This is a genomic window from Secundilactobacillus yichangensis (assembly GCF_016861565.1).
Taxonomy (GTDB): Bacteria; Bacillota; Bacilli; order Lactobacillales; family Lactobacillaceae; genus Secundilactobacillus; species Secundilactobacillus yichangensis.
Genome location: NZ_BOLK01000008.1, coordinates 1 through 115,086, shown reverse-complemented (window position 1 = coordinate 115,086; position 115,086 = coordinate 1). Strand labels below are relative to the sequence as shown.

The 115,086-nt window shown below is 43.7% G+C and carries 89 protein-coding genes, 1 tRNA gene, 2 pseudogenes and 3 riboswitches; of the genes and pseudogenes, 63 read left to right on the top strand and 29 right to left on the bottom strand.

What is annotated here, in order from left to right; translation table 11 throughout:
- From JUE95_RS07905 to brnQ, 3 genes are all read left to right on the top strand, one after another.
- Nucleotides 1–778, top strand: a 778-nt coding sequence (locus JUE95_RS07905; RefSeq protein ID WP_203650503.1) for an RNA-guided endonuclease InsQ/TnpB family protein, incomplete at its 5' end; no start/stop codon positions are given.
- A 155-nt stretch (nt 779–933) separates the two neighbouring features.
- A complete protein-coding gene (locus JUE95_RS07900) occupies nt 934–1,878 on the top strand; it encodes an amidohydrolase family protein (protein ID WP_203650501.1) in 945 nt (314 codons plus the stop codon).
- Nucleotides 1,879–2,108: 230 nt separating this feature from the next.
- The gene (gene brnQ, locus JUE95_RS07895; protein ID WP_203650499.1) at nt 2,109–3,449 is read left to right on the top strand and encodes a branched-chain amino acid transport system II carrier protein; all 1,341 of its coding nucleotides are present in this window, start codon (nt 2,109–2,111) and stop codon (nt 3,447–3,449) included.
- 62 nt (nt 3,450–3,511) lie between these two features.
- On the opposite strand, the gene JUE95_RS07890 is transcribed toward brnQ, so the two are convergent.
- On the bottom strand, nt 3,512–4,144 hold the full coding sequence (locus JUE95_RS07890) for a LysM peptidoglycan-binding domain-containing protein (protein WP_203650497.1): 633 nt from the start codon (nt 4,142–4,144) through the stop codon (nt 3,512–3,514).
- Between the two features lie 492 nt (nt 4,145–4,636).
- Here JUE95_RS07890 and nrdD point away from each other — a divergent pair, with 492 nt between their 5' ends.
- The 3 genes from nrdD (at nt 4,637) to JUE95_RS07875 (ending at nt 8,925) form a co-directional block, all read left to right on the top strand.
- A complete protein-coding gene (gene nrdD / locus JUE95_RS07885) occupies nt 4,637–6,835 on the top strand; it encodes an anaerobic ribonucleoside-triphosphate reductase (RefSeq protein ID WP_203650495.1) in 2,199 nt (732 codons plus the stop codon).
- A 9-nt stretch (nt 6,836–6,844) separates the two neighbouring features.
- Nucleotides 6,845–7,429, top strand: coding sequence for an anaerobic ribonucleoside-triphosphate reductase activating protein (gene nrdG / locus JUE95_RS07880; RefSeq protein ID WP_203650493.1), 585 nt, complete (start codon nt 6,845–6,847; stop codon nt 7,427–7,429).
- Nucleotides 7,430–7,743: 314 nt separating this feature from the next.
- A complete protein-coding gene (locus JUE95_RS07875; RefSeq protein ID WP_203650491.1) occupies nt 7,744–8,925 on the top strand; it encodes an MFS transporter in 1,182 nt (393 codons plus the stop codon).
- A 51-nt stretch (nt 8,926–8,976) separates the two neighbouring features.
- Here the strand turns inward: JUE95_RS07875 and JUE95_RS07870 are convergent, their stop codons facing one another.
- Nucleotides 8,977–9,591, bottom strand: coding sequence for a hypothetical protein (locus JUE95_RS07870; protein ID WP_203650490.1), 615 nt, complete (start codon nt 9,589–9,591; stop codon nt 8,977–8,979).
- A 314-nt stretch (nt 9,592–9,905) separates the two neighbouring features.
- On the opposite strand from JUE95_RS07870, the gene JUE95_RS07865 reads away from it, so the two are divergent.
- The 5 genes from JUE95_RS07865 to JUE95_RS07845 all read left to right on the top strand — a co-directional run bounded on the left by JUE95_RS07865 (nt 9,906) and on the right by JUE95_RS07845 (nt 16,182).
- Nucleotides 9,906–11,012, top strand: a complete 1,107-nt coding sequence (locus JUE95_RS07865; protein ID WP_203650488.1) for a GGDEF domain-containing protein — start codon at nt 9,906–9,908, stop codon at nt 11,010–11,012.
- Between the two features lie 75 nt (nt 11,013–11,087).
- Nucleotides 11,088–11,531 carry a universal stress protein gene (locus tag JUE95_RS07860; protein ID WP_203650486.1) on the top strand — a complete coding sequence of 148 codons (444 nt, stop codon included), beginning with the start codon at nt 11,088–11,090 and terminating at the stop codon, nt 11,529–11,531.
- A 302-nt stretch (nt 11,532–11,833) separates the two neighbouring features.
- Complete coding sequence (locus JUE95_RS07855) at nt 11,834–12,739, top strand: AraC family transcriptional regulator (RefSeq protein WP_235995359.1); 906 nt, start codon at nt 11,834–11,836, stop codon at nt 12,737–12,739.
- A 305-nt stretch (nt 12,740–13,044) separates the two neighbouring features.
- The gene (locus JUE95_RS07850) at nt 13,045–14,523 is read left to right on the top strand and encodes an MFS transporter (protein ID WP_203650482.1); all 1,479 of its coding nucleotides are present in this window, start codon (nt 13,045–13,047) and stop codon (nt 14,521–14,523) included.
- Nucleotides 14,524–14,559: 36 nt separating this feature from the next.
- Nucleotides 14,560–16,182: a glycoside hydrolase family 43 protein gene (locus JUE95_RS07845; protein WP_203650480.1), complete on the top strand. Its 1,623-nt coding sequence runs from the start codon at nt 14,560–14,562 to the stop codon at nt 16,180–16,182.
- Nucleotides 16,183–16,297: 115 nt separating this feature from the next.
- Here JUE95_RS07845 and JUE95_RS07840 read toward each other — a convergent pair whose 3' ends face one another.
- From JUE95_RS07840 to JUE95_RS07825, 4 genes are all read right to left on the bottom strand, one after another.
- The gene (locus JUE95_RS07840) at nt 16,298–16,828 is read right to left on the bottom strand and encodes a hypothetical protein (RefSeq protein WP_203650479.1); all 531 of its coding nucleotides are present in this window, start codon (nt 16,826–16,828) and stop codon (nt 16,298–16,300) included.
- Nucleotides 16,818–18,440 carry an APC family permease gene (locus JUE95_RS07835; protein WP_203650477.1) on the bottom strand — a complete coding sequence of 541 codons (1,623 nt, stop codon included), beginning with the start codon at nt 18,438–18,440 and terminating at the stop codon, nt 16,818–16,820. The genes JUE95_RS07840 and JUE95_RS07835 overlap by 11 nt, the downstream gene beginning before the upstream one ends.
- 108 nt (nt 18,441–18,548) lie before the next feature.
- Nucleotides 18,549–19,064, bottom strand: a complete 516-nt coding sequence (locus JUE95_RS07830; protein WP_203650475.1) for a universal stress protein — start codon at nt 19,062–19,064, stop codon at nt 18,549–18,551.
- A gap of 70 nt (nt 19,065–19,134) precedes the next feature.
- Nucleotides 19,135–19,644, bottom strand: coding sequence for a YbhB/YbcL family Raf kinase inhibitor-like protein (locus JUE95_RS07825; protein WP_203650473.1), 510 nt, complete (start codon nt 19,642–19,644; stop codon nt 19,135–19,137).
- 180 nt (nt 19,645–19,824) lie between these two features.
- Here JUE95_RS07825 and JUE95_RS07820 point away from each other — a divergent pair, with 180 nt between their 5' ends.
- Complete coding sequence (locus tag JUE95_RS07820) at nt 19,825–20,979, top strand: ArgE/DapE family deacylase (protein ID WP_203650471.1); 1,155 nt, start codon at nt 19,825–19,827, stop codon at nt 20,977–20,979.
- 176 nt (nt 20,980–21,155) lie between these two features.
- Nucleotides 21,156–22,043, top strand: a complete 888-nt coding sequence (locus tag JUE95_RS07815) for a DMT family transporter (protein ID WP_203650469.1) — start codon at nt 21,156–21,158, stop codon at nt 22,041–22,043.
- Nucleotides 22,044–22,133: 90 nt separating this feature from the next.
- Here JUE95_RS07815 and JUE95_RS07810 read toward each other — a convergent pair whose 3' ends face one another.
- The gene (locus JUE95_RS07810) at nt 22,134–22,829 is read right to left on the bottom strand and encodes a hypothetical protein (RefSeq protein WP_235995357.1); all 696 of its coding nucleotides are present in this window, start codon (nt 22,827–22,829) and stop codon (nt 22,134–22,136) included.
- A gap of 185 nt (nt 22,830–23,014) precedes the next feature.
- On the opposite strand from JUE95_RS07810, the gene JUE95_RS07805 reads away from it, so the two are divergent.
- The 3 genes from JUE95_RS07805 (at nt 23,015) to JUE95_RS07795 (ending at nt 25,420) form a co-directional block, all read left to right on the top strand.
- Nucleotides 23,015–23,998, top strand: a complete 984-nt coding sequence (locus tag JUE95_RS07805) for a LacI family DNA-binding transcriptional regulator (protein WP_203650466.1) — start codon at nt 23,015–23,017, stop codon at nt 23,996–23,998.
- 22 nt (nt 23,999–24,020) lie between these two features.
- A complete protein-coding gene (locus JUE95_RS07800) occupies nt 24,021–24,884 on the top strand; it encodes an aldo/keto reductase (RefSeq protein ID WP_203650463.1) in 864 nt (287 codons plus the stop codon).
- Nucleotides 24,885–25,030: 146 nt separating this feature from the next.
- Nucleotides 25,031–25,420 carry a hypothetical protein gene (locus JUE95_RS07795; protein WP_203650461.1) on the top strand — a complete coding sequence of 130 codons (390 nt, stop codon included), beginning with the start codon at nt 25,031–25,033 and terminating at the stop codon, nt 25,418–25,420.
- 94 nt (nt 25,421–25,514) lie between these two features.
- Here the strand turns inward: JUE95_RS07795 and JUE95_RS07790 are convergent, their stop codons facing one another.
- Nucleotides 25,515–30,386, bottom strand: coding sequence for a mucin-binding protein (locus JUE95_RS07790; RefSeq protein ID WP_203650460.1), 4,872 nt, complete (start codon nt 30,384–30,386; stop codon nt 25,515–25,517).
- Nucleotides 30,387–30,856: 470 nt separating this feature from the next.
- Nucleotides 30,857–37,270 (bottom strand): mucin-binding protein, encoded by a 6,414-nt coding sequence (locus tag JUE95_RS07785; RefSeq protein WP_203650458.1) that lies wholly within the window; start codon nt 37,268–37,270, stop codon nt 30,857–30,859.
- Between the two features lie 797 nt (nt 37,271–38,067).
- On the opposite strand from JUE95_RS07785, the gene nhaC reads away from it, so the two are divergent.
- The 3 genes from nhaC (at nt 38,068) to JUE95_RS07770 (ending at nt 40,699) form a co-directional block, all read left to right on the top strand.
- Complete coding sequence (gene nhaC, locus JUE95_RS07780; protein WP_203650457.1) at nt 38,068–39,462, top strand: Na+/H+ antiporter NhaC; 1,395 nt, start codon at nt 38,068–38,070, stop codon at nt 39,460–39,462.
- 140 nt (nt 39,463–39,602) lie between these two features.
- On the top strand, nt 39,603–40,064 hold the full coding sequence (locus JUE95_RS07775) for a DUF3290 family protein (RefSeq protein ID WP_203650456.1): 462 nt from the start codon (nt 39,603–39,605) through the stop codon (nt 40,062–40,064).
- Nucleotides 40,064–40,699: a DUF421 domain-containing protein gene (locus JUE95_RS07770; RefSeq protein ID WP_203650455.1), complete on the top strand. Its 636-nt coding sequence runs from the start codon at nt 40,064–40,066 to the stop codon at nt 40,697–40,699. Before JUE95_RS07775 ends, JUE95_RS07770 begins: the two co-directional genes overlap by 1 nt.
- 158 nt (nt 40,700–40,857) lie before the next feature.
- Here the strand turns inward: JUE95_RS07770 and JUE95_RS07765 are convergent.
- From JUE95_RS07765 to JUE95_RS07755, 3 genes and pseudogenes are all read right to left on the bottom strand, one after another.
- A pseudogene (locus tag JUE95_RS07765) lies at nt 40,858–41,246 on the bottom strand (tautomerase family protein).
- Between the two features lie 165 nt (nt 41,247–41,411).
- The gene (locus JUE95_RS07760; RefSeq protein WP_203650513.1) at nt 41,412–42,398 is read right to left on the bottom strand and encodes a GMP reductase; all 987 of its coding nucleotides are present in this window, start codon (nt 42,396–42,398) and stop codon (nt 41,412–41,414) included.
- Between the two features lie 14 nt (nt 42,399–42,412).
- The gene (locus JUE95_RS07755) at nt 42,413–43,720 is read right to left on the bottom strand and encodes an adenylosuccinate synthase (RefSeq protein WP_203650454.1); all 1,308 of its coding nucleotides are present in this window, start codon (nt 43,718–43,720) and stop codon (nt 42,413–42,415) included.
- A gap of 308 nt (nt 43,721–44,028) precedes the next feature.
- On the opposite strand from JUE95_RS07755, the gene purB reads away from it, so the two are divergent.
- On the top strand, nt 44,029–45,324 hold the full coding sequence (gene purB / locus JUE95_RS07750; RefSeq protein WP_203650453.1) for an adenylosuccinate lyase: 1,296 nt from the start codon (nt 44,029–44,031) through the stop codon (nt 45,322–45,324).
- Between the two features lie 503 nt (nt 45,325–45,827).
- Here purB and JUE95_RS07745 read toward each other — a convergent pair.
- Both JUE95_RS07745 and JUE95_RS07740 read right to left on the bottom strand, forming a co-directional pair.
- Nucleotides 45,828–46,754 (bottom strand): alpha/beta hydrolase, encoded by a 927-nt coding sequence (locus JUE95_RS07745; RefSeq protein ID WP_203650452.1) that lies wholly within the window; start codon nt 46,752–46,754, stop codon nt 45,828–45,830.
- Nucleotides 46,755–46,767: 13 nt separating this feature from the next.
- The gene (locus JUE95_RS07740; protein ID WP_203650450.1) at nt 46,768–47,568 is read right to left on the bottom strand and encodes a tyrosine-protein phosphatase; all 801 of its coding nucleotides are present in this window, start codon (nt 47,566–47,568) and stop codon (nt 46,768–46,770) included.
- Nucleotides 47,569–47,765: 197 nt separating this feature from the next.
- Here JUE95_RS07740 and JUE95_RS07735 point away from each other — a divergent pair, with 197 nt between their 5' ends.
- Nucleotides 47,766–48,425 (top strand): NAD(P)H-binding protein, encoded by a 660-nt coding sequence (locus tag JUE95_RS07735; protein ID WP_235995355.1) that lies wholly within the window; start codon nt 47,766–47,768, stop codon nt 48,423–48,425.
- Complete coding sequence (locus JUE95_RS07730; RefSeq protein WP_203650448.1) at nt 48,426–49,310, top strand: alpha/beta hydrolase fold domain-containing protein; 885 nt, start codon at nt 48,426–48,428, stop codon at nt 49,308–49,310.
- 30 nt (nt 49,311–49,340) lie between these two features.
- On the opposite strand, the gene JUE95_RS07725 is transcribed toward JUE95_RS07730, so the two are convergent.
- Nucleotides 49,341–50,042, bottom strand: coding sequence for a TenA family protein (locus tag JUE95_RS07725; RefSeq protein ID WP_203650446.1), 702 nt, complete (start codon nt 50,040–50,042; stop codon nt 49,341–49,343).
- 69 nt (nt 50,043–50,111) lie between these two features.
- Nucleotides 50,112–50,202: riboswitch (TPP riboswitch) on the bottom strand.
- Nucleotides 50,203–50,303: 101 nt separating this feature from the next.
- Nucleotides 50,304–50,391, top strand: a riboswitch (TPP riboswitch).
- 67 nt (nt 50,392–50,458) lie between these two features.
- Between JUE95_RS07725 and tenA the strand changes: the two genes are divergently transcribed.
- Nucleotides 50,459–51,187, top strand: coding sequence for a thiaminase II (tenA, locus tag JUE95_RS07720; protein WP_203650444.1), 729 nt, complete (start codon nt 50,459–50,461; stop codon nt 51,185–51,187).
- A 48-nt stretch (nt 51,188–51,235) separates the two neighbouring features.
- Here tenA and JUE95_RS07715 read toward each other — a convergent pair whose 3' ends face one another.
- Nucleotides 51,236–51,976 (bottom strand): gamma-glutamyl-gamma-aminobutyrate hydrolase family protein, encoded by a 741-nt coding sequence (locus tag JUE95_RS07715; protein ID WP_203650442.1) that lies wholly within the window; start codon nt 51,974–51,976, stop codon nt 51,236–51,238.
- A gap of 163 nt (nt 51,977–52,139) precedes the next feature.
- Between JUE95_RS07715 and JUE95_RS07710 the strand changes: the two genes are divergently transcribed.
- A complete protein-coding gene (locus JUE95_RS07710) occupies nt 52,140–52,391 on the top strand; it encodes a hypothetical protein (RefSeq protein WP_203650509.1) in 252 nt (83 codons plus the stop codon).
- A gap of 367 nt (nt 52,392–52,758) precedes the next feature.
- Entirely contained in the window at nt 52,759–54,267 is a 1,509-nt protein-coding gene (gene glpK, locus JUE95_RS07705) for a glycerol kinase GlpK (protein ID WP_373305679.1), read from the top strand.
- A gap of 79 nt (nt 54,268–54,346) precedes the next feature.
- Here glpK and JUE95_RS07700 read toward each other — a convergent pair whose 3' ends face one another.
- The 5 genes from JUE95_RS07700 to JUE95_RS07680 form a co-directional block, all read right to left on the bottom strand.
- Complete coding sequence (locus tag JUE95_RS07700) at nt 54,347–54,553, bottom strand: helix-turn-helix domain-containing protein (protein WP_373305677.1); 207 nt, start codon at nt 54,551–54,553, stop codon at nt 54,347–54,349.
- An 8-nt stretch (nt 54,554–54,561) separates the two neighbouring features.
- Complete coding sequence (locus JUE95_RS07695; RefSeq protein WP_203650438.1) at nt 54,562–55,044, bottom strand: DUF2975 domain-containing protein; 483 nt, start codon at nt 55,042–55,044, stop codon at nt 54,562–54,564.
- 158 nt (nt 55,045–55,202) lie between these two features.
- Nucleotides 55,203–55,637, bottom strand: coding sequence for a hypothetical protein (locus JUE95_RS07690; RefSeq protein WP_203650437.1), 435 nt, complete (start codon nt 55,635–55,637; stop codon nt 55,203–55,205).
- Between the two features lie 96 nt (nt 55,638–55,733).
- Complete coding sequence (rlmD, locus tag JUE95_RS07685) at nt 55,734–57,173, bottom strand: 23S rRNA (uracil(1939)-C(5))-methyltransferase RlmD (RefSeq protein ID WP_203650435.1); 1,440 nt, start codon at nt 57,171–57,173, stop codon at nt 55,734–55,736.
- 112 nt (nt 57,174–57,285) lie between these two features.
- Nucleotides 57,286–58,287, bottom strand: coding sequence for an aldose epimerase family protein (locus JUE95_RS07680; protein WP_203650433.1), 1,002 nt, complete (start codon nt 58,285–58,287; stop codon nt 57,286–57,288).
- A gap of 211 nt (nt 58,288–58,498) precedes the next feature.
- Here JUE95_RS07680 and JUE95_RS07675 point away from each other — a divergent pair, with 211 nt between their 5' ends.
- The 16 genes and pseudogenes from JUE95_RS07675 to JUE95_RS07600 all read left to right on the top strand — a co-directional run bounded on the left by JUE95_RS07675 (nt 58,499) and on the right by JUE95_RS07600 (nt 82,001).
- Nucleotides 58,499–58,747 carry a hypothetical protein gene (locus JUE95_RS07675; protein WP_203650431.1) on the top strand — a complete coding sequence of 83 codons (249 nt, stop codon included), beginning with the start codon at nt 58,499–58,501 and terminating at the stop codon, nt 58,745–58,747.
- A 419-nt stretch (nt 58,748–59,166) separates the two neighbouring features.
- Nucleotides 59,167–59,820 carry a WxL domain-containing protein gene (locus JUE95_RS07670; RefSeq protein ID WP_203650429.1) on the top strand — a complete coding sequence of 218 codons (654 nt, stop codon included), beginning with the start codon at nt 59,167–59,169 and terminating at the stop codon, nt 59,818–59,820.
- 61 nt (nt 59,821–59,881) lie between these two features.
- Nucleotides 59,882–60,829 (top strand): WxLIP family cell surface protein, encoded by a 948-nt coding sequence (locus JUE95_RS07665; RefSeq protein ID WP_203650427.1) that lies wholly within the window; start codon nt 59,882–59,884, stop codon nt 60,827–60,829.
- Nucleotides 60,830–60,932: 103 nt separating this feature from the next.
- Nucleotides 60,933–61,781, top strand: coding sequence for an aldo/keto reductase (locus JUE95_RS07660; protein WP_203650426.1), 849 nt, complete (start codon nt 60,933–60,935; stop codon nt 61,779–61,781).
- A 317-nt stretch (nt 61,782–62,098) separates the two neighbouring features.
- A riboswitch (TPP riboswitch) is annotated at nt 62,099–62,206 on the top strand.
- A 97-nt stretch (nt 62,207–62,303) separates the two neighbouring features.
- On the top strand, nt 62,304–63,095 hold the full coding sequence (gene thiM, locus JUE95_RS07655; RefSeq protein WP_203650425.1) for a hydroxyethylthiazole kinase: 792 nt from the start codon (nt 62,304–62,306) through the stop codon (nt 63,093–63,095).
- 16 nt (nt 63,096–63,111) lie between these two features.
- Nucleotides 63,112–63,936 carry a bifunctional hydroxymethylpyrimidine kinase/phosphomethylpyrimidine kinase gene (gene thiD, locus JUE95_RS07650; RefSeq protein ID WP_203650424.1) on the top strand — a complete coding sequence of 275 codons (825 nt, stop codon included), beginning with the start codon at nt 63,112–63,114 and terminating at the stop codon, nt 63,934–63,936.
- Nucleotides 63,933–64,571: a thiamine phosphate synthase gene (gene thiE / locus JUE95_RS07645; protein ID WP_203650423.1), complete on the top strand. Its 639-nt coding sequence runs from the start codon at nt 63,933–63,935 to the stop codon at nt 64,569–64,571. Before thiD ends, thiE begins: the two co-directional genes overlap by 4 nt.
- Before the next feature lie 135 nt (nt 64,572–64,706).
- Entirely contained in the window at nt 64,707–65,426 is a 720-nt protein-coding gene (locus JUE95_RS07640) for a gamma-glutamyl-gamma-aminobutyrate hydrolase family protein (RefSeq protein WP_203650422.1), read from the top strand.
- A gap of 150 nt (nt 65,427–65,576) precedes the next feature.
- Nucleotides 65,577–65,819: a type II toxin-antitoxin system prevent-host-death family antitoxin gene (locus JUE95_RS07635; protein WP_203650421.1), complete on the top strand. Its 243-nt coding sequence runs from the start codon at nt 65,577–65,579 to the stop codon at nt 65,817–65,819.
- Between the two features lie 97 nt (nt 65,820–65,916).
- Nucleotides 65,917–66,102: pseudogene (locus JUE95_RS12925) on the top strand (hypothetical protein); the annotation flags it as partial.
- 275 nt (nt 66,103–66,377) lie between these two features.
- Nucleotides 66,378–67,340: a 2-hydroxyacid dehydrogenase family protein gene (locus JUE95_RS07625; protein ID WP_203650420.1), complete on the top strand. Its 963-nt coding sequence runs from the start codon at nt 66,378–66,380 to the stop codon at nt 67,338–67,340.
- Between the two features lie 292 nt (nt 67,341–67,632).
- Nucleotides 67,633–69,006, top strand: a complete 1,374-nt coding sequence (locus JUE95_RS07620) for an amino acid permease (RefSeq protein WP_203650419.1) — start codon at nt 67,633–67,635, stop codon at nt 69,004–69,006.
- 103 nt (nt 69,007–69,109) lie between these two features.
- Nucleotides 69,110–69,916 carry an HAD family hydrolase gene (locus tag JUE95_RS07615; RefSeq protein ID WP_203650417.1) on the top strand — a complete coding sequence of 269 codons (807 nt, stop codon included), beginning with the start codon at nt 69,110–69,112 and terminating at the stop codon, nt 69,914–69,916.
- 921 nt (nt 69,917–70,837) lie between these two features.
- Entirely contained in the window at nt 70,838–80,338 is a 9,501-nt protein-coding gene (locus tag JUE95_RS07610; protein WP_203650415.1) for a mucin-binding protein, read from the top strand.
- Between the two features lie 149 nt (nt 80,339–80,487).
- On the top strand, nt 80,488–81,465 hold the full coding sequence (locus tag JUE95_RS07605; protein WP_203650414.1) for a glycosyltransferase family A protein: 978 nt from the start codon (nt 80,488–80,490) through the stop codon (nt 81,463–81,465).
- A 59-nt stretch (nt 81,466–81,524) separates the two neighbouring features.
- Nucleotides 81,525–82,001, top strand: coding sequence for an AP2 domain-containing protein (locus JUE95_RS07600; RefSeq protein WP_203650412.1), 477 nt, complete (start codon nt 81,525–81,527; stop codon nt 81,999–82,001).
- Between the two features lie 49 nt (nt 82,002–82,050).
- Here JUE95_RS07600 and JUE95_RS07595 read toward each other — a convergent pair whose 3' ends face one another.
- Nucleotides 82,051–82,485, bottom strand: a complete 435-nt coding sequence (locus tag JUE95_RS07595; RefSeq protein ID WP_203650410.1) for a GNAT family N-acetyltransferase — start codon at nt 82,483–82,485, stop codon at nt 82,051–82,053.
- 995 nt (nt 82,486–83,480) lie between these two features.
- Here JUE95_RS07595 and JUE95_RS07590 point away from each other — a divergent pair.
- The 3 genes from JUE95_RS07590 to JUE95_RS07580 all read left to right on the top strand — a co-directional run bounded on the left by JUE95_RS07590 (nt 83,481) and on the right by JUE95_RS07580 (nt 85,418).
- Complete coding sequence (locus tag JUE95_RS07590) at nt 83,481–84,413, top strand: ABC transporter ATP-binding protein (protein ID WP_203650408.1); 933 nt, start codon at nt 83,481–83,483, stop codon at nt 84,411–84,413.
- Between the two features lie 14 nt (nt 84,414–84,427).
- Complete coding sequence (locus JUE95_RS07585) at nt 84,428–85,204, top strand: DUF2705 family protein (protein ID WP_203650406.1); 777 nt, start codon at nt 84,428–84,430, stop codon at nt 85,202–85,204.
- A 76-nt stretch (nt 85,205–85,280) separates the two neighbouring features.
- Entirely contained in the window at nt 85,281–85,418 is a 138-nt protein-coding gene (locus JUE95_RS07580) for a hypothetical protein (protein ID WP_203650405.1), read from the top strand.
- Between the two features lie 404 nt (nt 85,419–85,822).
- Here the strand turns inward: JUE95_RS07580 and JUE95_RS07575 are convergent, their stop codons facing one another.
- Both JUE95_RS07575 and JUE95_RS07570 read right to left on the bottom strand, forming a co-directional pair.
- Nucleotides 85,823–87,958, bottom strand: coding sequence for a YhgE/Pip domain-containing protein (locus tag JUE95_RS07575; protein ID WP_203650403.1), 2,136 nt, complete (start codon nt 87,956–87,958; stop codon nt 85,823–85,825).
- Nucleotides 87,959–88,117: 159 nt separating this feature from the next.
- A complete protein-coding gene (locus tag JUE95_RS07570) occupies nt 88,118–88,786 on the bottom strand; it encodes a D-alanyl-D-alanine carboxypeptidase (RefSeq protein WP_203650401.1) in 669 nt (222 codons plus the stop codon).
- Nucleotides 88,787–89,148: 362 nt separating this feature from the next.
- Here JUE95_RS07570 and JUE95_RS07565 point away from each other — a divergent pair, with 362 nt between their 5' ends.
- The 4 genes from JUE95_RS07565 (at nt 89,149) to JUE95_RS07550 (ending at nt 94,465) form a co-directional block, all read left to right on the top strand.
- Nucleotides 89,149–91,314, top strand: coding sequence for a YhgE/Pip domain-containing protein (locus JUE95_RS07565; RefSeq protein WP_203650399.1), 2,166 nt, complete (start codon nt 89,149–89,151; stop codon nt 91,312–91,314).
- A 434-nt stretch (nt 91,315–91,748) separates the two neighbouring features.
- A complete protein-coding gene (locus JUE95_RS07560; RefSeq protein ID WP_203650398.1) occupies nt 91,749–92,558 on the top strand; it encodes a TrmB family transcriptional regulator in 810 nt (269 codons plus the stop codon).
- Nucleotides 92,559–92,582: 24 nt separating this feature from the next.
- The gene (locus tag JUE95_RS07555; RefSeq protein WP_203650396.1) at nt 92,583–93,458 is read left to right on the top strand and encodes a sulfite exporter TauE/SafE family protein; all 876 of its coding nucleotides are present in this window, start codon (nt 92,583–92,585) and stop codon (nt 93,456–93,458) included.
- 14 nt (nt 93,459–93,472) lie between these two features.
- Nucleotides 93,473–94,465 (top strand): ornithine cyclodeaminase family protein, encoded by a 993-nt coding sequence (locus tag JUE95_RS07550; protein ID WP_203650394.1) that lies wholly within the window; start codon nt 93,473–93,475, stop codon nt 94,463–94,465.
- Between the two features lie 105 nt (nt 94,466–94,570).
- Here the strand turns inward: JUE95_RS07550 and JUE95_RS07545 are convergent, their stop codons facing one another.
- Complete coding sequence (locus JUE95_RS07545; RefSeq protein ID WP_203650392.1) at nt 94,571–95,506, bottom strand: L-lactate dehydrogenase; 936 nt, start codon at nt 95,504–95,506, stop codon at nt 94,571–94,573.
- 301 nt (nt 95,507–95,807) lie between these two features.
- On the opposite strand from JUE95_RS07545, the gene JUE95_RS12920 reads away from it, so the two are divergent.
- Entirely contained in the window at nt 95,808–95,888 is an 81-nt protein-coding gene (locus JUE95_RS12920; RefSeq protein ID WP_373305678.1) for a putative holin-like toxin, read from the top strand.
- Nucleotides 95,889–96,107: 219 nt separating this feature from the next.
- On the opposite strand, the gene JUE95_RS07540 is transcribed toward JUE95_RS12920, so the two are convergent.
- Together JUE95_RS07540 and JUE95_RS07535 are read right to left on the bottom strand one after the other, a co-directional pair.
- A tRNA-His gene (locus JUE95_RS07540) sits at nt 96,108–96,182 on the bottom strand.
- Between the two features lie 57 nt (nt 96,183–96,239).
- Complete coding sequence (locus JUE95_RS07535; protein ID WP_203650390.1) at nt 96,240–96,509, bottom strand: AbrB/MazE/SpoVT family DNA-binding domain-containing protein; 270 nt, start codon at nt 96,507–96,509, stop codon at nt 96,240–96,242.
- Nucleotides 96,510–96,743: 234 nt separating this feature from the next.
- Between JUE95_RS07535 and JUE95_RS07530 the strand changes: the two genes are divergently transcribed.
- The 4 genes from JUE95_RS07530 (at nt 96,744) to JUE95_RS12915 (ending at nt 102,150) form a co-directional block, all read left to right on the top strand.
- Complete coding sequence (locus tag JUE95_RS07530; protein WP_203650388.1) at nt 96,744–97,769, top strand: LacI family DNA-binding transcriptional regulator; 1,026 nt, start codon at nt 96,744–96,746, stop codon at nt 97,767–97,769.
- Nucleotides 97,770–98,062: 293 nt separating this feature from the next.
- The gene (locus tag JUE95_RS07525; RefSeq protein ID WP_203650386.1) at nt 98,063–98,239 is read left to right on the top strand and encodes a hypothetical protein; all 177 of its coding nucleotides are present in this window, start codon (nt 98,063–98,065) and stop codon (nt 98,237–98,239) included.
- Between the two features lie 159 nt (nt 98,240–98,398).
- The gene (guaD, locus tag JUE95_RS07520; protein ID WP_203650384.1) at nt 98,399–99,736 is read left to right on the top strand and encodes a guanine deaminase; all 1,338 of its coding nucleotides are present in this window, start codon (nt 98,399–98,401) and stop codon (nt 99,734–99,736) included.
- Nucleotides 99,737–100,062: 326 nt separating this feature from the next.
- Nucleotides 100,063–102,150, top strand: a complete 2,088-nt coding sequence (locus JUE95_RS12915) for an SHOCT domain-containing protein (RefSeq protein ID WP_235995345.1) — start codon at nt 100,063–100,065, stop codon at nt 102,148–102,150.
- A gap of 319 nt (nt 102,151–102,469) precedes the next feature.
- Here JUE95_RS12915 and JUE95_RS07510 read toward each other — a convergent pair whose 3' ends face one another.
- Nucleotides 102,470–102,736, bottom strand: coding sequence for a type II toxin-antitoxin system HicB family antitoxin (locus tag JUE95_RS07510; RefSeq protein WP_203650382.1), 267 nt, complete (start codon nt 102,734–102,736; stop codon nt 102,470–102,472).
- A gap of 177 nt (nt 102,737–102,913) precedes the next feature.
- Between JUE95_RS07510 and JUE95_RS07505 the strand changes: the two genes are divergently transcribed.
- From JUE95_RS07505 to JUE95_RS07490, 4 genes are all read left to right on the top strand, one after another.
- The gene (locus JUE95_RS07505) at nt 102,914–103,120 is read left to right on the top strand and encodes a DUF1659 domain-containing protein (protein ID WP_203650380.1); all 207 of its coding nucleotides are present in this window, start codon (nt 102,914–102,916) and stop codon (nt 103,118–103,120) included.
- 26 nt (nt 103,121–103,146) lie between these two features.
- The gene (locus tag JUE95_RS07500) at nt 103,147–103,380 is read left to right on the top strand and encodes a DUF2922 domain-containing protein (RefSeq protein ID WP_203650379.1); all 234 of its coding nucleotides are present in this window, start codon (nt 103,147–103,149) and stop codon (nt 103,378–103,380) included.
- A 767-nt stretch (nt 103,381–104,147) separates the two neighbouring features.
- The gene (locus JUE95_RS07495; RefSeq protein WP_203650378.1) at nt 104,148–104,666 is read left to right on the top strand and encodes a type II toxin-antitoxin system Phd/YefM family antitoxin; all 519 of its coding nucleotides are present in this window, start codon (nt 104,148–104,150) and stop codon (nt 104,664–104,666) included.
- A gap of 104 nt (nt 104,667–104,770) precedes the next feature.
- Nucleotides 104,771–105,331 (top strand): hypothetical protein, encoded by a 561-nt coding sequence (locus JUE95_RS07490; RefSeq protein WP_203650377.1) that lies wholly within the window; start codon nt 104,771–104,773, stop codon nt 105,329–105,331.
- 46 nt (nt 105,332–105,377) lie between these two features.
- Here JUE95_RS07490 and JUE95_RS07485 read toward each other — a convergent pair whose 3' ends face one another.
- A complete protein-coding gene (locus JUE95_RS07485; RefSeq protein ID WP_203650376.1) occupies nt 105,378–106,277 on the bottom strand; it encodes a LysR family transcriptional regulator in 900 nt (299 codons plus the stop codon).
- A 269-nt stretch (nt 106,278–106,546) separates the two neighbouring features.
- Between JUE95_RS07485 and JUE95_RS12840 the strand changes: the two genes are divergently transcribed.
- From JUE95_RS12840 to JUE95_RS07460, 6 genes are all read left to right on the top strand, one after another.
- A complete protein-coding gene (locus JUE95_RS12840) occupies nt 106,547–106,681 on the top strand; it encodes a hypothetical protein (protein WP_268920917.1) in 135 nt (44 codons plus the stop codon).
- Nucleotides 106,682–107,153: 472 nt separating this feature from the next.
- Complete coding sequence (locus tag JUE95_RS07480) at nt 107,154–108,581, top strand: S-layer protein (RefSeq protein WP_203650375.1); 1,428 nt, start codon at nt 107,154–107,156, stop codon at nt 108,579–108,581.
- A gap of 178 nt (nt 108,582–108,759) precedes the next feature.
- Nucleotides 108,760–109,470 carry a hypothetical protein gene (locus tag JUE95_RS07475; protein WP_203650374.1) on the top strand — a complete coding sequence of 237 codons (711 nt, stop codon included), beginning with the start codon at nt 108,760–108,762 and terminating at the stop codon, nt 109,468–109,470.
- A 288-nt stretch (nt 109,471–109,758) separates the two neighbouring features.
- Nucleotides 109,759–111,156: an S-layer protein gene (locus JUE95_RS07470; protein ID WP_203650373.1), complete on the top strand. Its 1,398-nt coding sequence runs from the start codon at nt 109,759–109,761 to the stop codon at nt 111,154–111,156.
- A gap of 158 nt (nt 111,157–111,314) precedes the next feature.
- On the top strand, nt 111,315–113,201 hold the full coding sequence (locus JUE95_RS07465; RefSeq protein ID WP_203650372.1) for a coiled-coil domain-containing protein: 1,887 nt from the start codon (nt 111,315–111,317) through the stop codon (nt 113,199–113,201).
- A gap of 172 nt (nt 113,202–113,373) precedes the next feature.
- On the top strand, nt 113,374–114,606 hold the full coding sequence (locus JUE95_RS07460) for an S-layer protein (RefSeq protein WP_203650370.1): 1,233 nt from the start codon (nt 113,374–113,376) through the stop codon (nt 114,604–114,606).
- The last annotated feature ends 480 nt before the right edge of the window (nt 114,607–115,086 follow it).

The window sequence follows — 115,086 nt, the reverse complement described above, 5'->3', positions numbered from 1 at the left end:
CAAGCTTGGCTGGGTCCGTTTGAAAGAGTTTGGCTACATTCCTACAGACTCAGAACATTTTGTGATCAAACAAGGCCGAATCAAATGCAAGGCTGGTAAGTATTATTTGACCTGTTTAGTGGAACAGGCCGAACTGCCAAAGTTAGAACTGACTGGTGATCCTATTGGTATTGACCTTGGCCTAAAAGAATTTGCCATTCTAAATGATGGTACTTTGTATCCTAATCAAAACAAAAGCAGTCGGGTAAGACGGATCAGAAGACATCTGCGCCGACTGCAAAGAAGAACGTCTCGTCAGTATCACGCACTGAAAGCTAGAAGACAGAAAGAAGGGAAATCTGCTACTGATTTAAATCTAGCCAAAACTCAGCGGAAAGTGCAACGCTTATATCAACGATTAACCAACATTCAGTTCAACTATCATAATAAGATTATTGCCACTGTGGTGAGAACCAAACCACGGTGGGTAGCCTTAGAGGATTTGAATGTTAAGGGTATGATGAAAAATCGGCATTTAGCTAAAGCAGTTAGTTATCAGGGGTTCTATAATTTCAGAATCAAATTGATCACTAAATGCCAGCAGTTAGGCATTCCGGTACACTTAACCAATCGTTTTGAACCAACTTCTAAGTTATGCCATCAATGTGGCTATAAAAAAGTTGATTTAAAACTGCAAGATCGAGTTTATGAATGTAGAAATTGCAACTATACCGAAGACCGTGATGTTAATGCGGCCCTGAATATCAGGGATACTGAAAACTTTGAATTAGCCTACTAAAACAGGCTTCAAAACATGTACCGGTGGCTAGCCGGGAATTAACGCTTGTGGACTATCATATCAACTGTATTAGTAAGCTTTATACGAGGCAGGATAGAAAGAAGCAAGAATAATCTATAACTTTTTATAAGTTATCAGTAGCAGGTAAATTTTAAATGACTTATCACAAAATTGATTTTCACGCACACTACCTATCACCCGGCTACAAGAAGTATCTAAAGGACCAGTTTAACGACATGGGTGATGGTGTGCCAACCCCTGAATACTCCATCGACACGACGCTTTCAATCATGGACCAAGTTAATATTGACTACTCCATTATTTCCATCTCTTCACCGCATATCAATACTGGTGAAGAATCAAGCACCATTGAATTAGCTCAGGAAGTTAACGAATACGCCGCAAAGCAGCACCAAAACTATAAGGATAAAATCGGCTTCTTTGCTTCACTGCCATTGCCTTACGTTGATGCTAGCCAGAAAACAATCAAGGCAGCGTATGCTGATGACGCCACCGGTTTTACTTTACCAACGAACTCCCGCGGTATTTACCTTGGTGACAAGCGCTTAGACCCAATTATGCAGACATTGGATGATAACCATGCACTGGTGGCATTGCACCCGAATGCACCAGGCGTGGAAGACCCAACTGTCACAAGTCAGATTCCGGCACCAATCGTAGAATTCTTCTTCGATACGACTCGGACAGTATTAAACATGCTGCAAAACGGGATCTTCACCCGTTATCCAAATATCCGTTTCATCATTCCTCATGCGGGTGCCGTACTACCATTGGTAGCGAGCCGAGTACAAAATTTGGCACAGTCATTGAACCATGATTTAACTGATGATCAAGTGGATATCATGAGTGTATTGAGTAACCAGTACTTTGACGTTGCCGGCATGGTATTGCCGCAGCAGCTGCCAGCATTATTGGAATTAATTGATTCAAACAAGTTGCTGTATGCGTCAGATACACCGTATACGCCAACACCAGCTGTCTTGAATTTATCAAATCAGCTTGAAACGACAGGTTTGTTATCAAATGCTTTGAAGCAGCGGATCTTCATGAAGAATGGGGAAGAGTTGTTAAGGAAGTAGAGCGTGAAAAAGGGCGTTTATGCCCCAGAGTATAAGAGACAGAAGGGAAGTACCGGTCGTTCTTTGACTGGTGCTTCCCTTCTGTCTCTTATACGGCCGGGGCATGCCCTTTTTTACGCGTTTCGGCTATGTAAAATTATCGAGCACCCCAATTTTCATCATTTTCACGCCCTAAAACCTTCCAACAACAGTAAAATAGAAAAAGAATGCTATCAACTGGAGTGAAATACATGTCTACACAAAAATTAAGCACCCGGAACCTGATCTTCATTGGCATGATGTTATTCGGTCTCTTTTTCGGTGCTGGTAATTTAATATTTCCCGTCTTTGTCGGTCAGCAGGCAGGGACGCACTATTGGCCCGCTATGATTGGCTTTTTGATTTCGGGAGTTGGCTTGCCGTTGTTAGGTGTGGCGGCAATCGGGATCACAAAATCAGATGGCCTCTTTCAATTATCGCAAAAGGTTAACCGGTTTTATGCCTATGCGTTCACGATTTTGTTGTACCTCTGTATTGGCCCATTATTTGCTTTACCGCGGCTGGCATCGATTTCATTTGAAGTCGGTTTGAACCCGTTTGTGCCCGTTAAGCACCAGAGTGGAGGACTTTTGATTTATTCGATTCTGTTCTTCTTGGTGGCTTGGTGGTTTGCCCGAAAACCCAGTAAAATTATGGTTTATGTCGGTAAGTTTTTAACGCCTGCTTTTTTGATTTTACTAGCAGCACTATTAATCATGGTGGTGATCAAGCCGATGGGCAGTGGTCAGCTGCCCGTAGGTGGTTATGTGAAATCCCCCGTTGCAGCGGGCTTTACCGCGGGTTATTCCACTATGGATGCATTAGCGGGGTTAGCGTTCGGCATTATTGTCGTCAACGCAATTCGTGAGTTAGGGGTGACGGAACCAACTCGGGTGGCGAGCGATACGATTCAGGCCGGCAGTATTGCGGTGATCTTCATGGCAGTGATTTACAGTTTGCTGGGTCTATTGGGTCGAAACGCACTGGGGCAATTCAGCCGGGCTGCTAACGGTGGTCCGGTATTAGCTAACGTCGCTAATTATTACTTTGGTGATTTTGGAAACCTACTTTTAGCCGTTTTGGTGATCCTAGCTTGTTTGAAAACCGCCATTGGACTGATCACCGCGTTTGGGGATACCTTTAAAGAACTATTTCCGCGTATTCCCTACGCCATATTGATCGTTGTGGCTAGCGCAGTACCGCTGATTTTTGCCAACATTGGCCTGAATCGCTTACTGTTATTTTCCACACCGTTACTTTACTTTATATATCCGCTGGCAATTACTTTGATATTGATGAGTTTATTGACACCGATTCTTGGTGAGTCACGGTGGCTGTTTGGCACCGTAACGGTATTTACTTTGATTCCGGCGGTACTTGATGGGTTAAATGCATTACCAACTGGTTTGCATCATGGCTGGATTGCGGATCTGCTATCGCTGGGCCACTTGTTACCGGGATTCAGCGTTGGCCTCGGCTGGACCGTACCTGCTTTGGCAGGGCTTGCTATCGGCTGGGTTTTCGCAAAAATTACGGCGCATAAAAAAGCTTGAAGACGCAAAAAAACATGACGACATTTTGTCGTCATGTTTTTTAATTAGTGTTTGGGTTTATCTTATAAAGCCCAGGCACCCATACCTTGTGCGTGGTACAGTTGAACCGCTGCATTCACTTGGGCAGTAACGTCACCGCCGTTGATGTGCATGTTTTGGAACAGACCGTAAGCACCGCTTGAACTGTTGCGAACGCCTGCGTTCCAGCCGGATTCACGTGTGATGATTGCGTTCCAAGTTGAGGCAGAAACACCAGTCCGTGAAGCCATTTGGTTCAAGACGTAGCTCTTCATGTTGCTGCCGTTGTAACTTGCTGAACCAGCGTTGTTAGTGGTTTGGTTAGCAGTCGTGTTGGCTGACTGTGCCTTGTAGCCACTGTAATTGTTGGTTTGGCTATTGCCATTGTAAGCTGAAGTAGATTGACTAGTAGTAGCTGGTTGAGTAGCCGTAGTTTGGCTAGTCGTTGAGCCATCAGGAATTGTCAGCTTGTCACCAGGCATGATCAAGTGGTTGCTGATGTGGTTTGCTTGTTCGATAGAGTTGATAGTGGTGTGGAAGGTCTGTGAGATCCCCCATACTGAGTCACCTGACTTAACAGTGTAAGTCGTAGATGCGCTGGCACCAGTTGCGCCGGCGAAGAACAAACCAATAGCTGCTGCGGATGTTGCTAAAATTGAAGTAACGAATTTTTTCAAGTATATACACTCCTATAATTTAAACCTGTGAGGTCCATCAATGTGTCGATTCATATCAATCAACAGGACTGAGTTTACATGGTAGGTATTACCCTGACGTATCACTGAATTTAAGAAAATAAGTCACTGTGCAACAATAAATCGAGTTTTCGTAACATTTGAAATAATGAAGAAATGTTTAAGGGGATAGTATAAACGGGGTGAGGTCGTGTACGGGGAACGTTTTTTGAATCGGATATCACGTCGAAAGATGTTAAAGATATTACTGAAAAATGAGTTTTAGACATACAAAGCACTGAAAAATATTTTCCACACAGTTCTAGAATACTTTGACAATCAATACTATATATTGTGGTTATATTTGGAAATTCTTTAAAATTGTACACAATATATGGTTGTCACGGTCCGCTTGACCCTATATTATGTATTTATGTAGTAAAAAAAGTAACTATATATAGAACGTATATAACGTTACGTTTGGAGTTGATCGGAATGCAAGAACCAAAAGCATTAACAATAGAAACATTAACCGTTCTCAAACGGGATGGCCGTTCCGTTAAGTTCGATACCAAGAAAATCGAACGGGCAATCAAACGAGCCGCTATTTCGGTTGATTCAGAGCTGACGGATGAGGACCATCACGCTATTGATGACGTGGTGGAGGCTGTTTTGACTGAAATTAGCAACCGGTTCAAAGAAAACGTCAAGATCTACGAAATTCAAAGTATTGTTGAACATGAATTAATGGAACGTCAGCAGCTTGATTGGGCAAAAGCCTACATTAATTACCGTGCTCAAAAAGATCTCAAACGAAATCAAGCCACTGATATTAACTTTACGATTCAAAAACTGTTAGATAAAGATGAAACAGTGGTCAACGAAAATGCCAATAAAGATAGCCACGTCTTTAATACCCAACGTGATCTGACAGCAGGTACAGTTGCCAGAAGTATGGGGTTGAAGATGCTGCCCCCGAAAGTTGCCAATGCGCATTTAAAGGGTGACATTCACTGGCACGATTTGGACTATCAACCATACAGCCCCATGACGAACTGCTGCTTAATCGATTTCAAGGAAATGCTGAACCACGGTTTCAAGATTGGAAATGCCGAAGTTGAGCCGCCTCACTCAATTCAGACGGCAACGGCTCAGATGTCGCAAATCATTGCCAACGTGGCTTCCAGTCAGTATGGTGGCTGTTCAGCTGACCGGGTTGACCAGCTGCTGGCACCATTTGCACTGAAAAACTACGACAAACATATGGTGGATGCTAAAAAATGGATCGAAGGCGAAGACCGTCAAAAAGCCTTTGCTAAGCAAAAGACCATTAAAGATATTGACGATGCTATGCAGGCGTTGGAATACGAAATCAACACACTGTACTCATCGCAAGGCCAAACACCATTTACTACCCTTGGTTTTGGACTGGGGACTAGCTGGGTTGAACGGGAGATTCAAAAGGCAATTCTGCACGTTCGAATTGAAGGTTTAGGCAAGGAGAAGCGGACTGCCATTTTCCCCAAATTAGTCTTTACCATTAAACGTGGACTGAACTTGAACCCCGAAGATCCGAACTATGATATCAAAGAGCTGGCTGTGGAATGCGCAACCAAGCGGATGTATCCCGATGTTTTAATGTACGATAAACTGGTTGAACTGACCGGTTCATTTAAAGCACCAATGGGCTGCCGTAGTTTCTTGCAGGGTTGGAAAGATGAGAATGGCAAGGAAGTAAACGCAGGGCGGATGAACCTTGGCGTTGTGACGCTTAACTTGCCAAGAATCGCGCTTGAGTCAAAGGGTGATCAAGATAAGTTCTGGTCCATCTTGAAGGAACGGCTAGCTATCTGCAAAGAAGCACTGGTCTTCAAAGTTAACCGTGCTAAGCAAGCTACCCCAGAGAACGCGCCAATCCTTTATGAATATGGGGCCTTTGGTAAGCGGCTGAAGCCAACGGATTCCGTTGACGAATTATTCAAAAATCGTCGGGCCACGGTTTCGCTCGGCTACATCGGCCTTTACGAAGTTGGCACTGTCTTTTATGGGCCAACTTGGGAACATAATCCAGAAGCAAAGCAATTTACTATTGATGTGGTCAAGAAACTGTATACCAGCTGCAAAGCCTGGGAAAATCAGTACGGCTACCACTTCAGCGTCTATGCAACGCCAGCTGAAAGTTTGACTAACACCTTCTGCCAAGCCGATATCAAGAAGTTTGGCCGGGTTAAAGACGTTACGGATAAGGAATACTATACGAACAGTTTCCATTACGATGTCCGTAAAGCACCAACCCCATTTGAGAAAATTGATTTTGAAAAAGATTACCCGCCATACAGTGCCGGTGGGTTCATCCACTACTGCGAATATCCTAACTTGAAGCAGAACCCCAAGGCTTTGGAAGCGGTTTGGGACTACGCTTATGATCGAATCGGTTATTTAGGTACCAACACACCAATTGACCAATGCTTCAAATGCGGTTTCAAAGGTGAATTTAAACCAACGGCGCGCGGTTTCGAATGCCCTGAGTGCGGTAATACTGATCCAGCTACTTGTGACGTGGTTAAGCGGACTTGCGGCTACCTTGGTAACCCGAACCAGCGGCCAATGGTTCACGGCCGGCACGTTGAAATTGCCAGCCGGGTCAAGCACATGACTTTAGGTAACGATAACAATAATATTGCAAGACAGTAGGGTGACAGTATGCAGACAAAAAAGGTGAGATTACCAAAGAATCCCCAGCCCAAAGAATGGCTGGCGGATGACTTAAGTGAACAGCGAATTGCGAGCTATAAGCCGTTTAACTTTGTGGATGGTGAAGGTGTGCGGTGCAGTCTGTACGTGAGCGGCTGTAAATTCAGCTGCCCGGGCTGTTACAACAAAATTGCCCAAAGTTTCCATTATGGTACGCCGTATACGCAGGACTTAGAAGATCAGATCATTAAAGATTTGGGTCAGTCTTACGTTCAGGGCCTAACGCTATTGGGTGGTGAACCATTTCTGAATACCCAGGTCTGCAACCGACTGTGTCATCGGATCCGTAAAGAATTTGGTCACGAAAAGGATATTTGGAGCTGGTCTGGTTATACATGGGACGAACTCATGAAGGAATCAGACGATAAAAAAGAGCTGTTAAGTTTGATTGATATTTTAGTGGATGGCAGATTCCTACAATCTAAGATGGATTTAACGCTGCAGTTCCGTGGCAGCAGTAATCAACGCATTATTAATGTCCCTGAATCGTTAAAGAGTGGGAAAGTTGTGATTTGGGATGGGTTAGTAAAGTAGAGCGAGGAGCAACACGGGTTGACTCCAGAGTATAACGACAATAAGACGGGTTCCCTGAACTTGGGGAACCCGTCTTATTGTCGTTATACGGCCGGAGTCGGGGTTGCGGAGCGCGTTTCAGCTAGATAACAGTGAACCAAAGGGGCAGGTTCCCTGAACTTAGTTAAATTACTTTAAGGGGTAACAATCATCAAAACAACTAATCCAACAATTCCAAACGTGCTCTAAAAGGCATTAATTTCCTCTAAACAACTTATTTTTCCATCAAAAGTGTAGTAAGCTAGTACAGGATAAAGTTCAGGAGGAATTTAACTTTGAGTAAATATCGGTTACAGGCCATTGTTTTTGTTTTAGTAGCGTTCATGTTAGGCTGCAATGAATTCATGGTTGTGGGGATATTGTCTGATATTGCCACCCATCTACACGTTTCGATTGCTGCAGTTGGCTACTTGGTAACGATTTTTGCCACGGTGTATGCCATAAGTACACCATTTATCACGATCTTAACCAGTAAGTATAGCCGGTATAAGACGCTGCTAGTTCTGATGGTGATCTTCTTAATCGGTAATACCTTAAGCGGGTTAGCTACTAGTTACTGGTCGATGCTGATATCTCGGGTGGTCACGGCGTCAGTTGCCGGCTCGATTATTTCGCTGATCATGACTTTTACCACAACCGTTGCACCACGTGAAAAGCGGGCAAGTCTAGTTTCTTGGGTGTTTGCCGGCTTCAGTATTGCATCAGTTATTGGTGTACCAATTGGAACAACCATCAGTACGAATTATAGTTGGCGCTACGCTTTTTTCGCAGTTTCTCTAATCACCGTTATCATTTTCTTCCTATTAGTATGGTTATTGCCTAAGCACGTTAAACAAGTTCAGGGGTCAATTATGGGACAACTGAGTCTGCTGAAAGACCGACGTATTTATCTGGCCATTATTTTGGTACTTTTTACAGCTGCAACTATGTATGGGTATTACACGTATATTCGCCCACTGCTAACTACCGCGCTGGGGTTTAGTACTGCTAGTCTGAATATCTTGCTCTTTGTTATCGGTATCATGAGCATTATCAGTAATCGATGGTCAGGCTGGATTGCGGAGAAGGGCGGCTTGAGCAGCATGCCTCATTACTACGTGGCTGATATTATTTTGTTAGTGCTGCTACCATTGGCATTGACAACCAAGGTTTCAGGATTAGCGGTTCTTTTTATCTTGTCTTTGATCGTAACGCTAGTTAATTCACCCATTCAAATTCACTTTATCAATACAGCTGAACGAGAATATCCGCAATCGCTGGTCTTGGCTTCGTCACTTAATTCAATCTTCTTTAACTTCGGCATTTCATTAGGATCTGCCACGTCATCCATACTAGTTGGCGTTATCGGACTGAATAATATTAGTTTAGGTTCCGCGGTGTATGCACTGCTTTCACTGGGTCTCATTATTGCACTCAATCGGGCTATAAAAGCTAAGCAAAATAACCGAGAAGCATAATAAAACCGCGTTAACCAATCCAGATGATTGGTTAACGCGGTTTTATTTAGCCTATGCAATTCCTTCAAGGTTACTAGGTTCCTCTAAATAAGGAATGTAGAAAGGTTGAGAGGCTTTTTTGTTAGTTGCGGTGACTGTATAAGTTAATTTAGGCTTATATTGCTTGAGTGACAGCCTGAAGTTTGCTTGTTTACCGTTTCCCGTGTTCTTACTCTGAAGCAGCTTCTTGCCGCTAAAGAGGCGTACGGTTCGGTGTGAGCTCAATGTGTCGACGGTTATGGAAGCATCTGATTTCGTTCGGACTTCGCCAAAATCAATAATATCGATAGTAGCATAGGCTGAACGTGTCAGTTTTTTAACCGCAGTAACCCGTTGATGACTACTCGTTGTACCATACAGTTCAAAGGTTTTGTAACCAGTAAACTGATAGTTCAACTTATAAGTATGATGCTTTAATTGATAGTAGCTCGTGTGGTGATTGTACTCAACAGCGAGCAGTTTTGCAGATTTTGGCGCTGTGACCTGCGCATTCAATCGAGATGATGCGTACGTTACTTTCTGAGTGCTAAGCTTAGGCAAAGACTTCGCGGAAGCTGATGGTGAAGTCGCAAGGATTACTCCAAACAGTACCAGAAACAGGCCGGAAATAAACAGTAATTTTCGCATGCACTCTCCTTTATATGACGGATGAAAAATAACAGACAATCGTGATGATATCACATTTCAGTTATATCGTAAAGACAGGTTCAATATACAAAAGACGTATATAAGAGTGCCAAGTATGACAGTTTGGACTTGAGATTGCAAGGATTTATTACCGTTTAAAAATAATATTGAAAATAATTGATCCCTTTCGATTTGAAGAGAGATTACTCTTCGTAAACCCATTATTTTCAGACTTTTTCACGGACGCAATTTGTTTACCATTGAGCTTAAAAACTTTATAATTAAGGAAACGATTCGCCAGGGAGGGTGCCGCAATGGGGATGATAACAGCTATCTTTTTACTCAGCTTTATCAATATTGGCTTTATTGGTGTCCTGCAGCGGTTAATGCATGAGCTGGATCATGATATTGAAGGTAAGAATCCCTCTCCGTGGCGAACGGAACTGCTGTATACGGGATACTTTGCTGTAATAGTAGCATTTGTATTCGTGATGGCCATTCGTTCCTCACCTTTGGAGCGGTTAATGTGGGTCAACTGCGCGATGATACTGATGATGAGTTATACGGACGCGGTAAAGACGCGGCTTAATATCATTTTGCCGCTGGTATTAACGGTGGCGTTGTTTTTCCTCATCAACAGGACCTTCAGTATTTGGTTGATTGTTACACTGATCATTGGAATTGCGTTGCTGATGATGGAGCGGCAATGGTTTTTCCCGTTTGATCAGCACCCAATCGTAATCTTAGCCGTTAAGGGCTGTGTAGGGGGCATTTCATGGGTGGGCTTAACAGTGATGCTCCATCTACCGTTGAAGGTGCCCATCAGCATGTATACGGTGTATCTAGTCGTCACGGCTTTGATCTACCGTTACATGGTGCTTATTCGGCGGGAACATATTAACAATATTGATACGGCGAGAAACGTGCTCTACGATAATTTGACCCACGCCCGTAATTGGCTAAGCTTTCGATCGGATGCCGATGATTATTTTGATAATTATAGCGAATTAAGTATTATAGCAATGGATATTGATAATTTTAAACAGATCAATGACACGTACGGGCACTTGGCGGGCAACGCAACGCTGATTCAGTTCTCTAACCGTTTGGAGGACATTCTCGCGCAACAAACTAACGGTGCGCGGCTTTATCGAACCGGGGGCGAGGAATTTACGATCCTTTATCCAGGCGTCACGGGAGAAGCAGTTGTTCAAATAGCGGAAGAGCTTCAGGAGACGGTTCGTAATATAAAGACAACCACCGAAAAAGGTGACCAAATCACGGTGACAATTTCAATGGGCGTCGAAAATCGTCATGAGAATGATAAGAATGCATTAGAAATTTTTAAACGTGCTGATCGGCTGCTGTATGAGTCCAAGCGAAGCGGTAAGAATCGAATTTCAATTGGTACAAAGCAATAAGTTTTGGTACAATGAAAAGTGAAGTCAAAGTTCGCTTAACTTTTTTAAATACATGACGAGAGGGAGCAGATGAGAATGGCTGAATTAGATCCAAAAAAATTTAAGCACATTTTAGTTGGAGTTGATGATTCACCGGATGCACAATTAGCTTTTAGGTACGCAATGAACCGTGCCAAAGAGGACGATGCTGAGATGACCATTACTTCAATTCTGGAATCCGATGACATGAATGTGTACCAAGCTTTGAATAAAGACTTTGTACATGGTCAGCGTGATGAATTAGAGAAGCATATTTTAGGCTATCGGGATCTGGCAGTGCGGTTTGGGATTAAGAAAGTCAACGTTATCATTGGTGAAGGCGATCCTGGTGAAACCATTGTTAAGCAGATTATCCCGCAGATTAAGCCCGATTTACTGATTGTCGGCTCACTGTCCAAAAAGGGTATCCGGAAACGTTTTGGTTCTCAAGCGGCTTACATGGCTAAGTACGCACCGATTTCGGTGTTGGTGATCCGATAATTTTGGTTTGATTGATTGTGAAGTCTGTGCTGTCTATATGACAGTGCAGGCTTTTTTATTGCAGTAATAAGCGTTGCAATTTAAAGCTGTTAACAAGTGGGTCTTACCAAAAAAAGATTGAGTAAATAATCACAAAACCGAGAGAAGAAATATCACAAAATGACAAAAATCAGTCACTAAAAGTCAACTATTTGTAATTTATCTTGGCTGATAAATTTGACTAATGAATAAATATTGCATATGATAAAATTAAAAGGCGATTACTGCGGTTGGGGATATTTGACCAGAGGATGGTGGGTTTGATGACAAAACGATTTGTGTCACTACCAGTGGTGGAATCAAGTATTTATATTTTTGGCGGACATCAGCGAACGGTACCTGGCGGCTGGAGCTTTTTTGAACAAAAGCATCAGGTATTTGAGCTCATGTGTACCATTGAGGGGAATCAGACGACGGAGATTAAGGGCGTTTCTGAGTATACTTATGGGCCGGGTGATGCAATGATTATTTCACCTGGAACCTTGCATACTAATTGGAACACCAGTAAAACTGACGAAATGACTTATATTACCTTTCACTTTAATATCGAGAGTTTGGAGCTGAAATCAGAAATTATTAGCACAATGGCAAACAAAGTGTTGAAAGCGGATACAGAGATTGCGCAGTTAGCGATGCAAACCGCACAGCAAATGGTGTCGGACAGTGAGAAAGATGATCTTAGTTCAGAGAAGTTAAAAATTAAAGTTCAGATCAACCTACTGAAATTCCTTCATGGCCTAATGATTTATAATGAACATCAAGACGGATCACAGTCCAAGTTTTCAGAACGCGAAGCCCAAACTGCCCGTGAAATCGCAACAATGATTGAAGATAAAACCGAACAGGATGAATTGAGCCATTTTTCCTTTGGCGATATTTGCCGGGAATTAGGTATTAGTCAGGGACATGGTCATCGAGTATTCAAAAAGGTTTATGGCATCACACCGCTGCACTATGCTGACGAGCAGAAATACCGAAAGGCAAAATTGTTGCTGGGCTCCCCAGAAAATTCAATCGAAGAGGTTGCCTATAAGATGGGGGCTAGCAGTATCTCTAACTTTAGTAAGCAGTTTAAGAAGTGGTCCGGCATTACGCCAAGTAAATATCAACGTCAAATGATTGGAAAGCGCTCGGTTAAAAACGTTAAAGAAGGCGGATATTTCGAATAAATTATCATCTAAAATGAATATTAAGTCAATATAAAGCTCACCATTATCGTTAATGGTGAGCTTTATATTACAGCCGTAATATCACAATTTGACTAAAAATAGGCATAAATAGAGATAGTCGGACTACTTGGAAGCGATTACAATAAATGTATAACAAGTTAACTTGTGATTCAAAAAGTTAGTTGTGAAAATTAAGTCAGCGTACAGCCCGGGCATTGTAAGTTACAGAGAGAACTTAATGTCGATTTGGTTGTTTTAATTGACCAACTAATCCGTGTAATTAATTTTGATTGGAGGAAATAATTATGGCATCTGTGCCTAAGCAAGAAACTGTCGAGCAAAACGACGAATTTGCCAAGTTATCTTGGCGTGAGCGTATAAGTTATGGGGCCGGTGACCTCGCACAAAACCTGATTTTCGGGACGATTGGTTCCATGCTCTTATTTTATTTGACTACCGTTTATGGTATTTCAGCCGCTGCCGGTGCAACGATTTTCTTAGTTGTTCGGTGGATCAACGTTTTCTGGGATCCATGGGTTGGTGCGTATGTTGACCGTCACAAGTTTAATCCTAAGGTTGGTAAATACCGTCCGTACTTGATTAAGTTTGGGATTCCGTTGACTATTCTGTCAGCACTGCTATTTTTACCAATTCCAGCTGTTCGTGGCAATATTCTCTATGCTTTCTTAGCATACATGGCAACCGCGATGGTTTACTCAATGGTTAATATTCCTTATGGTGCGTTAAACGCTTCCTTAACTCGTGATAACGATGAGGTTTCAACTTTAACCACTGTTCGTATGACGGAAGCTAATATCGGTAACCTGCTGGTTTACACCTTCTTGCCATTATTCGTTCAATTAGCTTCTCCGGACAAAGCTTTAAAGGATATCGGTTTCTTCGGTATCAAATTAAATCTTGGGAACTATGCTTCGCCTAAAGCCGGTGGTGCTTACTTCCTTGTGATGTCTATCTACATGGTTATTGGGTTTATTATGTTGCTGTTCACTTACTTTGGTGTTAAAGAAAGAATTTTACCAACCAAGGAAGAGTCAGCTTCCGTTAAATACAGTGACTTATTTGGTGAAATCAAACGCAACAAGCCGCTGCAAATCCTTGGTTTGTTCTTCTTGATCGGTTTCACGTTCATGTTCTTTGGTAACACTGTATGGCCATTCTACATGCAATATAACGTTGGTCACCCAGAATGGATGGCTTCAATCAACTTGATTGGTTCAATTCCAGGTATCTTCTTAGTATTCTTATGGCCAATCGTTCGTAAAAAGATTGGTAAGAAGGGCTTCTTCTACCTATTCTTGAGTTTGTTCATTGTTGGTTCATTAGTTCTCTGGGCATGGTCATTACCAGGCTTCAAGGATCAAACAATGCTTGGCTACATCGGTCGTTTCTTACAACAATGGGGCTTAACTGCCGCTACCGGTTACATGTGGTCAATGGTGCCAGAAGTTGTTTCATATGGCGAATACAAGTCTAAGAAACGGGTTGCTGGTATTATTAACGCCATCATGGGTCTGTTCTTCAAGATTGGACTAGCTCTTGGTGGAATTATCCCAGGTTACATTAACGCCTTCTTCAAGTTTGATGGTGCTGCCGCTCACCAATCTGCCTCAGCAATGATGGGGATCCAGTGGTCAATGATCTGGATTCCAATCGTGTTAGCCGTTGTCGCAATGCTGATCATGAGCCGTTATCCATTAAGTGACAAGCGAATCGCTGAAATCAACGTTGAACTTGAAGCTGAACGTAAAGCAAAGCGCGTTTAATTTAACACTAATATTTAGTCTGAAAGGAAGATTTTCATGAAGATTCAGAACCCAGTTTTACATGGTTTTAATGCTGACCCAAGTATGGTTCGTGTTGGTGATACTTACTACATTGCCAATTCAACCTTCGAATGGTTCCCAGGCGTTCGCTTACACGAATCCAAGGACCTCGTTCACTGGAACCTATTGCCTTCACCATTATCAACAACCACTTTACTGGACATGAAGGGTAATCCCAGTTCAGGTGGTATTTGGGCACCAGATTTAACCTATGCTGATGGTAAGTTCTGGTTGATCTACACCGACGTTAAAATTACTGAAGGTGCGTTTAAGGATATGACCAACTATCTTACAACTGCCACTGACATTCGCGGACCATGGGCTGATCCAATTCGTGTTAACGGTGTTGGTTTTGATGCCTCACTGTTCCACGATGATGATGGCCGCAAGTACCTGGTTCAGCAAACTTGGGATCACCGTGAATATCACCACCCATTTAACGGGATTACCTTAACTGAATTTGACACCGATACCATGAAGTTGAAGCCGCAAACGGCCAGAACCATTTACACTGGGACGAAGGTTAAATTGGTTGAAGGTCCGCATCTGTACAAGATCAACGGTTACTACTACTTGTTTGCAGCCCAGGGCGGGACAGTTTACACTCACCAAGAAGTCGTCGCGCGTTCGAAGACGCTCGATGCCTTGTCATTCGAGTCAGAACCAGACGGTCCGTTCCTGACCAACTTTGATACCCCTGATTTTGGTATTCAAAAGCAGGGTCATGGTGCACTTGTCAACACACCAAGCGGCGACGAATGGTACTACGCTTCACTTTGCGGCCGTCCATGGAACCACGAAAATGAGTCGGCTTATGATCCTCGCGGCTGGTGCACATTAGGCCGTGAAACTTCCATTCAAAAAGTTGAATGGGATGACGAAGGCTGGCCACGGGTTGTCGGCGGTCACGGTGGTCAAATGGAAGTTGATGCCCCTAAGGATGCTATTTTAACGGAAGCACCTAAAGACGGTTCTCAGCACGATGAGTTTGATACACCAAAGCTTAACGATGAATGGAACACTTTACGGACACCATTCACTGCTGAAAAGGGTTCATTTGGCGATGGTCATTTAACCTTGATCGGTAAAAATTCACTGGCAAGTACCTTCGATGTTTCAATGATTGCTCGTCGTTGGCAAGCCTTCAACTTTGATGCTGAAACCAAAGTGAAGTTTGATCCATTTACGTATCAGCAGATGGCTGGCTTAACGAACTTCTACAACGAAAAGCACTGGTCATTCGTCTTTATTACTTGGGATGAAAAGAAGGGTCACGTTATCGAAGTCGGCGAAAACAACAACGGTGACTACACTTCATACCTGAAAGATGATGCCATTGCGATTCCAGAAGGAACGGACTACGTTTGGTTCAAGGTCAAAGCTCGTAAGCAGTCATACAGTTACGAATACTCGTTTGATGGTCAAAACTGGCACGAGATTCCGGTTACGCTTGATGCAGCCATCTTATCAGATGACTACGTTCTGCAGAATTACGGTGGCTTCTTCACCGGTGCCTTTGTTGGTTTAGCAGCCGTCGATTATGCTGGTTATGATCAACCCGCAACCTTCGACTACTTTGACTACAAAGAATTGGATTAAACATGATGGATCTTTAAAAAAACAACTCACCGCACATACGAACGAACTTAACCGGTGAAAATAAATAGCTGGGTTATCGGTTTATGACTGATAGCCCAGCTATTTTAATTACCAGTTATTTATTTTGACCCTTGGTTTTCCAATACCTAGTCACGTAGTAGTTTTGCCGGCTCACATAGTCAATTACCATGACGTCTGCCTTATCGATTAGAGTAGGCGCGCCAAAGGAGACGGATTCAAAGTCTACTAACTGCAACCCAATTTGATGCGCGCTCACCATCGACACCCGACCAGCGTATATGTCCGGGCCAGTAATGACGCTGATCAATCGTTGCTCACCCTGGCACTCGGCCAGCAAGTGATCAATGGATTGCCAGTGATTGGGGAGTTGATCCGCTAGCTTAAATGCATCAAAGATACCGGCCGCTTGATTTTCCTTGATCATGGTTTGGCAGAAGTCCAAGTAAGCTGAGTCGGCAATCGTCTTGGAAATGTGCGATCTATCGATGATTTCCACGCTGTCTATCTGACCGTTGTCGTCGATTGCCACGACCAATAGCTGGTATGGTGTTTCGGCGATAACCGTACCGACGATAAAGGAGTCGTCATCGTCTTCTAAATAAATCTCCAATAGTCTATTCGTCATCTTCCATTTCGCCTCGTTCCTTGGCTTCCTGATTGAGTTTTTGCGCCTTGTCAAAATCTTCGGTGACAATATAGCTGCGAATACCCCACCAGTAGAAGGCCAGTGAAGCAATAATGATCACAATGAAGTCCAGCGGATACGGAATCCAGTTTTGACCGTTAAATTGATGACTGCCAATGTAGGACATGATTGAAATGAAAACGAGGTAACCAATCATCCACCCGCTAGCCTTAAAAGCCTGCCGAGTTGAGACGAAGCGGTTGCGCCATTCATAGTAGAAGTAAAAGGGCAGTCCCAATAAAATGATAAAAATCACTTCAACAGTGGTTGGCCACATTGCCCAGTAAGTCGCTAGTGAAGCCAGTACAAAGGAAATTGGAGCGACCCATGGCAGCCACTTAAGCCGAATTGGCCGATACAGTTTTGAGCCCATTTTACGCAGTGAAATAGCCGTTACTGGTCCGGTCAGATACGCGATGAGGGTAGCTGTCGACAGTACCGTTGCCAGTACTGCCCATGACCGAAAGACGGTAACCATCACCATGCTCAGTGCAGTATTCACCATCATAGCATTGCGGGGAATCCCATATTTAAAATTGATTTTGCCCAGAAAATGCGGCACGTGGCGGTTACCTTCCATAGCAAACAATGCTCGCGCCGTGTTTGCCACGAAGGAGACACCAGTCCCAAATGGCGACACGAAGGCGTCCATGTACAGCAATACGGATAGCCAGTGGATACCTAACAGAATCGCCATGTCGGCAAACGGTGAGTTAAAGACGATACCGTGCCAGCCAGTAGCAGCAATCATTTTTGGTGGAATGGCCGTGATGAAAGTACTTTGTAAGATGATGTACAAAATACCGCTGATCAGCAGTGAAATGGTGATTCCACGGCCGATATTTTTCTTTGGGTGTTCGATCTCGCCACCCATATTGATGACGGTTTGAAAGGCGTCAAATGAGAAGATGATGCCGGCAGCGGATGTGGCGGTAAAAATTGGCGCAGAACCATAGGGCATAAACTCGTGGAGATTACTGCCGTAGTTGCCCGGATGGAAGCCTGACATGGTCAGCATCACGATGGTTAATAGCGGGATACCGATTTTAAAAACTGAAATTAAACTGGTGAAGCGGGTTAAGATCGTAACCGACCAGAAGTTAAGGGCAGTAAACACAATAATAAAGCCGAACACCACAAAAAGGCCGCTATTGGTGATTACACCATTGCTGAGGAAGTGGTGGGTCCAGCTCGCCCATGACCAGGGCCAGGTACTCATGTACTGAACGGCGGCCACCGCTTCGATGGGAATTAGGGTGATTAATGAGACCCAGTTTGCCCACGCGGCGATGAACCCAAGCAGTGAACCGTGAGAATACTGGGCATACTTGCTCATTCCTCCTGATTCTGGGAACATGGCACCAATTTCAACGTAGTCATAGGCAATGGAGCCAATGACTAAGCCACCAATGATCCACGAAAAAATAGCAGCTGGTCCAGCAATTTTAGTGGCCTCCCACGAACCAAACAGCCAGCCAGAGCCAATTAAGGATCCCAATGCTAGCATAACCAGTTGGAAGAGGTTAATTTTTTTGAATTTTGGTGCTTCCATATATTCTCTCCCCGTATTTGTATATCTTAAACGTTATGAATAAGTATGAAAGAAGGGTCGAATTGAAAGACTGTCAATTCGATCCTTCCAGCTAATGTCGTATGCTGATTACTTATCTTCTTGTTCCTGGCTCATCTTTGTCCGGAAGGGACTTTCGATTTTATGGCCGGGTTCGTTATCCAAATTAGTACGCACAACGAGTACGTCACAAGCTGCGTTGCGGGTAACAAAGTCCGTAACGGAACCAGTCATGACACGTTCCAAGGCCCCCATTCCAGTAGCCCCCATCATGATTAAATCATTCTGGTGTTCCCTGGTAAAATCGAGGGCGATGACTGTTTTCGGGTTACCAAAGCGAATGTGTGTACTGACATCAGTTAAACCGTACTTTTCTTTAATCTGGCTTGCTAGTTCAGCTAGATACTCCGTAGCATCTTCGACCAGTGAGTTGACGATACTGCCGTTTGCCAGCCCGCCATAGTAGTTGGACTGGTGGGTATCGATGATACTTAATAAGTCCAGGTGGGATTCGTTTCGGGTTGCAACACCGATAGCCTTTGCCAGCGCTAATTCAGCGAATTTTGAGGTATCCAGTGGTACAGCAATCGATTTGTATTTTAACATGTTTCTTTCTCCCCTATGTTAAGCAGCTTGTGCTTTGATTGATGGATCAGGTTTCAATTGAAACAGATTTCTAGACACGGCTTAAAACAACCTGGGTTGCTTCTGCGAGAACGTGTCCCTCCATGGCGTCATGTAACTGATTAAGCCAAAAGCCGTCTTTCAGTGGTAATTTTGTATCTAAGGCGTAGACGGTTACCGTGTAGCGGTGGTCTTCGTTTGGCGGTACTGGGCCTGCATAATGTTGGCTGGTTTGAATGTCTTGGTTATGAAGTAAACCGCCAGCAGTGGAATTATTGCCGAAAGTCATGGGAACTTCGCCACTTTGACTAGCGTTTTCAGGAATCGTTGTTAAATTACCTGGTAGGTTAGCAGCAACCCAGTGGATCCATGTAAACCCGCTCACGGGAATTGCGTCATGGTCGATCATGGTTACTGCATAAGTCTTGGTTTCCGTGGGTGCGTCGGTAATTTCGATTGGGAATGACCGGACGGGCCCGTTATTAATTCGGTATTTCTCCGGTGCGTATTTACCGTAGATATCAGGCAAATAGCCATTTGTAACTGGCACTTTGATTTCCATCATCTCACGCTCCTTTGTCGAACTTGTTTCTATTATAACTCAATTCATGGTTAACGAGACAACTACTGTTTAATGGGGGATGATGTTGAAAATATTCGACATTAGTCTGTAATTCGCATTGCATTCCAGGTTTGTGGCGGAGTATGCTGTTTCTAAATAACGATAAAGCGGAGGGGCACAGTGGAAAATACTGAAAAAATTGGAATTTTACAAAAACTAATTCAAATCAAGTCGGTCAATGGTAACGAAGCAGCTGTTGCGCGTTATATTGCGTCTTTATTTGAACCCTATCAGCAGGCAGCTAAAGTCGTGTTTGTGCCTTATTCGCCAGGCCGAGACAATCTGGTGGTGACCATCGGTGATGCTAATGGTAAGCAATTGGGCTTATCCGGTCACGAAGACGTGGTCGACCCAGGTGAACTGAACGCTTGGCACCATGACCCGTTTGTAGGTGAAATAGTGGATGGCAACCTTTATGGGCGTGGTGCTTCAGACATGAAAAGCGGACTGGCGGCTATTGTGATTGCGATGCTGGAAATATTGGCAGATAAAACACCTTTGAAGGGATCGATTCGGCTACTGGCAACCGTGGGTGAAGAAACCGGTGAATACGGAGCTGCACAGCTGACTAAAGCTGGCTATGCTGATAATTTGGCGGGCCTGATCATTGCCGAACCCACTGGCTTGGATAAAATTGCTTATACGGCCCGCGGCGTCATTGATTACCATGTTGATTCAATCGGTAAATCCGTTCACAGCGCGCAGTCCAATAAGGGAATCAATGCGATTGATAATCTGATCGTCTTTTATAACGAGATTACTGAGATTATGAAACGATTTGATAAGATGGATCCCGTTTTAGGCGGATTACTGCACAACGTCGATTTGATTTCCGGTGGTGAACAGATCAACACGATTCCTGGCCAGGCCCGCTTATCGGCTAACGTCCGGACCATTCCGGCGTACCCGAACCAAATGATATATGATATACTGGAAAAACTTGTCCACCGTTTAAACGACCGGCCAGGGTTTCAATTAAAGCTTTCATACAGTTATCCAGAAGAAGCGGTTCCGGGACGACCGGATGCACCGCTGGTTAAACTTGCGCAAAAGATTGGTCACCGCGTAATCGGTAATCGGGTGATTCCAGTGGGCGCTGGCGGTGCCAGTGATGCGTCAGAGTTCTTACAGGCAAAAGCCCGGTTTTCAGCAATTGTTTACGGGCCTGGAACGAATACGTCTCACGAAGCGGATGAGTACGTTGAGGTTGAGCAATTTTTACAGGCAACTGAGCTGTACCGGAAGCTGGCGCTGGCGTTTTTGGCGGGAGAATAGTCAGATGCCCTTGTTTGTGGTTTGATTGTATATTGCCTAATCAGGCTACAGAAAGCAGAGAGCTGCATGTAAGCCAACTCCGCCATAAATCCAAGCCCGGGATTTTTGGCAGAGTCAGCTTACACTCCGCTCTCTAAGCGCTTTCTTCCACACCTTATCTTATAAAGGAGTCCCTCATGCAAATTTCAAAAGGACGCGCCAATTTTATGCTGCTTGCTGCAGCCATGATTTGGGGCGCCGGTTACATTTTTTCTAAAATGGCTACTAATGCCAATATGCAAGCTGGTCTGATCAACGCTATTCGTGGTTTTATCTATGCTGGTTTAGCCTTTCTTTTTTTCCACAATGCTATTTTGAAGATGACCAAGGCCGATCTGCGGCTTGGATTGGTCGCCGGGTTTATCAACTTCTTGGGTTACCAGTTCCAAACCTGGGGATTACGGTTTACCACACCTTCAAACAACGCGTTTTTAACGGCGATTTACGTGGTCATTATCCCCATCATTATTTGGTTTATGTATAAGCGTCGGCCCGAACCGAAGAGCTATCTTGCCATTATTATTGCAATCGTTGGGATGGGCTTTTTAACCAGTATTTTGCACAATGGGTTTACGCTTCATATCGGTGATTTGTTAACCCTTATTTCAGCCTTTTTCTACGCGCTTCAAATTGTTTACTTTGGAATGCGCGCCACTAACACCAGTCCCTTCGTGCTGTCATTTATGATGGGAATTACGCAGGGTGGATTTGGGCTGATCTGGACGCTGCTGTTTGAACGGGTCAGTTATGGGGCAATTAACTGGCAGGCTGGTTTATGGCCAGTGATCGTTTTAGGAATTCTTTCCTCGTTTGGCGCTCAGACACTGCAAATTGTTGGTCAACGCTTCACTGATCCGACGCCGGCTGGTCTGATTTTAATGACGGAATCGATGTTTGGCAGTATTTTCTCGGTGCTCTTAGGTTTTGAACCGTTTACCGTGCATTTACTGTTGGGTGGTGTGCTGATTATCATTGCCATTTTAATCATGCAGTTGGATTTTTCGCGGTTTCAATCAGTTGAATAGAAAGGTAAATCAAAAGCAGCGTTTGTAAGACACCACTAGGTGTCTTACAAACGCTGCTTTTGATCAAGTTCGACTGAATAATGCGACTCATTACTTCACGAAGCGCAGCACGTAGTTGCCCTGTGCATCTGAAGTAATCGTATAGGTAGAATATCCATCCTTCAGCCATTGCGATTTCGTGGCTTGGGCCCAACTCTTCGCGTCTGAGACGGAAGAGAAGGTATGAGGCTGACTGAATGTGATGGATCCTGAGTTGTTTCTATTGTTGTCGGTTTTCTTGGAAGATGACCCAGCTGAGTTAGAAGTAGTATTGGCGGAGCTGGACGATTGCTGAGTAGTAGCCTTGGTCTTGGTGTCGTCTAGCTTTTTTTGTTCGCTGTTCTTAATTGTTGCATCTGATTCCTGATTAATCGAACTTTGCAAAGAGCTTCGCTGAGATGAAGTGATCCCTTTATCATCATACATTGAACCGTTTGAGCGGTCATCAGTAGAATTGCTTGGGTCTGAACTAGGCGCATCGTTTTCAGACGCGCTACCAGACTCGGTGTTACTAGAACTATTATCCTTAACAGATTGTTCGGTGTTTTGAGCACCATTTTCGACTTTAGTCGAGCGGTTAGCAAGCCAGACGCCAACACCCACGATCAGCACAAGTGTGACTAAGAAGCTGATGATAATCTGTCGGAAGCGCGACGGTCGTTTTGGCGGCTTACGCTTCGGAGATGACTGATTATCAGTGTTGAAATTATAGCGTTGCATGCGCGATTGCGGTTCTTGATTATTCACGTAAAATACCTCCAATATCAAGAACAGCGAACAAGCCATTAAAATACTACTAAGGTAAGTTTAACTCATTTAGGTTTAAAGTTTACTATTTTTTATCGATTTTGTAAAATTTGCACTTTGTAAATAAAACGGGCGGTTTATGGTAAAATTAAAGGTAACGTTGTAAAGGGGAGAGGGTGATCTAATTGGTTGCAACGATTAAAGACGTTGCCGAGGCAGCCGGTGTTTCGGCCGCAACGGTTTCTCGGGTTCTCGCTAAGAAAAAGGGGTTCTATTCAGAATCTACGGCACACCGGGTTCGCAAAATTGCCACATCATTAGGATACGAAAAAAATACCAGTGCAGTTGAGCTGGTTACCCAGAAAAGCCAAGTGATCGGTGTGATCATTTCATCGACAAGGACTAACTTTTCCGAAAAAATTATTGATGGGATTCAAGACGAGGCGATTAAGCATAATCTCAGTGTCATCATGCTTTACGCTGGGCAAAACAACCCGGAATTACAAGAACGGGCATTACGGACACTGATAGAACGAGCTGTTAAAGGCATTTTAGTCGTGGCCATTCAACTTACTGACGAGAACTTGGCACTGCTGCAAGGGGCACAAATTCCTTATCGATTTCTATCAACCGCGTACAACAGTGATCGGTTACCCTCGATTGCTTCCAACGATTACCAGATCGGTTATCAGGCAACTCGGTATTTGATCAAGCGGGGACATCGAAAGATTGGGCTGGTGGCGATGGATACCACTGACTATATCGGTCAGCAACGGGTCGCCGGCTACCAGGCTGCTATGAGTGAAGTGAAATTGCCAACCAATGACGAGTGGATCAAAGTTGGGATGTACACCTATGAGGATGGCGTTAGGGCCATGAAATCTTTCGGTCAGCAGCCCGATGTGACCGCCATTATTGGCGCCAGTGATTTGGCAGCAATCGGTGTTTTGAACCAGGCCGTTCAGTTTCACATTAAAGTGCCGGATCAACTGGCAATCATAAGTATTGATGGCACTTATTTAGCTGAAATTGTGCGACCGCAGTTAACCACGGTAACTCAGGGATTTTATGATATGGGTACTTTGGGAACGCGAATGCTGCTGGACCAAGAGAACCGAACAACATCGCAGTTTACGCCCATTAAGATTGAAACACGTCAGAGTACGTGAATTTTGAAAGGTGGTTTTTATTGTGCATAATGATATTCCTCAAATTCCTTTAGCAAATGGTAATACGATTCCTCAGCTGGGCTTGGGTGTTTTCCAGGTCGATAACGAGAGTGATATTAAAAATTCCGTTAAGTGGGCACTAGAAGCTGGCTATCGGCATATTGATACCGCTGCTTACTATGGTAATGAGCAGTGGGTCGGGGAGGCCATTCGCGAAAGCGGCTTAGATCGCAAAGACCTATTTGTGACGTCAAAGCTCTGGAACAACGTTCGTGGTTATGACGAAACCAAGCAAGCATTCCAAGAAAGCTTGGATAAACTAGGACTAGATTACCTGGACCTTTATTTGATTCACTGGCCAGCACCAGGCTACGTTGATAGTTGGAAAGCCATGGAAGATCTTTACCGCGACGGCAAGATCAAGAACATCGGGGTTTCTAACTTTGAACAAAATCAACTGGAAGACTTAATGAGTAAGTCCGATATCAAGCCAGAAATCGACCAGGTTGAAACCCACCCATACTTCCAGCAAACAGAACTTCACGCCTATTTGGAGAGCCAAGGAATTCAGCACGAAGCCTGGAGCCCGCTTGGTGGCGGTAAGAACAGTGCCATCAAGGATCCATTGTTCGAAAAGTTGGCCAAAGCCCACAATGTTACCCCAGCACAAGTGATTTTGCGTTGGCACGTTCAACGTGAAGAAATCGTGATTCCAAAGTCAATTCACGAAGATCGAGTTAAGGATAATCGCGACATCTTCGCCTTTGGACTTGATGAAGCTGAAATGGCTGAGATTGCTAAACTGGATCAGGGCAAGCGAGTTGGACCAGATCCACAAGACATCGAGTGGCTGAAAAAATCTCAAAAATATGGTGCTCGTAAATAAGCAGGTTAATAGTCTGAGTAGCAGTCGTTTGACTGGTATTTGGGCTATTTTTATTTGCCGGCAAGTTTGCTTCACTAGGTCAGCTTCGTTAAAATAATGGTATGGTTTCTTGAACGGTTGAAGCAACAAAGCGGAGGGGCGATTTTTTGACACATCGAGCAAAATGGATGACGATATCCGTTATCATTTACGTGATTTTTGTTAGCTGTGCAGTAGAATTCAAGTTACTTGATCCAGCCAAGATTGGTTTGTCATGGACCGTTTTCTGGTATATTGCTGCTGCTGGTTTCACGTACTACTTTTACTTTAAAAATATGGCCTATCAAGAAGTGATTTATTACGCTCGGCAGTTTCATTTAACGAAAACGGACTTGGAGGCCATGGTACCAGGCCGTAAGAGTACGGCGGAGGTACCGGATCCAGAACATCCAAGCATTTTGACGCCGCTTATTCAGGTACCGTTGAGTGTCACTAATCGGTTGACGGATGTGTTAGAAAAACGGGCCAAAGAAGAAAACGTGACATCATTTAAATAATCAAAACGCGCAGTCGCATTTCTACGGCTGCGCGTTTTAATTTCTATCAGCTTAGTGATTTTAACAAACCTGACATTAATGAAATCTCTATTGGTTAATCCTTCTTTTGACGCCGAGCCTTACCAAATCCTAAGAAGCCAAGGAGACTCAATCCAAGAAGAGAAAGCCAGTTTGCTGATTGCTCATTAGTTTGCGGTAATTTCTGAGCTGCTGACGCTGAATTTCCGGTGCCATGACTACTCAAAGATGTTACCTCATTCGGTTCGTTTGCAGCTGTTCCACGTTCGGTTGTTGGTTGCGTGTTTACAGCTTGGCCTTTGTCTGCTGCAACGGGTTCGACTGGTGCGTTCGTCTTACCGTTTGGTTCAGGAACCGTTGTTCTTTCGGCAGGTGATGGGGTCACCGGTGGCTCAGGAGTTGATGTATCGTTTTCTGGCTGGTTTGGTACGGTCTGGTTATTGTCTGGTGGAGTCGGTACAGCCGTGTTATTTTCGGGTGGCGTTACGGTCGTATGATCAGCAGGTGGCATACCATTGCCCTGACCTATCAATCCACCTGGTTGACCGGGCTTGTAAGTGATCGGCGTATCGGTCAATGGATTCGTTGGAACCGGTGGCAAGAAGCCCTTCGTTACGTTATTCGGATTTACTGGCTTCAGCGGATTGCCATCAGGACCATAGGGTTGATAACCCGGTTCGTAAGGAATAACAATCGTGGTGATGTTGATCGTACTTGGATTGTTGGGATCATTTGGATATGGGATTGGCGGTACTTTCTTCATGTTAGTGGTGTATTCACCAACTGGGGAATACTTAACCGTCAGTTCAACATTCGGTGAGGTTGGATTGATAAAATCATACTCTTTAGTCTTGGCTATGTCTGCCAAATAACCAGTGATTAATGGTGATTGCTTAGAACTAAAGCTTGTCCGACCGCCTTTAGCAACCCAATTTGTGTGGATCACCATCCGGGTGACCAAGTCAACGATGGCACTGCGCGTATAGGTGACTAGATCCTTTACGTCTGGCTTGGCGGTTGAGCCGCTATTTGCGTAAACGTAATGGACGGTTTCCGTAATGTTCTTGACTAGGTTATCCTTATCAGCACCGGCAGGCCACGTTGGACTATTGGGATCCTTTGGGAAAATTGGTGTATTTGGATCAGCGGGGTTATTTGGTGTGAATGTCTCAGTTTGGTGCTTCAAATGCACGGTGTAGCTTGGTGTAACCGTTGGCTGATTACCAAAGACAATCAAGTTTTTAGCTGGCAAATCATCGCCCACCACAAGGTAACCCTGAGCGGTGAAGCCACTTGTAATGGCGTTCTTAACGTTAGTGTAATTGTTAATTTCATCAGTCAGACCAGTGAGGTTATCTTGGTGAAGCAATACACCGCCAGCATCGTCGTCAACGTAACGAACAGCTGCTTTTTCACTTTGAGAAGTGTAGTAGAGGTTGACGAAGTTGCCGGGACCATCCGTTACAAAGGTGTACTGCGTCGGATTGCCAGCTTGAGCGGTGTAACCGCTAAACGACTTTTGGTCAATGTTAACGGTACTGCCGAAGGTGCCGGTTTCTTGTCCGGTGGCCATGACGTAGCCCCGTTGATTAATGTATTTAACGGTCAGCTGTTCTTTATTTGGTACGTAGATGACATCAATGTTGACGATTTCGCCATCTGTTGGTTTGACTGTGTAGCTGATTGGTGCGTCAGATGGCGCATAGTAACCAATGATGGTTGGATTGGTCCAGTCATAAGTGCCGCCGGCGACTTCCTGGCCAGTATTTGGTGCGGCGATCGTTTCGTGATTTGGATTAAGATAGTGCACGTTAATCGTCGTCTTTGGTACCGACAAGTTAACGTTGCTCTTGCTTTGGACATCCATGTGTTTATTGTCAGTGACGTCCGTGCCGGAACCTTCCATGGTGATCGTGTCAGCCTTGCTGGTTTTACCAGCGGTGTAATCGGCAACTTTGATTGGCACGTACACGGTGATTTGCTTTAAGGTTTTCAGTTCAGGACTTTGAACCAGTACGCTTTGAATAGTTGACCAGTCGCTGACACCAGTAGCAGGAACGAAACCTTGAGCGGTTGTATTAACAGTTTTACTGTCCGTTACTTTTTGTGGCGAATACAGAACCGTTGCCCCAGCCGGTACCGTCATTTTGTCGATTTTACTGCCATCAACTTGAACACTAAAGTCGTTGCCAGCTGCTTTGGTAGGTAACATGACCAGTGCGCTGACGTTCTTTACGTCATTATTGGTGGTGTTAGAAACGTTGACCCGCAACGTCCCAGTTTCGTTGTATTTCTGCATGAAAGTGGGTGAATCGGGTACTGGATTTTCAGGGTCTGAAACTTTTGCTAGGTCTTCAGGATAGTCAGCATCTTTGTCAGTTTTAGCAGGATCATCAACTGTAAAAGCAACAGCTGAGGTGACTGCGTATGATGCTGGTTGTATTTCAACGTACATGTTGCTGTTCTTATCGTCGACTAAGGCAGCAAAGTTTTTCAAAGTTGTCGTTTGAGCAACTGGAGCGGCAATTGCTGGTGTTGTAGGCGTAAAAATGGTATTCGGCTGGAAATCACCAGCCATGATAAAGCGACCTGAACCAGCAGCGTCTTCGTTAAGTGTAACGGTTTGTCCGAGTTTTGCTGCCGGTGAAACCTGGTAATCTAGAGTTATATCTGGTAGGTTGATTCTTTGAGGGTTATTGACATTGATCTTAATAATTTCTTGACCATTCAGTGTTTGGGGTAAAACTTCCTTGACGGCACTTTGCGAGCCTTTTGTAACTACTTTAATGTTGTCTAATGATGTCAAGATGGCATTACTTGGAACAACAACATAGTAGGTGGCTTTTTCTGGGCCAACAAGTGAATGATTTTGGGAATTTGTAAAAGTATAAGTATCTGAAATAGGGTTCCCCGCAGCATAGCGAATCCCATTGTCATCAGTACTTACAGGCGTTCGGATAGGATTGAAGTCATCATCCAACAGTTGATCATACCCATTGTATTGAATAGTTCCATAATCAGCCACCGTGAATGTCTGCTGATCCGTTTGCGACATTGCCGCATCATCGTTAGAAGCCTTCACCACGTATGAATCCCCAACTTTAGCGTTTGGCAGATAGCCAGAAACGAAGAAACGCATTGGCAGAGAATGATTTAGCTCGTTAGCTGTCCAATCAGAATAGTCATCCTCCGATGCTTTAGTGTCAATAAAGAAGTTTTGCTTAGCGATTGACTTTGAAGTTACCGAAACAATTGGATCATTAGCAGTTCCAGTAATGACACTGTTCACGATGTCATTATACTGAACTTGTTTGCCAGATTTCAGTGTCACGGTGATGTTTGCAGCGTATGCGGGCGTTGTGATTTTGGTTGCCATAACGCCGTCAGGTACGTTAAAAGTTACTTGATTGGGGGTGGCAATATCATATGCACCACCGGTAACAACGGAATATAAACCGATGTCATGTGACTGGTCATTATCAAACTTTGGCCAAGTATTCATTCCAGCATAACCCGTGACGTAATTAACTGGTTCAGCCTTGGCGACATCGTCAACGTAGGTCAGAGGTAGATATCTAACTGAAATCGGCAGTATTGAATGAGCCCCAATTTGCAGTGTACCATTCACGTTATTTTTAGCGAAGTTTTCAGTCCCTGTCGTTTGATCAGTTATCTTGATTGACCCATTCAGTGACATATCATAATTGGTGGTCGTGTAATTAGAAAAAATTAATGTGACAGGAGCACCAGCACCACCGGATTGAGACATCGTCACGCCAGATGGCGCATCCAGTTGGTTGGCAACAAACCCTTTAGGAACGTCGAATGAATATGAACCCTGAGTTATTTTAGGAATATAAAAACTGCTGTTAAAAGCACTTCTTATAGCTAACGTGACGTCCGGAATAACGCCATTAACGGCGTTTGCTAAGTTCAAAGTTTGTCCCTGACCGTTATAATTATGGTCAACGTATACGATTGGTGAAAGAGATGGTGAGGTGGTTACTTTCAGTGGGTAGACCGTTGGCGTCGAGTCTTTAGTGACCGTTAAATTCATGGGCGTTGTGCCATCGGTATCCATAGTGAAACTACCGTTAGGTGCCGCAACTGTATAGATGTGCAGCGTATAGGCAGTATCTTGGTCAAATGAATACGTGACGGAATTGTCTGAGTTAGCCTTAGCAGTTAAGTTGGTATCATAATTTTTAATTTGAAAAATTGGTGGTAGGTCGATTTTAACCGTATCACCGCTTTTAGCATTACCCGTTACAACGACGGTTGGCCCTTGTGAAGTAGTACGGTTGCCTAATGCTAGGTTGTTTACATGCGTGCTTGATAACGTTGTGCTTCCAAGTTGAACGGAAGGCGCGACATTATCAAGACTGGCTGTAATTTTTTGAGCTTTGCCAGTTGCTTCATAAACTGCTTCTGCAGCTGCTTTGGCTGCCTCAATTTGGCTGCTGTTGGCGGTCTTTAAATTGGTAACGTCAGTAGTCTCCTGATTACTTTTGTTAGTTATTTGATTGTTTGTTGTCGCAGCTTGATTGCTATTAGTTGTTACATTATTAGTCGTTGGTTTGTTGGCAACTTGAGTTGATGCGGCCGATGAAGCTGTTGCAGCAGGCTTTGATTGATCAGGTTGAGCAGCCTTTACCGGATTTGCTTTCTCAGCATTAGTCGTTGAAGAGCTGCTTGACAAAGGAACTGTTGTGTTCTTTGTCGACGTTTTTGCGGTAGCTGCAGTATCAACTTGATTAGTTTCGGGTGCCTGATTGTTATCAGTGACATCAGTGGATGCTTGCGCATTTAATCCTCCAAAAAAAATCCCGGCACCCATAGAAAGCGCAGCTAAGCCAGCAAATACCCAACGCTTGCCAGCCTTATAGCTTTTATAATGGATGACCGTGTTCGTCTTGAAATCACGAATCTTATTGTTCTTCCCCAACATAAAAACGTTCCCCCTTAATTTAATTAAGCAAACGTGCATTAATCAATAACTTCTTTACGTTTAGACAATAAATTCATTGTGACCACAATTATTGAATGCTATATGAAATTAAAAATCCCCGCAGTTATCATAAATTCGACTGACAACTTCAATAAGAAACCCCATTTACTATTAATGCCTGCCGATTTCCATTCTCCAATTATGGAAAGTGACTATTATCTGCCATCATGGTACCAGCTTTATACATTTTTTTAAAGATGTCTTGAGAACTTTTTTTAATTAATTACTTATCGATAACTTAATTTTTTGTATAAAAGACCCGTATTGTGGTTAGCAGTTAAAGAGGGTCTCTGAACGATTTTCATCTGACACAAAAAACGCGCAGTCGTAAATTTCTACGACTGCGCGTTTTAATTTCTATCAGTCTAACCGATAGTGATTCGAGGTGTAGCCAACCTAATACCGCTTAGCTAATCATTCTTCCGACGCCGAGTCTTTCCTAATCCTAAGAAGCCAAGGAGACTCAAGCCAAGAAGTGAAAGCCAGCTTGTTGACTGCTCATTAGTTTGCGGTAATTTCTGAGTTGCCTGTGATGACTTTTCAGTGGCACTAGCACCGACTTTTACCGTGCCATTTTCACTAATAGTTTTATTGACATTAGTTGCATCGTTGGTAGCAACTCCGTTAGGCGTAGTTTCACCATTAACTGATGATTGTGACGCTGTAGAGGTCATTACCGTCTTGCTGGCTTTTGTACTGACAGGCTGTGATGACTGCAGTGATGAACTAGCAGTGTTGGCTGAACGCTGTTGCTGTTTGCCAGTTTCCTTATTAGCAGTGGCTACTGGAACCTTAGTCTTGGCACTAGGTGATGTGGTGACTGGCGTACTGATATGATTGCCAGTTGCTGGACCATGGGTTCCTGATGTCTGCGTCTCACTATTCGGTGCGGCTGGAACCGTTGGTGTATTGTTCGTACCACCACTAGGTACTGTATTAGGAATGTAGGTGATTGGTGTATTATCCAGCGGATGCTTTGGAATTGGTGGCAAGTAGCCCTTGGTAAGGTCGTTCGGATCTACTGGCTTTAATGGCGTGCCATCAGGACCATATGGTTGATATCCTGGTTCGTAAGGGATTACCGTTGTGGTTGTGGTAATCTGATTTGCGTTATTCGGATCGTTCGGATATGGCATACCTGGCACGTTTGTCAGGTTAGTCGTGTATTCACCAACTGGACTGTAGGTAACGGTCTTATTGACGTTAGCTGTAGTTGGCGTGATATTTTTAATTTCCGGTACTTCAGCAACGTCTGCTAGATAACCGGTAATCACTGGCGAAGGCTTAGCACTAAAGCTGTTCTTCTTATTTTTAGCAGTCCAAGTTGTATAGGTTATCTTCTGAGTGACTAGGTCAACGGTACCGTTGCGAGTAAAGACTACCGAATCCGTTTTATCTGGAGCCGCCGTCTGATTGTTATTTACGTAAACGTATTTGACGGTTTCAGTAATTGTCTTGGTTAAATTATCGCTGTCAGCACCAGCTGGCCACTTTGGACCGTTAGGGTTGTTGCTAAAAATCGGCTGGTTCGGCTTATCCGGCTGATCTGGTGTAAACGTCTGGGTTTGATGCTTGACGTGAACCGTGTAACTCGGTGTAGCACCCGGCTGATTGCCAAAGGTGATAATACCCTTTGCTGGTAAATTATCACTAACGATTGTATAGCCTTGGGCAGTTAAGCCACCTTCAATTGCTTGTTTAACCGGTGTGTAATTGTTAGTGCCATCAGTAACACCAGTGACTGTATCTTGGTGAACTGTAGCACCGTTATTATCGTCGTCTACATAGGTTACCGTAGTCTTCTGTGGATCCGGCATGTACGTGACGGTCAGCTTTGAACTGCCAGTTGTTGGGGTGACGTCATAAGCCGTAGTTTTTGCTACGTTTGGTGTGTAGCCCGTCTTGCCAGCTGGACTGTTAACGGCTGCAAAGTTTGCAGTTGGTGTGGCGCTTGCCCAACCGCCGTCAGCGCTAAGCGGTGTGCTGGTTGGATCAGCCTTGTAGGCGGCCACTTTATCAGGTGTCAGATAACCTAAGAGCTTACCAGTAACTTGATCAACGACAGCTACCCGCTGGAAGTTAACACTTGCTTGGTGATCAGGTGCTACTTTGCCGCCGTTGCTGTAAACGTATTGAATCGTTTGGTTAACGGTTCGGTTAAGGTCATTTTTGTTAACACCGTTTGGCCAGTTTAAGTTTCTGTTAGGCGTCTTGGTGCCTGGTGTCTGTGGCTGATCAGGCGTGACAATAGTTGTCATGTGCTTGAGATGAACCGTGTATGTTTGCGGATCTTTATCATCGTTGTCAAAGGTGATGAGGTCATTAGCCGGCAGATCAGTGCCAACGATTTGATAACCCAATGCCGTTAAACCGCCTTTAACTGCTTGAAGGACCTTAGCGTAGCTCTGGGTGCCATTAGTGACACCGCTTAAATTATCCTGGCGAACTTGCGCGCCATTAGCGTCATCATCGACGTAGTTGACGTTTACTTGCTGCTTATCTGGGGTGTAGGTGACGGTCAAGACGAGATTGCCGTCAGATGGATCAACGGTGTAAGTTTGGGTTGCCGCAATATTTGGTGTGTACCCAGGTTTACCAGTTGGACTGGTTAGTGCAGCAAAATTAGAATTACCAGATTTCACTGTCCAGCCGTCGTTTTGTGACAGCGTAACACTTTTTGGGTCAGCATTATAGGCAGCTACCTGGCTGACAGGCATGTAACCTAATAGGTCACCAGTGACGGCATCAACAGCAGCTGCTCGCTGGAAGTTGACGGATTGCGTTTTATCAGTGGCAGCTTTACCACCGTCCGTGTAAACGTATTGAACGGTTTCGTTTACATTTCGGTTAAGATCAGCGCTGTCAGTACCAGCTGGCCAGTTAACGCTGGTCCCTGGAATTGGGTCGCCTGGAACTTGTGGCTGACCCGGAGTAACCGTCTTAGTGCCGTGCTTCAAGTGAACGATAACGTTGTCGTCAGTGTTGTTTGTTGCATTATCGTTCAAGAAAGTAATGGCTGTTGACGTTTTAGGTGTGACGTAATTAGCCGGTACGTTCAAATTGAAGTTAGCGGTTGTACCAGCACCGCCAGTCTCGGATTGAGTGGTATTTGGAATAACCTGACCGTTATTGTCATCATCGACGTAAATAATATCTGCGTGAGCAGTATCACGAGTGTAAGTGACGGTTACGTCCGTACTGCCAGTTGCCAACGTGCCGGCAACACTTGTTTGATCGGGTGTGAAGTTAGCGATTGTTGGCGAAGTTTGAGAATAAGTATCGCCAATGATTCCGCTCTCAGGCACATCTGGTGCAGCAGTACCGCCGTCAGCGTATACGTAGTGAATCGTGATGGCCTTATTTTGAGCAATGTAATACAGGGTGACGACGTTTTGACCGTCACCATTTTTCGTGAAGGTGTACGTTGTTGGGTTACCAGTTTGGGCAGTATAACCGTTAAAGGTCTTTTGATCGATGTTGACTGTTTGACCAAATTTACCCGTTTGCTGAGTCGTCGTGAAGACTGTACCATGCTGATTGACGTAGTTAACCGTTAACGGCTCGTCGTTAGGTTCATAAGCCACGTTAATATTCTTGGTTTCACCGTCGTTAGCTGTCACGGTGTAGCTAGTCGGCTGACCAGTTGATACGTGATAGCCTAAAACGGATGGGCTGGTCCAGTTGTAGGTGCCGCCAACGGCTTCCGTACCGGTACTGGTTGTTGCAAGCATGGTACCATCACCGTTAACGTAGTGGACGTTGATAGTTGTTTTAGGAATCGACAGATTAATCGTACTCTTGGATTGTACGTTCATCGGCTTTTCAGATTTAACGTCACTGGCCGTTGAATTCAGCGTGACGGTGTCCGGCTTGCTAGGTTGACCCGGAGTGTAGTCAGCAACTTTGATGGGAACGTAAACGGTGGCTTGTTTGAGCGAGGTCAATGATGGTGATTGAACCAAGATACTTTGAATCTTCGACCAATCAGTAACGTTGTTAGCTGTCACGAAGCCATCCGTTGTCGTATTGATATTGGCGGTATCAGTGACCTTCTGTGGTGAATATAGAACGGTTGACCCGGCTGGAATCGTCATGCTTTTAATTTGACTGCCATCGACTTGAACGCTGAAGTCGTTTCCGTCAGCTTTGGTTGGCAAAGTAACTAAAGTGTTTACGTTCTTTAAATCATTATCAGTGGTATTAGCCGTGTTGACACGCAGAGTACCTGTTTCGTTATATTTCTGCATGAAGGTCGTTGAAGTTTTACCTGCATCTTCAGGGTAGCCACCATCTTTGGATGTCTTGGCAGGAACGTCCCCCGTAAATGCAGCGGCTGAGGTGATCATAAAGGTTGCCGATTCATCTTCCGTATAAACGTTACTGCTGGTGTCTCCAACCAAGCTGGCAAAGTTTTTAAGCGTGGTCGTCTGGCTCGTTGGCTCTGCGTAATTTTGTGGTTGAAAGTTACCGGTCATGATAAAGCGGCCAGAACCCGCACTATCGTCATTAAGCGTAATAGTTTGACCTAATTTGGCAGTTGGTGAAACTGTATAATTAAGTGTAATACTTGGTAAAATTGTTTTTTCAGGATTATTAACGTTGATTTTGACGATTTCTTGGCCATTCAGTGTTTGCGGTAATATTTCCTTCACGGCTGTCTGTGACCCAGTGGTTGAAACTTGAATATCATCAAGTGAACTCAGAATGGCGTTATCAGGTACAACAACGTAATAAGTTGCGGTTGCAGGGCCAACGATTGATTCACCTTGAGAGTTTGAAAAGTAGTAGGAATCGTGAATCGAATTGCTAGGCTTGTTAGGGGTGTAACGAACCCCATTATCAGCGGTACTGGTATTGCTTCGGTTACCGTAGCCGTTGTATTGAATAACACCATAGTCAGCAACTTTAAATGTCGAGGTATCATTTTGCGGTGCATCAGTATCATCGTTGGACGTTGTGACAGTGTAAGCATCGCCAACGGTTGCATTAGGTAGATAACCTGATACAAAGAACCGGTGAGCTGTAGAAGATTTAATGTTACTATATTCCGTTTGGTGGTCCTTGGTATCTACCGGGTAAGTTTGCTTATCGATAGATTTGGAAGTTACGGAAACGATTGGATCCGTTGCAGTTCCAGTAATAACGCTGTTGTTAATGTTATTGTACTGGATCTTCTTGCCAGACTTTAACGTTACCGTGACGTTTGCGGCGTAGGCAGGCGTTGTGATCTTGGTGGCAATGACACCATCAGGGACATTAAACGTTACCTGATCGTTGGTTGCTGTAGCACTTTGGCCACCAGTGACCACTGAGTACAGCCCAATGTCGTGATAGGTATCATTATCAAACTTAGGCCATGTATTGTTTCCTGCATAGCTAGTGACGTAGTTTTGAGGTTGTGAAATTGCTGCTACGTTGACGTAAGTTAGTGGTTCATAATTAATTGAGACTGGTAGTGGAGAATGTGTTCCGTTTTGTAGCGTCCCAGTCGTATTATTTTTCGCAAAGTTTTCATTGCCAGCAGTTTGGTCTGTGATGTTGATTGAGCCTGAAAGGGTGAAGTAAGAGTCACTTGCATTAGTAAAAGTGAGTGTGACAGGTGTTCCTGCTCCTCCCGTTTGAGAGATGGTAACGTCCGGGTCACTACTAGTAGGATTGGCTACAAAACCCTTTGGGACATCAATTGAGTATGAGCCGCTCGTTATGAGAGGAAGATAATTGGAATTTGAACCAGTAGAAAAATCCAAAGTGACATTTGGAATAACACCGTTTACCGCATCCGCTAAGTTCAAGGTATAATACTGGCCATTGAAAGAATTACCAACACTGACAGTTGTTGATAAACTTGGCGCAGAAGTGACCTTTAACGGGTATACGGTTGCTGTTCCGTTTTTGGTCACTGTCAGATTCATTGGTGTCGTGCCGTCGGTGTCCATATCAATGTCGCAATCAGCCGGATTGGTTGTATAAATGTGTAGCGTATATGCTGCGTCTTGGTTAAATTTGTATGATACAGAGGAATTATCATCACTTTTAGTACCATTAAAGTCGGTATCAAAACTTTGAACTTGATAAACAGGTGGCAAATCGATTTTAAGTGTATCGCCGGCGTTGGCATTTCCAGAGACTAAGATTGTTGGTGCTTTTGTAGCAGATCCGTAGTTCAACGAAACATCGTTTTCACCAGTCGTCGACAACGTCGTGCTGCCTAATTGAACGGATGGGGCAACGCTATCAAGGCTGGCGGTGATTTCCTGTGCTTTACCAGTGGCTTTATACGTTGCTTCCGCCGCTGTTTTAGCTGCGGCAAGCTGGTTACTGTTAGCGTCACCTAGATTGGTGATATCCGGAGCAGTATCAGCCGCTTGGCTAGTAGTTTTAGCAGCGGTTGGCGTGTTGTCATTTGATGGTACGTTCTTTGCAGCAGGTGCTGTCGCTGTGTTCGTTGAATCAGCTGACTTATCTGGCGTAGCGGGTTGTGTGCTTTCAGCCGGCTTTGACGGAGCAGTTTGAGTTCCGTTGGTTGGTGCTTTGACCGTACTTGTTGCTGAGACCCCTTTGTTACCAGTATTAGGTGTTGCCGATGTTTTTGCACTTGCCGTATTTGATGGCTGTGTTTCGTTCACATTGCTGGTTTGGGTGACTTCCTGGCTGCTAGTAACATCAGCATACGCCGTGAAATTTAAGCCACCAAAAAAGATACCGGCACCCATTGATAGCGCGGCTAAGCCTGCAAAGACCCAGCGTTTGCCAACTTTATAGCTTTTATAATGGACTACGGTATTTGCCTTGAGATCACGAACCTTATTGTTCTTTCCCAACATAAAAACGTTCCCCCTTGATTTGATCAATTAATCTTAAATCAATAACTTTTTACGTTCAGACAATAAATTCAGTGTGACCACAATTATTGAATGATATTTAGATGTTATCGAATATACTGAAATCACAAATTCAACTTGCACCGCAGTTAGAGACCTCATCCTAGTTTGCGGCTCAGTTAATTTCCATTCTCCAATTATGGAAAGTGATTATTATCCGCCATTATCTTAGCAGGTTTATGCAGTTTTGGTAAGTAATATTCATAATGTTTTTCTAATTGACAAACAATGATTTTATAGTGATATTAGTTCAATAATAAATTTTAATTCTGTAATAAAAATGCTGATATTATCGGTTTTAGCAACCACATTCGAGTTTTAACAAATCATAGATTAATGGTCAGTGTGAGTATCTAAAATATAGAATTTACTAATATCAACTGTTGTAAATAATATTAATTTTAATTCCATTAATTATTTCTTCTATCTATCAGCCCTTCGAGATATGTTTTGCTTGACGCTCCCCATTTTCACGTGATAATATAAACTTACTTTATTACTTCTCAACTCAAGTAGTGCATAGTCTGGGCGTCAGGAAGTCGGTGGTTGCTGCGAACCGATCAGGGCTATGTAACCAAATACTGAGAAGTATCGTACGGAAAGTTCTAGATCCGTTATCATCTAGTGAGTGAGGAGTATTTGCGTACTTCTAAGCTGGGTGGTACCACGGTTAGTCCAATCGTCCCTGTTGCGTCTTTGACGTAGCAGGGACGATTTTTATTTAGAAGGGATTGTTAACGATGGAAAAAGGATCGAACATTAAATTTGGCGAAGCAATCGCCGTTTTATTAATGATGTTAGTTGTGATGGGGGTAGGGGTTATTGGTTTTAAAATCAGTCCGCAGATTCCAGTACTGGTGGTGATCGCCTTAGTACTTCTGTGGGCGAGATTCCGGCACTTCAGCTGGAATGAGATTCATAAGGGGATCACAGAAGGTGTTACGACAGGAATTGTACCAATTTTTATCTTTATTTTGATTGGGGTATTAATTAGCGTTTGGATCGCTGCTGGTATTATTCCGTCTTTAATGGTGGCTGGCTTTCACATGCTCAGTGTTCAATGGTTTGTGCCATCAGTATTTATTGTCTGCGCGCTGATTGGAACCTCAATTGGGAGTGCGTTTACCACAATTTCGACCGTTGGAATTGCACTGTTTGGGATGGGGACCACCATGAACCTGAATCCGGCACTGGTTGCGGGGGCCATCATTTCAGGAGCTATTTTCGGTGATAAAACGTCACCTTTATCAGATTCAACTAATCTGGCAGCGGCAATTGCGGATGCCGATTTGTTTAAACATATCAAGAATTTGATGTGGTCAACAATTCCCGCTTTCTTAATCTCATTGGTTTTATACGCCATCTTGGGTCACGGTGCTGCTAGCAGTGATGCACTGACTAAAGTGTCTTCGACGGTGAACGTCCTTAGCAGTCACTATGACATCACATGGTGGGCGGCGTTACCGATTTTACTGATGTTCGTGTGTGCCTTCATGAAAATTCCGGCGATTGGTACGTTACTGATCAACATTACAGTGGCTGTCGTCATGATTTTTATTGAAAATCCAGCAACTAAAATTCCGGACTTGGTCAAGATGATGGAGACAGGGTTTGTTTCTCACACCGGTAATCAAGCGGTGGACGCTTTACTGAGTCGGGGTGGTATTTCGTCTATGATGGGGACCGTCTCGCTGATCTTCATGACCCTTTCTCTGGGAGGGTTACTCATGAAATTTGATTTGATTCAAATTGCCATGAAGCCGTTAGTAGACAGACTGCATCGCGATGGTGATCTGGTTACGGCGGGAATCTTTGCTGGCATTGGCGTTAATCTCTTTGTTGGTGAGCAATACCTATCGACCATTTTACCTGGTAAAGCCTTTAAGAAACCGTTCAACGATCACGGCCTCGATAACCTGGCATTAAGCCGGGTACTGGAAGATGGTGGGACCGTTATTAATTACTTGGTGCCGTGGGGTGTGGCAAGTTCGTTTGCCGCTGGGACGTTAGGTGTTAGCACGTTAGCATTTCTACCGTTTTGTTTCTTCAGCCTTTTGTCGCCGGTCTTCTCAATTCTGAGTGGGTACACGGGGATTGGTCTGAAGAGATTACCACAGGCTGGTACGGAAGAATAAATGAAGCAATTTATAAAGCAGATGGGCAAAGACTTATAATCTTTGTTCATCTGCTTTATTTAGTTGAGTATCAAGGTAACTTTACGAGCGTGATAAAATCTAAATATCAAGCATCGTTCACAAGGGAGGGGGATTGTGCGATGACCTTTTATACTTATTCATACTTAAAAAATCAAAACTTTACCACGAGCTATATCAGGCTGGCAATTTTAACCATTCTGCTGATTGCGGCGGTGGTGGTTTTTCTAAAGTACTTTCGCGATCGGACTTCGGTCAAGTACCGTGATTTGTTAGTGATCTTTTTGACGGCGAGTTTATTGCTAATTAGCTTCCAGTTTCAAAATTTTTCGATTCTGCAAAACAACAAACACAATAGTAGTAATGTTTTGGGGATTCTAAGCAGGATTGCAAAGCAAAATCACGTTTCACCTCGAGATCTGCAGACCAATACAACTACGGCCAGTGATCAGATGTTAGTTCGGGATAGTCAGCATCATCTGTATTATCGGGTGCTGTATAACGATGATCAGTCCGGCTTTATGACTGAGAAAATTAACGTTCAGTTAACAAAAACCAAATTGAAAGTGGTGGGGGGATACTAATGTTCGCGTATAGTGATGTGTTAATCAAATTAGTGATTGGTTTTTTGTTTATTACCGTTTTAATTAATCTGACTGGGAAAAGTAACCTAGCGCCGACGTCAGCTATGGATCAAATTCAAAACTATGTATTAGGTGGAATCGTTGGTGGCGTGCTCTATAATCCAAGTATTACGCTCATTCAATTCATTATCATTTTACTGATTTGGTCATTACTGATCTTGATTATGCGATATATTACGATTCATAGTCAGGTGATGCAAAAATTCCTAAACGGGGATCCAGTGACTGTGGTACGAAACGGCGAAATATTAGTGGATAATTGCTTGCGGGCGAACTTGCCAGCAAAGGAGGTTGCTTTGAAGTTGAGAATGGCTGGCGTGACGGATGTCACCATGGTTAAACGAGCCGTATTGGAGCAAAGCGGTCAGCTGACGATTGTCAATCAAGGTGACGCCAACATTAAGTTTCCGGTGATTACGGATGGTACAGTCGATCCGGACGTTCTTGACCTGATGGAAAAAGATCAGGCGTGGTTAGAAGAAGCCCTGCGCCGACAGGGAGTCGAACGTATCAAGGACGTCTACCTGGCGGAGTTTAGAAATAACCAGCTGGTGGTTGCGAAATATCATCACTAATTATGAGGCTGTGACACAACTCGGTAGATTCCAGAATATAACGCCAAATGACGTCATTCCGATGGTCTTTATCGGGATGGCGTTGTTTGGCGTTATCTGAGTTGTGGAACAGAATGAACTAAATCCTTGTCGATATAGACTTATGTCACAAGCCTGCTTTAAAGTTCGCCTGTCAAAAATTGCGCGTTGCCGTTGCCAAAACTCCAGTCGGCGTCTGAATTCATGGTTAAGTTAACCATGACATCTTCGGGCCGAACGCCGGCTTGATCTGAAAGTTCCTTAACTAAATTGTGGTAGAAAGTTCTTTTTGTTCCTGTGTTCTAGGTCGTGAGGTAATACTAAAGACCAATACTTTTTCGGTGCGGGTAAATCCTAAACCAGTGTCGAGAATCTGCATTTCGTATGGTTCGTGCTGTGCAACAACTTGGTAACGGTCGCCTTCAGGGGCATTAAAGGCATCTAACATCACCCGGTAAGAAATATCGAGAATTTGTTTGATCTCTTTTTCATTACGTCCCTTTAGCATATCAATTCTCATTAGTGGCATACTGCCCACCGCCTCTCTAAAAAAATAACTTTATTGTAGAAGTCAGTACCGATCACGTTGATTATAATCATTGGCAGTTTGAAAAGCTATTATGAAGACCGTTATTTCAGCAGGCAAAAAAATGACCAGCGATTCGTAGATCGTTGGTCATTTTTGTATCTATATTTAATAAGAATCGCCGTTTAGAACTGAATTTTTAACTACCACATAGTCAACTAAGCGGATATCCATCAGTTTATTACCACCGGCATAAGAAATCGAACTTTGCAGATCTTGTTGCATTTCGGAAAGCGTATCGGCAATGTCACCGCGGTAAGGGACGAGCATTTGCTTACCTTCTACGTTACGGTAAGCGCCCTTTTGAGTTTCTGAAGCTGATCCCCAGTATTGTTTGTAGGTTTTACCGTCAATTTTGATGATGCTGCCAGGGGACTGTTGATGACCAGCCATCAGTGAGCCAATCATGACCATGGTAGCGCCGAAGCGAATCGATTTGGCAATGTCACCGTTATAACGAATGCCACCATCAGCGATGAGGGGTTTGCTAGCAGCTTTTGAGCATAGCCGTAAAGCTGCTAATTGCCAGCCACCGGTGCCGAAACCAGTCTTTAGTTTAGTGATACAAGCCTTACCTGGACCAATACCAACTTTAGTAGCATCAGCCCCGGCGTTTTCCAATTCGCGGACCGCTTCGGGTGTGCCAACGTTACCGGCAATGACAAAACTGGCAGGTAAGTACTTCTTGATGTGCTGAATCATTCGAATCACAGAGTTGGAGTGACCGTGAGCGATGTCAATGGTGATATATTCCGGTACATCGTTCGCGTCTGCTAATTCTCGAATGAAATCAAGTTCTTCCTGCTTAACACCAACGCTGATTGAAACAAACAGATTCTTGCTATGCATCATTTTGACAAAAGCATGCCGCTTTTCCGGTTGAAACCGGTGCATGATGTAGAAATAATCATGTTGAGCAAGCCAAACAGCTAGGTCATCGTTGATCACAGTCTCCATGTTAGCGGGGACAACCGGGATCTTAAATGTCCGTGGGCCAAATTTGACTGAAGTATCGGCTTCGGACCGGCTCTCAATGATGCATTTATTTGGGATCAGTTGAATGTCTTCGTAGTCAAATACTTCTGGGTTATTCATCATTGCATGTCCCCTTATTCTTTAACGGTTGCATCGGTGTCTTGCCAAGCGTCGATCAAAACGTTGGTTTGAGTCCGATCAGGGCCAACTGAGAAGGTGGCGATATCAACACCAACCAGTTCAGAAAGTCGTTTAACGTAGTTTTGAGCGTTAACTGGTAAATCTTCAAACTTCTTAACACCGGTAATATCATCGTCCCAGCCAGGAAATTCCTCGTAGACTGGTTTACAGTTTTTAAGCTGTTTCAAACTTGCTGGATAGTGGTAGATCGTTTCGCCATCAAGTTCGTATGCCGAAGCAATTTTCAAAGTCTTTAATCCAGTCAAAACATCCAAGCAGTTTAGCGAGAGATGGGTTAAACCGGAAACACGTTTAGCGTGACGCAGGACAACGGAATCGAACCAGCCGATGCGACGGGGACGTTTAGTGACGGTTCCGTATTCGTGGCCGGCTTCACGGATGAAGTCGCCAGTTTCATCGTTCAATTCAGTTGGGAATGGACCATCACCAACACGGGAAGTGTAAGCCTTACAAGCACCGACTACTTCGTCGATTTTAGAAGGACCGACACCGTTACCGATAGTGACGCCGCCAGCAACTGGACTAGAACTTGTAACGAATGGGTATGTCCCGTGGTCAATATCCAGCATAACACCTTGAGCACCTTCAAAAAGGACGTGCTTGCCGGCATCAATCGCATCGTTGATCACCACTGAGGTGTCAGTGACATAGCGTTTGATTTCTTGCCCATATTCATAGAAGGGTTCGTAAATATCTTCAAACTTCAATGGTTCATGATCGTAGAGCTTCGTGATCATTTCGTTTTTTTCTTCAAGATTTTGACGCAACTTCTCTTCAAACGTGTCTTTTTCTAGTAAATCAGCTACCCGGATACCGATTCGTTCAGCTTTATCCATGTAAGCTGGACCGATACCCTTATTAGTAGTACCAATTTTGGCTGTCTTAGCTTCTTCTTGTAATTGATCAATGAGGATGTGGTACGGCAAAATAACGTGTGCCCGGTTAGAAATCCGCAGATTATCCGTTGAAACGTTGCGGTCGTGCAGGTAATGGAGTTCCTCAACCAATGATTTAGGGTTAAGCACAACGCCGTTACCAATGACACTTAACTTGTCTGAGTAGAAGATCCCAGATGGAATTAAGTGTAACTTATAAGTTTCACCTTTGAAGACAATGGTGTGCCCGGCGTTGTCGCCGCCTTGATAACGTGCTACAACATCGGCCTGCTTGCTCAGAAAGTCGGTAATTTTACCCTTACCTTCATCGCCCCATTGACTCCCTACTACTACTATAGATGACATTAGAACACCTCATATCTAAAGATTGCTGAGCTGGCTTAAATGCGAACAACCCAGCAATTTATATATTACCTTTTTAAAAACGGAAAGTCAAACTAAAACACGAATAATATTTAAAATATCTGCCGTTAATGTTCATAATAATGGAATAGCAACTAAAGCATAAGTGCTATATATAGGTAAAATTATAATATATACTAATTTAATCATGCAAATTAGCCGTGATTATGTTATGATTTTAGTGGAAATTCAGCAGTGAATTTCAATTAATGTTCGTATTTTAGTGAAATCAATCAGAAATGAGGATCGAAATGCTCGAAAGATATACACGCCCAGAAATGGCGAAAATTTGGTCGCTTCATAACCAGTATCAATCTTGGCTGGAAGTTGAAATTGCGGTGGATGAAGCGTGGGCTCAATTAGGAGTCGTCCCTCAAGAAGACGTTGATAAGATCAATGCGAAGGCTACTTTTAACGAGGATCGAATTGCTGAAATCGAAGCTGTTACTCATCATGATGTTGTGGCCTTTACCCGTGATGTGTCTGAATCACTGGGTGAGGAACGCAAGTGGATCCATTATGGCATGACCAGCACTGACGTCGTGGATACGGCACAGGGCTATCGTCTTAAACAAGCCAACGAACTGTTGCGAAAAGACTTACTGCACTTAAAAGAAGTCGTTCGCAAACAAGCACTTAAATATAAGGATACGGTTATGATTGGTCGGACACACGGTGTTCAGGCTGAACCAACGACGTTTGGACTCAAGTTAGCCCGCTGGTATTCAGAAATTAACCGGGATATTAAACGCTTCAATGAAGCCGCGGATGAGGTAGAAGCAGGAAAAATCAGTGGTGCAGTGGGAACCTTTGCTAACGTGCCGCCTTTCGTGGAGAAGTATGTCTGCGACAAGTTAGGTATTCGGCCACAGGAAATTACCAGTCAAGTATTACCACGTGATCTCCATGCCCACTACATTGCTACCTTAGCGCTGATTGGAACAAGCTTGGAAGAATTCGCAACTGAGATTCGTGCCTTGCAGCGTTCTGAGATTCATGAAGTTGAGGAACATTTCAATAAGGGTCAAAAGGGGTCTTCGGCAATGCCGCATAAACGGAACCCCATCGGTTCAGAAAACATCACCGGTTTGGCGCGCGTACTTCGTGGCCACGTTCAAACGGCATACGAGGATGTTGCTTTATGGCATGAACGCGATATTTCGCATTCTTCAGCAGAACGAATTATCTTACCAGATACTACGGCAACGCTGGATTATATGCTGCACCGGTTTGCCAATATCGTGGAGAATCTAACGGTTTTCCCAGAACGGATGAAGCATAATATGACCTTAACGTACGGCCTGATCTACAGCCAGCGGGTAATGTTAAAGTTAATCGACGCGGGTTTAACAAGAGAAACGGCCTACGACCTAGTTCAACCGTTGACAGCAAAGGCGTGGGATGAGGGTGTCCAGTTCCGCCCATTAGTAGAAGGCAACGAAACCATTATGTCGCATCTGTCGGAAAAGGATATTGACGATGCGTTTGATTATCATTATCACATTCGTAGAGTGGATGAGATCTTCGGAAGGATTGGATTAAATTAAGGAAGGTGCGGAGGAAAGCGTTTAGAGAGCGGAGTGTAAGGGGCTTCGGACAAAAATCCCGGTCTTGGATTTATGTCCGAAGCCCCTTACATGTAGCTCTCTGCTTTCAGTAGCCCAATTCGACCATGTAAAATTAAAAAATCATTTATGCCCAAAGCCCCTTACATGCAGCTGTCTGCCTGGAGTAGCCCGATTCGGCTATATAAAACCAAAAACCACAAAAAAACCAAACTCACACGAGTTTGGTTTTTTATAATAGGGATAAATTTCCAATTAGGGGGGATTGGAAATATAAAGAGGAGCATGGGGCCAGTATTCTAGGGGAGGAGGATAGGTCCCGCATGCAATCAGTTTCCTAGGGGGGAGAAACTGATAAATCAAGGAAGTGTACCCTCTTACAATTAAGAGGTATAGCTTGTTGCCTTTGCTATGGTATAAATATATCAACTAAATGTGACAAAAGTATGAAAAACAGTCGGGATATTCGTGAAGTTTTTCTTATTCTAGAAATAAGTTTTTAAGAAAGCTGACACGCGTGCCTGATAGGCAGCAGGATTGTACCAGAAGCTTTCAGCATGGGTGGCATTCTTAACGATCCACAGCTGTTTAGGGGCTTTGGTAGCGCGGTAGTTTTCGTAAGCCATTTTGACAGGAACGTACGTATCCTTGCCGCCATGAATAAATAAGATTGGCCGACGATTCTTCTTTAACTGTTCCTTTGAAGAAACATCGCCCAAATAATAGCCTAACCGACGGCGGTTAATGGTGCTGACCATTGGTTCGATAGGGTATTCGGGTAAATGGTACTGCTCGTGAAGCAGGTACGTCATTTCTTCTTTAATACTTGAGTAACCGCAGTCGGCAATAATTGCTTTGACTTGTGTTGGCAGGTTTTCACCGGACAGCATTTCCATCGTGGCGCCACCCATGCTGACACCGAAGAGGAGGATCTTTTCGTCCTCGCCCTTGATATCGATGAGCTTATTGATCCAGCTGAGGTAGTCTAGACGGTCTAACCAGCCGAAGTTAATGTATTGACCAGCGCTCTCACCGTGAGCACGATCATCAGGCAGCAAAATGTTAAAGCCCATGTTGTAGAACATTTGGGCATAGTTTGCCATAGTCTCGCGATTTCCCTTATAACCGTGAGAGATGATCACCGTTTTTTTTAGGTGGTCAGGATGCTGGATAAAGGTAGCTACTAAGCGCTTATCTGGATCATTTTCGTGCAAATACCAAGTTTCCTGCGGAATTTGACGGAACCAATCTACGTAGTCGTAGTACTGCTGTGCGTATTTTTGCTTCTCTGCGGAGGTCTCTGGGACATAATTGACCCGCTTAAATGCGAGATTAAAAAGGTAGTGACTAACATACAGCGCACCGGTAGCAACGGCAGCCAGAGGAAGCCCAAGGGTAACTGATTTTTTCAATGTCTAACCTCCGTTAGTGAGTTAAGTAAAGTTTTTTCAAATCGACAATGTCTTCATTAGATAATTGAAGTGCCTTGTTTAAAAATTCCGGCATCGTGCCATAGTACTTATCAATGGCAGCCATGGCGGCGTCGAAGTAGCCGCTTGAAACCGTCATTTGTGCTTTGATTGTATCCAGCGTTGTGCCGGTAATGCCTTCATTCTTAGCTTTAGTCAGCCGTGCTTGAACCAGTGGCGATAAAATATCGTTCGTTAACAAATAGTCTTGTTTGATGATTTTTAGCGGAACCCCCAGTGCTGAGAGGAAGAACGTGGCGCCCATTCCAGTTCGGTCTTTACCGGCCGTACAGTGGAACAGCAATCCGCTTTTCGGATCTGTGTTATTCAGCAGAGCGGAAAAGAAATGGCGGTAAGCCGATTGTGCTTGCGGTTCGGTAACCATTTCTTGATAGACTTCAACCATGTGATCAAACCCGTTCTTTTTACGTGACTTCAGTTCGGCATTTAGTTCAGCCTGGGTTTTGGAAGCATCGGTTTTATCATCAGGAAAGACGGGTAGATGCCGATAAAGAATGCTATTTGGAATCTGATCTGGGGCTTCAGCAACTTCGCCATCGGAACGAAAATCCACGTCGAACTTGATGCCGTAGTCGAGAAGCGACTGCTGGTCGTGATCAGATAAGTAGGCCAGGGTGCCAGTTCGAATGACCCGCTGCCACTTTACCGTCTGACCATCACGGGCTTGATAACCGCCTAGGTCCCGAAAATTATAACCGTGGTCCATTGTCAAGACGCGTTGATTAGCTTGCTGCATGAAAAGTCCCCCCTTAGTAGTGTGAACATGCATGATTATTGTAACGCAAATGACGGGTCATTTCATGAACAAAAAAGATAGGTGCTGAAGTCGTCAATAGTAGACGTATACGACTTTATATAAACCGGCAAAACGCTTTGTTAAAGTAAATGAAAGCGCTATAATTGTTGTATTAAGATCAAACAAGGAAGGTGATCATGATGAAAATTGGAATTATTGGCGGTAACGGTAAAACGGGTTCTGCAGTGTACACCGAAGCCAAGAAACGGGGACACGAACCCACTGCCATTGTTCGTAATGAAGCACGCGGTCGTGAGGCACTGGGAGATGATGCCCGGCTGCTTGTAAAGGATGCGTTTGATTTAACCAAGGCTGATTTGACAAGCTTTGACGTTGTTGTGGATGGTTTTGCTGTTCCGATGGGTTCACCGGTGGCGTATCTGCATTTAGACTTACTGACTAAACTGGTGCATGATTTACGCAATACTAACACGCGTTTATTCGTGATTATTGGTGCAGCCAGTCTGAAACAGCCCGATGGCAAGCGTTTGATCGACCAGCTGCTGACAATGCCAGATCATGATCAGTGGATTGGTGTTCCGCTCAATCAGACCTACGAGTACGAATTTCTGCAAATGATTGATAACGTTGATTGGGTGGCTGTTTCGCCATCGCGAAACTTTGGCCCAGGGCCAACTAATGGCTACGTTATGGGCACTGACCAAATTTTGGTTGACTCAAATGGCAAGTCAGAGCTGTCTAATGGTAATATGGCGTTAGCAATCATGGATGAAATTGAATCACCAAAACACCAGCGGCAGCGGTTTACGGTTCGTAATCAGGAGGATGATCAATAGATGAGTGTGCGTGGTGACTGGCTCTTATTTAAAACAAAACGCAGTCGGTTAAAGCAGCAGGTAGCTACCAGCTTTCAGCATCCTAGTCGGCGAACGGACCACCTTGATCCCAGTAACTTTAGGGAACCAAACCAGGTAAAAGTTGTCCCAATGGAAAATAGTCGACTGGTGACACTGCTGCCAAAAACAGAAACAAATCAGCACGTGGTGATTTTTCACGGCGGAGCTTATACGGTGCCTGCTACCGACAGTCACCGTCAGTGGATGGAACAAATCGTGACCCGTATGGGAGCAAAAGTTACCATGCTGGATTTCCCGTTAGCGCCTGAAAACACGGCAACTACTACGGTACCGGCCTCTCTAGAGGCGTATGCAGAACTGCAGACAGAGTATCCGGATGACCAGTTTTACTGGTTGGGTGACTCCTCTGGAGCCGGCTTAGCGCTAGTGTTATTACAGCAGTTACGTGCCAAACAGCGGTCAATGCCCACGGCAACGTTGCTGGTATCGCCATGGTCAGATCTAGCGATGCGCGATCCTGAAATCGAAAAGCGACGTGAATCTGACCCGGAATTACCGTTGCAAGCGATGCGGCAAGTAGGAGCTAATTATGCCGGTACATTGGTATTAGATGATCCGCTGATCAGTCCGCTGAATGGCGCTATGGACCATCTAGGCCACATCAGTCTCTGGTACGGAACAACGGAACTGCTGCTGCCGGATCATCGTAAATTAGCCGCTAAACTCAAACAAGCTGATGGTACTCAGGTTGACGTACATGAAATGAAAAACATGCTGCACGATTTCTTGATGTGGCCGGACTTGCCAGAGAGTAAGCAAGTTTTTGAGGCGTTAAAAAAATTGATTCAAAAAAACGACCAGTAAGCTGGTCGTTTTTTATTTGCGGATATGAAATTAATTATTGCTTAAAGCCGTTTCCTGCCAATCGTTCCAGGTGCTGCGCTGATAAGCTGATTCCCAGAAATACCATTCCAAGATGCAGCTCTTCAAAAACGTTTGTTTAGCAGTTTGCTGTTCCCGTTCGCTAGCGCCTTTGGCTTCATCATCGATGATGTTGAAGAACTGCTGAATATAGCCGTTAGGACCCAGAAAATCTTTATTGCCCAGTGCCAGAAAGCTGCTGAAGGGTTCAGTGGTGACCCGGTCTTGAGTTCGCATATATTTACCTAATTCAATGTAGACCCATTCGCCAGCCGCAAACGATGGCAGGATCTGAAGCACGCTGTGAGTGTTGATGGTGGCAGCCATATGCTGCTGATACATTTGATTGATTGGCTGAATTGGTGCCTGCTTCAACCCTTGCCAGCTATGCGGGATGTCATAGTCGGCTTCGCGGGCTAGCCAATCTTCAAGCATCGTCAACTGCATGTGCAGCCGTTTTTCAAACAGTTTAGTCTGTGCAGTGGTAGTGCTGTAAGTGATCAACGCATTCAACACAGCCACTTCGTTATACTCAAATGAAATATCCTGCTGGTCGTAATAGGCCAATTGTTCCTTAGTTAAACTGCCGTTAATAATGCCCTGAACGAACGGATGCTCCTCGTTAGCTTTTAAAAGGGGCTGGGCTTCCGTCTGTATTTGCTGTGATAATAACATTATTATTCCTCCTGATGAGATTGCGACCAGAGAGTTGGGTGAAGTTGTGAAGACAGGCCAAGTTGAGTTAATGATTTCCAATGATCTTCCTACGGCAGTACTGGCTGCATCAGGTACAGTGGGTCTCATCTCAGCCTCTCAGGCACCCCAGATCACAATTAATTTTAATACACCACGGATTATAGCAACATTCGAAAATACTACAACTAATTAGGCTGATTTGATTTCCTTGAAGCACGCAAACATGCTATACTCACCGTAACATAATGCTAGGGGTGCCCTGTGCTGAGAAATACCCTTTAAACCTGATCTAGTTAGTACTAGCGAAGGGAAGCAGTTTAACCGAATAATGACGAACTTTCAGAATGGGAGTTCCTAGCTTCTATGTTGAAAATAATAAAAGGAGATTTTACCTTATGGACTTTTCGACAGAATTGATTGAAGCAGGAACTCCCATTTTAGACCACATCATGGAACATCCCTTTGTAAAGGGCATCGGTGCGGGCCATCTAGCCAAAGAAGCGCTCATGTTTTACGTGACACAAGACTACAATTACCTCAACGAATTTTTGCATTCTGACGCGGTGGCGCTTTTGAAGAGCACGTCGCGGGAAGACATGCAGATCATCAGCCAGCAGATTGATTTTCTGCTGAACAGCGAATCGGAAGCACACAAAAATTTCTGTGAAGTTGCGGGAACGTCGTATAAATCATTGCAGGGCCAGCCAATGACACCCACCACTAAGCTGTACACCAACCATATGCTGGAAACGCTGAAATCCGGTGACCTCATTGACATTATTGCGGCAATGACACCGTGTCCGTGGACCTATGGTGAGATTGGCAATAGATTGATTGAGCAGGGCAAAAATACGCCGGATAACGTGTTTACCGCCTGGATCGAACTGTACGCTGATACGGACGATGACGACTCGGATGGTACCCCTAAGCGCTTCCCCTTCTTTGATATCTTGGACCGCGAAGCACCTAAGTATAGCCGTGAGCGCCTTGATCAGGTTAAGCGCGGTTTCCTCGAAAGCTGCGAGTTTGAGTGGGACTTCTGGGAGCAATCCTACTATCAAAAGGACTGGCAATTTCTTCCTGGTGTTGAGTTACCAGTGAATACGGTGGCGAAGACTAAATAATTAAAGCATCCCCGCTCTGAAGAACGGGGATGCTTTAATTGACTTATATTACTGTCGATCGCGCTCCGCAACTTTTTGACTACGGGCAATCAAGTCCGCAAACAGCGCCTTGGAGTCAGCGTGATGCTTATACATGTTCTCGGGATGCCACTGAACAGCCAAAATCTGGTCGTTATCGATGGACTCGCACGCTTCGATGACACCGTCGTCAGCACGGGCAGTGACCTTCAGGCTATCGGCCAGCTGTTTAACGGCTTCGTGGTGACGGGAGTTAACGTAAGGTCTTGCACCAATGATTTTAAAGAGCCGGCTGTTTGGATCAACGGAAACGTGATGAGACGGCATGTTGCCGGCAGCTTCCTGATTATGTTTTAAAGTGGCGTCTGGGTCTTCAGACAAGTCTTGGTAGACGGTACCGCCAAGACCGGTATTAATCAGCTGCATTCCGCGACAAATACCGAAGATGGCTTTGCCCTTAGCAACGGCCTGTTTGAGCAGTTCAATTTCAAATAAATCACGTTTGCGATAGGTAACGCCAAGCTTCTCGTGGGGTTCCTCTCCATAAAAGGTAGGGTCCACGTCGGCGCCGCCAAGAAAGGCAACACCGTCAAAAAGATCTATGTAATCGGCAACGTCTTCAGGATCGACACTGGGGAAAATAATGGGGATACCGCCAGCTTTAACGATGGCTTCAATAGCCGGCCGGGGCGCAAAAGCGGCGTTTCGTTCGTTAATAATATTAGTGGCTTCAGCTAAGGTATCAGCTGGTAATGCAATTCGTGGGCGCAAGGGTAATCACTCCTTTTCTCTAAAGATAACTGCGTAGATGAATGACTTGTTTCCAATTTTACCATAGAATCTCCCATCCCCTTGTTAAAACATTTAACATTCCCCAGAAATAGCGTTACATTAGTAGTGTAACTAAAATTAAACGAGGTAAATGATGATGGCAATGACAGAACGACAAATGATTCAAGAAATTTTGAACACGGTAGATGTAATCTACGCATTTGAAGACGTTGATGAAGACGCTAAAGAATATACCTTACTGATTACCCAGCAGGATAACGATAATCGTGACATTAAAAAAGTTAACGAAGAGATTAAAAAGTACTTCCAGGAAGCTGACTTCAACTATAAAGAAGAAATCAACCCGAAGAATACTGATAAAAAAGCTGATCTCCGTGTCGTCATTAAACGATAGGAAAAAACGAATAACCCTCATGCAGCGGTTGCTGTGTGGGGGTTATATTTTTGGAGATTAAAAATAAAAACCATTCCGCTAACTTTGACCGGTTCCGGAATGGTTTTTACGTTCTAAACATGTCACCGTCATTAACGGCTCTGCAAGGAAGTCCTATGTCTAGTAGGACTTCCTTTTTTACACTCAAATTATACCATGTCTCCATGTCAATATGGTAGTTGCAGCACGAAAATTTGACTGAGAAAGATTAATAATTTCCTGAGATTCCCCTATAATAAATGACACGGACTTTGTGAATGTGATACAGTAAGACTAATCTTGAAACCGTTTACTAATCACAATGTTGGAGGTAGTCATCGTTATGGCAATGAAGCAGCCGGAACATTATATACTTGCGATCGATCAGGGGACTTCCGTGACCCGTGCCATGTTATTTGACCGTTCGGGCCGGAAAGTGATCGAGAGCCAAAAGTCGTTTCCACAGTATTATCCGCACAATGGCTGGGTTGAAGTGGATGCCAATGAGATTTGGAATTCAGTTCAGTCGGTGATTGCCAGTGCGCTGATCGATGCGGGTGTTCATCCCGAATATATCGATGGTATTGGCATCTCAAGCCAACGTGAAACCACGGTTATTTGGGATAAAGCGACCGGTCAGCCCATTTACCATGCGATTGGCTGGCTGTCGAAGCAGACGGCACCGATTGCGAAGCAGATGGTGACGGATGGCTATTCGGAATTGATCCATGAACATACCGGATTAGTGATTGATTCATACTTCTCAGCTACCAAAGTACGCTGGCTGCTGGATCACGTACCAGGCGCCCAAGAGCGTGCTGAAAAGGGCGATTTGCTGATGGGAACCGTTGACAGCTGGCTAGTCTGGAAGTTATCGGATGGACAGTTGCACATTACCGATTACACCAACGCTAGCCGAACGATGATGTTCAATATTCATGATTTAAAGTGGGACGATGAGATCCTAAAAATCATGAATATTCCCAAACAGATGCTGCCGGAGATTCATTCTTGTTCTGAAGTATATGGCACCACTAAGAACTACCAGTTTTACGGCGTTGAAGTGCCAATTTGCGGACTGGTGGGGGACCAACAGGCGGCCTTGATCGGTCAAATGGCTTTCAAGCCTGGCGAAGTGAAGAACACGTATGGTGATGGTGCCTTTATCGTGATGAATACTGGGGATAAACCGCAGCTTTCTAAGCACAAGCTGCTGACTACCATTGCCTACGATTTAGATGGTAAATTAACCTATGCGCTTGAAGGATCAATCTTCGTGGCCGGTACCGCGCTGAACTGGTTGCAGGAAACCATGAAGATCATTGATAACGTGCCGCAGTCTCGGCAAGTAGCTATGGCATCGACCAATGATGATGAAGTGTATGTGGTGCCTGCCTTTAACGGGTTAGGGGCGCCATACTGGGATCAGGATGCCCGCGGAGCGGTGTTTGGACTGACTCGCGGAACTAACCGTAACGATTTTGTGAAGGCAACGCTGCAGTCCATCGCGTATCAAACCCGTGACATCATTGAAACCATGCGGCAGGATACTGAGATGCCGGTAGTGGAAATTCTAGCGGATGGCGGTGCCTCCCGTAACCGGTATCTGATGCAGTTCCAAGCAGATATTTTAAATCTGCCGATCGTGCGTTCAAGCGACGAAGAAACCACTGCTTTAGGGGCAGCCATTTGCGCCGGATTGGCAGTTGGCTACTGGAAAGACTTGGATGAAGTTAGCCAGATTCATGCTGCGGGCAGAACCTTTAAGCCGGAAATGACAGCTGAACGCCGCGCGCGTTTGTATGATGGCTGGCAAATTGCCATTAAGGCTACTCGAGCATTTAAACCGAAACAGTAATTAGAGTGCGTAACAAAACACGGTAGATTCTGGAATCTACCGTGTTTTGACATGAGATTAGACTCATTGGCGAAAAACGTTACTTATCAGGTCGATAATGCAGCAAATCACCCGGCTGGCAGTCCAAAACTTGACAGATCTTTTCTAGCGTTGAAAAACGCACCGCTTTCGCTTTACCCGTTTTTAGAATCGACAGATTAGCCATGGTGACGTCTACCGCGACTGATAATTGTGTTAGGGTCATATGGCGTTTAGTTAGCATGTCGTCCAGTGAAATTTCAATCATAATACCTCCTAAACCGTTAAATCGTTTTCGTTTTTAATCTGCAGTGCAGCTGCCCATAAGCGAACCAGCACAGCGATGAATACCGTGAGAATTAGTGGGATAGTGGCAATTCCAAGGCCAATTAACATAATGCCAGGGGCGTCGTTTAACTGCGTAATGGCGTAAATGAAGGGCAGCCAAAGCCAAACACCGACCGTGACAACCACTAGTGCCCATTTGACCCGGTTGAGGTAAGTAACCGCCTGGGAGCTAAAGGCTTGATTATGATCAATGATACCCAGCAGCTGTTCTGCAAAGATAGCGGCAGCTAAGAAACCGATGATAGCGAGGTAGATACCAATTCCAAGAATAACGACGACAACGTTGAGATGATGGGGCGCGTGTTCAAACATTTCGCGCAGCATGATGGGAAACGGAATGATGCCGATTGCGATTGCTAACAGCGCTAAACAGCCGATTAAAAGCCGTAAAAACCAGGTGCTCTTTCGCATGATGGTGCCTCCATTCGTTTTTGTTAGCACCAGTATAGCAGAAACTTTATCGATAAACGATAAAGAATAAATTAATTTTCTGGTAAGATGATGTAGCAAGTGTTAGGAGAGTAAAAAATAAGCGTGGAGCAAAAGTTAAATTTGCTTCACGCTTATGATTAGTCTTTTTTAGTTTTTAAGTAGCCGCTCTTAATCAGCAAGTCCCTTGAACGCTGAGTCGCTGGTTTGAAGCCCCGGTTAAACAAGTGACGGAAGTACATCAGATTGTACAGGTAGCCCCAAAGAAAGCTCAGCGCGAACTGAAGAACGCTGTAGACAGTACTGAATGTTTGTACCGAAGTAAAGTGAATGGAATAAAATCCTAAGACAATTCCGAGGTTCACGCCGGTCATGCACAGAAAGTTATACCAGTCCCCTCGGAAAATGGGAACGAGAAAGACGAAGAAAAAGGTCGTATACGAGAATCCAACTTTACCGATTCGAATATCGCCATTATCCTCTTTTACAACGGTGGCGTAGTTAGGCGGTACTGGAATGCCGTTTGGCCCCTCGTTGTTGTCGCCATTATCGCCGTTTCCAAATGGATTTTGCATTTAAACCCTCTTTTCTACACTGAATCTTTTTAAAAGTCAAAATTGGTCAAACTAGTTATTCATTATAATAAGCCTAAATGTTATTTTTGGCTACCACTAAGCCCGGGTAAATTTCACAACGGCTTCACAACGGGCAGTTTGCGGCATCATGTCCACGGACTGAATATAGTCGACGTGGTACTGCTTGGTTAATTTCACTAAATCACGTGCCAGAGTAGACGGATTGCAGGAAATATACACAAACTTTTTCGGTTTAGCACTTAAAATGGCGTTGATTAAACCGTCGTCCAGCCCAGTACGCGGTGGGTCGACGATTAAAGCATCCGGTTTAAAGCCTTCATTCAGCCACTCGGGAATAATTGATTCAGCCGTTCCGGTTTCGTAGTGAACGTTATCAATACCGTTGATCCGTGCGTTTTCATTGGCATCGTCCACGGCGTCGGCAATCACGTCCATTCCGCGAACTTCTTTTGCGGCGTGGGCAATGGATAATCCGATAGTCCCCACACCGGAGTAAGCGTCAATGACCGTTTCGTTGTCAGACAGCGCCAGAGCTTTCAGTGCTTCATCGTAGAGGCGGACGGTCTGGTAAGGGTTCAACTGTAAGAAAGCGCGCGCGGACAGGTTAAACTGCAGGCCGTTGAGGACTTCGCAAATCTGCGGCTTGCCGGCTAACAGTTTAGTTTTCTCGCCCCAAATAAGCGATGTTTTATCGTTATTGATGTTTTGCATGATGGAAACGACTTCTGGGAATTTGGTCAGCAGCTGATCCACCATGTCGGCTTCTTGCGGGAAAGGCGCCTTGGTGGTGACGAAGACCACTTGGACTTCGCCAGTTCCTTCGGCGACTCGGACAACCACCGTCCGAACGAGACCGTTACCGCTTTTTTCGTCATAGGTACTAACATTCAGTTCTTCCATTAAGTCGACAACGCCGCGCATGACCCGCATGGTAGCGGGCATTTGAACTGAACAGGTTTTAAGGTCGACCAGATCATGGCTGCGCTCGCGGTAAAGGCCGGCAATCACGTGACCGTCAGCGTCCCGGCGAACCTGAAATTGCGCCTTGTTACGGTATTCGTACGGATTGTCCATACCAATTGTGGGCTTCAGCTGAAAGTTGCGGTAGCCCTTAGGCTGGAACTTTTCCAGTGATTGTAAAATCACGTCGCGTTTGAAGGCTAGTTGGGCAGGATAAGCTAGGTGCTCCAGCTCAAAACCGCCGACTTCGCTGGCGTACTCGTCACGTGGTTTGACACGGTCTGGACTAGGCGTCTTCAGCCGGTGAATCTTAGCGGTAAGAAATGATGGCTTGATACCCGTCACTTCGGCCACAATCACTTCGTTTGGCAAAGCGCCCTTTACGAAGACCAGCTTGCGTTTAAAGTAGCCGATTCCTTCGCCATTAATGCCTAAACGCTTGATGGTCAGCGGGAAGCGCTGGCCAAGCTTAACCTGCACACCAGTTTCCTGATGCGGTCGGGGCCGGTGATTATTTGAATTGTGATATCGATGTTGCGGTTGGTTTTTATTCAATGCTTTTATCCTATTCTATATAATGTTTAGAAGTCTCACGTCTTCCGTATTGTAGCGTAAAAGAGCGGTCCAGCACAAGCTGAACCGCTCCTTTCGTTACCGAAAAATAAGATTATTCTTCGTAATAGTGGTATTTAATTGAGTAAGACTTCAGGTCGCCTGGGTGCAGCGTGATGTCACCGAAGCCGTCATGGTTGATGGCGTCTGGCAACGTCTGAGCTTCGGTAGCAACAGCGTTGTATGGTTTACTGCTATCAAAGAGGTTAGCAGTGTAAACAACTAACCCGTTGCGTTCGGAGTAGATCGCCACGTGACGCTTGCTGGCTTTATCGCTCAAAACGGCGATTGGTTCAGTAGCACTGCCTTTGACAACGTAAATGTCGTCGATTTCGTCCTTGTTGTACTGTGACTTGATGTCAGCCAGTGCGCTAGGAACGTCGCGGCTCTTTGAGAAGTCGTAGCCGGTACCGGCGAGATCAGTGAATTTACCAGTTGGCACTTTATCTGAAGCTAAGTCCAAACGACGGGTACTGTTGATCTGCAGCAGTTGATTATCCAAGTTCTTTTGACCCTCTGTTAAGTTCCAGTAAATATGGCAGGTTGGGTTGAACAGGGTAGTGGCAGTTGAAGCAGCACTGAAGTTAATCGTTACATCATTATCATCAGTAAAGGTGTAGGTGATGCGGGCGTCTAGATCGCCAGGGAAGTTATCCTCTGAGCTGGCAATGTTACGTGAGAAGGTCACACTGGCATCGTGTTCGCGAACGGATTGTTCAGCGTGCCAAACGAGGTTAGCAAAGCCGTGAGGGCCACCGTGTAAGGTGTTGTCATTTTCGTTGGCATCGAAGTGGTATTCCTTACCATCGATGGTTGCTTTAGCCTTAGTGATGCGGCCGGCTACCCGACCAATTGACTTGCCGAGGCATGATGCGGTTGCCTCATAGTCAGAAAGTTTGTCGAAATGCCCGATTAGCGGGTGATTGTTAACGTTGTAGTTTGTCCAAGTGGCACCAAGTGCGCTGACCTGGATGAAGTTACCTGCTGCGTTGGTAATTGTGTAACGGTAAATGTCTTCGCCGTCGTGTTGACCAAAAATATCAGCTGTAATTTGCATAAATAAATCCTCCTTGTGTAAACGCTTTATCAATTAGTATTATACGCTTTCTAGCTCAAAAAATTTAGTAAAAAAACGATTCATTTGGTAAATTATTTAGTGAAAGCGAATGAAAGTTGCTTCTTAACCTTTTCCCAACAATTTCGAGATATTTGGTTGTTATTCTTATAGTTGTAATATCAGGGATGTTATTCTTGAAAGGATGATAGAAGTGTTACTTGATAACTCAGAGATAGAAACCATCGCCGTTCAATTAGTGGACGTCAATGAATCCAAAATGACCGCCAAAACCGAAAATAATGAAATGATTCAAATTAAACCGAGTGCAACCGCAAAACATGACAAGTCCTTCTGGCAAAGCATGAAAGATATTGCCAAGGCGAAAATCTGGTTGCCAGTGACTAAGGGCACCCACCAATTACTGCAATATGACTGGCTGAGTGCAACGCCGGTAATTTAAATTTAAAATTTATAGGTAGGTATAGGCCACTTTCAAGCTGATTGACTTGAAAGTGGCCCTTTTTGGTTTATATTTAAAAATTAAATCTTAAGCTTAAGAGTGTTTGAAAGGTGTTTAAACGCAACCCAATCTTTTGCCACTTATAGAACAGTACGAAAAGTCCAAAAGATAACCAATAAGAACGTAATCCCCTGTCAGAGTAGTGGTACAATTTGCTCAATTATTTACATGATACTTGTTTTTAGTAAGCGTTAATTTTTATAATTAACGGGGCAACTAAACTATGAAAGCCCTTAACATAAGGGCTTTATTAGAATAATATCATTAATATTTTATTGACTACTTTTATAAATGAGTCTACATTGGGTAACATGTGTCTATTGGAAATGTAGTTTAATTTAAAGGAGAATATTGATAGTATGACTAATTTAACGAAGTTTAGTACAGTACTCGTGGGTGCGGGTGCCCTCTTGGGTATTTTAGCGGCCCCCGTTGTAGGACATGCCGATACAAAAGATTCCACGGTCACAGCAAGTGTTTCGCAAGATCCTCATCACGGGTCACTTAGCTTAAAGCAGGTACCCAATTTTACCTTTCAATCGCACATTGTTAATGATGGTAAAGCTGCTGGCACGGCTAGTCAAAATTTAACGGTCGATGATGAAACTGATTCCGCTTCAGGGTGGAATCTTTCAGCCAAGCTGAATACTTTTAGTGCCGACAAAACGGATGCGATGTTTAAGCTTACTGGTTCGTACATCGGGCTGCTACCCACGCTAGCTGGCGATAACTCAAAAGTTGGAGCAGCACCAGTTGTTAGAAATGACGCACCCACTATAATTAGCGGTGCTAATACTGCAACTAATATTGCTTCTGCTGAAAGTGCCTCGCAACACAAAGGGACTAATGGCACTTCTGATGGGATCGGCGAAGGTATTGGTCAGTGGAATATTGCCTTTAACCCAACGTTATATGCAACTCTTCCAATGATTTCAGCAACTTACAGTTCTACTATAACTTGGACGTTAACTTCAGGACCAACTTCTGATGTAGCGGCAACACCAACTAAGTAATATGAAAAAAGGACTTAAATTAGTTTTCATTACATTGATGTTTGTTGCAGGCGTTTTCAGTTTGACTCATATTCCAGCTAAGGCTGCGGTCAATGACTTTCAGGTGAAAGCACTTCTGCCAGCTAACAATAATCCTCAGGCAAGTTACTTTGATTTAAAAGTGAAACCGAAATCCAAACAGACGTTGCGCATCCGGGTCACTAACAATAGCAGTAAACGCCAATTGTTTAAGGTGAGGCCTAATAACGCAACGACGAATTCTAACGGGGTAATTGATTACTCGCTGCAAACGAAAAAGGATCCGTCAGCAACTACCTCGTTTTCTGATATGCTAGGCAATCAAACGGGCAAGCAGGTTTCGGTGGCCGGTAAAAGTAGCGCGACCGTTTCGTTTAAACTTACAACGCCAAAGAAACCCTTTGATGGAACGGTTCTCGGCGGGTTTGTTATTTATTCAGCGAGTGCTGCTGAGCAAGCTCAAAAGAGCAATCGAAGCAGTAATTTAGCACACTACGTTATTGCCGCCCGGTTAGTGGAGTCGACTAAGCAGGTCACACCAGACCTGGCTTACCATGGCACTAAGTATGTCGGTAGTAATGGGCTGCCGAGGATTCAGGTTAATTTACAGAATACTCAGCCGACTATTATTGGTGACGTTCATCTTAAAGCCAAGGTTATTGGCGAAGGGCATCAGACGGTCGCTAAAGTGAATCAAAAAATGCTTAACTTCGCGCCCAATTCAAGGTTTGGCTATCAATTGCAAACCCTGAATAATAAAGCCCTTAAGCCAGGTCAATACCGACTTAATATGACGGTTAAAGGTGATAATGGTTCTTGGAAATTTGATAAACTATTCACGGTTTCTGACAAAGATGGCAAAGCGGCTAAAATTGTTCAGCCAGCTACCAATTGGAAACAGATTATCATGTGGATTATTGAAGGCCTAGCCATTCTAATCGTGTTAGGTTACATCATTAATAAATTCCGCAAGTGGATGAAGAAAGATTAACCATTTTGCGTAAGCCTAATTGCTTGCGTCTAACTTTAAAAAAACGGTAAACTCAAGGCTGTTAAGAATTGAGTTTACCGTTTTTATAAAGGAGATTTTCATTATGGCTCTAACAGACACGTATACACTTAGCAATGGTACCAAGATTCCAATAGTCGGCTTCGGAACTTGGCAGACACCAGATGGCGATGTCGCCTACCAATCAGTATTGACCGCTATTAAGGACGGTTACCGTCACATTGATACGGCTGAAGGCTACGGCAATGAAGCCAGCGTTGGCCGTGCGATTCATGATTCAGGGGTCAGACGCGAGGACCTTTTTGTTACCACGAAACTTGATAATTCTGCTCATGGTTATGAAGAAACGAAGCAAGCACTTGGTGAATCATTATCAAAGTTAGGCCTGGAATACGTTGATCTTTTCTTGATTCACTGGCCGAATCCATTGGCTTACCGTGATAACTGGGAAGAAAAGAACGCTGAAACCTGGAAGGCTATGGAAGAGGCCTACGAAGCAGGACAGGTGAAGGCCATCGGGGTATCTAACTTCCGGCCAAAGCACATTGATGCACTGTTGAAAACAGCTAAAATCGCACCAATGGTCAACCAAATCTTCTTGAACCCATCAGATCTGCAGCCAGGTGTTGTGGCATACAATAACGATCACGATATTTTGACGGAGGCATACAGTCCATTTGGAACTGGTAAAATCTTCCAGATTGAAGATTTGAAAGGTATTGCAGCCAAGTACAACAAGTCTGTTCCGCAGTTAGTTTTGCGCTGGCACTTGCAGCACGGGTTCTTACCGCTGCCTAAGTCCGTGCACGCTGATTACATTAAGGCGAATACGGATATCTTTGACTTTGAGATTGACGCAGCGGATATGAAGACTATTGATGGCTTCCGTGGTGCGTTTGGACTGGCGAAGGATCCGGATAAGGTGTCGTTTTAGACATAGGATTTTAGAGCTTAACCTGTTGGGTTGGGCTCTTTTCTTTTATATAGAGTAGTTGGGCTACAGCAAGCAGAGAGCTGCATGTAAGGGACAGCCAACACAAATCCAAGCCCGGGATTTCTGTCGCCCGCCCCTTACACTCCGCTCTCTAAGCGCTTGCTTTCACACCCTGATTTAGTTGGGTTACAGCAAGCAGAGACTTGCACCTAACAGGCGAGCAACATAAACCCAAGCCCGGGGTTTACGTCACTCCCCCGTTAGGCTCCAGTCTCTAAGCGCTTGCTTTCACACCCTTTATCTTTTACAATTAACTCAAACAACACGAGGGGTGTCCCAGTATCTTGCTGGGGCTGAGATGTGGTTGCACTATCCCTTTGAACCTGTAAGTTCATACTTGCGAAGGAACGTGTTCAATTCGGGCCAGTTTTGCTGGCAAAGAGTCGGGCTAACGTTTTGTTTAGCTCGACTCTTTTTTACGGCTGACTGTTGTTTGCACTCATATTTAGGAGGATATTTTCAATGAAAATCGATTTACTCAATCAGATTCGCGAGACTAATCCCGTTGTCCTTAATATTTCCAACTTTGTGACCGTGCAAGATGTTGCCAATGGTATTAACGCTATTGGAGCTTCACCTATTATGTCTGAAGAAATCAATGAAACCGATGAAATGGTCGGTATCAGTAATGCCGTTGCTCTAAACCTTGGTGCTTTTTCCAAACCGCAAGTCGCCCATATTCTTGCCATGGGGAAAACTGCTAATGCGCAACATAAGCCATTAGTCATCGACCCGGTCGCAGTTGGTGCCATCAGTTACCGTAAGCAAGTTGCACTAGACCTCATGAAACAGTTCCAAGTTGATGTGATCCGTGGCAACGCTGGCGAAATCGCGGCGCTTGCAGACATTGCCTGGGACGCTAAGGGAATCGATGCCGGTTCTGGTAATCAAGACGTGGTGGAAGTTGCTAAAGCAGCTGCTAAAAAGCATCACTGTGTGGTCATCCTGAGCGGTGAAACGGATGTTATTACCGATGGTGAACACGTTGCTCGCGTCTTCAACGGCACGCCGTTGTTCCAGCTGCACGTTGGTTCGGGCGACATGCTCAGCAGTATTGTGGGTGCCTTTTGTGCGGTCAGTGACGGTGATTATTTCGAAGCTGCTCAAACGGCTTGCCTGGTCTTCGCGTCAATTGGCCAAATCGTTGCTGAGCAGTTGAATGAAGAACGACCCGGTACTTTTGCAGCCCGTTTGATGGATGAACTGCATCTGGCAACCGTTGCTGATATTGAAAAAATTGCTCAATTTGACTGAAAGGTGTGACATTTAAATGGCTGAGGAAATTAATTCATTTCCGCAAACGTTAACGATTGCTGGGACTGATTCTGGCGGCGGTGCTGGTGTGATGGCTGATTTAAAGACCATGCAGGAACGCCACGTTTTCAGTGCGGCAGTGATCGTCGCTGTAACGGCGCAAAATACCATCGGGGTTCAGGACTTCGCCGCATTGTCCAAGAAACTGATTGACGAACAATTTGCTTCTGTTGCTGGCGATCTAGCCATTAAAGCTTGCAAAACCGGGATGTTAGCGGACGCGGAGCACGTTGAAATTGTCGTTGAAAACTTAAAGAAATATGACTTGGGACCGCTGATCGTGGACCCCGTTATGATTGCTAAGGGCGGTGCCGCACTGCTGGCCGACGATGCCATTGATGTGGTCAAACGTGATCTGCTGCCGCTAGCTACCGTGGTAACACCCAATTTGCCAGAAGCCGAACGGTTAACGGGTATGACCATTAAGACACCAGAGGATATGCAGGCGGCTGGTAAAACGTTGCGTGCAACTGGTGCCAAGAATGTCATGATCAAGGGTGGTCACGGCGATACTGACAAGGTGACCGATTACGTGCTGCTGGAAGATGGCAAAGAATTTTGGCTTAGCGCGCCCCGGGTCGACACTAACCGGACGCATGGTACCGGTGATACACTGTCCAGTGCAATGACGGCGGAGATTGCTAAGGGTAATGATATTGAATCTTCGATACGGACAGCAAAGGACTTCGTTGAGGCTGCTATTCGTAACACAATTCAAGTTGGTCATGGCCATGGTCCGCTAAACCATTGGGCTTACGGAGAGGAGAATCCAGGCAAATGAAATTTAAACCAGAAATGCTAAAAGCATACTTTGTCTGCGGCTCCCAAGACGTGCCTGAGGGACAGTATGAAACCATTGTCAACACTGCGATTAAAGCAGGTATTACCGCTTTTCAATTTCGTGATAAGGGTAATGATTCAACGCTCAGTCCTATTGACCGGGCTGCCATGGCAATGAAACTGCGCGGCCGCTGTGCTGAAGCCGGGATTCCCTTTATCGTGGATGATAACGTTGAGTTGGCTAAGCAAGTTAACGCTGACGGCATTCACGTGGGACAGTCAGATGAACAGATTCAGCAGGTTGTTGCCGAAGTTGGTGATCAGATGATCGTTGGGCTGTCCTGTTCCACCGCAGAAGAAGTGAAAGCGGCTAATGCTATTGATGGGATCGACTATTATGGCAGTGGTCCGATACACCCCACGGGTTCCAAAGCGGATGCGGATCCCGTAATTGGTCTGGATGGTCTTAAGCAGCTGGTCAGTCTCACGGAGCGACCAATTGTTGCCATTGGAGGGATCACCGTTGATGATCTTAGCGATGTGATTCAAACTGGAGCTGCAGGCTCAGCGGTTATTTCCATGATTGCTCAAAGTAATGATATTCCAGGGGTTGTGAAAGCAATGCTGAGGGCTTAAAAACAATAAAGCTCATATCCTAAGCGATATGAGCTTTTTTACGTACCCATTCAAATGATTACTGACTATTGACAAGTTTCTGTGTTGGCCTTAAACTTTCCTCATTCAAATTTAATCTAAGGTGGGAATTATGACATGGAAAAACCAATTATTGGCATTCCAGCTGCACGACAGCTGGTGGGTGACTCGTATAAAAATACTGTGAACCAGGGTGAAGTTGCAGCGATTACTAAAGCCGGCGGTGTGCCAGTGCTGATTCCCACCCGTGAACCTGACTTAGCAGCTGATTATAGCAAGCTGTTTGACGGTTTATTACTGCCCGGTGGCCCAGACGTGGCACCGCGATTCTTTGGCGAAGAGCCTTTACCAGAAATGGATGAGGCGGATGATCGGTTGGACGCTACTGAAATTGAATTGATTAAATTAGCAGTTGCTGCTGGAAAACCGATGTTGGGTATCTGCCGTGGTGCGCAAGTCGTGAATATTGCCTTGGGTGGCGATATTTATCAGGATATTGCCAAACAGATTGCTCATCAGACCTACCAGCATCATCAAAAAGCACCGTATAACCAAGGTTCTCACTATGTCGATATTACTGAAGGTTCCATGTTGCAGACTATTTTTCAAGGACAGCAGCACGTGCTGGTCAATAGTTACCACCATCAAGCAGTTAGAAAGTTATCACCACAGTTAAAGCTGACCGCTAAGGCTGGTGACGGTGTGGCAGAAGCCGTAGAGAGCAAGGATAACAATCTAATTTTAGCGGTTCAGTGGCATCCAGAGTTGATGTATAAAGAAAATGCAGCAGAGTACGCGATCTTTGAGGATTTCATTAAACGGGTTAAAGAAGCATAGATTGGTGAAGTGGCTTGGAATTATTTTCCAGCTTTTTTAAGATTAGTCACGTAGTTAACCTATGTGACCTTAGTTGACAGATTATGGGATAAACTATTCGAATGATTTATCCCATAATGATATACTAAATCTTGGAAAGGACTGAGTACTATGGTGAATATCATGCCGGTTTCAGAGTTGAAGAATTACGGAAAAGTTTTAGATACAGTTGAACCAGATAACCCTGTTTTTCTGACTAAAAACGGCTATGGCAAATATGTGGTCATTGATTTGGCTGATTACGAAGCCTTTGAGAAGTTCAAAAAAAGCAAACAGTTAGCCCAAATCTTAAAACAGGCCGAAAGAAGTGGTACTCAGCCTCTGGACGAGGTTGCCGCGGAATTGTTGAAGTAGTGGTATACAAACTTGTTATTGCGAATGATGCAACGTCAGATTTACGTACATTACAAGCTTATTTAAAGGCCTTTTTGGATAGAAAGCAGCTAATAAGGTAATTTCAACAATCATTGCACAGTTACAGCATTTGGGGAGCTATCCTAAACTGGGAGCATCTGCTAGTGTGATTGACCACCAGTTGGATAATTACCGCTACTTACGCGATAGGCGGAATACGATATTTTACAGGATTGATGAAGACCGGGCGACTGTTATAATTGAGCGGATTTTTGATAACTGAGAAAATATCATTCGTGAATTGAATGACTATTTAGATAAAAATATGCCTCCCGGAACATAGCTGAGTAGGTAAATCTGTCGTTAACTAAGGTTGATCAAAGGGCTGCACGCATTTTAAAGTGCAGCCTTTTGATTTGGACTTTTACTAAATTCCTGATTTGTTCCAATAATTAAGAATCTCTAATCAGAGCTCAACGTTCAATACCGTAAGATTGCACTTTAAGTCATTTAGGGCGATAATGAAAGCGGTAACAAAAAATACAGGAGGCCTCAATTATGAGTAAAGTCTATTTATCAGCTCAATTACCAGAAGTGGCAACTCAAGAACTGAAAAAAGCTGGTTTGGATGTCAGTGTTTATGAAGGCGACGGTTTGATCTCACATGATGAGTTACTGAGAAATGTTAGTGATATCGACTTCTTGATCACACCACTATCAACAAAGGTTGATCGGGAAATCATTGATGCTGCACCAAAACTGAAATTGATTGCGAACTTTGGGGCCGGCTTCAATAACATTGACACTGCTTATGCCAAGGAAAAAGGCATTCCAGTAACTAACACACCGGCGGTTTCAACGAATGCCGTTGCTGAAGTGACCATCGGCTTGATGTTAGCATTAAGTCACCGGATCGTTGAAGGTGATCAAAAGATGCGTAACGAGGGCTTCCCTGGCTGGGCACCCCTGTACTTCTTAGGACACGAAATTGCCGGTAAGACACTCGGCGTCTTTGGCCTTGGAAATATCGGCAGCGACGTTGCTCGAAAGGCTAACGCTCTGGGTATGAACGTTCAGTACTACAAGCCAAACCGCTTGTCGGATCCAGAAGAGCGCTCAATGAAAGTGACCTACAAACCATTAGATGAATTGATCAAGACCAGTGATTTTATCACCATCAACGCACCTCAAACACCTGAAACCACGCACAAATTCGATGCCGCTGCCTTCCAAGCAATGAAGAAGACAGCTTGCATCGTAAACGTCGGCCGTGGTCCAATCATCGATGAAGCAGCTTTGCTGGACGCGTTAAAGTCCGGTGAAATTGCGGGTGCCGCTTTGGACGTTTATGAAAAGGAACCAAACGTTGACGACGGCTTCAAGTCATTGAAGAACGTTATCCTAACGCCTCACGTTGGGAACGCCACTGTCGAAGCGCGTGATGCCATGGCTAATATTGTTGCTGGCAATGTTGTGTTAGTGAGCAGTGGTAAATCGGCTAAGTTCGTTGTTAACAAATAAAAAGTTTTCCCACCACTCCGCAATTTGAATGGGCGACCATGAAATAGGACTTGTATTTTAACAAAATTAAAGTACAATGAGAACATAACAAAGTTTCACAGAGAGCCGGGAAAGGCTGAAAGCCGGCAGCGTTGAATGGCAGAAACACACTTGGTTGCGCAACCAATATCAGCGATTAGAGGCAGTTCAATACGAACTGCGAACTTGGGTGGAACAGCGTTACGACGCCCCTTGGTACTCAGACTTTGAGTGCTAAGGGGCGTCGTTTTCGTGTTCAGAAGGGAAATTTGCTATGAAAAACAAAGATCAAAATTTATCGCGCTCGTTGCAAAGTAGGCACATTCAGATGATTGCCATCGGCGGTGCCATTGGGACTGGTCTGTTTTTAGGTTCTGGTAGCGCGATTCATACGTCCGGTCCGTCAATCATTCTGGCGTATCTGATTGTCGGTCTGTTTTGCTTCTTCATGATGCGAGCCATTGGTGAACTTTTGCTGTCAGATACGAGTAAACATTCCTTCTTGGATTTTGTCAGCCAGTATTTAGGTGACCGGATGGAATTTGTTACCGGCTGGCTGTACTGGTTTTGCTGGATCAGCCTGGCGATGGCGGATTTAACCGCTACTGGTATTTACATCAAGTACTGGTTCCCGTCAGTTCCCCAGTGGGTTGCCCCGTTTGTCATTCTGGTTTTTCTGTATTTTACCAACCGAATCAACGTCAAAGCCTTCGGTGAAATGGAATCCTGGTTCTCACTAATTAAGGTAGCCGCTATTATTATTCTGGTCGTTGTTGGTTTTGCATTGGCTATCCTACACACTAAGGTAGACGGCCAAACGGCTTCATTTAGTAACCTCGTTAGTCACGGCGGCTTTTTCCCCACAGGCGGTTACGGCTTTTTAATGGCGTTTCAAATGGTTGTTTTCGCCTTTGTTGGGATTGAAATGGTCGGTTTAACGGCTGGTGAAACCAATGATCCAGTGGCTAATTTGCCTAAGGCTATCAACAGTTTGCCGCTCAGAATTGGGCTGTTCTACGTTGGTTCCATGATTGCGATTATGAGTGTCTATCCGTGGAACAAAATTACCACCACTGCCAGTCCGTTTGTTCAGGTGTTCTCCGGTATTGGGATTGCCGGTGCTGCCGGTATTTTAAACTTTGTGGTACTAACTGCTGCTTTGTCAGCAACCAATAGCTGTCTCTTCAGTACCAGCCGGACACTGCACGCCTTGAGTTGGGGCGGCAACGCACCAAAAAGTTTAGCCAAGCTTAATAAGAGTGGGGTACCAACCAACTCACTGAACTTCTCAACGCTGGTATTGCTGGTTATTGTGGTACTGAACTACTTGATGCCAGCTAGCGTCTTTGTCATGATTTCTGGGGTTTCAACCATTAACTTCGTGCTGGTCTGGGTCATCTTGATCTGGTGCCACATTCGTTACCGCCATATTCACCCTGAAGGGGCACAGACTTTCCGGATGCCGGGCTATCCGTTCACAGATTGGCTCAGCCTGATCTTCTTTATTGGCGTGCTGATATTCCTGCTGATCAACAGTTCTACCAGAATTTCCATGATCATTTCACTGGTTGTTTTCCTGATTATGCTGGGAGTTTACGAATTAATTTATCGGCCACGGCGGCAGAACAGTACCGATTCGGTGAAGTAGTCACGGGCTAAGGTTGCATGTATTGCCAAAAAATGACACTATATTAGGGTACATTCAGTCGGTAAGTGGCTGATTTAACTGAAATTAAAGGGGTAAATTAATAGTGATCAAACACATTTTTTCCGATATGGACGGTACGCTGCTGAATCAGCACGGTAAAGTTTCGGCTGGTAATCGAACGGCAATTCAGCATGCGGATATCCCGTTTACGCTGGTTTCTGCCCGGTCACCGAGACAGATGATGGATGCCATTGAGACGCTGGACTTAACGGCACCGCAGATTGGTTTTAACGGTGGGGTGATTTACCAGGTTAAGGATGGCCAGCTGCGGGTGATCGAAGACGTTCCGATTCCTGATCAGGTAGTTAAGCAAGTGGTTGACCTGGTTGAAGCAAGCTTTCCTGACACTGGAATCAGTCTCTTTGGTTTAACCAGCTGGCAAGTAACCTGTATGGATGATGGGATTGCCTTTTTCCAGGAAGATATGCCGCAAAAACCAACGGTGCTTGATAGTAAGACCTTTTGGAAGGATCCAGAACCAATTTATAAAATGACTTTTTGCGTGCTGAAGTCACAGGTCATGGACGGTATTGTCAAGATACTGCAGGACGCTGATTTGCCGGGAGTTGCCATGCAAAAGTCCAGTGACATTTATCTGGATATTACGGCTAGTGAGGCTAAAAAATCACGTGGTGTGAATTACATCGCTAAACATGAACAATTAGATTTGACTGAGACAGCTGCGTTTGGCGATGGTCCTAATGACATTCCAATGCTTAAATTAGTTGGCATGCCAATCGTCATGGCTAACGGATTACCGAACGTTAAGCGAGTTGCCCGTTATCTGACCGCGGATAATGACCATGATGGCGTTGGTCGGGGAATCGATAAGTACGTGCTAGAGAATTAAAAATTATAAATTAAATGCACTGATGAGCACGAAAATCATCAGTGTATTTTTTTGCTTAGAGGAAGCTCTCAATCAATAGATATCGCATTCCTAAAAGTCACAGCACGTATAAGCCCGCTAAAGTTGAAGAAACCGAAATTCATGGTAAAAAAATTTAAATTTTTTTGCCCTGAATAATTATGAACACTTGATGAGACTGTGTTTAGTATAAATTAACTTTTCGTGGGTACGCTTTAGAAAAGTAAATTTTCAGGAAATTACCAGGGACAAAACAACCAATTTTTTTCAAAAAATTCATTTTAAGTTTTCAAAAAAAACGAACTATTCAAAAAAAGTCTCCATTATATTTCGCATTAAACCATTTAGATCCTCTGCGTGATGATCCGAATGAAATCGGAAAAATGGAGTTATTAAGCAAGCAAAAAGTTTTCGCTATTTAACAAAATCATGAAAGTGTTTGAAAATATTGTTTATAGGGTGAATTATTTTAGCCGGCTGGACTTGATATCGTCGGCTGGTCGAATATGACGTGCATAAGAAATCATTTTTTTAAACTTTGCGTTTTTAACTTTTTTAAAAGCTATTGTAGTATGCAATTAAAATATAAACGAGATAATATTGGGATTTTGTCCCCAAAATCAGCTATTTTTATCAGCTTGATAGATCCATATCAGTTAAGTTAATGAAAATGGTAAAAAAGAATGATTATCATTTTACTGAATATTCATACGCCTTTTGTAATTATTTATCCCGAAAGGCAACTTGAATTCATAACTAAGACGGTGATAGTATTCTGTCTGAAAAGTGGACTGGGAATTCCAACCGGATATTGGAATGATCCACGGATCTAGTTTTTAGGAAGTTTGGTATTTTTTGGGCGTAACTTTTGGATTAGTGTAAATTTTATGAGGGGGATTTCATATGGAAAAGTATAAATTCAACAGACGTAAATTAGCACGTGATTGCGAAGATGAAAAAGTTAGATTTAAACTATATAAAGCCGGCACACGTTGGTTAGTTGCCGGAATAGCTACCCTGACATTTGGTTTGGGTACTTTTGTATCTTCTGAACAGGCAAAGGCGGATACTGCAACGACACCCACCGATGATACCAATGCAAATACAAGTACCACAAAACAAACTGTAACCGCTCCCAAACAAGTCACTTTGCGGAGCTCTCAAAGTAGTTCAACGGGTGCTTCAACCACGACACCGACAGCTGCAACACAAACTCCTTCAACAGAAAAGGCTGCACCAGCAAGTAGAGCATCAGTAACTACAACGCCGACTGCTGAAAAGACGCCAGCAAGTGCAACGTCAACTACTGCAAAGGCGCCTTCAACCACTAAGCCTGCAACAACGGATACGACAGCAACTGACAGTGCTGCTAGCGCGCAAAAACCGATTACCAAGACAATGGTTGATGCCACATCATATGATCCAATTGTGGTTAATGTTAATAACAACACGAATACAAACACGAATACAAATAATAATGGTTACAGCACCAGTACTGGCAGCCTACCTACTGGCGATATCGGAACAACAACTACTACTCCGGGTTCAGGTTCAACCGGACAATCATCTACTTCTGTTTATAAGAACCCTGATGGCTCCGTTAGTACGGTTGCGTATGCCACGAATGGTCCCGATTCGACTTCAACTTCCACTAGTACTACCAATGGGACGAGTCAAACTCATGTTGTGGTTCTTCTTGGCGGGGCACCATCAACGAACACAGATTATTCAAAGATATCGTCCGCAATGTATGTATCGATCGTTGACCAAGAAGGTGACGTACTTTATAGCCGTCCTCAGACTACGCAAGTAAGCTATAAAGATACTTCTGACGGTGCTGCTACACAAGAATACGGCATTCTATACGGCGATGTTTCCAAACAATTACAAGCTTTGCAAAACGGGACCACTTACAATGACGATGGCTTGATTACTAATAGCGAACAGAAGCAATACACGCTACCAACAGATCCATCTCAGCTGGTGACCATTGGTAAGCCATCAGCCAACAATCAAGTAGTAGCTGACTCAACCGCACCAATTCAAACAGCAGATTATCTTGATAAGGTTGATCCTACTGATACTCAATCAGTGATCAACGCCTCAAATAACGGTATTGTAAACGCCAAGATCAACTATACTTTGGCTAACTCGGTACCTGAATTTGACGTTACTTACCATGTCATCGATCCTAAGAAAGTCACTACACCAACGGAGAAAAGTTACGTTGTAAACTATGTGGATGAAGATGAAGATAACCGGCTAGTTCAATCGGTTCAAGTCAACGATGACTCATCGCAAGATTATACCTATAACGAAGGAACGATCCTTAATCCTGATGGATCAGCGGATAGTACAAATAACACGGGAATTAATTTTGATATTTCAAATTACCAGATCGATGCTGATAAACTGATTGAAAAAGACGCTGCAGGTAACGTGATCGAAAATGGCGAGCTGGATAACGGCTATGAAACCATTAAAGATCCTCTAGCCGGAAAAACGTATACGATTCAGTTAAAACACGCCTATACAGCAAGTAACGGTGCAGTTACACACACCGTTAACTTTAAGTATACTGATGGCACAACAGCTGCACCTTCCGTTGAAAACTCTGCAACTTTCACAGAGACGACTGATATGGTTTTAAAGGCCGCTGGTGTGAACTCATACACTAGAGATGACGGCACGGTAATCAAACAGGTTAATTATAATGGTCTTCCCGCACAATTTGATGCTGTTCAAGCGGCTACTGTCGCTAACGCAACGCCAAATGTCGCAGAGGCACCAGCCGCGTCAACAACTGATGCTAATGGGCTTGCTGTCAATAGTTCTTATGACATTATTTACACGCTAAATACGTATACCCCTGACAATAATCCAGCGGGCTTAAATCTGACTAAAACAGTTACTCAAGGCGTTTATTATGTGAACGTTGATCCAGCTGCCCAAACGTTAGATGATATTGAAAACTATATGAAGAATGGTGCTAAAGCTAGCGATTTACTGGATATGGATACTAACCTTCCGAGTGTGAACTTTCACCGGACAGCTACAGCGACTGCTGATGGTAAATTTGTATACTCACCATGGGTTACTGATGATTCAACGGCATTTTCTTCAGTGCCAAAATATATGTTGAACTCCGAACCTGGCTACACTTTCTTTAAGATCGCGACTGCTGTGTCAAGCAATACCGTGGACGGCGATTCTGGATATAAGGCTGGGGATGATTCGACTAATAATACGGTTCTAACTGAAAGCAACGACTACGTTTTCGTTAACAGTGATACTGATAATGTTGCAAGGTATATATTCTATAAAAAGAATACAGAGGCACAGCCAACTGATGGAGCTGACCAGACGGTTACCCGGACGATTCACATTGTGGATCAGGATGGTAACAAGATAGGCCCCGATATCGTTCAATCAGTCACCTTTGAAACAAAAGTAACTGGCACTGGTGACGCACAGAAGGTTGTTTCTTACAACGTTAAATCATCAGATGAAAATGGTGATAAGCAAGCTGATGCAACCACTAGCAAGATCTTTACTTCTATTGCGGCACCTAAGGTTACTGGCTACACTCCAGATGATGCCAAAGTTGATGCACAAAACATTCCGCTGCAAGTTGACGGTACTTTAGCAAATCTAGAAACGACGATAACGTATACCAAGGCGCCAGTTGTTTCAGTTGATAAAGGGACGCCAAACACTGACAACTCATCAACGACTTACAAGATTACAGTTAACGGTCAGCCAGCGGGTTCATTTACAGTTAAGAATGGTATTAACGGCACTAACGGAACTAATGGCAAAGACGCTGCTCCGCTTACAGTCAAGAGTACCAGCATTGATAAACAGGGCAACACGGTCGTGCTCTTTAGCGATAACAAGTCAGTTACTATTTCGAAGGGTAAAGATGGCACTAACGGAACTAATGGTAAAGATGGTGCTTCTATCACCGTTACCAACACATCTAAGGATCCTAACGGTAACACCGTAGTTACCTTCTCGGATGGCAAGACAGTAGAGATCGATAAGGGGACTAATGGTACTAACGGTACTAACGGAAAAGATGGTCAGGCACCACAAGTTAAGGAAGTTACCAATACCGATGGTTCAAAGTCGTACGAATTCTACATCACCGGCCCAGATGGTGCTGAAATTTCTCTTGGTAAAGTTGCTGCACCAAAAGATGGTGTCAATGGTACCAACGGTAAAGATGGCACTTCTGTAACAGTAACTAGTACTTCAACAGATTCAGAGGGAAATACCGTCGTTAAATTCTCCGATGGTCACACTGCCACTATTGACAAAGGCCAAGACGGTAAGAATGGTACCGATGGTAAATCAATTACAGTTGCAAGCAGCAAGGTTGATGAAGATGGTAACACGATTGTGACCTTCTCAGATAATCAGACCATTAAGATCGATAAAGGTACTAATGGTACCAATGGAAAAGATGGCCAGACACCATCGGTTAAGGAAGTTACCAATCCAGATGGCACTAAGGTCTATGAGTTCTACCTCAAAGGACCAAAGGGCGATGGTACCGATGATACGATTCTTGGCACAGTTGATGCACCCAAGGATGGTACCAACGGAAAAGATGGTACTTCAGTAACCGTCACTGGTACTTCAACAGACGCAAAGGGAAACACCGTCGTTACATTCTCTGATGGTCACACAGCAGTCATCACCAAGGGTGCTGACGGTACTAACGGAAAAGATGCACAGACGCCACAAGTCAAGGAAATTACGAACACGGATGGCAAGAAGTCATACGAATTCTACGTTACTGGCCCAGATGGTTCAGAAGTTCCGGTTGGCACAGTTGATGCACCCAAGGATGGTGTCAACGGAAAAGACGGTAAAGATGGTGCAACGCCAACAGTTAGACCAGCTACTGACGCTAGCGGTAACGTTGATGGTTACATCTTCACTTTGAATGGTATCGATTACACTGTGAAAAATGGTGTCAATGGTACCAACGGAAAAGATGGTACATCAGTAACCGTCACAGGTACTTCGATAGATGCATCAGGTAACACCGTAGTTAACTTCTCGGATGGTCATCACGCCGTAATTAACAAGGGGCAAGATGGCAAAGACGGGACTAACGGAACCGATGGTAAGTCCATTACCGTTACGAATACTACGACTGATAAGGATGGCAACACCATTGTGACCTTCTCAGATAATCAGACCATTAAGATCGATAAAGGTACTAACGGAACCAACGGTACTAATGGAACTAATGGTCAGACGCCACAAGTTAAGGAAGTCACTAATCCAGATGGCACTAAGGTATATGAATTCTATGTCACCGGCCCAGATGGTTCCGAAGTCCCAGTTGGTACAGTTGATGCACCAAAGGATGGCGTTAACGGTAAAGACGGTGCCGATGGTAAAGATGGAATCAACGGAAAAGATGGCCAGGCGCCAAAAGTCAAGGAAGTTACAAACACTGATGGTTCGAAGTCCTACGAGTTCTACATCACTGGTCCAGATGGTTCCGAAGTGCCTGTTGGTACAGTTGATGCACCGAAGGATGGCATTAACGGAAAAGATGGAACTAATGGTAAAGATGGGACTGATGGAAAAGATGGTACATCAGTAACCGTCACAGGCACTTCGGTAGATGCATCTGGCAACACTGTAGTTAACTTCTCGGATGGTCACCACGCCGTAATTAACAAGGGGCAAGATGGTAAAGACGGGACTAACGGAACCGATGGGAAGTCCATTACCGTCACGAACACTACGACTGATAAGGATGGCAACACCATTGTGACCTTCTCAGATAATCAGACTATTAAGATCGATAAAGGCACTAATGGAATCAACGGTACTAATGGCAAAGATGGCCAGACACCACAGGTTAAGGAAGTCACCAATCCAGATGGTACTAAGGTATATGAATTCTACGTCACCGGTCCGGATGGTTCAGAAGTTCCGGTTGGTACAGTTGATGCACCAAAGGATGGCGTTAACGGGAAAGATGGAACTAATGGTAAAGATGGTGCATCCATCACCGTAACTGGCACTACCAAAGATGACAAAGGTAACACGGTAGTGACCTTCTCAGATGGGCACACTGCCACGATTGATAAAGGCCAAGATGGTACTAACGGTACCAACGGAACCGATGGTAAGTCCATTACCGTTGCTAACACTACGACCGATGAGGATGGCAACACAATTGTTACCTTCTCGGATAATCGAACAATTAAAATCAATAAAGGTGCTAACGGTACTGATGGCAAAGATGGCCAGACTCCACAAGTTAAGGAAGTCACCAACCCAGATGGTACTAAAGTATACGAATTCTATGTCACCGGTCCAGATGGTTCCGAAGTCCCAGTTGGCACAGTCGATGCACCCAAAGATGGCATTAACGGTAAAGATGGTACTTCAGTAACTGTAACTGGTACTTCAACAGATGCAAAAGGGAATACCGTCGTTACATTCTCCGATGGGCACACAGCCGTCATTGCCAAGGGTGCTAATGGAACTAATGGCAAAGATGGTCAGACCCCACAAGTTAAGGAAGTTACCAATCCAGATGGCACGAAGTCATACGAATTCTATGTTACTGGCCCAGATGGTGCGGAAGTGCCAGTTGGTACAGTTGATGCACCAAAAGACGGTGTCAATGGAACTAACGGAAAAGATGGAACTAACGGTATTAATGGCACCAATGGGAAAGACGGTCAGACTCCGCAAGTCAAAGAAGTCACCAACCCCGATGGTACTAAGTCATACGAATTCTATGTCACCGGTCCGGATGGTTCCGAAGTCCCAGTTGGTACAGTTGATGCACCAAAGGATGGCGTTAACGGTAAAGATGGCACCAACGGTAAAGATGGGGCTTCCATCACCGTAACTAGTACTACTAAAGATGACAAAGGTAACACTGTAGTGACCTTCTCTGATGGCCAGACAATTACGATTGATAAGGGTACAAATGGAATCAACGGTACTAATGGTAAAGATGGTCAGACACCACAGGTTAAGGAAGTCACCAATCCAGATGGCACTAAGGTCTATGAATTCTATGTTACTGGTCCAGATGGTTCCGAAGTCCCAGTTGGCAAAGTTGATGCACCAAAAGATGGTGTCAACGGAACTAACGGTAAAGACGGGACCAATGGTAAGTCGATTACAGTTGCAAGCAGCAAGATTAATCAGGACGGTAACACCGAGGTTACCTTCTCAGATGGCAAGACAATCACGATCGACAAGGGTACTAATGGAATTAACGGTACTAATGGAACCAATGGCAAAGATGGCCAGACTCCGCAAGTCAAGGAAGTTACCAATCCAGATGGTACCAAGGTATACGAATTCTACGTTACTGGTCCAGATGGTTCCGAAGTCCCAGTTGGTACAGTCGTTGCACCAAAAGATGGTACTAACGGCAAGGATGGAACATCAGTAACAGTCACAGGCACTTCGGTAGATAAATCCGGCAACACAGTAGTGACTTTCTCAGATGGTCATCAAGCTGTAATTGCCAAGGGTCAAGATGGCAAAGATGGAACCAATGGTACTGATGGTAAGTCAATTACCGTTTTGAACAGTCAACTTGATAAGGATGGTAACACGGTTGTAACGTTCTCTGATGGTAAGACAGTCAAGATTGACAAAGGTACCAATGGTAAAGACGGTCAGACACCACAAGTTAAGGAAGTCACCAACCCAGACGGCACTAAGGTATATGAATTCTATGTCACCGGTCCGGATGGTTCGGAAGTTCCGGTTGGTACAGTTGATGCGCCAAAGGATGGTGTCAATGGAACTAACGGTAAAGATGGTGCCGATGGTAAATCAATCACAATCTTAGGTAGCAAGATTGATGAGGACGGCAACACTGTAGTAACCTTCTCTGATGGTAAGACAGTCAAGATCGATAAGGGCACTAATGGTACCAATGGCAAAGATGGCCAGACACCAAAAGTGAAGGAAATTACGAATCCTGACGGTACAAAGTCCTACGAGTTCTACATCACTGGTCCAGATGGTTCCGAAGTCCCAGTTGGTAAAGTTGATGCACCAAAAGACGGTGTCAATGGGACTAATGGAAAAGATGGCACCAATGGTACTGATGGCAAGTCAATCACTGTTACTAACACCACGATTGATAAGGACGGTAACACGGAAGTTACCTTCTCAGATGGTAAGACAGTCAAGATCGACAAAGGCGCTAATGGAACTAATGGTAAAGACGGTCAGACTCCGCAAGTTAAGGAAGTCACCAACCCAGACGGGACTAAGGTATATGAATTCTATGTCACCGGTCCGGATGGTTCCGAAGTCCCAGTTGGTACAGTCGATGCGCCAAAGGACGGTACTAACGGTAAAGATGGAACCAATGGCAAGGATGGTACATCAGTAACAGTTACAGGTACTTCGATAGATAGCGCTGGTAACACCATCGTTACGTTCTCCGATGGCCACACAGCAACCATTGACAAAGGCCAAGATGGTAAGAACGGTACCGACGGCAAGTCAATTACTGTCACAAACACCACGATTGACAAGGACGGCAATACAATAATTACCTTCTCAGATGGCAAGACCGTCAAGATCGACAAGGGCGCTAACGGGGCCAACGGTACTAATGGAAAAGATGGTCAAACGCCGCAAGTTAAGGAAATCACCAACCCAGACGGGACTAAGGTATACGAATTCTACGTCACCGGTCCGGATGGTTCCGAAGTCCCAGTTGGTACCGTTGATGCACCAAAGAATGGTGTTAACGGTAAAGATGGTAAAGACGGTGCAACACCTGACTTTAAAGAGATCAAAGATGATAAGGGCAACGTTATTGGTTACAATATCATCTTGAATGGCGCGCTTATCGGCACGGTCCACAATGGTAAAGATGGTACTTCAGTGACAGTTACCAATACCACAACTGATCCTAATGGCAATGCCGTGGTACACTTCAGCGATGGTAAGACCGTTACAATTGACAAAGGTGCTGACGGTAAAGATGGTCAGACACCGCAAGTCAAAGAAGTCGTCAATCCGGATGGCAGCAAGTCCTATGTATTCTTTATCAAGGGACCAAAAGGCGATGGCACTGATGACAAGATCATTAGTACTGTGGATGCACCAAAAGATGGTAAAGACGGTACTTCGGTAACAATCACTGGTACTTCAAAAGATGTATCAGGCAACACCTTAGTTACATTCTCTGATGGCCACACTGTTGAGATCGATAAAGGTCAAGATGGCAAAGATGGTACCTCAGTCACCGTTAAGAGTGTCACGACCGATGCCAATGGCAATACGGTAATTACCTTCTCAGATGAAAGCAAAGCTACTATCAATAAAGGCCAAGATGGTAAAGACGGTCGGGATGGTTCAACACCAGTATTTAAAAAAGTTCAAGATAAAACTGGTAAGACTATTGGCTACTCAATTACGTTAGGTGGTGTATATATCGGGACAGTTCTCAATGGTAAAGATGGTACTAACACTGTAACGCAAGCTGCTAATACGACTCCTGAAACCCGTGCTGTAGTGGATGCCATTGCAGCCTATGGCGCCGGTATCCCTGATCAAGGACAGACGGTTCAAAGTGGAACGGCCAAGGCCCAAGATCAAAAGCCTGCAGCAGTCAATGATGCGCCTACCGCTAAAGCTGATGCTGCTGGAACAGCTGCAACTGATACGGCGAGCCAGGACGGTCAAGGATCAGCATTAGATGCTTTAAAGACACTTTCTGACAATGCTGCTGCAACGACCTCAACGGCACCGATTAATTCAGTTAATAATGATGCTGCTACCGCTAAAGCTAAAGCTGCTGCTACTGGTGCGGCTGCAACTGATACGGCAAGCCAGAACGGCCAAGGATCAGCATTAGATGCTCTGAAGGCAGTTTCTAATAACGATACCGCTGCAACGACCACAACCGCGCCAACTAATTTGGCTAACAGCGTTGCGACAGCTGCTCCACAAAGCGATAGTGCTTCGCATGCAGCAGCCGTTTCAACAACGACCACAACCGCAACTGATAACAATACGGTTGCACCGAGTGGCAATGACGGTACGGCTACTGAAAATGGTAGCAATGCTGGCACGGCCGTAACGAGCGGTAATGGTGATGTTACTGCAACTAACAGCGATACCTCAAGTCAAACTAACGCTGGTTTGGTACCAACGAACGAAGCAGGTAACAGCGGTGCTTCAACGATTCATGAAGCAGTTGCTGGTTCAACCAATGTTTCGAACACTAGTGATGGTAACAGTACGTTGCCGCAAACTAATGAACGTTCTACTTCAAGCTCAGCAATCGTTATGTTGGGTGTTGGTATGACTATCATGGAAGCAACGTTAGCTTACGGTGCTACCCGTCGTAAGCGGCATGATGACCACGAGTCTCTCTACTAATCAGTTAAATGACTAGTGCAGACTCATTATGAGAGAGGCTGCAGATCGTTTAAGGATAACGGTCATGCAGCTTTTCTCTAAACGGGAAAGCGATGCAAAAATCGCTTTCTCATACATAGGGAAGCAGGAATTTTAAGGGGGATAACACGATGACAAAACGAATTAGTATTATCGTTACGGTCAACGATGCGCGTGAAGAAGATTTGATGATCCCGTTATCATCGATCAATAATCAGCTGGGAATTGACTTTCGCGATGTTGAAGTGATTTTAGTAGATAACGGGCAGTACCGGTTGAGGGACGTGAATCAGTACCGGCTGCTTAAGAACTTAGATATTCGCTACGAAAATCCTGATACGGTTTTGTCTTGGGAAGAGGCCTTTGAATATGGTGTGAAGAGCGCCAGTGGCGACTACGTCATGTTCATGGGGCCAGATGGCTTGTTAAATCAAACCAGTGTTCTTCAAACCTTTAGTATTACTGCTGATCAAAATCCAAATGCTGACGTCTTGACGGGCTTAGTACTGGAACAGGATATGACTAAGACGCGAACCACCCAATACAAAGTTGGCAGAGACTTTATGACGGCACGCGGTCGCTGGTTTAAACGCAGTTTTCTAAGTCAGTACGGTATTCAGTGGCAGGCTCAGGGAAAGTATTCAGACGAAATGTACAGCAGACTAGTCAATAGCTTGGCAGCCACTGATATTGAAGCTAATGAGATTACGTATGCCCGGTTTATGAGTCGAGATGTTCGCTCGGCGGTTATGGCCCCGGTTCCTTCGATCACCACGACCGAACAGATTACGATGTGGGGGCGCTTCTTGAAGCTGCTAAAGGAAATTGATCCCAAACCGTATGCTGATGAATTCGCCAAGCTCTGCGTCCGCTACTATACCCTGCGCAAGCAAGTCGGAGATCCAGAGCAAGACTTAGTTGATAAATCATTCTGTATGCTCGTGGAACAAAACGCCTCGGTTTGGTCAAATGTGCAAGTACTTGTTGCTCATTTACAAATGACTGATAAGGCGCCTCAAGCACCTTGGAATAAGGAACAGCAGGTGTTTGAACAATATATTCAGGCGTTAAGCAAAGTTGCTGATCCAGCTGAATCTACGCCTAATTGAGACCATGTTTACCGATTAATAAGATACCACTCTGTTCAATGCTGAAAGGACTAATTATTATGAGTAGAATAATTGATTTGACACATCAGAGATTTGGTCGCCTAGTTGTGGAAGCACGAGCTGCTGAAGCGGCACCTAATGGCAATGCACAATGGGTGTGCCGGTGCGACTGCGGCAATCGGACTGTAGTGGACAGTTATTCGCTCCGGAAGGGGACGACCAAGAGTTGCGGCTGCTTACGACGCGAAGTTTCGCATAAATTTGCTAAGTGTAACCAGGCATTTATTGATTCGCAAGGAACGTCATTAAAAAACAAAGATGGCATCGGCTATTGCAGCCTGATCAAGGGCAAACGTAATCGAACAGGGGTCATTGGTGTTTCGTTTGACGAGCAGTCCCATCGTTTTGTTGCCCGGCTGATGTTTCATGGTAAGTACGTGCTGAACAAAACGACAGCTACTTTTAGTGAGGCCGTTGAACTACGGAAGGAAGCGGAAGCAGTTTACTTTAAGCATTCAGAACAGAAATCAAGTTAAATCCGAAAAGGCAGTTTCTCAAGTGATTTGGGAAACTGCCTCTTTGTGCTTATTTAAGTGTCTTCTTCAGCGTAATCGCCGGTACACCGTCTTCTTCGTATGGTTTGGAGGAAACTTGGTATCCTTGACGTTCATAAAAGCCCTTAGCTGTCATCTCGCTGTGAATGACTGATTGGGTATATCCGTGGGCGATACCGTAGGCTTCTAGTGCTTCAATAATTTGTGCGCCAAGATGCTGACCTCGGTATTCTTTCAGGGTGGCAATTCGGCCTGGACGCATGGTGGTTTTATCAATAGTTTGGAATCGGCCAGTCGCAACTGGCTGTCCTTCATCAGAATAGGCAACGACGTAAACACGGTCAGACTCATCGTTATCGTCGAACTCATCTTCAATGGCGATGGTGCGTTCCAACACAAAGACGCTCATACGGATGTACAGTGCTGCGGCGTGATTCCATGGTTCAGATCCGGTGTGAATTTTCATTTGAGGTACTCCTTTAGACTTGGTTAGTGGTTTTAGTATACCTTTAATTACTGTAGAGATTAAGGGTCATTTCGCTACGCCGGGTGGGCAAATCGTAGTGGGTCGTGGTGAAGCTAGCACCTGCGCTTCGCTTGGGGCGGATCTCCACCATCTCCCATGTCACTAAACTACCAAAGAACGGTAGTCAAGTGACATCGACACCACGATTTGCCCACCCGGCTCCGCTGCCTGCATTATTTTCAAGAATCTCACGGTAGCCGAATTTGCGTCAGCAACGCACGGTTTAGTAGCAGATAAACTCAAAGTTAAATGCAGTGTAGTGAAACAGGTAAATCGTGGTGCGAGTAGTAGTTAGTGAGCGTTTTAGGCTCACTTACTACTACGGGAGACGTAGGAAATCCTTTTTCGGGGTCCTTCCGAAAAATAGTTCCGAAGCGACCCCACTACGAGTTGCCTGTTTCACGGAACGGAATGCTGCTTAGCCTGCGTCAAGAAAATTTAACCAAACAAAAACCCGCAGGTCTATAGTCTGCGGGTTAATTCCGTTACTGCAGAGAATGCACGAAACGGCTGTTGTTGTCTTCTGCTATTTGGGAGAATAGTAAGAAGAATTTAGGATTGTTTCAGGTCACAGGGGATGTTTCCTGAAAGATGAGATTTCAGCTACTAACTGTGGGAAATTGACAGCTGAATGCTTTCAATATAGAAAGCAGAGTTTAGGGAAAACAGAATGATCAGGGGGATCAGTTCTGTGATACAAGGATTAATATACTGGGACGAACTTAAATAGAACTTAAAAACAACAGCCAGCTCAAAATTTCTTTTCAGAGTTAGAAATTTCTTACGATTTGAGTTATTTATACTATTATTACGAATGATTCGGTAAACTTTAAATGAGGCTATTTTAACGGTTAAAGCAAGTGGCGGACTTGCCCCGACCCCTTAAATTATGATTAAATACCAGTAAACCACTATTCATGAGTATGGAGGCAAAAATGAGCAGTATTTTATCCGTGCAAAATTTAAATAAAAGTTTTGGCAACAAGCACGTGCTGCATGATGTCTCGTTTGATTTAAAAAAGGGACATATCGTGGGGCTTGTTGGTCCTAACGGTGCGGGGAAATCAACCTTGATGAAAACGATACTCGGTCTATTTAATTACGATTCAGGCAGCATCAAGATTGCGGGAGAAACGGTGACACCTCAAAAGCACGAATCACTATCGAAGGTTGGTGCGCTGATTGAATACCCCGGAATTTACCCGTTCTTAACCGGTTGGGATCATCTGCAGCTGTTTGCGGATGGTGACCATCAACTGATTCACATTCAAAAAATCATTTCACAGTTAAACATGGATAGCTATATTAAGCGAAAAGCTAAGGGCTATTCGTTGGGGATGAAGCAAAAACTGGGAATTGCCTTAGCTTTGGTTAACTTCCCAGACTTAGTCATTCTTGATGAACCGATGAACGGCTTGGATCCACAGGCGACTAAGGATCTGCGGGATCTGATTATTACCGAATCTCAGCGAGGCACGACCTTTCTGATTTCGTCGCATATTCTAAGTGAGCTGCAGCGGCTGGCGCAGGACCTGCTGATCATTGATGAAGGCAGTATTGTTCAGCAAACCACCATGCATCAGCTATTAGCTTCGCAAGGCAAGCAGACGATTATGCTGATGACTAGCGATGATAATAAAGCCCGGCAATTACTGAAAAAGGCTAAGTTTAAGACCACACCTGATCCGCGGGTGGAAGTAATTGCAAAGGACGACAACACCATGGCGGAAGTACTCCGTTTGCTGGTGGAAGGCGGCGTTGATATTTTAGATGTTCAGCGTCTCGAAGGAAATCTAGAAAGTTCATTGCTGGAAGTTTTGAAACAAAATCGGATCAAGAAAAAACTAGCCGAAGAAGAGGCAGAATAGGAGGGGCGCGTACAGTGTGGACTTTAGTAAGACAAGAAACATTCAAATTGACGAGAAAAGTCAGTACTTGGATCAGCACGGGATTTTTAGTTGGTGTTGAAATCCTGTTCGCCTTTTTATCGCGCGTTTATCCGCAAACCTTCGTTCCGGCGAACATGTTTGAGTCGTTGTATTTTTCACGGCCAATTATTAATTTCTATATGATCGCTGCCGCGGCAACCATCATTACCATGGAATTCCAGTACGGGACGATGAAACAAGTGCTGTACCGGCGCTACTCTCGGGGCCAGATTTTGGTCAGTAAATGGCTGGCGATATTCTTCTACACCCTTTATTGGTACATTATCAGTACCGGAGTTGCGTTACTGCTGAAAGCAATGCTGTTTCACCATACGTTAAGCATTCATCAGGGTGCCGGCGACGGGATGTCGATTTTTACTAGGGGACTGGCAATATCAGCAGCCAGCTTCGTGAGCCTTTGGCTGCTGTTAAGTGTCGTGTTTCTGTTGGCAAACCTGTTTAGAAACTCGGCAGCCGCGGTATCCGTCGGTATTATCGGGTACTTTGCTTCTAACATTGTTACCCAGCTGTTAATAATCCTCATTCAAAAATGGGATTGGGCCAAATGGAATCCAGTTACGATGACCTTGTATCCAAGTATGCTGGCGCGGCCGGGTTATTATCAGCCGTTGCTAAACATGCAGGGTTGGCAGATGTTACTGGGTAACTTGATTTATATCGCGCTCTTTTTGTGGATTGGGTACTATGTGTTTAATAGGCGAAATGTTTAACAGTCGATAATATTGATTGAAAAGTATCCTCCGTATATAATGCGTTTATACACTATATACGGGGGATATTTTTAATATGAAAGTTAAATGTCGAGTTGTTGGGAATGAGAATATTAAACCAGTTTGTTTACAGTTAACAGCTGATGAAATTGAGGATATTCATATTTTTATGGATCAATTTCAACCGCTATTACTGAAACTTAAGGACCGTTAATAATCAGTATTAATAAAGACTGATATATAAATGTGACTTAAGTTCAATTAACGTCCGAATTGAGTGTTTGCCTTTTAAAACTAGGCACAGTAAAATCCCCCACAAGCATCAGATGAGATGATGTTTGTGAGGGCTTCTTTGTTGTTTGATTGCCGAAACGTGCTCCAGCAGGCAGAGAGCTGCATGTAAGCCACTTCCGGTACAAATCCAAGTTCGGGATTTCCACCGAAAGTAGCTTACACTCCGCTCTCTAAGCGCCTGCTTCCGCACTCTAATTTTACATTGCCGAAACGTGCTCCAGCAGGCAGGGACTTGCATCTAAGTCACAGCCAACAGAAATCCAAAAGCGGGATTTCCGTCGCCTGCGCCTTAGACTCCAGTCCCTAACCGCCTGCTTCCGCACTCTACAATCTTGACTTCTCCATATCACTTTCCATCCGATAAACCAACTTCTCAAATACCCGCCTTAACGGCATGATGAGCGTGAAGAACAAGATGAAGATGAACAGGATCAAAATATCGTGGCCGATGACTGACCAATCCGGTATCGTCATCACTTCCCTGAAGAGCTGCATGGCATATGTGAACGGCATGAATGGTGCCAGTGCTGCCAAATCTTTTGGTACAACTTGCAGGGGATACATACCGCCAGTTCCGAACAGCTGAACCAGCATCATTAAGACGATGATGACCTTTCCGGCATTTCCCAGCATGAAGACAAGGTTGAACATGATGATGGCGAAGGTGAGACTTATCGCGTAAAACGCCAGTAAGAACAAGAACCAGTGGACTGGTCTAACTCCCAGAATAATTTCACCTAACCAAGCGAAGGTTGCCTGAGCAAATCCCATTCCCAGATAAAGCGGCAGCTTGCCTAGGTAGGATTCTAAATGGTTCGGCCGCTGCAGCCCATTTTTGCTTTCCGGTAAAATGTATTCCCAGGCAAGAATGGTGGACATTAGCAGCATCCCAACCCACAGTGCCAGTACCGTGTAGAACGGCGTGACCTGCCAGCCGAAGTTCTTCATTGGATAAATTTCCTTTGTCTGCAGCTTGATCGGTGATGATAGGATCGAGGACAGACTTGGATCCGTACCCAGCAGCTTAATTAGCTTGTCCAAATTTTTACTATTAAGGAAGCTCATCTGTTTATCCAGTGACTGCAGCGTGCCTTTGATTTTATCCAAACGGGAGTTGATATCGCTGGTTTGTGAAGCGGTAATGGATCCGGCATCCGCCATTGCTCGCAGTTCGGGAATCACCGACCGCATGGATTGAACCACTTGGCTGTTGCCGTTCAAGTTATCATTTAACGTATTATTCAAACTGTTTAGCGCTGGACTCGTGGTGGCGTTGAAATTGGTGTAAGCCGTATCCAATGCAGTATTTAGCGTATTGGAAGCCGCTTGCAGTTCCTTGATCAGCGACTGCTGTTTCGAAGTGGTGTGAGCGCCGCGGAGCTGACCGACCAGTGACTTCTGACGGTTGACGCTCTGTTTAGCCTTGGAAACGGAACTAATTAACGCGTTAGTCCGGTTATTAGGGACAAAGTTGTTGATAATATCCAGCATCCGTAACGTATCGCTCAGAGTATCATTGATACCGTTTAGCAGCGAATTTGCTGAATTAGCGGTACCTCGCAACGTGGTAGACGAGAGATGACCAGAAGGTAAGCCGTTGAAACTATTTTGCAGGCGCGTACCTTGAGTTTGCAGGCTGTTGATGCCACTGCCCAAATTAGATTGTAGGGACTGATTCAGCTGCTGGGTAGCGTTATTCAATGCTTTAGTGTTATTGACCACCGACTGCAGGTCATCGATTTGTGATGAGATCTTCGGCAGGTTAGACTTCATGGTCTGCAGTGCGGCTCTAGTCTTCTGATTCGATTGATTGACACCGTTTAAGGTCTTCTCAGTTTTGTTGATCGTGCTGATGGCGTCCATTAGCGACGAGCGAACCTGCAGAATTTCCGGTTTCTTGGTAGCAATGGTTGCCCCAGCGCTATTCGCAGCTTGAAGGGCAGTTTTGCTGGCCGTTTTGATGAAGTTTTGACGGATAGTATCCGTAAGGTTGTTTTGTGCCTGACCAATGATTTTGGTGGCTGCCGGGTTCAATTTTTCGTTTTGTTTATAAACGATCGTTGGTTTTTGCGGATCCGAAGTCACAAAAGTGGTCAGCTTCGATGAGAAATCATCAGGAATTTCGATCATGGCGTAGTACTTCCCGTTTTCCAGACCATTATTGGCCGACCAGTCATTGGTGAAAACCCAGTGTATCTGATGGTTTTTGTGCAGCTTGTTGATGATTTGCTTACCAACGTTAAACGGCTGGCTCTTCAGCGAGGCACCTTCATCATTATTGACCACGGCGATTTGCAGCCGGCTGGTATTCTTCGGCGAGTACGGGTTCCACGACACCTGAATGTTCAGGACCGCATACAGCATCGGAATGAGCGCGAACGCCAGTAGCGTCACCCAAATTGACCGGGTATGGAAGATGTTATGGAAGTCTTTTTTTATCAGGTTGAAAACGTTGCGCATGTTGTCCTCCGGTAAATGGTTTGATAAGTGCAGAAATTGAAACGAGACATTAGTTATGTCGTGTCACTTTATTATATCGCTTAGCTTAAATCCAGCAAGCACATAAGGAGACTCTGATGCCAATCCCTTTAACAGGGTACATCAGAGTCTCCTTTGAAGTTACTTAGTACTGATTTGATTAAGCAGACCGTTAATTAGTGACGTTAAATTGGTATTAACGTTGTGAAGGATTTGGGCGGTGTTGTATAAGTTATTAATACCAGTAGAAACATCGCTGCGAATCAGTGAAATGATCTGACCCAGCTTGGCAATATCGGAATTATTGGTTAGGCTATTCTGCAGATCAGTCAAATTATTAATGAGTGTCGATAGGGAAGTGTTGTTGTTGACGTTCTTTAATAATGCGACGATCTGATTGTGTGTTTTAGTAGTGGTTGAATCAATCAGGTTAACCAGTTCATTTAGCTGGCTTAACTGTTTTTGAGTATCGACAACCCGGACTAAATGACCGCGCCAGATCCAGCCTTTTACCTTGCCATTACCGTTTCTAACGTAGTAGTAGACGGCTTTATTACCGTTTGCTTTGCGTACCGTGTCGGATTTGTAGGTGTAGAAAACGGTGAACGGGTAGTTGTCAGCGTTATGAGCCTTTTTAGTTAAACTCGTACTGGTGTATAAATAGCCGCTCACTGCATGGTAAGGTTTCTTAGACAGGGTCCGTGATGACAGCACCTTAGCACTCTTAGTTTTAGCAGAAGCGGGGGTGGTGACGCTAAAGGCGGTGAATAAGCCTGCGAATAATGCGATGATCAAAAATGGTTTCTTCATTATAGGTAACTCCTTATTTAAATTAATATCGGTCAGTGACCGTTTAAAACGAATAGTCTGAAAGTCAGCAGTAAACGTTTAATTTGAAAATAGTATAACATCAATTTTACGAAATTCCTGTAATCTGCATGTAACAACGGTCTGAAAAGGTGAAAAGAGCGAAATTTCGGTCGTTTGCTTATCGCTTATTCGGTTATATTTTAGTACAATTTACGGTAGAATGTATTGTTTCTCAAAACTGTAGCGGTGTTCAGTATTGTTCTACCAGTGCTTGAAATCCGCTAGTTTGTCCCCTAGAATGTTTAACAGTATGCCAAGTTGATCCATTTGGCCGAAGCGTAATGAACAGAAGGATGGTTTAAATGGAAAACATCAAAGCAATTTATCAACGTGATTTGAAGGCCATGATTTCCTCGCCACTAGTGATGGTGACGATTCTGGCACTGTGCTTCATGCCCAGCCTTTACACGTTGATCAACGTTCGGGCTGTTTGGAACCCGTACGACATTTCTGAAATTAGAAATATTCCCGTAGCCGTGGTTAATAATGATACTGGCGCCAATATGGCGGGGCAAAAACTCAACGTTGGCGACACCGTGGTGCAGACCCTGAAGAAAAATCGTCAGCTGGATTGGCAGTTTACCTCGGCCAAACAGGCAGATTCACGGCTTAAAGAGGGCAGCTACTACGCGGAAATTATTATTCCCCGTAATTTTTCTAAATCGTTAACGAGTATCGCGGGTAATAATCCGCACCGGGCGAAGTTAGTATACAAAGCTAATAGCCGGGACGCGCCAATGGGTGGCAAGATTACCGAAACGGCTGCCAAAACATTGGTCAACAAGGTTCAAACCCAATTTTTGCAGACCGTCAACGTCACGCTGTTTTCTAAGCTCAACGTGCTGGGCGACAAGGCTAAGAGCCAGCAGGGTCAGATACTGGAACTTAAGGACTGGATTATCGCTCTCAGTGACTCCATGGATCTCGCCACGGGGGCGCTGGGTGAAATTAATCACACATCGACTAACATGCAGGCTATTCTAACGGGACTAAAACCCGTTATGTCAGCATCGCAGAATGTCGATGTGCTTCAGCAGAGTAATTCGGCCACCATGTCGTCTTTGCACAGCGTTCAGGGGTCGGTGAATAAAGCCTTTAATAGTTTGGATACTAACCTGCAAAGTGCAACGGCCAGCGCCAATCGCTTGAACAGTATTGTTAAGCAGTTGAACCGCTCGGCCAGTTCCACTAACAGGAGCGCCGTGAACGATATGCTGAATCGCAGTATCTCACAGGTCAACCTGCTTAAGGGGCAGATCACACCATTACAGTCGTTTTTGAAGAGTATTAATGGGCAGTCTCACTTAGCGGCAATCAGCGGGTTAAACGATACTTTAGGTAACGTGGTGTCACTGCTGAACGCTGAGAAGTCGCAGTTGCGGTCATTGAAGTCGACACTGGCTAGTCAGGGCCGATTAACCTCCAGTGAACTTAACAGTGCGGTGAATAACGCCAACCGCATCACAGCTGGCATGAATTCAGCACTGGGACAATACAACCGTTCCGTTAAGACTCATTTAGACGGTATTAGCGGCAACTTGATCTCGGCTGTTTCTAAATCTCAGTCGATTTTAAGCGAGCTGAAGCAGGCTAAGGGAATCAATGAGGATTATCTGAATAATGCCATTCAGGGTAATCAGTTAATTGCGCAGTCCAGTTCTAACCTGGAAAGTAAGCTGACCACCTATCAAGATGACATTCAAAACATTGCCAATCAGCTGAAACTGACCAGTGATAACGACATTGTCAGCGTGATTACGGTACTGCAGAATAATCCTAAGACCATGGGGAATACGCTGGTATCGCTGTTCAACGTTAAGAATGAAAGTATTTATCGGGTCGGCACCTTTGGTTCAGCCTTCCTGCCAACGTATATTACGTTATCAATCTGGATTGGCTGCACCATGCTGGTCATGATCCTGCATACCACGATTCCTCGCGAACAGCGACGGTTCCACAATATGTCTGTTCACGAAGAATTTTGCGGCAAGATGCTGACTTATGGCACGCTGTCGTTAATTCAAACGATGGTCATTATCTTTAGTTCGATTATTTTCCTGCGCATACAGGTGGAAAGCGTCTTTATCATGCTGCTTTTCGGGGTGCTGTCCTCGCTGCTGTTCACGGCCATCGTCTACGGTTTAGCCGCGACCTTCGGCAACCTTGGGAAGGCGGTGGTCATCTTCCTGGTGGCCTTGCAACTGGCTGGCTCCGGGGCGCTGTATCCCGTCCAGCTTGACCCGGCATTTTACCGGATCGCGTACCGTTTCGCGCCTTTCGCTTATAGCGTTGGCGGTTTTCGTGAAGCTGTCGGTGGCCCCAACATGCAGACGGTCTTTATTGATGCCATCGTATTGATAGGGATGTTTATCGTTACCTTTATGCTTGGGTTCTTCTTGAAAATTAAAGCACAGAACTTTACTCGTCGGATCCTTTCTGACTTTAGTCGGACTGGTATTGGGCAGTAAGGCTGCTAAAAAAGCCTTAGGACATTGAGCCTAAGGCTTTTTTGCGCATTGATTACGCCTTCGGTCGCCAGCGGGTTCATCTGCTGTGGGGACCGGTGAAAGCCTGAGAAGCGGTCTTTCACCTCGCATCCAAGCCACGCCCAGTTCGCGTGTCTTAGATGTCGTCCCGTGCTGTAACGGGCACAGCCCTAACAGCACCTTCACAGCTGATGAACCCGCTGGCGACCTTCGGCATAGAAATAGAGGTAACTAAAGAGAAAAAATAACTTAGCTATTGAAATAAATTAATAGATATTAAATTAACTACTTTTGGTGGAAATTTGATTCCAATATAACTAAATGAATTGTGCGATTTCACACAAAAGGTGGACTTTATCTAAAAATAGTTTATAATAGTTACCTGAGGTAGCTACTATCAAAAAAGGGTGATTTTTATGGATAAAGTCATTGAACTATTAAGCAATTTTGGCTTAACTAACAGTGAATCTAAAGTATATGTTTCACTACTGCAGATGGACGCATCTACAGGTTATAAAATTAGTGGTAAGTCTGGAATTGCTCGCTCAAAAGTATACAATATACTGTCTACACTTGTTGAAAAAGGACTGGTTATGCAATCAAAGGAAGAAAAGCCTTTATATACAGCACTGCCAGTAAATGAGCTTGTTTCTAAGTTACAACATGAAAGTGAACAGAATATTGAAGGCATTAAAGATGCATTGAGTAATGTTGGATCGAATTCGGGGACTGGCTTGATATGGGGTATTGAAAAGTATGATCAGGTATTTGATAAAATAATTTATCAAGTTCGAAATGCAAAAGAAAGTTTATATATTCAAATATATTCGGAGGATTTAAGCAAAGAGTTAGTAGAAGCACTTTCCGCAGCAGAAAGTCGATTGCATAAATTCGTACTGATTTTATTTAGCAATCATCATCGCTATAATTTACCATTTGACAGATTTTATAAGCATTTTTTTGAAGCTGACAAGGAGTCTGATTATGGTGGACGATGGGTGAACTGTGTTAGTGATCAAAAAACTGTGACTTACGGTAAATTACCCGAAAATTCTCAAAATGTCGATGTTATCTGGACACAAAATAGTTCGATGATTTTTCTTGCACAGGAATATGTTGTTCACGATGCCTATAACTTAAGGACATTGAACGCATTAAATGAGTCCGCACAGAAGGTGTTTGGTAAAACTTTAGAGGGAGTTCGTGACATTTATTTAGATGATTAATTAATTTTAAGGGGATGTTTCGTTATGGTTAAAATATTATTAGCAGCAATTATTCTGATTAACCTACTGTTCATTATTGTGTTCGTTCGTGATTTATTAAAGCACCGTGATGAAGTTATGTCTGAACCGTCTAGCTTGTTATGGACATCACTGTCACAAGTTGTAATTTATTTTCTTTCTACATTTGGTATCTCTGATTTTGCCATTTCAACTGCTTTATATCCAAAAGCAAAATGGATATCAATTAAAAAATTACCTGGAACATTAAATACACAGTGTGTCATTCCAGTATTTGTTATGTCATTAGCTTATATTTCAACAATCAATGTTGGCATTAAGACGTTACTTGTTTGTATAGTGTGCCAAGTAATCGGTGCTTATATTGGACCTTATTTTGTTGTGAAATTACCGGAGCATATCATTCGATATTTCGTTATAGCTGGCCTATTAGTTGCTACTGCATTAATCCTTGGTGGAAAATTTGGTTGGATTCCCTCTAATGGGACTGCTACGCAACTCTATGGTTGGAAGCTATGGACTACTGGTTTATTGATGTTTATATATGGTGCCTTAAATAACATTGGAATCGGTTCGTATGCATTAACTATGGCAACTGTATATGCTATGGGACTTAATCCAGTTGCAGCTTTCCCAATTATGATGGGTGGTGCTACTTTCTCTGTATCAGTTGGTAGTATGCAATTTATTAAATTAAATGATTATTCACGCAAAATTACACTTACTTCAATTTTTGGAATTATAGGAGTTCTTGTTGCGGTTTACCTAGTTAAGAGCTTAAATACTTCGATTATTCAATGGGTCGTCGTTGTAGTACTTCTATACTCAGCTGTTAGTCTCTGGATGGGTGAACGAAAAAGCCGTAACAGCGAAGCTGCATAGAAAGGAAAGTTAATATGAAATATTTATCTGCAAATGATATTAAAAAAGTATTTTCAATGCGTGATGCAATTGATGCTGATGCTGAAGCGTTAGGACTGTACTCAGCTGGTAGAGCTGATATTCCTTTGAGAACCAATATTAATGTACCCGAATATAAAGGCCAAAGCCTATACATGCCGGGTTATGTGAGCGGTGGAAATCCATCGTTAGGAATTAAGATTGTTTCTGTGTATCCTGAAAATATTAAAGCGGGATTACCAAGCGTTCCCGCTACAATGATTACATTGGATGCCAAAACAGGAATAGTTAACGCCATCTTAGATGGTACTTATCTGACACAATTGCGAACTGGTGCTGTTCAAGGTGCTGCAACAGAATTATTATCTCGAGAAGATAGTAAAACAGCGCTATTAATTGGGACTGGTGGACAAGGCATCGGCCAACTAGAAGCTATGCTGACAGTTCGTAAGCTAGAAACGGTTTATGTATCTGACATTGATCAGGAACGAGCTCAAGCATTTTGTGATGCTGCCGAGAAGAACTTTAACCAAAAGTTTGGGACTAAGTTTAAGACTGTTAAAAGTCCTAATGACGTTGTAGCGGATGTTGATATTATTACTTCTGTTACAACTTCAAAACAACCGACTTTCGATGGCTCTTTGGTGACACCAGGCACTCATATTAATGGCGTTGGTGCATATACACCAGAAATGTGTGAAATTCCCATCGAGGCGATTTCTAAAGCTAATACTATTGTCTTTGATACCATGGATGGCGTTTTGGCTGAGGCTGGTGATATTATCCAACCAATGAAGCGTGGTCAGTTGAGTAAAGATGATATTGATGGTGAACTGGGCGCAGTTGTAAACAAGAAGTTGCAAGGGCGTAAATCACCTGATGATATTACATTCTTTAAGACTGTTGGAACCGCTGCATTAGACGTTGTGGTCGCAGACAGAATTGTTAAGCAGGCTGAAGAAAAAGAAATTGGAGTAAATCTAGATTAAGACAGAATTTACACTGGTAGAATAATTTCTTTTTACAACTCAATATAATAATGGATCCCAGAGGCTAGATAAATCATCTTCTGGGATCCATTATTGTTTCTATCATTAAACTTCCTGTTTTACAGCTGGCAGCGTTTCGAACTTTTCACGGATGAAGCCGGCTGATTCAGCTAACTTTTGTTCTTCTTCATCGGTGATTGGCAGGCGAAGTGCTTCAACCACACCGTCCTTGCCAATGATAGCAGGGTGACCAACGTACGTGTTGTACTTGTCGCTGTAGCATGAACATGGGCAAGCTAGGTTGGCGTCATCCAGAACCGCACGGCTTAATTTAACGGCACAGGTGGCAATGGCGTAACTCGTGTAGCCTTTGCCTGAGTGGACCGCCCAGCCGCCGCCACGGGCTTGGCTTTCTAAGTCTTCTAAATCGAGATTCTTCTCTTCAGCTAACTCTTCGATCGGCAGTCCGTTTACAGTAACGGTTGACCAGGCGACGAATTGGGATTCGCCGTGTTCGCCTAATGTATAGCCGGTGACGTTTTTAGGATCAACGTTGAAGTTTTCACCAACAACCTTTTGCATTCTGGCAGTATCGAGGAAGGTTCCCGTCCCAAGCACGCGGTTTTCTGGTAAGCCGGTAGCTTGCTGCAGGTAGTAGGTGATGCAGTCGCAGGGATTCATGACGTCAATTAAAACACCATTGAAACCGGATGTCTTGATTTTCGGTGCGATGTCCTGCACGATTTCACGGGTATATTCAAACTCTGCCCAGCGGTTACCACTGGCATGGTCTAAGGCGTGAATGTTACCCGAAGTAACGAATAAAATGTTAGCATCGGCTAATTCTGAATAATCGTTGATCTTAATGGTCGTGTGAGAATCAAGACGTGCTTGCGTATCTTGAAGATCCAGTTGCTCGGCACGAGCTTTTTTCTCATTTTTGTCAATTAAAATTAATTCGTCAGCAATTCCTTGACAGACCAGTGTATAAGCGACTGTTGCTCCAACGTGACCGACTCCGATAATTGCGTATTTTCTCATATGTATTGCCTTCTTCTAATTAAAATTTAATATGTGTTGATGAAAATAAGATAACAGTTAATCGTTGCGTTGTCAACAGTATATTCATGAATAATGGATATTAAACTGGACTAAACTTATTCTACTGGGGATTAAGTGATGGAAAATTGACGATTTATGAAATTTGTTCCAATTCACTCAGGATACAAAAAAACAGTATACCGTATGATATACTGTCATGGCAGGAGTTTCATGGGTGGTGGCGTCAATCGCGAAAGTGAGTGATGCCTATGATTTACGAAATTTACAAAGGTATTAGATCGTGTCAGTATTTGACACCCTATCGCTGATGATTGCTTTCGCAACGTTAGCGATTCTAATCGATCGTAAAGATCGCAAATAAAAAGCCACCCCACAAACTTTGACCAGTTTGGGTGACTTTTTGTCGTCTGTAACTTGCCACCGCTCTTGAAGTGGCCTGCAAGGGGCCAGTGTTGAGGCACTGACCTCTTTTTATGATTTCATTATATCATATTCCAAGAAAGTTAGTGATCCTAATCGACTGCAAACAAAAAGCCGAGCGATCAACTGATCACTCGGCTTATCAACGTATTACGCTTAGGGCGGTATGTGGGGTTCGAACCCACGCGTGCCGGAACCACGATCCGGTGTGTTAACCAAGCTTCACCAATACCGCCATCACAACAATAACCATCATACCATAGATAGGGTGAAGTTGAAAAGTAATTTTTAATTATTTTGAAGATACGTCATTATTTTTATCAGTATCATCGTCTTGAATCATCCGCAATGCCCGCTGATATTCGCTGACAGACTGTGAGAATGGTTCCCAGAATTGCGGAGTGACAGTGCCCGCTTTGCGAAGCTCAACGCCTAGCGCGGTCGGTACAAGGTCGATTTCGTCACCCTCATTGAGTTCAAGCTCTTTCACAAATTCAGCGGGTATTTTTAGATATAGCTCACCATTTTCGTTACGTTGAATTTTGCCTGATTGAGCGTCCATGTTGCCAGCCCCTTTCTGTACAGTGGATTTTAGCTTCATTATACGGCAAATTGCGGGTGGTGGGTATAGGTGTGAAAGAATGTTTTTGGAAAACGCGTGGGACACTTGGCATTTAGTGTACCGTTCATTTGATAAATCGTTGTTTTGGCTGGAGAATGCTTCACTCCATTAATAATTTATGTATACTTATCTAGGTATACATAAATTATTAATGGAGTAACGGAAGGTGTAAATTTGACGACAATTAAAGATATTGCAAAACGAGCAAAGGTGTCGCCATCAACGGTATCCAATGCGTTAAATCCCAATCTGGCACGAATGGTAGCGCCCGAGACGTTGAAACGCATTACCATGATTGCTGCTGAGTTAGGTTATGAGCCGATTCACCATCATCCTAAATTGGCAACGATGCAGATCAATTGTGTTTTAATGACAACCTTACCTTTAAAGGATGAAATTGCCGATGAGTACTGGCATCATATTCGAATGGGTATTTATCAAGGTGCCAGCGAGCGCAAGGTCAACATTCAAAACGTGCTTCGCATTCAGGCAGGCATTAATCCTAGAAGAGTAACGGAATATGATGGTGTAATTGTCTTGGGATCACTATCAGAGCTAGCGATTACTCAATTAAAACACTATAACCCAAACATTGTGGTGATTGACGATGTGAATACGAGCTGTTCGTTTGTTGATACGATTGGAACTGATTTGTATAATTTAACGCTCAAGGGTCTAAATCTTCTCAAAAAGCAGGGTCATGGGCCAATTGCCTTTATTGGCGGCAAACGATTGGAGTACAATTTGGATGGATCCGCTGATAGAGCAAACGCTGATTTGCGTACGAAGGCGTATCGGGACTGGCTGGCGGTTAATGACCAGCCGGCCATACTGAAGTTAACCGGCTGGAATACAGAAGCTGGACTAGCGGCCATCAACGAGCTGCTGGATGAAGTCGAGACCCCCATCGGCGGCTTATTGGTAGCCTCGGATCCCATGGCTATTGGGGTTGTTAAAGGGCTATTGGAGAAGGGTATCAAACCAGGTAAGGATCTCCCGTTGATCAGCTTTGATGATATTGGCTTGGCTTCATATCTGACACCTGCTATTACCAGCTTTTCGTTGCCAAAGGAAGTTTTGGGGATTACGGCAGTGAACCAATTATGTGACTTGGTCGCCAATAAGCGGCAGTGGGTATCGCGAACGACGATTCCAGGTCAATTGGGGACGGGGGAAACTTATCCGATTCAAGGTGTGTAACGAAATTTGAATTTCAAGGTTTATCTCGAAAATACCTCTTCCAGGCAGCCGATTATGAGTAATCACTGGCTGCCTTTCATTTACCTCTGAAGAGTGTGAAATCAAGAAACCATTGACATTGGTCTATTTGACCCGTCTTTTTACATTGAAAAAGGGTAGTTGAGCGGGTTGTTTTTCTCATTGTTGTTTGCTTGCTTTCACATTCTGATGTGTTACACTACCCATATCCTGAAAGTGAACGAGTACGATATCGAGTTGTGGAACTTCCTTGATTTGCAAAGGGGGCAATGGTCGTGGCTAAACGCTACGTTATTACCAAGCCAAACGAGCACATTGTACACCGGACGGATAGCCTACAAACGGTTACCCAAATTACCAAACGCCCTAAATGGGTCGTGGAACAGTATGTGAATAGTGACAAGTTGCTTGATGGCTGGAAGATAGTCGATCAGAATCGAGCTGCAAGTTAACAAGGAACGACCGCCAGTATCATTTGCTGGTGGCCGTTTTTTTGTTTGAAGTCAGCATGACGGGTAGTTATAATGAAGAATAAGTAAAATTAACGAACGATTAAGTTCATAATAAGACCATAGTTCGTATTAACTGACTAATATTAAGCGAGGTGGACCATGATTTCATATTCAAAAGTAATCGAAGGCGCAAGCTTCTCTCCGCAGTCACAAACTGAAATTAGTTATCAGCCGCAACAACTCATTTGTTTGGATGATAGTGGCTATATTACTCGGATTATTGCACCTACTGATTCAGATTATGCTGCTGTAAAACAAGTTGCTCAGGAAAATGATATTCTAACCACGTTGCGTTCGAATCAATATATCTTGCCTGGCTTTATTGATCTGCACATTCACGCACCTCAATGGCCTAACGCTGGTCTGGCATTAGACCGGCCGTTAAACGAGTGGCTGGATACTTACACGTTTCCTCTGGAAGCGAAGTATCAAGACACAGCCTTTGCTAAATTAGTCTATGATGATCTGGTTAAAGAACTGCTAGCTAACGGCACGACTACTGCGCTTTACTTTGGCACAATCCATAACGCTGCTAACCTGGAACTGGCTAAAGCTTGTATCCAGCACGGTCAGCGCGGGTTCATTGGCAAAGTGGCTATGGATAATCCGGAACAGACACCTGACTATTATCAGGATGCCTCAGCACAAGTGGCTGTCGACCAGACTGAACAGTTTATCCAGCAGTTAAATGAATTGAATCAGACGACTAATCTTAAACAGACGCCAGTAATCACACCGCGATTTGTGCCAAGCTGTACACCTGCCAGTCTTCAAGGACTAGGTGATTTGGCACGGAAATATGATTTGCCGGTTCAGTCACATTGCAGTGAGAGCAACTGGGAAAACGGCTACGCGCTGGAACATTACCACATGCGCGATGCCGACGTTTTGAACCAGTATGGGTTACTGACGGATAAGGCGGTCATGGCACACGGAACACAGCTGAATGAGCACGACTATGATCTGTTTTCAAAGCAGGGCGTCGCTGTTGCCCACTGCCCAATCTCGAACGTCTACTTTGGTAATGCTGTTCTGCCAGTTAACCGAGTACTAGCTCACCACGTTAAAACGGGGCTTGGAACCGATATTTCTGGTGGCTATTCACCAAGCCTTTATCAAAATATCCGGCAGGCGGTGATGTCATCACGGCTGCTTCAAGATGGCGTTGATAACCAGCTATCTGCTGATAAACGTGGTGTTCCTGACAGTGGCATTAGTGTTAAAACGGCTTTTTATCTAGCTACATTAGGCGGCGCTCAGAGCTTGCATTTGCAGGCAGGAAAGATTGCCGAAGGGCGTTTGGCGGATCTGCAGGTGGTATCGCTGCAGAATAACTTTCAGACTGAGACAACTGATAACATCTTTGAGAAGTTGATGTACCAGACGAGTAAAGCGGATGTTGATCAGGTTTATGTGCAGGGGGAACGGGTTAGGTAATAGGATGAGTTTTTTGTAGATATCTAAAAAAGCACTTTATAACAGTTAGTACTGTAACTGTTGTAAGGTGCTTTTACATGTTTGTAATAAGTACATTGAAATCTGCTGTTTAATAAGAATTTTATTTGTTGAAGATACGGTTTTTAAGTTGTCTATGGTTTTGTTTTAGTTCCTACTATGTCATAAATAATATTTCAAGAAGACTTATCAGTTGATTAAACTCTTAAAGTGTGATTTAAGTAAGGCCTTTTCTCAGTCAGCGTGGTTTGGGGTTAAGTTGTATAATTAAATAGTTCTCAACTAAATACTTCTTTGAAGGTGAAATAATGGGACTTGTTGCAATTTTAATTTTAATTGCGTACTACAGTTACAGGCATTATCAAAAAAATCAAGGTGATAAAAGTAATCAACAGACAACTACTCCAGAAAAAAAGGAAAATATAACAGGAAATGATTCAGTTAAGGATGATAGTAGTTCTGAAGTTAAACATGAATTAAATCCAGTAGGTCAGAGTGACATAGAAAAAATAGTTACAAAGATGATTAAACGTGTTGACTATTTTAAGCCAACTATGAGATTTCAAGATTTGGTTTGGTTAATAGAAACAACTGCTCAAGACCAAAAGGTAAGATTTAAAGATCGGTTTCAAATATCGGACATAATCGATAAGATTATTTATCATAAAATGTTAAATATCTTTAATGATGTGGGAAGCCCAAATTATGGAGAATTCTTAAAGCTATTTTCCTTATTGTCAGACCCTCAAATTAGTGATTACATTACATCATTTGGAACTGGTGATGATGAATCTTTTTCCCCAGTTTTTTATCAGAATATCGATTACTTTTTACTAAAAGCCTTAGGCGCAGACAATATCTGTGACGCACTGCAACAAGATGAATCAATTCCCACCCCAGTGTTGAAGGATAATGAACATCTTTATTGGGTTACAGACGTAGAAGTTTATGAAAGTAAAGCGGTGAGTCACTCGGTTGGATACAATGGGTACTCAGGAAGCTTTGCTGGCATGCATGCTGGATCGTATGATTATAAAAGAGAGAGTTATTCAGAAAAAACATTAACAATGTCTGGTAACCTTTATGTGACTGACAAACGTCTAATCGTCGAAGGTTGGGATGAAGTATACCAACGGGAAGCAACAAAAACTTGGAATCTTAGTTCTATCACTGATTACACAATTGAAACTGATGACAGTCTACAAATTCAAAGATCGGGTTCCCCCTTCTCACTTAAATTAGATGATATTATTGATCATGAGGCTGGAAAAATTGCATTGAAATCTTTAAATATAGTATTAGATGATCTTCTAAGGGGTTCCGAAAATGGATTTATTTGGGATGATTTTGGCTTACATTTGGGGAAACTAACATATGTGCCAAATTATGACAATAAACTCCAGGATCTCTATCCACAAATAATTTCCATATTTGATGGTCATATTGTGCTAGAAAATGATCCAATATTTAATGATACAGATGAAAAAATGTTTTTTAAAACTAATTCTTTGGAAGATTCAATGTACTTCCGTAAATTAATTTTAGGTGGTTCATTTGATGAATGGCTAAATAAATTAATAGATGTTATTCAGGCTCAGTTTAAATACTTGCATTTTGTTATTTTCTCAACAGATGATGATTTCGCTACAAAGTATGATTCTGCAGGTATTAAAATCATAGATGTTAATACTAATTATATCAATTTAATGTCCTTAATGGCTGGTGGCGATGGTCCAATAAATTTAACTCAATATTTTAGTGACTATAAAAACGCTAATCCTGTCTATAATAATAAGGGGCGTTTTTCGATCGACGGCCTAACTGACTCACAGGAACTATTAAAAGACAAACTTTTCCTTTATGAGTTTGAAGATTCGGGTTTTGAAACAACCTCTATTTGGTATACATTTCGAGATGCTGAATCAAAAACTTATTTTGACGAAAAAATGGCCTCTAAAAATGACAGCGAGATCTTCATTAATGACTTTGCGGCCGTTAATAATGTAATTATGAATTTTTGTTTTGGAAGTAATCATAAGGGTGTAGGGGGGCTCATTGATCTGGTTGCAGAGAATGAGCAAGAATTAGTATCTTCTTCTGAATTTTCCGACCAATCTGCTAAAATAGAAGATACATGCTTGCTGTTATTCAATTCGGAAGGAACATTCACCGGTGGTATTCTCTATAATGAACAATTAAAAGAAAAGTTTAATGCTAACAAAAAGGTAACAGCACAGAAAGATAGTGCGCCCGCTCAGAATCAACATAATAGTGTAAAGGAGTCTACTAATCTAGATAAATTTGAAGAAATAAAAAAGTACAAAGATTTATTAGATAACGGAATTATTAATCAGTCTGAATTTGATAAAAAAAAGCACGAACTACTGGGCTTATAGATATATGATGAAGACCACAGATTGATATAAACTTAACACAAGTACTTTTAAGTTGTCCGTGGGTTATACTTATAGACAGAATTCTGAATAATACATGTTAATATTAAGGTGTTAGTTCAGCTGCTTATATGTAAAAGCACCATAGAACAGTTAGTGATTCAACTGTTTTATGGTGCTTTTGATGTTAATTTTTTACATTGCTAAAACGTGTTCGGCGAAGCAGAGACTTGCATCTAAGATACAGCCAACAGAAATCCAAAACCGGGATTTCCGCCGCCTGTACCTTAGACTCCAGTCTCTAATCGCTTGTTTTCACACTCTATTTCTTATATTCATCCAAATCCAACACAATAAAACTAACCGTCTGTCCGGCCGTTCTCTTAAGCTCACCTGGTGTGCTTGGAACCGGTAATTCGTCGTTTGATTTTGCTAGTTTGTTGCCGACTGCTTCGGCTGCTTTTTGAGCAGCTTCATCGTTTGTTGTGCCCATTACTTTTACGCCGGGCACGTCCGGAACCGTGACCTGAACACGGTTGATCATTACTGTTGGGTCGAAGATTGCTGGATATACAAGCCGTTGAGCCATTAGAAAGCCTCCTGAATTTAAATCACAATTTGAATCAACTCCTCTATTCTACCGGAGATTGGCGCTGATTTCAAAATTTTCGCAAAATAGGGGTGACACTTTGGCCTGCTGATTTGTTTGTATAAGTGTAGGGCGTTGGCCAACACTTACAAAACTAACAACATTGGAGAGATTGATATGAATACCACTTGGAATAAAACCAACCTGACCCTGATTATGCTTGACGCTGAAGGCAAGAAGATTCGCTTCTCGTACAGCAACATTGTTGAAAAGCCTTCTGACGACCAAATTACCAAGTTCGCTGCGGTAATTGAGAAGTTAACCAACTTATCCTTCTCCACCGCTTCACTGACGACCACGGATGACAAGATTCAAGTTGCCTAAGCCACTCACCCAAAGGAGATTAGAACATGAATAGCGAAGAAAAAACAGCACTGCAATTACGTTTCAAAGGCACTGACGATAAGGTGCACACCTTTAGTTTTCCAAAGGCGGTTTCTGGTTTAACGACTGAAACAATTGCCGAAGCGATGAACACGATTGCGAGCCTTGGCCTCTTTGACCGCAAGGGGATTACCCTTTACGTCACAGCTGTCAGCGGCGCATACGTGAAAACCACGACGCAAGAACTTTACACGGCCTAACCGGTACCGCCCCCAATTTATTCTCTAATAAATGAACGGTCAGGGGGCGTTATTGATGACAAAGCACATGATGATTGCAACGCTGGTATTTTTCGCAGCGCTGCACCTGAAGAACACGGAACTGATCATGGTTGCATTAAGCATCTGGTCAATTCAATAAACGTCAGACTCAGCTGCCCGCCAACATTAGACGGACAGCTGTTTTTGTTTGCATAAATAACATAAAATTAGTAATCGTAAAAATAAATTTCACAAAATTAGGTTACATTAATAGCTTTAATTGAGTTTTCAGTCTACAATGAAAGAGGCTTTAACGATGCGTCGTTAGACCATCATTAACATGAACTGGACGGTTTTACCCATAAAAGGCCATTCAGGTTTAATCAATCCCCAACAATATATACATCAAGCACTGGGCGCAAAACCAAAAGCAGACGACGCCTATGCAGATGGCGATAGACAGTGCCAGTATTATGGGTATTCCCTTTTCGGGGAGTATAGGCAACTTGTCTTGCCAACGGCGAAAGCCGACATGCTGCGCAGGAAAGATCGCGTGGACATCAAAACGATGACACACTTTTCGGTTATGCGAGTTTCAGACCACCCCCTGGTGGCGCTGAGACTGTTACCCATCTAAGAGACCTTTGCTCTTATCTAGTTAAGGGGAAGGGCCTTTTTTATGTTGTCAGGTATTAGAAGTTAAAACTAAATCATAGTCCATCGCATAGTTAGCCTTGTAACGATTAAACGAAAACGAGGTTAACACGATGGACTTTTTTGATACCGCCGATTCACTTGCACCGATGTATCTCACATACTCTGGTTTGATTCGCCACGATGAACGAGAGGAACAGCCTTACCAGATGTACATGCCGGTTGTCGACCAAACCGTCGCCGGTAAATCAATCTATGATGTCTTGACCAGAGGACAGGAAATGATTGGGACATTGCTGATGGAGCGGGTCATGGATCACGAAGAGCTGCCAGAACCGGAAGAGATATTGCCATTAGGCGACGCGGATGAGATGGCGACTTTTATTAACGTGGAGCTGGACCGTTTTAAACATCTGATTGCACCAAAGAAAACGGTAATTTACCCGATGAGTGCGCTGAAACAGCCCAAACAGCTATTGTCGCAAGTGTACGATTTCCAGCCAGTATTCATTACCGAAGACGGTATTGGCCGCTACGTGGTCGTGAGCATGAAGGATTACGATATGTTTCAAAATACGATTGGCATGATGCTGGATAAGCAGGATATTGCGGATGCGTTAGATGATGTTTAGTCAGGCTACAAGTGTAATCAGTTGAAAACGGATCCAGTCTGCCATATTCTAAACACACAAGAGTAGAAGTTGTGTTCTCAGTTAAATATTTGGAGGGGATTCAAGTGGTAGAAAAGTACGTTGCGGAAATTAAACCGTTGAATGAAGAAGCAATTGGAACCAGCGCGCATGGTACAGCAACCTTTACCGTGGGCATTGATGCCATTCATATTGAAATTGAAATGTTTGATGTTCCGAAGAACATGCAGCATTGGGAACATTTCCATGGCTTTACTGATGGGGAAGATGCCCAACCAGCAACCATGGCACAGGATGTGAACCATGATGGGATAGTCGACTTGCCAGAAACGGAAGCTGTTTCCGGTACGACCATGGTGCCGTTTGATGCTGCGCCGCACGAAATGGATATCGCAAATGACACTTATCCGGTGTCGGATGATCAAGGACACTTCAAATACGTTAAGCATGTGTCACTGAATGCATTGAAGGCACAGTTTAAAGCAGTATTTGGCACGGATGCCTTGGATCTGGACAAGCGGGTCATCTATATTCACGGAGTGCCAGCGACGCTCAATCTGCCGGATACAGTGGGTGGAAACTTGAATGAGAAGTATGATAATCATGTGACGTTGCCGATTGCAACTGGCAAGATTGTAAAAGCATAATAAAATGCGAGCTTCCAAATTTGGAAGCTCGCATTTTTATTTGCTCTTAACTCCGCACCAACAGCGCCTCGGGATACTTCTTCCCCACAAACGCCTTAATTGTCTCAATCATTCTCTGTGTCGATGGTGCCTTCGCCTGCACCGCAGAGGTTGCCAGCCCGATTGACCGGTAGAAGGGGTGCTCGAACGGATAGACTGCCACGTCACCAATAATCTTTTGCAGCGCCAGTTCGGGCAGAATCCCTAATCCAAGGCCCGCTTCCACCATGGCGACGATGGATTGGTCATCAATGGAGAAATGAATCAAATTTGGCTGAATGCCATAGTAGTCCAACGCTGCTTTAGTATCACGGTCATAATCACCAGATTGCAGGATGAAGTCGCGGTCTTCCAGATCCTCATGGGTAACCGACTTTTTATTCTTAGGAACGAAGCCCTTGGGTGCCACACAGTAAATCTCATCTTTGACCAGCGTATCCACAATCAGGTTTTCACTTACTGGCATCACGGCGAAGCCTAAATCCAGTGTCCCATTCTTGACGTCTTGGACGATTTCGTTGAAGCCGGTCTGGCTCACTGAGATATCAATGTTGGGATACTGCTTTTTAAAGGACTGGATGATTGGCGGCAGCCAGTTGATACAGACGGATGAGAAGGCACCGATGCGGATTGAACCGGCGTTTAAGCCGTTGATATCGGCAGCTTCTTGTTCCAGCCGCGCTTGGCTGTTTAGAATCTCTTGGATAATGGGGAGGATGGTCCGACCGTTAGCGGTCAGCTCAGCGCCGGAACGGGAACGGATGAAGATAGGAAAGCCCAGTTCATTCTCCAACTGAGTAATTGAGTGACTGATGGCACTGGGCGTCACGTTTAGCTTTAGGGCAGCTTTTTGGAACGTGCCTTCTTGAATGACGGTACTGAAGACTTGGTAAGCAAAGGGAATCATGAACAGGAAACCTCCATATTATTGAAATCAAAGTTCATATGTATCAAACTAACAACACGGGTGAATTACTTTCATCTAAAAGTGAGTAACTTGAATGATACTAGTACTAATAAAGAGTATACCATTAAGTCGATGCAGTAAAGAACAGCGTTTTAATCAATGGTTGTTGAAGTACCAACCTATGTGGGCGCATTATCGTCGTTTGATATGTACGAACCTACCTATTAAAAAAGTCGAACTAGAAGACGACAGTATGAACACGGATCAGAGTGAAGAAAGCAGCTGACTTGGAAGTACCGAACATTACCGCACAGGCGATTAACCACTATCTAGCTGATAATAGTCTGGATGAACACATTGCTAGGCTTAATAAAGAGTATGCGGTGTGGATGCGGGACAATTAATTATAGAAGAAACGGGTCAAAAATTAAGAATTGAATAATCCATAAACGGGAATAAATGGTTGTCATAAATAAATTTGCCGGACTTTTAATTTTATTTTTTATATTAAAAGTCCGTCGAATTTGTTTTTAATTTAGACAATATTTGAACTTTGACCGAAATCTGTTTGTAATCTAGCTGTTACAAACTATAACGTTATAACAATGATATTATTCGCTGAAAGCAAGCCTATATGGGATTACATAGGAATTTCTTAATTTTTCAGTTTTGTGAAAATATTACAACCCCACTACAATTCAAGCAATTTTCTTGAAGCTCCCCGAAGTATGCGTTAGACTGCTTTATAGTGTTAAGCACGACTGCGCACTATTTAATTGTTGATGTCAGTAATCTTTTACTTAACATTCAACGGGATATTGTGTATACTGTTTATGCTTGATGAGTTACATAAATATATGTTTGGAGGAATTTCACATGCAATCTAGTTTAAAGAAGTCTCTTTATTTGGGCTTAGCTGCAGTTTCATTTGTTGCTGTTGCTGGCACAACTTCTGCTAACGCATCTGCAAAGTCATATGCAAAAGCTGGTTCATACAGCACATTGACTACACCAGCTGCATCACGTAACGTCAATTTAACAGGTACTAACGCTGTTTACACTAAGCCAGGTACTGTTAAGGGTGCAAAGCTTGTTGCTACTACAACAACTGCTGCAAAGCTTAACAAGTCAACCAACGGTTCAGCTAACTTCCGTGCTTACGGTGTTAAGACTACTGACCGCGGCTCAGTTTACTACAAGGTTGTTTCATTCGACGGCCAATACCGTGGATATGTTTACGGTGGTAAGAGTACCAGTGCATTTGCTGGTGGCTTAGTTTCTTATGCTACTACTAAGGATGCTACTGCTCCTAAGTCAACCGATGTTTACAACTTGAACCAAGGTACTACTAGCACAACTGCTAACACTTTGTTCTTCAAGGAACCAGCTTGGACTAACTACAAGGTTGGCCGTGCTAAGGTTGACGGTAAGGTATTAGCTTCTACTGATGCTTACAAGTCTGCTAAGTTCACCTTTAACAAGGCTGTTACCACTTCTCGCGAAGGCGACCTTTGGTACCAAATTGCTTCTGTTAACGGTTCAACTTCAAATGGCTTAGTTGGTGCATGGGTAAAGGCTTCTGCTGTTTCTAACTTTGCTAACCCAGCTAACGATAACAACAGCATTTACGTTAAGTACGTTGACAGCAATGCTAACGCCGTAGGTACTGCTACTTTCACTACTACTACTAATACCACTCGTAAGGGTGATACTGTAAATCCTACTGGCGATCTTGATGCTAAGGGTGAAACTTTAGCTAAATTCGTTGATAGCAGCGTTCCTGCTGGCTATGTTGTTACTGGTAACAACAATGCTAACAATTTGTTAACTAATACTGCTAAGTATGGTTCAACTATCGTTATCAACGTTCAAAAGGGCGCTGCATCAAAGGTTGCTTTACGTGCAGGCTATCTTGATGCTGGTGCTACCGCTCAAGGCGATTACGCATTAGGTCAATCAATTGCTGCTAGTGAAGTTTCATTACCAAATGGTGATCAAACTACACTTGCTGACTTATTGAAGGGTACCGATGGTCAAATTGGCTCTGAAAAATTAGGTAAGATCAACACAGCTCTTCAAACTGCATTTGGTACTACTGGCTTGAAGGGTACTAAGACTTACACTGATAACAAGGGTGTACAATACTACTACGTATTCAAGTATGGTAAGGGTGCTTCTGACAGCTTTGCTCTGGACAACCGTTTAGCTAACTACGGTCAAAACTTGACTGCTAGTGTTGGTGTATACAAGGTTACAGGTAACGCTGCTACTCCAACTACCAACTCCTCATCAGTATTTAACTAATATTTAGAAATAAATATTATTAATTACAAAATAGTTTTAAGAAACACGCTCGCATTCTTACGGGCGTGTTTCTTTTATACATAGTCAGTATTTTTCACAAGTGGATTACAGTGCGGTTATCCGGATAATTTTTTATGAATTTATGCATATTGCTTTTGAATCTGAAAGGTGTTTGGTAATGAAAGATGATATTATGAATAATGATATTGGTTTTATAAAGTTTATTGATGAACAGTATATTGATGATTACTTTGCTTTATCGGAATTATGGTTAGCAAATGTAGATAATTTTACAAGTAATGAAGAATTAAAAGCAGAGGACTTAATAAACGATAGGGATGAAGGACGTGCAGGTAATTTTTCGTCTAATATGCCCGCATTCATCACATGTTTTACGAAAATTCAGAAAACTGATTTTGACAGTTCTGGTAAATTAAATCATGATATGGTTGATTCTCTATTAAAAAGTGAAGTATCTCAGGGTAATAAGCGACCGTTTATTGTTATTTCAAAAAAGCATATGGATAATCTTATGTCACAGATTATTGCTTTTAATGCAGAGCCTCATTCTTTTCCAATTGAGCACAGTAATATTTTTGTAAGGGAGATTCGATACGTAGATGAGTATAATAAAATTTCAACATCTGCCGATCAAAGCTTTCGGGAGAACTGGAATGTAAATGCTTTAGCAGAGGTGATGTATTCAACTAAAGATATTAAATATCAAGCACAACATGAGTTAAGAATTGGGATAGTTTATGAAGTTGAAAAAACAGAAGGTTACTTACCTGGAAGAATGATTAAACTACCAGCAAAGGTAGAGCTTGCATCTTGCAAATTAAACAGCAATGATTTAGCTACCCTAGATGCATCATGTTTTTTTGATTAAAAATTTGTTAGCAACTAAAAAATAGGAAAAGATCAGTTATTATAGTTTCTTAATTAAGTGATTTGCTTGGTTGAAAGTGTTTACTTAAAATATAAGTGGAATCCTCATTATTTTTTGATCTTACTAAAAAATTTCAGAATTCCTAAAATTAATACATGTGTTTAACAATAGCGTTACGATTAAGCATCAAACTGTATCTCATTTCTGCATGGTGTTAATATGTATATAGCGTCAAGGCTTTATATTGGTGTTTAACATATTTTGTTTTGCAAAGGGGATAATTTATTTATGAAATCTAGTTTAAAGAAGTCTCTTTATTTGGGCTTAGCTGCAGTTTCATTTGCTGCCGTTGCAGGTACAACAAGCGCTAACGCTTCTGCTAAGACATATGCTACAGCCAGTGCATACAGCACTTTAACTGCACCTTCTACTTCACGTAACGTTAACTTAACCGGTGCCAACGCTATTTACACTAAGCCAGGTACTGTTAAGGGTGCTAAGCTTGTTGCTACTACAACAACTGCAAAGAAGCTTAACGCATCAACCAACGGTTCATCTAACTTCCGTGCTTACGGTGTTAAGACTACTAACCGCGGTTCAGTTTACTTCAAGGTTGTTTCATTCGACGGCCACTACCGTGGATATGTTTACGGTGGTAAGAGTACTAGTACCTTTGCTGGTGGTGTAACTTCATACGCTACTACTAAAGACGCTACTGCTCCTTCAGCAACAGCAACTTACACTTTAACTGCAGACACTAGTGCTACTTCGAACACCTTGTTCTACAAAGTACCAGCTTGGTCACAATACAAACTTGGCCGTGCTAGAGCAAATGGTACTGGCTCAATCATCTCTTCAACTGATACCTACAAGGGTGCTACACTTACCTTTAACAAAGCAGCCACTACTTCACGTGAAGGCGAAACTTGGTACCAAATCGCAAGTGCTACTTTAGCTAACGGTGCTAAGACTACTGATCTTAACGGTGCTTGGGTAAAGGCTTCAAACGTTTCTAACCCAAAGGCTGATCCTGCTGCCACTGCAGATAACAGTATCAAGATCACTTACCTTGACGCATCTAATAACAACGCTATTTCAGGTGCTGACAAGACATTCGTTTACGGTGGTTCTGATACCAAGTCTGGTAACTCATACACCACTCAAAAGAACAATGCTGGTCAAAGCTTGAGTGACTTCGCTAAAGCTGGCGTACCAAGTGGCTACACTGCAACTGCAGATCTTAGTTCAGCATTAACAAACGCTAAGTTTGGTGGTACTGTCTACGTTACTGTAAATAAAGCTGCTACTTCAAAGGTTTCATTATATGAAGGTACGACTAGTGGCACTACGAGTGTTGTACAACCATTCACGACATCAACCAGCAACAAGTTGGCCTTAACTCCAACACAGCAACAAGCATTGACTGGTAATGCTAACCAAGTCCTTTCTGGTACTGATTTAACTAACATCGCTGGGTTATTTAACGGCCAAGTTCTTTACTCAGCTACAAAGAACTCAAATAACCAGTATGACACATATACTGTAAATGCATCTGCAACTGCTAGTGCAAACAGTGGTGTGAAGTACGGTGATACTATTAAGTTAGTTCTTGTAAAGGGTGCAGCAGTTGATAGCTTACCTTCAACTACTCCAGCCGAACAAGCTAACTCTAATTTCTTAAACTAATTAATCTAATTGATTTTAGTTATTAAGATTAAAGGTCTATTCACTTTTGTGGGTAGATCTTTTTTTGACCTCCATCGATGTGACTTAAGAGGAAAGTAACTAATCTGTCCTTATCAATGGTAAAATATAGATAATTTGATTTACCAGGAGGTACAACAATGGGCTTACGAGATTTATTTCGAGGAAATTCAAATCAAGAATCCGATAAAACAAATGAAAAAAATGCTGAAAAAGAAGAAATTACACAAAGTGGAAATCTTAACAATCAAAGTGACAAACAGGAAAACGTTTCAAATATAACTGAAAGTAATCCTTCAGTAGTGACTTCTGTGTTAACTGCTAAGCAGAATCTGACTGAAATTGCGCAGCAGTATAATATTCGTCGAGAAACTTTGCAGGATCTACTGTTTGATCATCAAAAGGAAATTCAGACAGTAATTGATAAGCTCAATCAGGAAATTTCCGATGCGCAGAAGCAGGCTGATGATAGTGGCAGCCAGATTACTGATATTCAAAATAAAATGGAAGAGGCTAGCGAGGAAGCAGCGGCTCCTTTCGTTAAAAAACAAGCCGAATTAAATAGCCGAATCAAAGAAAATCAGGATAAAGCTGGTGGCTTAATCGACCAAGTGAAAGAGATTAATGCAGAACTTACTGGCTTGAATAATAAACAGCAACAACTGATCCAAGCTGAAACGGATATTTCTGCTAAGTTCAAAAGTGAAAAGGATCCGGCTGTTATCGTCACGCTAGCTGATCAATATCGTGATGACATTAAGAGTAATAAAGCTGAACGTGATGATAATGCAGCAACCATTCAGGCTGTAGATAAAAAACAGCAGGGATTGAAGGATCAACTGCAAGTGGTTCGTGATAAGTTAACAGCTGATCAAAAAGAACTCAGCGATGTTAATGAACAATTAGAAGAAGTTCAAAATAAAGTTGCTTCTGATGACGAAGAATTGTCGAAGGAACTTAATTCGTTGACTCAGAAGATGAATCAGAACCAAGCCCAGTTGAATGAACTTCAAGGTGAATTGGATAAGAAAAATTCAGAATTGGCTGAGGTTAACACTGACATCAACAAATGGATGGGTGTACCAGTTCCCGTTAAAGGTTTGGTATTAAACAGTGATTCTGAAATTATCTTAGATATGGATAATCTGACCGATGATCAGTATGAACAGATGAAGTTAGTCGTTAAAGTGATGATGAATCGCGGTATTGAACGAGTTGGGCTGTATACTAGTCAGTTCAAGTTAAACTTGACCAACCAGATTGCTACTTGGACCAATGATTTACAGGTTAAAGGTGGCGTTGTTTCGGTTTATAATCCCCTATATAGTTTGCAGCATCAAGGGCAGTTAGGTGCCAAATACCAGTTGCCTGATAACGCGGTGAGCGATGAGTGGAATGATGACCATACTGAGCGGACGATGACGTTAGAGAATGGCTGGACGCTTAAAGTACGTTATTATCCATCAAGCGAGAATGTGGCAGTTGTTGATTCTTATAAGGACGACAAACTGGCAGAGAGCAGCCAATTAACCACCGAAGGTCAACTAACCTCTAACCGCTTCTTCAACGATGACGGCACCAAAAATCGCGATGAATATTACAGTCAAAGTGGCCTTGGTGTACTGAACGTTCATTATGAAGATGACAAGCTCAGCCAAGTGGAATTGCTGAACGCTGTTGGGATGCAGGTTGAGGCTTTCGACACGATTGCTGACTTTACTGAATGGTGGGTTAAGAATAACTTCAACAAGTCCGGTTTCTTGGTGGGCTCCATTGAAAACGAGCAGTATCGGCGTATGCTGAGTCTCATGCAGGGTAACTCGATTGCGCTGGTGACTGACCCAGCTGTTGATAACGCTGACTTTAAGTCATGGGCGATCAACTTACCGCAACAGCAGTATCTGGTTGACAATTATGAGACTGAGATGAAATTAATTCGACAATTGAATCAGCCTTTGAACATTAGTTTATTGGATCCGCACAATCTGCCTGTTACCTTGGGGATTCCCTTTGCAGACGCTAAATAATTGAGTAAATGAGACGCGCTGTAAAAGCACGTCTCATTTTATGTTACGGATATTTCAAATTACTTAAGTCTTTCTAAATTAGATTTTGATTAAGCATGCCCGGTGCTACAATGGATGTAGCTAATCGGGGGATTAGCATTCGGCTTCGGCCAAAAAGGAGTGTATTTTTATAATGAAATCTAGTTTGAAAAAATCGCTATATGTTGGTTTAGCTGCTGTTTCCATGCTTGGTGCAGCCGGCTTAGCTAGCACGACTGCTAGTGCCAAATCTGGCGCTTACGTCACTAAGACGTCTTACTTCACCACGGCACCAGAATCTCGTAACGTGGTTCCTAACGGTACCCACGCTTTATATACTAAAGTAGGGACTTCTAGAGGTGCCCGTGTGGTTGCTTCTAAGTCAACTATGGGAAGATTAGCTAACTCAAACAGTTCTAACGATTACTTCCGTGCATACGCAATTGTGACGACTAACCGTGGTTCTGTTTACTACAAGATCGTTTCATTTGATGGCAAATACCGTGGCTGGATCTACGGCGGCAGAAGCACTACCCAATTCGGTGGTGGTATCGCAGCTGCACAAACCACTAAGACTGCTAGCATGCCTGCAACCACAACTGGTTACACGTTGACTAACCCATCAAAGTGGACCCTTTGGAACAACCCTAAGTACACGCAGTACAAGGCTTCTAAAGTAACTGGCTTTAAGTCTACTGACACCTTTACCATTACGGGTGCAGAAACTAAGACCCGTGAAGGCTGGGTATACTACCAAGTTAAGGATGATCAGAACCCATCGATCACTGGCTGGGTTTACAACCTAGGTGTTCAAGCACCGCAAGGCAACTCAGTAAAGATCAGCTACGTTGATAAGGCTACTGGCAAAGAAGTCGGTACTGGTTCCGTTCCATTTGATAAGAGCGCCTCATACACCAACGTAACGACCACTTCTAACTTGAACAGCATCGTTAACGGTGTGCCTTCAGGTTACGTCCCTTACGACAACAATAACGGCGGTTCAGCTTCCTTAGCTAACAAGGATAACGCCGCAATTGCTAAGAACGGCGACACAATCGTCTACTACGTTAAGGCTGCTGATACTAACACGACTAAGGCAATCAAAGTTGTCCTTGTTGATGGTAACAACAATGCTATTACACTGAAGGATAACGACCAAAAGGCTTTGGATGCTTCAGGTGCCAAGGCTGCCTTCCAAGTTAAGGCCGGTGAAACTATTTCCGCACAAGATGTTCAAAACATCCTTGCCGACGCCAACTTGACTGACTTGATCAGCAACTCTGGTTCTAGCTACCGGTTCGTCAGTGCATCTGACACCCCAACTACTGCCAGCGATAATGGCGCAACCATTAACGTTCGTGCAACTTACAAAGTTGTTGCTTACTAATATTTGAAGATTGATTGATAAAACGTCGCCTTCGGGTGGCGTTTTTCTTTTGCCATTTTTGAGATCAGCAGTGCATACCAAATGGAACACTTATCTATATATGTCTAAGAAATGAACACTATTTTTAGTAATTTTAAAAAATACAGTTTTATTTAAAATAATTTAAAATGTAATTGAAACTGTTTTCATTTTTGCAAAATGAGTTTATGTATCATCGCAGAAGGCTGTTAAGTCAACCTTAAGCACCGAAAAACCAAATATTACAGAATTTATCTGAAAACGGTTACATATACCTAACAGGAGTTTGCTGGCTATTGTATTCCCTAAACGCCGGTGCTATAGTCAATCTCGTTGCGTTGGTTATTGGGGGTCAATAATCAGCATGGGAACAATGATTCAATTTTCACAGTATCATGGTTTAGCAATTTTATGACAAACACGACTCTCTCTCGTGCGTAATCGTTTTGGAGAATTTTTAAG

Excerpts from the sequence above, each read along its gene's own strand:
- JUE95_RS07900 (WP_203650501.1), top strand. The coding sequence starts at position 934 with ATGACTTATCACAAAATTGATTTTCACGCACACTACCTATCACCCGGC.
- brnQ (WP_203650499.1), top strand. The coding sequence starts at position 2,109 with ATGTCTACACAAAAATTAAGCACCCGGAACCTGATCTTCATTGGCATG.
- nrdD (WP_203650495.1), top strand. The coding sequence starts at position 4,637 with ATGCAAGAACCAAAAGCATTAACAATAGAAACATTAACCGTTCTCAAA.
- nrdG (WP_203650493.1), top strand. The coding sequence starts at position 6,845 with ATGCAGACAAAAAAGGTGAGATTACCAAAGAATCCCCAGCCCAAAGAA.
- JUE95_RS07870 (WP_203650490.1), bottom strand. The coding sequence starts at position 9,591 with ATGCGAAAATTACTGTTTATTTCCGGCCTGTTTCTGGTACTGTTTGGA.
- JUE95_RS07865 (WP_203650488.1), top strand. The coding sequence starts at position 9,906 with ATGGGGATGATAACAGCTATCTTTTTACTCAGCTTTATCAATATTGGC.
- JUE95_RS07860 (WP_203650486.1), top strand. The coding sequence starts at position 11,088 with ATGGCTGAATTAGATCCAAAAAAATTTAAGCACATTTTAGTTGGAGTT.
- JUE95_RS07855 (WP_235995359.1), top strand. The coding sequence starts at position 11,834 with ATGACAAAACGATTTGTGTCACTACCAGTGGTGGAATCAAGTATTTAT.
- JUE95_RS07850 (WP_203650482.1), top strand. The coding sequence starts at position 13,045 with ATGGCATCTGTGCCTAAGCAAGAAACTGTCGAGCAAAACGACGAATTT.
- JUE95_RS07845 (WP_203650480.1), top strand. The coding sequence starts at position 14,560 with ATGAAGATTCAGAACCCAGTTTTACATGGTTTTAATGCTGACCCAAGT.
- JUE95_RS07840 (WP_203650479.1), bottom strand. The coding sequence starts at position 16,828 with ATGACGAATAGACTATTGGAGATTTATTTAGAAGACGATGACGACTCC.
- JUE95_RS07835 (WP_203650477.1), bottom strand. The coding sequence starts at position 18,440 with ATGGAAGCACCAAAATTCAAAAAAATTAACCTCTTCCAACTGGTTATG.
- JUE95_RS07830 (WP_203650475.1), bottom strand. The coding sequence starts at position 19,064 with ATGTTAAAATACAAATCGATTGCTGTACCACTGGATACCTCAAAATTC.
- JUE95_RS07825 (WP_203650473.1), bottom strand. The coding sequence starts at position 19,644 with ATGGAAATCAAAGTGCCAGTTACAAATGGCTATTTGCCTGATATCTAC.
- JUE95_RS07815 (WP_203650469.1), top strand. The coding sequence starts at position 21,156 with ATGCAAATTTCAAAAGGACGCGCCAATTTTATGCTGCTTGCTGCAGCC.
- JUE95_RS07790 (WP_203650460.1), bottom strand. The coding sequence starts at position 30,386 with ATGTTGGGGAAGAACAATAAGATTCGTGATTTCAAGACGAACACGGTC.
- JUE95_RS07785 (WP_203650458.1), bottom strand. The coding sequence starts at position 37,270 with ATGTTGGGAAAGAACAATAAGGTTCGTGATCTCAAGGCAAATACCGTA.
- nhaC (WP_203650457.1), top strand. The coding sequence starts at position 38,068 with ATGGAAAAAGGATCGAACATTAAATTTGGCGAAGCAATCGCCGTTTTA.
- JUE95_RS07775 (WP_203650456.1), top strand. The coding sequence starts at position 39,603 with ATGACCTTTTATACTTATTCATACTTAAAAAATCAAAACTTTACCACG.
- JUE95_RS07770 (WP_203650455.1), top strand. The coding sequence starts at position 40,064 with ATGTTCGCGTATAGTGATGTGTTAATCAAATTAGTGATTGGTTTTTTG.
- JUE95_RS07760 (WP_203650513.1), bottom strand. The coding sequence starts at position 42,398 with ATGAATAACCCAGAAGTATTTGACTACGAAGACATTCAACTGATCCCA.
- JUE95_RS07755 (WP_203650454.1), bottom strand. The coding sequence starts at position 43,720 with ATGTCATCTATAGTAGTAGTAGGGAGTCAATGGGGCGATGAAGGTAAG.
- purB (WP_203650453.1), top strand. The coding sequence starts at position 44,029 with ATGCTCGAAAGATATACACGCCCAGAAATGGCGAAAATTTGGTCGCTT.
- JUE95_RS07740 (WP_203650450.1), bottom strand. The coding sequence starts at position 47,568 with ATGCAGCAAGCTAATCAACGCGTCTTGACAATGGACCACGGTTATAAT.
- JUE95_RS07735 (WP_235995355.1), top strand. The coding sequence starts at position 47,766 with ATGATGAAAATTGGAATTATTGGCGGTAACGGTAAAACGGGTTCTGCA.
- JUE95_RS07730 (WP_203650448.1), top strand. The coding sequence starts at position 48,426 with ATGAGTGTGCGTGGTGACTGGCTCTTATTTAAAACAAAACGCAGTCGG.
- JUE95_RS07725 (WP_203650446.1), bottom strand. The coding sequence starts at position 50,042 with ATGTTATTATCACAGCAAATACAGACGGAAGCCCAGCCCCTTTTAAAA.
- tenA (WP_203650444.1), top strand. The coding sequence starts at position 50,459 with ATGGACTTTTCGACAGAATTGATTGAAGCAGGAACTCCCATTTTAGAC.
- JUE95_RS07710 (WP_203650509.1), top strand. The coding sequence starts at position 52,140 with ATGACAGAACGACAAATGATTCAAGAAATTTTGAACACGGTAGATGTA.
- glpK (WP_373305679.1), top strand. The coding sequence starts at position 52,759 with ATGAAGCAGCCGGAACATTATATACTTGCGATCGATCAGGGGACTTCC.
- JUE95_RS07700 (WP_373305677.1), bottom strand. The coding sequence starts at position 54,553 with ATGATTGAAATTTCACTGGACGACATGCTAACTAAACGCCATATGACC.
- JUE95_RS07695 (WP_203650438.1), bottom strand. The coding sequence starts at position 55,044 with ATGCGAAAGAGCACCTGGTTTTTACGGCTTTTAATCGGCTGTTTAGCG.
- JUE95_RS07690 (WP_203650437.1), bottom strand. The coding sequence starts at position 55,637 with ATGCAAAATCCATTTGGAAACGGCGATAATGGCGACAACAACGAGGGG.
- JUE95_RS07680 (WP_203650433.1), bottom strand. The coding sequence starts at position 58,287 with ATGCAAATTACAGCTGATATTTTTGGTCAACACGACGGCGAAGACATT.
- JUE95_RS07670 (WP_203650429.1), top strand. The coding sequence starts at position 59,167 with ATGACTAATTTAACGAAGTTTAGTACAGTACTCGTGGGTGCGGGTGCC.
- JUE95_RS07660 (WP_203650426.1), top strand. The coding sequence starts at position 60,933 with ATGGCTCTAACAGACACGTATACACTTAGCAATGGTACCAAGATTCCA.
- thiM (WP_203650425.1), top strand. The coding sequence starts at position 62,304 with ATGAAAATCGATTTACTCAATCAGATTCGCGAGACTAATCCCGTTGTC.
- thiD (WP_203650424.1), top strand. The coding sequence starts at position 63,112 with ATGGCTGAGGAAATTAATTCATTTCCGCAAACGTTAACGATTGCTGGG.
- thiE (WP_203650423.1), top strand. The coding sequence starts at position 63,933 with ATGAAATTTAAACCAGAAATGCTAAAAGCATACTTTGTCTGCGGCTCC.
- JUE95_RS07640 (WP_203650422.1), top strand. The coding sequence starts at position 64,707 with ATGGAAAAACCAATTATTGGCATTCCAGCTGCACGACAGCTGGTGGGT.
- JUE95_RS07635 (WP_203650421.1), top strand. The coding sequence starts at position 65,577 with ATGGTGAATATCATGCCGGTTTCAGAGTTGAAGAATTACGGAAAAGTT.
- JUE95_RS07625 (WP_203650420.1), top strand. The coding sequence starts at position 66,378 with ATGAGTAAAGTCTATTTATCAGCTCAATTACCAGAAGTGGCAACTCAA.
- JUE95_RS07620 (WP_203650419.1), top strand. The coding sequence starts at position 67,633 with ATGAAAAACAAAGATCAAAATTTATCGCGCTCGTTGCAAAGTAGGCAC.
- JUE95_RS07610 (WP_203650415.1), top strand. The coding sequence starts at position 70,838 with ATGGAAAAGTATAAATTCAACAGACGTAAATTAGCACGTGATTGCGAA.
- JUE95_RS07605 (WP_203650414.1), top strand. The coding sequence starts at position 80,488 with ATGACAAAACGAATTAGTATTATCGTTACGGTCAACGATGCGCGTGAA.
- JUE95_RS07600 (WP_203650412.1), top strand. The coding sequence starts at position 81,525 with ATGAGTAGAATAATTGATTTGACACATCAGAGATTTGGTCGCCTAGTT.
- JUE95_RS07595 (WP_203650410.1), bottom strand. The coding sequence starts at position 82,485 with ATGAAAATTCACACCGGATCTGAACCATGGAATCACGCCGCAGCACTG.
- JUE95_RS07590 (WP_203650408.1), top strand. The coding sequence starts at position 83,481 with ATGAGCAGTATTTTATCCGTGCAAAATTTAAATAAAAGTTTTGGCAAC.
- JUE95_RS07580 (WP_203650405.1), top strand. The coding sequence starts at position 85,281 with ATGAAAGTTAAATGTCGAGTTGTTGGGAATGAGAATATTAAACCAGTT.
- JUE95_RS07575 (WP_203650403.1), bottom strand. The coding sequence starts at position 87,958 with ATGCGCAACGTTTTCAACCTGATAAAAAAAGACTTCCATAACATCTTC.
- JUE95_RS07570 (WP_203650401.1), bottom strand. The coding sequence starts at position 88,786 with ATGAAGAAACCATTTTTGATCATCGCATTATTCGCAGGCTTATTCACC.
- JUE95_RS07565 (WP_203650399.1), top strand. The coding sequence starts at position 89,149 with ATGGAAAACATCAAAGCAATTTATCAACGTGATTTGAAGGCCATGATT.
- JUE95_RS07560 (WP_203650398.1), top strand. The coding sequence starts at position 91,749 with ATGGATAAAGTCATTGAACTATTAAGCAATTTTGGCTTAACTAACAGT.
- JUE95_RS07555 (WP_203650396.1), top strand. The coding sequence starts at position 92,583 with ATGGTTAAAATATTATTAGCAGCAATTATTCTGATTAACCTACTGTTC.
- JUE95_RS07550 (WP_203650394.1), top strand. The coding sequence starts at position 93,473 with ATGAAATATTTATCTGCAAATGATATTAAAAAAGTATTTTCAATGCGT.
- JUE95_RS07545 (WP_203650392.1), bottom strand. The coding sequence starts at position 95,506 with ATGAGAAAATACGCAATTATCGGAGTCGGTCACGTTGGAGCAACAGTC.
- JUE95_RS07535 (WP_203650390.1), bottom strand. The coding sequence starts at position 96,509 with ATGGACGCTCAATCAGGCAAAATTCAACGTAACGAAAATGGTGAGCTA.
- guaD (WP_203650384.1), top strand. The coding sequence starts at position 98,399 with ATGATTTCATATTCAAAAGTAATCGAAGGCGCAAGCTTCTCTCCGCAG.
- JUE95_RS12915 (WP_235995345.1), top strand. The coding sequence starts at position 100,063 with ATGGGACTTGTTGCAATTTTAATTTTAATTGCGTACTACAGTTACAGG.
- JUE95_RS07510 (WP_203650382.1), bottom strand. The coding sequence starts at position 102,736 with ATGGCTCAACGGCTTGTATATCCAGCAATCTTCGACCCAACAGTAATG.
- JUE95_RS07505 (WP_203650380.1), top strand. The coding sequence starts at position 102,914 with ATGAATACCACTTGGAATAAAACCAACCTGACCCTGATTATGCTTGAC.
- JUE95_RS07500 (WP_203650379.1), top strand. The coding sequence starts at position 103,147 with ATGAATAGCGAAGAAAAAACAGCACTGCAATTACGTTTCAAAGGCACT.
- JUE95_RS07495 (WP_203650378.1), top strand. The coding sequence starts at position 104,148 with ATGGACTTTTTTGATACCGCCGATTCACTTGCACCGATGTATCTCACA.
- JUE95_RS07485 (WP_203650376.1), bottom strand. The coding sequence starts at position 106,277 with ATGATTCCCTTTGCTTACCAAGTCTTCAGTACCGTCATTCAAGAAGGC.
- JUE95_RS07480 (WP_203650375.1), top strand. The coding sequence starts at position 107,154 with ATGCAATCTAGTTTAAAGAAGTCTCTTTATTTGGGCTTAGCTGCAGTT.
- JUE95_RS07475 (WP_203650374.1), top strand. The coding sequence starts at position 108,760 with ATGAAAGATGATATTATGAATAATGATATTGGTTTTATAAAGTTTATT.
- JUE95_RS07470 (WP_203650373.1), top strand. The coding sequence starts at position 109,759 with ATGAAATCTAGTTTAAAGAAGTCTCTTTATTTGGGCTTAGCTGCAGTT.
- JUE95_RS07465 (WP_203650372.1), top strand. The coding sequence starts at position 111,315 with ATGGGCTTACGAGATTTATTTCGAGGAAATTCAAATCAAGAATCCGAT.
- JUE95_RS07460 (WP_203650370.1), top strand. The coding sequence starts at position 113,374 with ATGAAATCTAGTTTGAAAAAATCGCTATATGTTGGTTTAGCTGCTGTT.